The 115,343-nt window shown below is 47.2% G+C and carries 105 protein-coding genes and 1 other annotated feature (1 of these 106 running past the window's edge); of the genes, 25 read left to right on the forward strand and 80 right to left on the reverse strand.

Annotated elements, in window-relative coordinates:
• The first annotated feature begins 38 nt into the window (after window positions 1-38).
• Window positions 39-221, forward strand: a complete 183-nt coding sequence (locus RBB45_RS06520; RefSeq protein WP_022543609.1) for a hypothetical protein — start codon at window positions 39-41, stop codon at window positions 219-221.
• Between the two features lie 169 nt (window positions 222-390).
• Here the strand turns inward: RBB45_RS06520 and RBB45_RS06525 are convergent, their stop codons facing one another.
• From RBB45_RS06525 to RBB45_RS06550, 6 genes are all read right to left on the reverse strand, one after another.
• On the reverse strand, window positions 391-1,590 hold the full coding sequence (locus RBB45_RS06525; protein ID WP_035402745.1) for a putative glycoside hydrolase: 1,200 nt from the start codon (window positions 1,588-1,590) through the stop codon (window positions 391-393).
• Between the two features lie 383 nt (window positions 1,591-1,973).
• Window positions 1,974-2,909, reverse strand: a complete 936-nt coding sequence (locus tag RBB45_RS06530) for an ABC transporter ATP-binding protein (protein ID WP_009794101.1) — start codon at window positions 2,907-2,909, stop codon at window positions 1,974-1,976.
• 1 nt (window position 2,910) lies between these two features.
• Entirely contained in the window at window positions 2,911-3,978 is a 1,068-nt protein-coding gene (locus RBB45_RS06535) for an ABC transporter ATP-binding protein (protein ID WP_009794100.1), read from the reverse strand.
• A 12-nt stretch (window positions 3,979-3,990) separates the two neighbouring features.
• Window positions 3,991-4,908, reverse strand: a complete 918-nt coding sequence (locus RBB45_RS06540) for an ABC transporter permease (protein ID WP_009794099.1) — start codon at window positions 4,906-4,908, stop codon at window positions 3,991-3,993.
• A 3-nt stretch (window positions 4,909-4,911) separates the two neighbouring features.
• A complete protein-coding gene (locus tag RBB45_RS06545) occupies window positions 4,912-5,847 on the reverse strand; it encodes an ABC transporter permease (protein WP_009794098.1) in 936 nt (311 codons plus the stop codon).
• Window positions 5,848-5,952: 105 nt separating this feature from the next.
• On the reverse strand, window positions 5,953-7,590 hold the full coding sequence (locus RBB45_RS06550) for a peptide ABC transporter substrate-binding protein (RefSeq protein ID WP_022543608.1): 1,638 nt from the start codon (window positions 7,588-7,590) through the stop codon (window positions 5,953-5,955).
• Window positions 7,591-8,194: 604 nt separating this feature from the next.
• Window positions 8,195-8,437, forward strand: a binding site (T-box leader).
• A 98-nt stretch (window positions 8,438-8,535) separates the two neighbouring features.
• On the opposite strand from RBB45_RS06550, the gene trpS reads away from it, so the two are divergent.
• The gene (trpS, locus tag RBB45_RS06555; protein WP_148950148.1) at window positions 8,536-9,525 is read left to right on the forward strand and encodes a tryptophan--tRNA ligase; all 990 of its coding nucleotides are present in this window, start codon (window positions 8,536-8,538) and stop codon (window positions 9,523-9,525) included.
• Window positions 9,526-9,824: 299 nt separating this feature from the next.
• Here the strand turns inward: trpS and RBB45_RS06560 are convergent, their stop codons facing one another.
• The 10 genes from RBB45_RS06560 to RBB45_RS06605 all read right to left on the reverse strand — a co-directional run bounded on the left by RBB45_RS06560 (window position 9,825) and on the right by RBB45_RS06605 (window position 20,168).
• A complete protein-coding gene (locus RBB45_RS06560; RefSeq protein ID WP_009794093.1) occupies window positions 9,825-10,571 on the reverse strand; it encodes a YjbA family protein in 747 nt (248 codons plus the stop codon).
• A gap of 82 nt (window positions 10,572-10,653) precedes the next feature.
• Window positions 10,654-10,866, reverse strand: coding sequence for a YuzI family membrane protein (locus tag RBB45_RS06565; RefSeq protein ID WP_148950147.1), 213 nt, complete (start codon window positions 10,864-10,866; stop codon window positions 10,654-10,656).
• Between the two features lie 197 nt (window positions 10,867-11,063).
• Window positions 11,064-11,984 (reverse strand): oligopeptide ABC transporter permease, encoded by a 921-nt coding sequence (opp4C, locus tag RBB45_RS06570; protein WP_009794091.1) that lies wholly within the window; start codon window positions 11,982-11,984, stop codon window positions 11,064-11,066.
• 13 nt (window positions 11,985-11,997) lie between these two features.
• Window positions 11,998-12,963 (reverse strand): oligopeptide ABC transporter permease, encoded by a 966-nt coding sequence (gene opp4B, locus RBB45_RS06575; RefSeq protein WP_022543607.1) that lies wholly within the window; start codon window positions 12,961-12,963, stop codon window positions 11,998-12,000.
• A 33-nt stretch (window positions 12,964-12,996) separates the two neighbouring features.
• Window positions 12,997-14,730, reverse strand: a complete 1,734-nt coding sequence (opp4A, locus tag RBB45_RS06580) for an oligopeptide ABC transporter substrate-binding protein (RefSeq protein WP_094768242.1) — start codon at window positions 14,728-14,730, stop codon at window positions 12,997-12,999.
• Between the two features lie 49 nt (window positions 14,731-14,779).
• Window positions 14,780-15,793, reverse strand: coding sequence for an ABC transporter ATP-binding protein (locus tag RBB45_RS06585; RefSeq protein ID WP_009794088.1), 1,014 nt, complete (start codon window positions 15,791-15,793; stop codon window positions 14,780-14,782).
• Window positions 15,793-16,818, reverse strand: coding sequence for an ABC transporter ATP-binding protein (locus RBB45_RS06590; protein WP_009794087.1), 1,026 nt, complete (start codon window positions 16,816-16,818; stop codon window positions 15,793-15,795). Before RBB45_RS06590 ends, RBB45_RS06585 begins: the two co-directional genes overlap by 1 nt.
• 165 nt (window positions 16,819-16,983) lie before the next feature.
• On the reverse strand, window positions 16,984-17,760 hold the full coding sequence (locus tag RBB45_RS06595; RefSeq protein WP_224950256.1) for a DUF2268 domain-containing putative Zn-dependent protease: 777 nt from the start codon (window positions 17,758-17,760) through the stop codon (window positions 16,984-16,986).
• Window positions 17,761-17,906: 146 nt separating this feature from the next.
• Window positions 17,907-19,148 carry a beta-ketoacyl-ACP synthase II gene (fabF, locus tag RBB45_RS06600; RefSeq protein WP_009794085.1) on the reverse strand — a complete coding sequence of 414 codons (1,242 nt, stop codon included), beginning with the start codon at window positions 19,146-19,148 and terminating at the stop codon, window positions 17,907-17,909.
• 81 nt (window positions 19,149-19,229) lie between these two features.
• Entirely contained in the window at window positions 19,230-20,168 is a 939-nt protein-coding gene (locus RBB45_RS06605; RefSeq protein ID WP_009794084.1) for a beta-ketoacyl-ACP synthase III, read from the reverse strand.
• Between the two features lie 226 nt (window positions 20,169-20,394).
• Here RBB45_RS06605 and RBB45_RS06610 point away from each other — a divergent pair, with 226 nt between their 5' ends.
• Window positions 20,395-20,745: a hypothetical protein gene (locus tag RBB45_RS06610; RefSeq protein ID WP_224950029.1), complete on the forward strand. Its 351-nt coding sequence runs from the start codon at window positions 20,395-20,397 to the stop codon at window positions 20,743-20,745.
• A gap of 77 nt (window positions 20,746-20,822) precedes the next feature.
• On the opposite strand, the gene RBB45_RS06615 is transcribed toward RBB45_RS06610, so the two are convergent.
• From RBB45_RS06615 to RBB45_RS06630, 4 genes are all read right to left on the reverse strand, one after another.
• Window positions 20,823-21,014 carry a ComZ family protein gene (locus RBB45_RS06615; protein ID WP_009794082.1) on the reverse strand — a complete coding sequence of 64 codons (192 nt, stop codon included), beginning with the start codon at window positions 21,012-21,014 and terminating at the stop codon, window positions 20,823-20,825.
• 21 nt (window positions 21,015-21,035) lie between these two features.
• The gene (locus tag RBB45_RS06620; RefSeq protein WP_009794081.1) at window positions 21,036-21,998 is read right to left on the reverse strand and encodes a BMP family ABC transporter substrate-binding protein; all 963 of its coding nucleotides are present in this window, start codon (window positions 21,996-21,998) and stop codon (window positions 21,036-21,038) included.
• A 217-nt stretch (window positions 21,999-22,215) separates the two neighbouring features.
• Window positions 22,216-23,022, reverse strand: a complete 807-nt coding sequence (locus tag RBB45_RS06625; protein WP_009794079.1) for a Rossmann-fold NAD(P)-binding domain-containing protein — start codon at window positions 23,020-23,022, stop codon at window positions 22,216-22,218.
• 210 nt (window positions 23,023-23,232) lie between these two features.
• A complete protein-coding gene (locus RBB45_RS06630) occupies window positions 23,233-23,970 on the reverse strand; it encodes a lipase family protein (protein ID WP_306009293.1) in 738 nt (245 codons plus the stop codon).
• Window positions 23,971-24,162: 192 nt separating this feature from the next.
• Between RBB45_RS06630 and RBB45_RS06635 the strand changes: the two genes are divergently transcribed.
• Window positions 24,163-24,354 carry a YjzD family protein gene (locus RBB45_RS06635; protein WP_022543604.1) on the forward strand — a complete coding sequence of 64 codons (192 nt, stop codon included), beginning with the start codon at window positions 24,163-24,165 and terminating at the stop codon, window positions 24,352-24,354.
• Between the two features lie 61 nt (window positions 24,355-24,415).
• Here RBB45_RS06635 and clpB read toward each other — a convergent pair whose 3' ends face one another.
• Together clpB and RBB45_RS06645 are read right to left on the reverse strand one after the other, a co-directional pair.
• On the reverse strand, window positions 24,416-27,016 hold the full coding sequence (clpB, locus tag RBB45_RS06640; protein ID WP_306009294.1) for an ATP-dependent chaperone ClpB: 2,601 nt from the start codon (window positions 27,014-27,016) through the stop codon (window positions 24,416-24,418).
• Between the two features lie 205 nt (window positions 27,017-27,221).
• Window positions 27,222-27,401: a YjzC family protein gene (locus RBB45_RS06645; protein ID WP_009794074.1), complete on the reverse strand. Its 180-nt coding sequence runs from the start codon at window positions 27,399-27,401 to the stop codon at window positions 27,222-27,224.
• Between the two features lie 157 nt (window positions 27,402-27,558).
• Between RBB45_RS06645 and RBB45_RS06650 the strand changes: the two genes are divergently transcribed.
• Window positions 27,559-28,368, forward strand: coding sequence for an undecaprenyl-diphosphate phosphatase (locus RBB45_RS06650; RefSeq protein WP_022543603.1), 810 nt, complete (start codon window positions 27,559-27,561; stop codon window positions 28,366-28,368).
• A 77-nt stretch (window positions 28,369-28,445) separates the two neighbouring features.
• On the opposite strand, the gene argF is transcribed toward RBB45_RS06650, so the two are convergent.
• From argF to RBB45_RS06710, 12 genes are all read right to left on the reverse strand, one after another.
• Entirely contained in the window at window positions 28,446-29,402 is a 957-nt protein-coding gene (gene argF, locus RBB45_RS06655) for an ornithine carbamoyltransferase (RefSeq protein WP_306009295.1), read from the reverse strand.
• Window positions 29,399-32,512, reverse strand: a complete 3,114-nt coding sequence (locus RBB45_RS06660; RefSeq protein ID WP_306009296.1) for a carbamoyl-phosphate synthase (glutamine-hydrolyzing) large subunit — start codon at window positions 32,510-32,512, stop codon at window positions 29,399-29,401. Before RBB45_RS06660 ends, argF begins: the two co-directional genes overlap by 4 nt.
• Window positions 32,505-33,584, reverse strand: a complete 1,080-nt coding sequence (locus RBB45_RS06665) for a carbamoyl phosphate synthase small subunit (RefSeq protein WP_009794070.1) — start codon at window positions 33,582-33,584, stop codon at window positions 32,505-32,507. The genes RBB45_RS06660 and RBB45_RS06665 overlap by 8 nt, the downstream gene beginning before the upstream one ends.
• 109 nt (window positions 33,585-33,693) lie before the next feature.
• A complete protein-coding gene (locus RBB45_RS06670; protein ID WP_224950024.1) occupies window positions 33,694-34,851 on the reverse strand; it encodes an acetylornithine transaminase in 1,158 nt (385 codons plus the stop codon).
• Complete coding sequence (argB, locus tag RBB45_RS06675; protein WP_094768251.1) at window positions 34,848-35,618, reverse strand: acetylglutamate kinase; 771 nt, start codon at window positions 35,616-35,618, stop codon at window positions 34,848-34,850. The genes RBB45_RS06670 and argB overlap by 4 nt, the downstream gene beginning before the upstream one ends.
• A gap of 10 nt (window positions 35,619-35,628) precedes the next feature.
• Window positions 35,629-36,861 carry a bifunctional ornithine acetyltransferase/N-acetylglutamate synthase gene (argJ, locus tag RBB45_RS06680; RefSeq protein WP_306009297.1) on the reverse strand — a complete coding sequence of 411 codons (1,233 nt, stop codon included), beginning with the start codon at window positions 36,859-36,861 and terminating at the stop codon, window positions 35,629-35,631.
• Window positions 36,862-36,967: 106 nt separating this feature from the next.
• On the reverse strand, window positions 36,968-37,999 hold the full coding sequence (gene argC, locus RBB45_RS06685; RefSeq protein WP_224950022.1) for an N-acetyl-gamma-glutamyl-phosphate reductase: 1,032 nt from the start codon (window positions 37,997-37,999) through the stop codon (window positions 36,968-36,970).
• 205 nt (window positions 38,000-38,204) lie between these two features.
• On the reverse strand, window positions 38,205-38,720 hold the full coding sequence (gene mobB / locus RBB45_RS06690) for a molybdopterin-guanine dinucleotide biosynthesis protein B (RefSeq protein WP_009794065.1): 516 nt from the start codon (window positions 38,718-38,720) through the stop codon (window positions 38,205-38,207).
• Window positions 38,714-39,979, reverse strand: coding sequence for a molybdopterin molybdotransferase MoeA (locus RBB45_RS06695; RefSeq protein ID WP_101550885.1), 1,266 nt, complete (start codon window positions 39,977-39,979; stop codon window positions 38,714-38,716). The genes mobB and RBB45_RS06695 overlap by 7 nt, the downstream gene beginning before the upstream one ends.
• Window positions 39,980-40,059: 80 nt before the next feature.
• Window positions 40,060-40,398, reverse strand: a complete 339-nt coding sequence (locus RBB45_RS06700) for a DsrE family protein (protein WP_009794063.1) — start codon at window positions 40,396-40,398, stop codon at window positions 40,060-40,062.
• Between the two features lies 1 nt (window position 40,399).
• Window positions 40,400-40,708, reverse strand: coding sequence for a metal-sulfur cluster assembly factor (locus RBB45_RS06705; protein WP_009794062.1), 309 nt, complete (start codon window positions 40,706-40,708; stop codon window positions 40,400-40,402).
• Window positions 40,709-40,778: 70 nt separating this feature from the next.
• Window positions 40,779-41,573, reverse strand: coding sequence for a prolyl oligopeptidase family serine peptidase (locus RBB45_RS06710; protein ID WP_009794061.1), 795 nt, complete (start codon window positions 41,571-41,573; stop codon window positions 40,779-40,781).
• 272 nt (window positions 41,574-41,845) lie between these two features.
• Here RBB45_RS06710 and RBB45_RS06715 point away from each other — a divergent pair, with 272 nt between their 5' ends.
• The 3 genes from RBB45_RS06715 (at window position 41,846) to RBB45_RS06725 (ending at window position 43,143) form a co-directional block, all read left to right on the forward strand.
• Window positions 41,846-42,667 carry a Cof-type HAD-IIB family hydrolase gene (locus RBB45_RS06715; protein WP_224950017.1) on the forward strand — a complete coding sequence of 274 codons (822 nt, stop codon included), beginning with the start codon at window positions 41,846-41,848 and terminating at the stop codon, window positions 42,665-42,667.
• Between the two features lie 129 nt (window positions 42,668-42,796).
• Window positions 42,797-42,949 carry a hypothetical protein gene (locus RBB45_RS06720; protein WP_009794059.1) on the forward strand — a complete coding sequence of 51 codons (153 nt, stop codon included), beginning with the start codon at window positions 42,797-42,799 and terminating at the stop codon, window positions 42,947-42,949.
• Between the two features lie 2 nt (window positions 42,950-42,951).
• Complete coding sequence (locus tag RBB45_RS06725) at window positions 42,952-43,143, forward strand: DUF3813 domain-containing protein (RefSeq protein ID WP_009794058.1); 192 nt, start codon at window positions 42,952-42,954, stop codon at window positions 43,141-43,143.
• 41 nt (window positions 43,144-43,184) lie between these two features.
• Here the strand turns inward: RBB45_RS06725 and RBB45_RS06730 are convergent, their stop codons facing one another.
• On the reverse strand, window positions 43,185-43,943 hold the full coding sequence (locus tag RBB45_RS06730) for a BsuPI-related putative proteinase inhibitor (RefSeq protein WP_009794057.1): 759 nt from the start codon (window positions 43,941-43,943) through the stop codon (window positions 43,185-43,187).
• A gap of 18 nt (window positions 43,944-43,961) precedes the next feature.
• Window positions 43,962-44,792 (reverse strand): YitT family protein, encoded by an 831-nt coding sequence (locus RBB45_RS06735; RefSeq protein ID WP_306009298.1) that lies wholly within the window; start codon window positions 44,790-44,792, stop codon window positions 43,962-43,964.
• 129 nt (window positions 44,793-44,921) lie between these two features.
• Here RBB45_RS06735 and RBB45_RS06740 point away from each other — a divergent pair, with 129 nt between their 5' ends.
• Both RBB45_RS06740 and RBB45_RS06745 read left to right on the forward strand, forming a co-directional pair.
• On the forward strand, window positions 44,922-45,782 hold the full coding sequence (locus RBB45_RS06740; RefSeq protein WP_009794055.1) for a DegV family protein: 861 nt from the start codon (window positions 44,922-44,924) through the stop codon (window positions 45,780-45,782).
• A gap of 74 nt (window positions 45,783-45,856) precedes the next feature.
• A complete protein-coding gene (locus RBB45_RS06745; protein ID WP_009794054.1) occupies window positions 45,857-45,988 on the forward strand; it encodes a DUF3941 domain-containing protein in 132 nt (43 codons plus the stop codon).
• A 69-nt stretch (window positions 45,989-46,057) separates the two neighbouring features.
• Here RBB45_RS06745 and RBB45_RS06750 read toward each other — a convergent pair whose 3' ends face one another.
• Complete coding sequence (locus tag RBB45_RS06750; protein ID WP_009794053.1) at window positions 46,058-46,924, reverse strand: CvfB family protein; 867 nt, start codon at window positions 46,922-46,924, stop codon at window positions 46,058-46,060.
• A 185-nt stretch (window positions 46,925-47,109) separates the two neighbouring features.
• Here RBB45_RS06750 and RBB45_RS06755 point away from each other — a divergent pair, with 185 nt between their 5' ends.
• On the forward strand, window positions 47,110-47,601 hold the full coding sequence (locus RBB45_RS06755) for a YajQ family cyclic di-GMP-binding protein (RefSeq protein WP_009794052.1): 492 nt from the start codon (window positions 47,110-47,112) through the stop codon (window positions 47,599-47,601).
• A 171-nt stretch (window positions 47,602-47,772) separates the two neighbouring features.
• Here RBB45_RS06755 and RBB45_RS06760 read toward each other — a convergent pair whose 3' ends face one another.
• Window positions 47,773-48,279 carry a GNAT family N-acetyltransferase gene (locus RBB45_RS06760; protein ID WP_094768258.1) on the reverse strand — a complete coding sequence of 169 codons (507 nt, stop codon included), beginning with the start codon at window positions 48,277-48,279 and terminating at the stop codon, window positions 47,773-47,775.
• Window positions 48,280-48,384: 105 nt separating this feature from the next.
• Between RBB45_RS06760 and RBB45_RS06765 the strand changes: the two genes are divergently transcribed.
• Window positions 48,385-49,257, forward strand: coding sequence for an SDR family oxidoreductase (locus tag RBB45_RS06765; protein ID WP_094768259.1), 873 nt, complete (start codon window positions 48,385-48,387; stop codon window positions 49,255-49,257).
• 434 nt (window positions 49,258-49,691) lie between these two features.
• On the opposite strand, the gene RBB45_RS06770 is transcribed toward RBB45_RS06765, so the two are convergent.
• From RBB45_RS06770 to RBB45_RS06795, 6 genes are all read right to left on the reverse strand, one after another.
• Complete coding sequence (locus RBB45_RS06770; protein WP_094768260.1) at window positions 49,692-50,717, reverse strand: LacI family DNA-binding transcriptional regulator; 1,026 nt, start codon at window positions 50,715-50,717, stop codon at window positions 49,692-49,694.
• A 45-nt stretch (window positions 50,718-50,762) separates the two neighbouring features.
• Window positions 50,763-53,102: a glycoside hydrolase family 31 protein gene (locus RBB45_RS06775; RefSeq protein ID WP_306009299.1), complete on the reverse strand. Its 2,340-nt coding sequence runs from the start codon at window positions 53,100-53,102 to the stop codon at window positions 50,763-50,765.
• A gap of 72 nt (window positions 53,103-53,174) precedes the next feature.
• Entirely contained in the window at window positions 53,175-54,716 is a 1,542-nt protein-coding gene (locus RBB45_RS06780; RefSeq protein WP_009794047.1) for an alpha-amylase family glycosyl hydrolase, read from the reverse strand.
• 88 nt (window positions 54,717-54,804) lie between these two features.
• Entirely contained in the window at window positions 54,805-55,647 is an 843-nt protein-coding gene (locus RBB45_RS06785) for a sugar ABC transporter permease (protein WP_094768262.1), read from the reverse strand.
• 1 nt (window position 55,648) lies between these two features.
• Window positions 55,649-56,929, reverse strand: a complete 1,281-nt coding sequence (locus RBB45_RS06790) for a carbohydrate ABC transporter permease (RefSeq protein WP_009794045.1) — start codon at window positions 56,927-56,929, stop codon at window positions 55,649-55,651.
• Window positions 56,930-57,126: 197 nt separating this feature from the next.
• Window positions 57,127-58,401 carry an extracellular solute-binding protein gene (locus RBB45_RS06795; RefSeq protein ID WP_022543601.1) on the reverse strand — a complete coding sequence of 425 codons (1,275 nt, stop codon included), beginning with the start codon at window positions 58,399-58,401 and terminating at the stop codon, window positions 57,127-57,129.
• A 327-nt stretch (window positions 58,402-58,728) separates the two neighbouring features.
• Here RBB45_RS06795 and RBB45_RS06800 point away from each other — a divergent pair, with 327 nt between their 5' ends.
• Window positions 58,729-60,492, forward strand: coding sequence for an alpha-glycosidase (locus RBB45_RS06800; RefSeq protein WP_035402737.1), 1,764 nt, complete (start codon window positions 58,729-58,731; stop codon window positions 60,490-60,492).
• A 125-nt stretch (window positions 60,493-60,617) separates the two neighbouring features.
• Window positions 60,618-61,985, forward strand: a complete 1,368-nt coding sequence (locus tag RBB45_RS06805) for an MATE family efflux transporter (RefSeq protein ID WP_094768263.1) — start codon at window positions 60,618-60,620, stop codon at window positions 61,983-61,985.
• 35 nt (window positions 61,986-62,020) lie between these two features.
• Here RBB45_RS06805 and RBB45_RS06810 read toward each other — a convergent pair whose 3' ends face one another.
• The 4 genes from RBB45_RS06810 to asnB form a co-directional block, all read right to left on the reverse strand.
• Window positions 62,021-62,857, reverse strand: coding sequence for a phytoene/squalene synthase family protein (locus RBB45_RS06810; RefSeq protein ID WP_224950014.1), 837 nt, complete (start codon window positions 62,855-62,857; stop codon window positions 62,021-62,023).
• Window positions 62,850-64,319: a phytoene desaturase family protein gene (locus RBB45_RS06815; protein ID WP_224950252.1), complete on the reverse strand. Its 1,470-nt coding sequence runs from the start codon at window positions 64,317-64,319 to the stop codon at window positions 62,850-62,852. Before RBB45_RS06815 ends, RBB45_RS06810 begins: the two co-directional genes overlap by 8 nt.
• Entirely contained in the window at window positions 64,316-65,848 is a 1,533-nt protein-coding gene (locus tag RBB45_RS06820; protein ID WP_224950012.1) for a phytoene desaturase family protein, read from the reverse strand. The genes RBB45_RS06815 and RBB45_RS06820 overlap by 4 nt, the downstream gene beginning before the upstream one ends.
• Before the next feature lie 140 nt (window positions 65,849-65,988).
• Window positions 65,989-67,836, reverse strand: coding sequence for an asparagine synthase (glutamine-hydrolyzing) (gene asnB / locus RBB45_RS06825; RefSeq protein ID WP_306009300.1), 1,848 nt, complete (start codon window positions 67,834-67,836; stop codon window positions 65,989-65,991).
• A 455-nt stretch (window positions 67,837-68,291) separates the two neighbouring features.
• Here asnB and RBB45_RS06830 point away from each other — a divergent pair, with 455 nt between their 5' ends.
• On the forward strand, window positions 68,292-68,855 hold the full coding sequence (locus tag RBB45_RS06830) for a DUF2777 domain-containing protein (RefSeq protein ID WP_306009301.1): 564 nt from the start codon (window positions 68,292-68,294) through the stop codon (window positions 68,853-68,855).
• Between the two features lie 54 nt (window positions 68,856-68,909).
• Here the strand turns inward: RBB45_RS06830 and RBB45_RS06835 are convergent, their stop codons facing one another.
• The 12 genes from RBB45_RS06835 to RBB45_RS06890 all read right to left on the reverse strand — a co-directional run bounded on the left by RBB45_RS06835 (window position 68,910) and on the right by RBB45_RS06890 (window position 82,542).
• Window positions 68,910-70,004, reverse strand: coding sequence for an ABC transporter permease (locus tag RBB45_RS06835; protein ID WP_306009302.1), 1,095 nt, complete (start codon window positions 70,002-70,004; stop codon window positions 68,910-68,912).
• The gene (locus RBB45_RS06840; RefSeq protein ID WP_306009303.1) at window positions 70,001-71,263 is read right to left on the reverse strand and encodes an ABC transporter permease; all 1,263 of its coding nucleotides are present in this window, start codon (window positions 71,261-71,263) and stop codon (window positions 70,001-70,003) included. The genes RBB45_RS06835 and RBB45_RS06840 overlap by 4 nt, the downstream gene beginning before the upstream one ends.
• 11 nt (window positions 71,264-71,274) lie before the next feature.
• On the reverse strand, window positions 71,275-72,207 hold the full coding sequence (locus tag RBB45_RS06845) for an ABC transporter ATP-binding protein (protein WP_009794033.1): 933 nt from the start codon (window positions 72,205-72,207) through the stop codon (window positions 71,275-71,277).
• Window positions 72,208-72,454: 247 nt separating this feature from the next.
• The gene (locus tag RBB45_RS06850) at window positions 72,455-73,087 is read right to left on the reverse strand and encodes a response regulator (protein ID WP_306009304.1); all 633 of its coding nucleotides are present in this window, start codon (window positions 73,085-73,087) and stop codon (window positions 72,455-72,457) included.
• Entirely contained in the window at window positions 73,084-74,190 is a 1,107-nt protein-coding gene (locus RBB45_RS06855) for a sensor histidine kinase (RefSeq protein ID WP_306009305.1), read from the reverse strand. Before RBB45_RS06855 ends, RBB45_RS06850 begins: the two co-directional genes overlap by 4 nt.
• 73 nt (window positions 74,191-74,263) lie before the next feature.
• Window positions 74,264-74,440, reverse strand: coding sequence for a hypothetical protein (locus tag RBB45_RS06860; protein ID WP_009794030.1), 177 nt, complete (start codon window positions 74,438-74,440; stop codon window positions 74,264-74,266).
• A 38-nt stretch (window positions 74,441-74,478) separates the two neighbouring features.
• Window positions 74,479-77,403 (reverse strand): bifunctional diguanylate cyclase/phosphodiesterase, encoded by a 2,925-nt coding sequence (locus RBB45_RS06865; RefSeq protein WP_306009306.1) that lies wholly within the window; start codon window positions 77,401-77,403, stop codon window positions 74,479-74,481.
• A gap of 206 nt (window positions 77,404-77,609) precedes the next feature.
• Window positions 77,610-77,969 (reverse strand): YisL family protein, encoded by a 360-nt coding sequence (locus RBB45_RS06870; protein ID WP_009794028.1) that lies wholly within the window; start codon window positions 77,967-77,969, stop codon window positions 77,610-77,612.
• 133 nt (window positions 77,970-78,102) lie between these two features.
• Entirely contained in the window at window positions 78,103-79,011 is a 909-nt protein-coding gene (locus RBB45_RS06875) for a fumarylacetoacetate hydrolase family protein (protein WP_306009307.1), read from the reverse strand.
• A 114-nt stretch (window positions 79,012-79,125) separates the two neighbouring features.
• On the reverse strand, window positions 79,126-79,635 hold the full coding sequence (locus RBB45_RS06880; RefSeq protein ID WP_094768274.1) for a DNA topology modulation protein: 510 nt from the start codon (window positions 79,633-79,635) through the stop codon (window positions 79,126-79,128).
• Window positions 79,632-80,819, reverse strand: a complete 1,188-nt coding sequence (locus RBB45_RS06885; protein WP_306009308.1) for a DUF418 domain-containing protein — start codon at window positions 80,817-80,819, stop codon at window positions 79,632-79,634. The genes RBB45_RS06880 and RBB45_RS06885 overlap by 4 nt, the downstream gene beginning before the upstream one ends.
• A gap of 130 nt (window positions 80,820-80,949) precedes the next feature.
• Window positions 80,950-82,542, reverse strand: a complete 1,593-nt coding sequence (locus RBB45_RS06890; protein WP_306009309.1) for a long-chain-fatty-acid--CoA ligase — start codon at window positions 82,540-82,542, stop codon at window positions 80,950-80,952.
• A gap of 163 nt (window positions 82,543-82,705) precedes the next feature.
• Between RBB45_RS06890 and RBB45_RS06895 the strand changes: the two genes are divergently transcribed.
• The 6 genes from RBB45_RS06895 to RBB45_RS06920 are packed head-to-tail and all read left to right on the forward strand — an operon-like array spanning window position 82,706 to window position 84,644.
• Complete coding sequence (locus RBB45_RS06895; protein WP_009794022.1) at window positions 82,706-82,927, forward strand: spore germination protein; 222 nt, start codon at window positions 82,706-82,708, stop codon at window positions 82,925-82,927.
• A gap of 14 nt (window positions 82,928-82,941) precedes the next feature.
• On the forward strand, window positions 82,942-83,172 hold the full coding sequence (locus RBB45_RS06900; RefSeq protein WP_009794021.1) for a spore germination protein GerPB: 231 nt from the start codon (window positions 82,942-82,944) through the stop codon (window positions 83,170-83,172).
• Window positions 83,173-83,208: 36 nt separating this feature from the next.
• The gene (locus RBB45_RS06905; protein WP_022543592.1) at window positions 83,209-83,826 is read left to right on the forward strand and encodes a spore germination protein GerPC; all 618 of its coding nucleotides are present in this window, start codon (window positions 83,209-83,211) and stop codon (window positions 83,824-83,826) included.
• A complete protein-coding gene (locus tag RBB45_RS06910) occupies window positions 83,823-83,999 on the forward strand; it encodes a hypothetical protein (RefSeq protein ID WP_009794019.1) in 177 nt (58 codons plus the stop codon). The genes RBB45_RS06905 and RBB45_RS06910 overlap by 4 nt, the downstream gene beginning before the upstream one ends.
• A gap of 4 nt (window positions 84,000-84,003) precedes the next feature.
• A complete protein-coding gene (locus tag RBB45_RS06915) occupies window positions 84,004-84,381 on the forward strand; it encodes a spore germination protein GerPE (RefSeq protein ID WP_009794018.1) in 378 nt (125 codons plus the stop codon).
• 44 nt (window positions 84,382-84,425) lie between these two features.
• On the forward strand, window positions 84,426-84,644 hold the full coding sequence (locus RBB45_RS06920) for a spore germination protein (protein ID WP_009794017.1): 219 nt from the start codon (window positions 84,426-84,428) through the stop codon (window positions 84,642-84,644).
• Window positions 84,645-84,688: 44 nt separating this feature from the next.
• Here the strand turns inward: RBB45_RS06920 and RBB45_RS06925 are convergent, their stop codons facing one another.
• The 3 genes from RBB45_RS06925 to addB all read right to left on the reverse strand — a co-directional run bounded on the left by RBB45_RS06925 (window position 84,689) and on the right by addB (window position 92,317).
• Window positions 84,689-84,991, reverse strand: coding sequence for an HNH endonuclease (locus RBB45_RS06925; RefSeq protein WP_009794016.1), 303 nt, complete (start codon window positions 84,989-84,991; stop codon window positions 84,689-84,691).
• Window positions 84,992-85,068: 77 nt separating this feature from the next.
• Window positions 85,069-88,833 carry a helicase-exonuclease AddAB subunit AddA gene (gene addA, locus RBB45_RS06930; protein WP_306009310.1) on the reverse strand — a complete coding sequence of 1,255 codons (3,765 nt, stop codon included), beginning with the start codon at window positions 88,831-88,833 and terminating at the stop codon, window positions 85,069-85,071.
• The gene (addB, locus tag RBB45_RS06935) at window positions 88,826-92,317 is read right to left on the reverse strand and encodes a helicase-exonuclease AddAB subunit AddB (RefSeq protein ID WP_306009311.1); all 3,492 of its coding nucleotides are present in this window, start codon (window positions 92,315-92,317) and stop codon (window positions 88,826-88,828) included. The genes addA and addB overlap by 8 nt, the downstream gene beginning before the upstream one ends.
• A gap of 365 nt (window positions 92,318-92,682) precedes the next feature.
• Here addB and RBB45_RS06940 point away from each other — a divergent pair, with 365 nt between their 5' ends.
• Window positions 92,683-93,810: an MFS transporter gene (locus RBB45_RS06940; RefSeq protein WP_306009312.1), complete on the forward strand. Its 1,128-nt coding sequence runs from the start codon at window positions 92,683-92,685 to the stop codon at window positions 93,808-93,810.
• Window positions 93,811-93,926: 116 nt separating this feature from the next.
• Here the strand turns inward: RBB45_RS06940 and RBB45_RS06945 are convergent, their stop codons facing one another.
• Window positions 93,927-94,475, reverse strand: a complete 549-nt coding sequence (locus tag RBB45_RS06945; protein ID WP_306009313.1) for a GNAT family N-acetyltransferase — start codon at window positions 94,473-94,475, stop codon at window positions 93,927-93,929.
• Window positions 94,476-94,548: 73 nt separating this feature from the next.
• Window positions 94,549-96,057, reverse strand: coding sequence for a class I adenylate-forming enzyme family protein (locus RBB45_RS06950; RefSeq protein WP_009794011.1), 1,509 nt, complete (start codon window positions 96,055-96,057; stop codon window positions 94,549-94,551).
• 140 nt (window positions 96,058-96,197) lie between these two features.
• Here RBB45_RS06950 and RBB45_RS06955 point away from each other — a divergent pair, with 140 nt between their 5' ends.
• A complete protein-coding gene (locus RBB45_RS06955) occupies window positions 96,198-96,755 on the forward strand; it encodes a cysteine hydrolase family protein (RefSeq protein WP_306009431.1) in 558 nt (185 codons plus the stop codon).
• A gap of 318 nt (window positions 96,756-97,073) precedes the next feature.
• Here RBB45_RS06955 and RBB45_RS06960 read toward each other — a convergent pair whose 3' ends face one another.
• The 10 genes from RBB45_RS06960 to RBB45_RS07005 form a co-directional block, all read right to left on the reverse strand.
• On the reverse strand, window positions 97,074-98,246 hold the full coding sequence (locus tag RBB45_RS06960) for a thiolase family protein (RefSeq protein WP_148950128.1): 1,173 nt from the start codon (window positions 98,244-98,246) through the stop codon (window positions 97,074-97,076).
• Between the two features lie 25 nt (window positions 98,247-98,271).
• On the reverse strand, window positions 98,272-99,012 hold the full coding sequence (gene fabG, locus RBB45_RS06965) for a 3-oxoacyl-ACP reductase FabG (RefSeq protein WP_009794008.1): 741 nt from the start codon (window positions 99,010-99,012) through the stop codon (window positions 98,272-98,274).
• On the reverse strand, window positions 99,009-99,944 hold the full coding sequence (phaZ, locus tag RBB45_RS06970) for an intracellular short-chain-length polyhydroxyalkanoate depolymerase (protein WP_009794007.1): 936 nt from the start codon (window positions 99,942-99,944) through the stop codon (window positions 99,009-99,011). The genes fabG and phaZ overlap by 4 nt, the downstream gene beginning before the upstream one ends.
• The gene (locus tag RBB45_RS06975) at window positions 99,923-100,906 is read right to left on the reverse strand and encodes a 3-oxoacyl-ACP synthase (RefSeq protein ID WP_306009314.1); all 984 of its coding nucleotides are present in this window, start codon (window positions 100,904-100,906) and stop codon (window positions 99,923-99,925) included. Before RBB45_RS06975 ends, phaZ begins: the two co-directional genes overlap by 22 nt.
• A 46-nt stretch (window positions 100,907-100,952) precedes the next feature.
• Complete coding sequence (locus tag RBB45_RS06980; RefSeq protein WP_009794005.1) at window positions 100,953-101,144, reverse strand: hypothetical protein; 192 nt, start codon at window positions 101,142-101,144, stop codon at window positions 100,953-100,955.
• 10 nt (window positions 101,145-101,154) lie between these two features.
• Window positions 101,155-102,153 (reverse strand): branched-chain amino acid ABC transporter permease, encoded by a 999-nt coding sequence (locus tag RBB45_RS06985; RefSeq protein ID WP_094768284.1) that lies wholly within the window; start codon window positions 102,151-102,153, stop codon window positions 101,155-101,157.
• On the reverse strand, window positions 102,150-103,019 hold the full coding sequence (locus RBB45_RS06990) for a branched-chain amino acid ABC transporter permease (protein ID WP_009794003.1): 870 nt from the start codon (window positions 103,017-103,019) through the stop codon (window positions 102,150-102,152). Before RBB45_RS06990 ends, RBB45_RS06985 begins: the two co-directional genes overlap by 4 nt.
• 15 nt (window positions 103,020-103,034) lie before the next feature.
• The gene (locus tag RBB45_RS06995; protein ID WP_148950124.1) at window positions 103,035-103,742 is read right to left on the reverse strand and encodes an ABC transporter ATP-binding protein; all 708 of its coding nucleotides are present in this window, start codon (window positions 103,740-103,742) and stop codon (window positions 103,035-103,037) included.
• The gene (locus tag RBB45_RS07000; RefSeq protein WP_009794001.1) at window positions 103,726-104,493 is read right to left on the reverse strand and encodes an ABC transporter ATP-binding protein; all 768 of its coding nucleotides are present in this window, start codon (window positions 104,491-104,493) and stop codon (window positions 103,726-103,728) included. The genes RBB45_RS06995 and RBB45_RS07000 overlap by 17 nt, the downstream gene beginning before the upstream one ends.
• Window positions 104,494-104,637: 144 nt before the next feature.
• Window positions 104,638-105,855, reverse strand: a complete 1,218-nt coding sequence (locus RBB45_RS07005) for a substrate-binding domain-containing protein (RefSeq protein ID WP_009793999.1) — start codon at window positions 105,853-105,855, stop codon at window positions 104,638-104,640.
• Window positions 105,856-106,085: 230 nt separating this feature from the next.
• Here RBB45_RS07005 and RBB45_RS07010 point away from each other — a divergent pair, with 230 nt between their 5' ends.
• Complete coding sequence (locus tag RBB45_RS07010) at window positions 106,086-106,403, forward strand: hypothetical protein (RefSeq protein WP_009793998.1); 318 nt, start codon at window positions 106,086-106,088, stop codon at window positions 106,401-106,403.
• A gap of 497 nt (window positions 106,404-106,900) precedes the next feature.
• Here RBB45_RS07010 and RBB45_RS07015 read toward each other — a convergent pair whose 3' ends face one another.
• The 5 genes from RBB45_RS07015 to RBB45_RS07035 all read right to left on the reverse strand — a co-directional run bounded on the left by RBB45_RS07015 (window position 106,901) and on the right by RBB45_RS07035 (window position 114,713).
• Window positions 106,901-110,134, reverse strand: coding sequence for an AfsR/SARP family transcriptional regulator (locus tag RBB45_RS07015; RefSeq protein ID WP_306009316.1), 3,234 nt, complete (start codon window positions 110,132-110,134; stop codon window positions 106,901-106,903).
• A gap of 83 nt (window positions 110,135-110,217) precedes the next feature.
• Window positions 110,218-110,772 carry a signal peptidase I gene (gene lepB / locus RBB45_RS07020; protein ID WP_022543588.1) on the reverse strand — a complete coding sequence of 185 codons (555 nt, stop codon included), beginning with the start codon at window positions 110,770-110,772 and terminating at the stop codon, window positions 110,218-110,220.
• A 21-nt stretch (window positions 110,773-110,793) separates the two neighbouring features.
• A complete protein-coding gene (locus tag RBB45_RS07025; RefSeq protein ID WP_009793995.1) occupies window positions 110,794-111,408 on the reverse strand; it encodes a TVP38/TMEM64 family protein in 615 nt (204 codons plus the stop codon).
• Between the two features lie 87 nt (window positions 111,409-111,495).
• On the reverse strand, window positions 111,496-112,437 hold the full coding sequence (locus RBB45_RS07030) for an LCP family protein (RefSeq protein WP_170939487.1): 942 nt from the start codon (window positions 112,435-112,437) through the stop codon (window positions 111,496-111,498).
• Window positions 112,438-112,721: 284 nt separating this feature from the next.
• Window positions 112,722-114,713 carry a S9 family peptidase gene (locus RBB45_RS07035; RefSeq protein WP_306009317.1) on the reverse strand — a complete coding sequence of 664 codons (1,992 nt, stop codon included), beginning with the start codon at window positions 114,711-114,713 and terminating at the stop codon, window positions 112,722-112,724.
• A 230-nt stretch (window positions 114,714-114,943) separates the two neighbouring features.
• On the opposite strand from RBB45_RS07035, the gene RBB45_RS07040 reads away from it, so the two are divergent.
• Window positions 114,944-115,343, forward strand: partial view of a YhjD family protein gene (locus RBB45_RS07040; RefSeq protein WP_009793991.1) — the 5' portion only. It continues 8 nt past the right edge of the window; the window shows 400 of its 408 coding nt (coding positions 1-400); its start codon is at window positions 114,944-114,946; its stop codon lies off the right edge, out of view.

Consider the following 115,343-nt stretch of genomic DNA (forward strand, 5'->3'; position numbering starts at 1 on the left):
TTCGCAGCGCTGCTGTGAAAAGAAAGATGGAGGTTTATATGATTGAATTTGCTGCGGATTTATCGATTGTTGCCCTGCTCGTGATTGGGATTACTGCTATAATTGGAGTTGCAGCGAATGGAATCGGCGAGAAGCTGTTCGGCGGTAAACGAAAATCCGAATTTGTGGATCAATCCGCAAAGGTGCAGACTGGGTGGAAAAATGTAGGCGGCAGAAAGTAAAACTGATCCTGCCATATACTATGATACCGCATACAGCTTCTGTGTCAAATAACATCCTGCTATTAACGCTCTTTAGGATATAACAGCCATTAGCATGCGGTCTTGGCCTGAAAATGGCCGCTCAATTGAACAGAGATGAAGCCGGGTCAATTGCCCGGCTTTTCCTTTTTTATTCCCCTGGTGTATAGTCAACGCCTTCTGTGTAGGAATTGCCTGCATTCCAAAGGAGATATTCATTGATCCCCTGGTCTTTAAGGGCTTTAATCTGAGCTTCTACCTCTTGCTTTCCGTATGCCTTGTAATTCCCTGCCCCCAGCCACGATGCCGTAAAGTCCTGGAGCCATGGCCTTGATACAGGCGCCTCTTCCAGCTCTGCAAGCTTCTTCTTCTCAAGCTTAGAATATTCTGCCACAAGATTATATGGTTCCAGATCTGGCTTGCTGATCCCGAAATAGGACGTCCAATGACTCGGATAAATCATTGATGAAATTACATCAACATTGGAGGAAATCTTAGAGAAATTCTGGCCGATTCCGGGTGCTTCCGGCAGTGTTGCGCTGTAGCCAAAGATATCAACAGAAACTTGTACATCATAAGGCTTAAGCTTTTCCCTCGCATAAGCTACAAAGTCAGTGACAGCCTGAACCCTTTTTTGAACATTATCATCAGCGCCATTATACTCTCCAGTAGAATAAGTTAAAGTCTCTTCACGTTTTTCAAACCCTTCAGGAAAACGGACATAATCAAATTGAATTTCCTGGAATCCCATCTTAGCGGCTTCAATGGCTATACCGACATTATAATCCCAAACCTCTTTCAGGAATGGGTTTACGAATGATTCACCTCTGCCATTTGACCAGACCTTATTCCCGTCCTTATATGACCATTCCGGCTTGCTATTGGCCAATACGCTATCCTTAAAGACTACCACACGGGCTATAGGATAAATCTTCTTCTCCTCCATTGTTTTCAGAACCGTTGCAGGGTCTTTTATATAGGGTTTGCCGATGGAGCTGTACGGGGATTTCCCTTCAGGAATATAGGTCAGATTGCCCCAGTCATCCTTTATATCGATAACCATGGCATTTAAGTCAGTTTTGCCGATCAAATCTACTAACTTATTAAATTTTTCTCCGCCGGCAGAATGCCCGGTAACATAGACTCCTCTTACAGCGTCAGGGTATTCAAAGGTATAGCCTGAGTCATATTTAAAACGTGCCATGGCTGCTGGCAGTTCTTTTTTCATTTCTATGTATTCTCTTACGGGCATGGAGCTGTTTGTCAGCTTTTCACTCTCTTCCGCACTGGCATGTATTGTGATGAGCGAAGACAAAGCAGCAGCAGCCGCAGTCATTTTCAGAGCCTTCATATTCCGTCTCCCTTCTATCCTTGTATTTTCATTATAAAGGCAGCCTGCTTCCATTTACATATGTAAAAAGCAATAACATAGTACTCATTCCCTCTCTTCTTTCCTATTACACTTGAAATAAGGATTTTTTAAGATTTTAATAGGAATAATGAATATATAGAAAATTTATAATAGTAATTGTTGTCAAAATGTTGTATTATTATTACAAGAAAAATGCGTTAATGAGAAAAAGGGTTAAAGTGATACTTCACATTCCGAAATAGGTCGTTTTTACAGCTTAGCTATTTACATCACCTGCAACGATAATTCTAAAATTTTTGCTGTTCTTTTTATTTGATGTAATTAAAAGCCAAAAGACGATCTCGGAATGAGATCGTCTTTTGTTATTTTTTGTATTGGGCCTTATATTGTGCTGCTTCCTTTTCAGAGCAGTAAACATAATGTCCTGGTGCAATTTCCCGCATCTCCACTTGGTCACTGTCCGTATAATTGTGGACAGCAGGATCATAGCTTGTACGCTTTCTGGTCCTCTCAGTTTCTGGATCCGGAAGCGGAATGGCAGAAAGAAGGGACTGTGTATAAGGATGGAGCGGGTTATTGTAGAGATCATCGGCCGGAGCAATTTCAACCAGCTTGCCGAAGTACATAACTCCAATCCTGTCACTGATATATTTAACCATGGAAAGGTCATGGGCAATAAACAGATAAGTCAGCCCTTTTTCGCGCTGCAATTGCTTCATCAGGTTTACTACCTGTGCCTGGATGGAAACATCGAGAGCTGAAATCGGCTCATCAGCAATGATGAATTCAGGCTGTACGGCAAGAGCGCGGGCAATCCCGATCCGCTGGCGCTGACCGCCTGAGAACTCATGCGGGTAACGGTTAGCGTGCTCTTTGTTCAAGCCGACCGTTTCAAGAAGCTCATACACTCTTTCCATACGCTCTTTCTTGCTTGTGGCAAGGCCATGGATGTCAATGCCTTCAGCAATGATATCAGCTACAGTCATCCTAGGATTCAGGGAAGCGTAAGGATCCTGGAAAATCATCTGCATTTTGCGGTTGAATTTCTTCAGCTCTTTAGCAGATTTCCTTCCGTGGACGTTCTCTCCTTCAAAAAGGACTTGTCCGTCTGTAGCATCGTACAGTCTGATGATCGTTCTTCCGGTCGTCGATTTTCCGCAGCCTGACTCGCCTACAAGGCCAAGCGTTTCACCTTTGTAGATGTCAAATGAAATGCCGTCTACTGCCTTTACCATATTAGGGCGGCCGACATTAAAGTGCTGCTTTAGATTTTTGATTTCAATTAACTTTTCAGCCATTTTATTTGCCCTCCTTCACTAAAACAGGCTTATCGAATGTGGAAGAGAGCTTGCGGATCCTGCGCTTGACAGCTTCAGGCGGTTCTACTTCCGGTGCATCCGGATGGAGCAGCCATGTTTTTGCAAAGTGCGTTTCAGAAATCTGATACATTGGCGGTTCTTCTTCAAAATCTATGGCCAATGCAAACTGGTTCCTCGCTGCAAATGCGTCTCCCACTGGAGGGTTAGTTAAATCAGGAGGAGTACCTGGAATTGCTGCAAGTTCAGTCTTTCCATCATTATCAAGGCTAGGCATGGAAGCCAGAAGCCCCCATGTATAAGGATGGCGCGGATCATAGAATATTTCATCAACTGTTCCCATTTCTACAATCTGGCCGGCATACATAACAGCAACACGGTCTGCTACATTGGCAACTACACCAAGGTCATGAGTAATGAAGATAATGGAAGTATCCATTTTGCTCTGAAGATCCTTCATTAGATCCAGAATCTGAGCCTGAATTGTTACATCAAGCGCTGTTGTAGGCTCGTCCGCGATCAAAAGCTTTGGACTTGCGGCAAGTGCGATGGCAATCATAGCACGCTGTCTCATACCGCCTGAGAACTCATGAGGATATTGGTTTACACGCTTCTCCGGCATTGGAATCCCAACAAGGCGCAAAAGCTCTGTCGCCCTATCCTTAGCAGCAGAAGATGACATATTCTGGTGCTTGATCAGCACCTCCATGATTTGGCGGCCAATTCTCATTGTCGGGTTCAGAGAAGTCATTGGATCCTGGAAAATCATACTGATTTCTTTACCGCGGATCTTTTCCATTTCCTTTTCCGATTTTGGAACGATATCGTCGCCATCAAGGAGAATTTGTCCTCCAGCAATTCTGCCTGGCGGCATTGGAATCAATTTCATGATTGTCTGGGAGGTAACACTTTTACCTGAACCGGACTCGCCGACAATCGCGAGGGTCTCACCTTTATGAAGATCGAAGGACACGCCGCGGACAGCCTGGACTTCTCCTCCATAAGTTTGGAATGAGACTCTTAAATCTTTTACTTCGAGTAATTTTTCCATTTATCTCACTCCTTATTTGCGTAGTCGCGGATCTAGCGCATCACGAAGTCCGTCGCCGATTACGTTAAATGCAAAGATGGTCAAGCAGATAAACGTTGCCGGGAAGAACAAGCGCCAAGGATAATATCTAAGTGCCGGAAGGCCGTCATTTGCCATGGTTCCCCAGCTCGCTACAGGCGGTGTCAGACCAAGACCCAAATAGCTAAGGAATGCCTCAGTAAAGATAGCTGATGGCACTGTAAGTGTCATGGTTACAAGAATAGGGCCCATTGTATTCGGGATCAGGTGCTTGAACATGATGCGCGAAACATTTGCTCCCAAAGTTCTTGAAGCAAGGACATATTCCTGATTCTTAAGTGAAAGGACTTGTCCACGGACAATACGTGACATATTGATCCATCCGGTAATGGTCATGGCAAGGATCATCGTGCCGACACTCTGGCCTAATACAACCATAAGAAGGATAACAAGCAGCAAGTAAGGAATCCCATAAAGGACATCCGCTGCACGCATCATATATTCATCTGTGCGTCCGCCTTTGAAGCCGGCGATGCCGCCCCATAGTACGCCAATGAAGAGATCAATTAATGCAGCTGCCAAACCGATGAACAGGGAGATTCGTGCACCTTCCCATGTACGGGCAAATACATCGCGTCCCAGATCATCTGTACCGAACCAGTGCTCGGAAGATGGTGACTGATTTTTATTGCCTAGATCGTTTGATGCATAATCATATGGTGTCATATATGGTCCAAAGATCGCCATAAATACAAGGATGGCCAAAAGCACAATCCCAAACATGGCAAGCTTGTTTTTTCGGAATCTAAGTGTAACATCTTTCCAGAAAGATAGGCTTGGTTTACTGATTTTTTCTGCATCAGTTGTTTGTGTGCCAACAACTCTGAATTTATCTTTTGATAACTGTCCCATAATTTACTCTCCTTTCTTCCCGCCTGCAAGTTTGATGCGCGGGTCAATGAGTCCGTACGCAATGTCGACAAGGAGAATAGACACTAACAGAATGATACTGTAGAATACGGTAACTCCCATAATAACAGTGTAATCACGGTTTCCGATGCTTAATACAAAGTGGGAGCCGAGTCCCGGAATACCAAAGATCTTTTCAATTACGAAGCTGCCTGTAATAATACCTGCTGAAAGAGGTCCCATATAGGAAACGACAGGAAGCATAGCATTTCGGATTGTATGTTTAATGGTAATAACACCCTGGCTCAAACCTTTAGATTTAGCCGTTTTAATATAATCATTCGAGAGCACTTCCAGCATGGAAGAACGCGTCAGACGGGCGATAAACGCCATTGGAGATGCCGCAAGCGCCAACGCAGGCAATATCGTATGCATGAAGGACTCCCACCTGGCTACCGGGAAGACGCCAAGTTTAATCGCAAGGAAATATTGCAGGAATGTGGCCATGATGAAGGAAGGAACCGAGATCCCCATAACTGCAACGATCATTGCAGTGTAGTCCTGCCACTTATTGTGCTTGAGGGCTGCAATAACCCCTAAAACAACACCGATTGAAACTGCGATCAGAATCGCCTCGATACCGAGCATAAGAGATACAGGAAAACCTTCGCTGATTAAATCATTGACAGTCTGGCTCTTATACTTAAAAGATGGGCCAAAATCCCATTTTATGATTCTTAATAGATACTCCCCATATTGAACATACCATGGCTGATCGAGCCCGTAGTGGGCATTCAGGTTTGCTTCAATTTCGGGAGGCAGTTGTTTTTCTGATGTAAATGGATTCCCTGGTGCAATGCGCATAAAGAAAAACGTTGCTGTGATGATAAGCCACAGCGAGACAATCATATAGATTAAGCGTTTTCCAATATATTTCGCCATTGTCAAACACCTCCAATTTTATTTCTGCTTCATTCAGAAACGAAGGTATATGGGGGAAAAACCCCATATACCTCTCGTTTAGACAGCTATTAGTATTAGCTATTCTTATTCAAAGTACGCCCATTTGTATTGAACGTCGCCAAGTCCGGAAACAGCTACGCCTTTAAGGCTTTCATCCTGAACCCAGTTGTTTGTGTAGAAATAGATAGGAGCTACAGGCATATCTTCCATGAAGATTGCTTCAGCATCTTTAAGCAGCTGCTGACGTGCTTCTGCATCAGCTTCTGTTGCAGATTGCGCTAACAGATCCTGGAATTCTTTGCTTTCCCATCCAGTATCGTTGTTACCTCCATCAGCATCACGGTAAAGCTCAAGGAAGTTGATTGCATCGTTGAAGTCTCCAAGCCAGCCCATACGAGCTACCTGGTAGTCAAGAGCGTGAACCTTATCAAGGTATACAGCCCACTCAGAGTTATCAAGTGTTACTTCTACGCCAAGGTTCTGCTTCCACATATCCTGGATTGCCTGAGCAATCTTCTGGTGTGCTTCAGAAGTATTATAAGAAAGAGTTACTGCAGGAAGCTCAGAAGCATCCTTGTAGCCAAGCTCTTCCAGACCTTTTTGCAAGAATTCTTTAGCTTTTTCTACATCATTGTCAGCAAAATAGCCTTCTTCATTTTCAGCGAACATTGACGGCGGAACGATAGCCATCGCTGGAAGCTGTTCACCCTGAAGGATGTTGTCGATAAGCTCCTGACGGTTGATTGCATATGTGAATGCCTTACGGATATTCACATTGTTGAAAGGTTCTGCAGTTGTGTTGAATTTGTAGTTGTAAACACCAGCGATAGGCTGTGTTACAAGGCGGTCTTCGTCTTTAAGGGCCTGCATAGCATCAGTCGGAAGTGCTCCAGTCGGTGCTCCTGCCCAGTCAAGCTCGCCGTTGTCAAGCATTGACAATTCAGTGTTTGGATCATTTACCATGATCATTTCGATCGAGTTAAGCTTTACAGTATCTTTATCCCAGTAAGTATCGTTCTTTTCAAGAACAATCTTGTCACTGTGTGACCATTCAGTCATCTTGAATGGACCATTTGAAGTATAATCGTCGCCTGCATCGTTTGCCCAGTCAGGGTTTGCTTGTGCAACCTTGCTGTTGATCGGCAGGTACGTATAGAATGCAGTCAATTCATCAAAGAATGGAGTAGGATTTGCCAAAGTTACTTTAAGCGTTTTTTCATCTACCACTTCGATTCCTACGTCATCAAGTGAACCGCCGCCAGTGTTGGCAGCTTCAGCACCTGCGATGTAGTAAAGCTGGTAAGCATACTCAGACTGGTTGGCAGGATCGATAGCCCACTTCCATGCATATGCAAAGTCTTCTGCTGTTACAGGATCGCCATTAGTCCATTGAGCATCCCTTAATGTGTAAGTATAAACTTTCTGATCTTCAGAAACTTCAATTTTCTCAGCTGCTGCCGGTTCAGGCTTTCCATCTGGATTGATGCGTGTCAGACCTTCGAAAGTCTGGCGAAGAACAGTACCGGAAGTTGCATCCTTTGCAAGGCCCGGGTGAAGTGAAGGCGGTTCAGAGTTAATGTTAACCGCTAAGTCCTGAGGTACGTCTTTCCCTCCGTCTCCATCGCTTCCGCTGCCGGCATCATCGCCGCCGCCGCTGCACGCTGCAAGGAACATGCTTAGAACAAGCAACATACTAAAAAAGATCGATAATCTTTTGTTCACGGTGTTACCCCCCTATATAATTTCCACAAATGCCTTTTGCAGGAATCTGTCCACGCTTCCATAAACAACTGTCCGCCTTGGATATATTGCTCAAATAGTCAGTAAATTAACTGTAAAAATAAACTGATTATCCGCGCAGCAAAAAAAGTAAGCTTATAACTCAAAAGACAAAGATTATCCTCTATTCTGACAATTCGAGAGAAAAATCAAAAGGATAAGCCAAAATTCTGTAAGCTATAAACTTACTACTAATCTCTTTATCCATAGGTTTTCAGAACTATATGCAAGAATGTTACAGATTCGTAAAGAATCATTTGTTACGTTTATTATATGTATTTTAAAACTTGTTTGCAAGGGGCTTTTATTTTTCAATGGAGGGTATAGTGAGAAAATTGTCGAAAAAATACTTTTAAATCAAGAGTTTGCTAGTTTTAATTTTTTTGAAATTTTTCTTAATTCCCCTTTTGCCGAAGGTTATTTGGACCTTGATTTTTCCCATATTTTTCTTGTTTTCCTATACGAATTCCAGGTGTGTTATTTCGAATTACCTTGATTTTTTCTGCAGTTTTGGTATATTTTAATGTATAAAACCAATACTGTTGATGATAAAGCAATGACAAAGAGTAGTACATTTGCTCAGGGATTAAAGAGAGTTTGTGGCTGGTGGAAACAAACATCCCGGCAAATCGAATGGACTTTAGAGCTCCGGCTGCGAAAGGCTGCTTCCTGCTGCCTATTAGCTTCCGGCGTATCCCGCGTTATGGGAAGCCCGGCCTGCAGGCAAGCCGGGGTTAAGAGGCCTCAGCCGAGGCACTTAGGGTGGCACCGCGGACCATTCGTCCCTATTTTTCAGGGGGACGAATGGTCTTTTTACGTCTTTTGCGGAATTTCCGCCACTTTTTCGGCTCACTTTTTGTCTGCTGATACATCCAAGGAGGAATATATATGAAAACCATTTTTTCCGGCATCCAGCCCAGCGGCACTCTTACACTGGGGAATTATATCGGTGCCATGAAGCAATTCGTGGAATTGCAAAACGAATATAACTGCTATTTCTGCATTGTCGATCAGCATGCCATCACTGTCCAGCAGGACCGGATGGAGCTCCGCAAAAATATCAGGAGCCTTGCAGCCCTCTATCTTGCTGTCGGGATCGACCCTGAGAAAGCAACACTTTTCATCCAGTCTGAAGTCCCTGCCCATGCACAGGCCGGATGGATGATGCAATGCGTTTCCTATATCGGGGAGCTTGAGAGGATGACCCAGTTTAAAGATAAGTCCCACGGAAAAGAAGCAGTATCTTCCGGCCTGCTGACCTATCCGCCGCTCATGGCTGCCGACATTCTTCTATATAAGACAGACCTGGTTCCTGTAGGGGAAGATCAGAAGCAGCACTTGGAGCTTACAAGGGATTTGGCAGAAAGATTCAACAAGAAATATAATGACATCTTTACAATCCCGGAAGTGCGGATCGCAAAAGTAGGGGCAAGAGTTATGTCCCTCCAGGATCCGGCTAAAAAGATGAGTAAATCTGATTCTAACAAAAAGTCTTTCATCTCTTTGCTTGATGATCCAAAGCAGATTGAGAAAAAAATTAAAAGCGCAGTTACGGACTCTGAAGGAATTGTAAAGTTTGATAAAGAAAATAAGCCTGGAGTTTCCAATCTCTTATCTATCTACTCCATCCTTTCCGGCAGGACTATAGAAGAGATCGAGGCGCAATACGAAGGAAAAGGCTACGGAGACTTCAAAGGCGATCTTGCAAAAGTGGTTGTCGATACAATCGTGCCAATCCAGGAAAAATACACTCAGCTCATGGAATCAAGCGAGCTGGATGAAATCCTGGATAGAGGAGCCGAAAAGGCTCAATTCACTGCCAATAAAATGCTGGCCAAAATGGAAAACGCCATGGGGCTCGGCAGAAAACGCCGATAATGAAAAAAAGGAGCTGTGATCAGCTCCTTTTTTCATTAAACCAAAGAGGGCATGGTTTTGTAATCCCTCTCCCCATAAATCAGGTCTTTAAATGGGGCTGTTGATTTCCGTTCCAGGCACTTCGCTTTCCGCGGGGCGGAATTGAGCCTCCTCACCGCAAGCGGTTGCGGGGTCTCAACTCTTCCGCTATTTCCCGCAGGAGTCTACGTGCCTTGCACTCCAATCAACAGGGTTTTCAAACTTTATTTGGTCTTTAGGAAAAAGATACTCCTTTTTCCTTCAGTATAGAATTATGCATATTAATTCACTTTCGAGCCATGCTCCATTTCCCACAGTTTCTCAAAAAATGGCTGCCCTTTAATGATATTTTCGCAAAAAGCTTCATGTTTTCCTGACCATCCCAGCTTCGTTTCCTCATACAGTGACTTCCAGGCCTGTTCGAATTCCAGCTGCTGGATTATAGTATATTTCTCTGGATTCCACTCTGTATACCAATAGCGGATTTCAGCTGTATTCCCAGATGAATGAAGCTGATCAAGAGCCATAAAGAGCAGCTGCTTCAGCTGCCTTTCTTTTCTGGTAAGGCCGTTCATCATTTCCGGGGCTGGCGAAAGGATGTGAAAATCCTTTAAACAGGATTGGTCGTTAAATGCATATTGGATGGTTTCCTGATTATCAAGCATTTCGTAAGCAAGCTGCTCCTGCCTTGGAATCAGCCGGCTTTTGCGGATGGGTATATTATAGCTGATCGTATCGACTGCCAATATGCCTGAACCGTCGGAGACGACAAAACAGTAATCAAGCTGTGTCCGTTCGTGGTTTTTTCGCAAATATGCTTTTTGGTAGATGTCGTTCAGCAGCTGTTGCGGCAGTTCTGATAAGTCGTTTTCTATGTAGTTGAAAAGGAGCGGCTCTACCTTTAACAATGGGACCTGATCAAGCAATTCCACACTGTCATCTTTTCTCCATTCATGAAAGTGGCATACATTATATCCGTTTTCTTCTCCTTCAAACCAGTTCACCCATACATCATGAAGATACAACATCTTATAACCCCTCACTTCAAGTAACTATTTGTCACTCAGTATGAACAGGAAATAGTTAATTTATTCCTCCACGTGCAACAGTTTACTCCTCAGTTCCCTGCGGAAAGTATACGGCCACTGTAATAATGACAATCCCGGCCGGGAGCAGTCCGCACTCAGGCCTTTTAAGAATGTATGAAAAATAGTCACTCAATTCATGCCCGGCAATTAAGAGATTTAAATAAGCCACCGAGCTGATCCCGCCTGCTACAGCTAGTCCAAAACCAGTAATAAAAATAAACAGCCTGAAGATCATTGGGCTGGATCCCTTCTGGCTTGTCCCATATAAACTCCTGCTCTCTTGTTTTTTTACATATATATGATAGAAAGCGTTAAATCATACGGCAAAAAGAAAAAAGACCCCCAAAAGGATCTTTAATTGCGGATTTCATTAAAAAAGGGTGAGCACCTGAAGTGTCTCGCCCTTTATGGTTCCGGCTGATGCCAGCCGCATTATCTATTTGACTTAGGGTTAAATGCGTCCTTCAGACCCTCGCCAACGAAGTTGATTGATAGTATTGTCAGTGTCAGAACCGTTGCGGGCGGTATCCATATCCACCACTTGCTGGTCAATACATCCGGACTTCTTGCATCCTGAAGCATATTGCCCCAGCTCGGAATGTTCATCGGTACACCGAAGCCGAGGAAGCTTAAGCCAGTTTCCGCCACGATCATGGCAGCAAGTGTCAATGTAGCCTGTACAATAATGGTAGACATTACATTCGGCAATAGATGCTTGAAGATCGTTGTAACTGACGAACAGCCGATAGAGATGGAACTCATGATATACTCGTTTTCTTTCTCTACCATTACCTTGCTTCGCACCAGACGGGCTATTCCGGTCCAGCTCAGCACACTAATGACGAAGATGAGTGTAGCTGTACTTGATTCTATGAAAATAGACTTTAGCACGATGACGAAAAGCAGGAACGGAAAGTTCATCATAAAGTCGGTGAAGCGCATAAGCACATTGTCAACCCAGCCTCCGAAGAATCCGGCTGTGGCTCCTACGATCGTTCCAATCACCACTACCGAAATGGTGATGGAGAAAGCAAGAGTCAATGACGTTTTTCCGCCATGGAGGGTCCTGGCAAATACATCTCTCCCAGACTTATCTGTGCCAAAATAGTGTTCTGCTGAAGGCTCTTTGCTGATTTCAGTCAAATTCAGCTTAGCCGTTTCCTCAATCGGCATGGACAGCGGCTCGGCAAATATTGATACTAAGACGATGAGCACAAGATAGCAGAGACTGATCATGGCAAGTTTATTCTTTAAAAATTTCCTGCGGGCGAGAGCCCATGGCGACTGGCTCTTGGGAGGCTTTACAGGCTCCTCAATAGCCGTTGTACTTTGCTGCGAAATTGTTGGTTCCATAACTCTCACCTACCTAACTTAAACGTATGCGCGGATCTACTATTCCATATAGTATATCTGCCACTAAATTTCCAATAAGCGTCAGGATGGTCAGCATCATGGTGATGGCCATCATAACGGAATAATCACGTGAGTTTACTGATTCTACAAACAGGTATCCGATTCCCGGATATGTAAAAATGGTTTCGGTAATAATAGCTCCCCCGAAAAGACCTGCAATGTCAAAGCCCAGCAGTGTAATAATCGGAATGACCGAATTTCTGAGGATATGCTTATTATAAATCGCGGATTCTTTCGTACCCTTTGCTCTGGCTGTACGAACATAATCTTTGCGAGAGCTTTCGATCATATCATTGCGCAGGAACTGGGTATATCCAGCCGTAGCCATGGTGCCCAATACAAGCGCAGGAAGAATTGTATGCTTGATTTTACTCAAATAATATTCAAAAGATCCTGGTTCAACGCCTGAACCGATACTTCCAGTCGCCGGGACCCAACCCAGCTGGAAAGAGAAAACGTAAATCGCCACTAGGGCTGCAACAAAGCTTGGAATGGCCAAGGCCAAATAGTTTATTCCTGATATTAGATAATCTCCTGGACTGTAGGCAAATCTGCCTGAGAACCTGCCCATCATAAAAGCTAGAATATACGTAATCATGAGTGAAGTAAAACCTAAGAAAACTGTGTTCGGCAGCCTGTCGCCGATCAATTCCATTACATCGCGCTTATGGATGAATGAATCCCCAAAATCCCCTTGAACCACTCCGCCTATCCAGCGGAAATACTGTGTATGGATTGGGTCATTCAAGCCCATCTTTTCACGCATTTCCTCGATATATTCCGGATCGGAATTTAGCGGGTCGATTTTTCCAGAGAGGGCGTCCCCTGGCATAAGCTTTGCCAGGGTAAACACCACAATGGAGATAAGGAAAATTATTGGGATCATACCTATAAGTCTTCGGATTGTGTATTGCAGCATACTCCATTCCCCTTATCTAAACCTTATTTCTTATTACTCAACAATGTGCCAGTTGTAGAACTCATCTGTGCCGCCTGGAGTTACTTTGACTCCGCCAACACGTTTGTTGATTGCCCATGCATCTTCCCTTTGGTCGAAGAAGATTACAGGAAGCTCTTCGTTAACAAGTTTCTGCCACTCGTTGTATACTTCTTTACGGTATTCGATAACATCCTGGTTTTTATCTTCAGGGAATTGAACACCCTTCTTGATAAGCGCATCGGATTCTTCATTCAACCAGCGCCACATATTCCACTTGTCAGTTGACAGCCAAATGCCGGATGGATCTGGATCATATGAAAGTCCCCATGCACCATGGAAAGTTTCAACAGATGGATCATCTGCTTCGATAGTGTCATAGAACAGGTTGAAGTCTTTCAGGGAACCGCCGTTAAGCTGAGCCTTGACTCCAACTTCACCCCAAGATTGAAGAATGAACTGAGCACGCGCTTCAGAAGTTTCAGCACTTGCCATCGCATCGAAGTTGATAGAGAAAGGCTTTCCGTCTGGATCTTCACGGAATCCGTCGCCGTCAACATCTTTATAGCCGGCTTCATCCAACAGGCTCTTTGCCTTTTCTGGATCATAGTCATAAGTGTTGATTTCTGAATCGTCGATCTTAGCCCATGAAACGGACGGGAATGGAACGTTAAGCGGTTTACCTAAACCGTTTGTGAAAGCATCGATATAAGCTTGGCGGTCCAGTGCATAAACCAATGCCTGGCGCACGCGCTTGTCAGAGAATTTAGGGTTATCCATTACAACTTTTCCTGATTTTGCATCATAGCGTCCCTGGTCGATACCGATATAGCTGTAAGACATAGCATCGATTGTTACAGGGTTGATATTGCCAAGTTCTTTAATTTGTCCCCACTGGTCAGAAGGAGCCTGGATAACATCCACTTCGCCGTTTTCGATCAGGCCGGCAGCAAGGGATGGATCAATGATTTTGTAGACAACGCCGTCAAGCTTGGCAGGGCCTCTCCAATAATCATCATTACGCTCATATTCAATCATTTCGCCAGGAACAATGTTCGTTACTTTAAACGGCCCGACACCAATCGGGTTTTTACGGACTTGGTCAGAGTCAGGAAGTTCTTTAGAAGAAATATCTCCATAATAATGCTTTGGTTCTGGAATAGACCAGATGTTGTCAATCAGGTTGACAGAAGGTTCTGTAACTGTAACTTCTACTGTCAGGTCATCAATAACCTTGATACCTTCAATCGTGTCAGCTTTTCCATCTTTGTATTCCTGTGCACCCTTAATCATCGCCACGTTTGCGAAACGTGCTCCCTCATATGTAGGATCTGCGATCAGGTACCAGGCATATTCCATATCTTCAGCAGTCAATGGTTCGCCGTCATGCCATTTTACGCCGTCTTTCAACTTGAAAGTTACAACAGTGTTGTCTTCATTGAAAGTCCATTCAGCAAGGTTAGGGATCGGCTGCAGCTCATCATTGTAAGCAACCATTCCTTCGTGCATGAACTGAAGGGCATTTGCATCGTCTTCCCCTTCATAATAGGCATAAGATAAAACGCCTTTAAACGCCTGAGTATAACCAAATGTTACTTTTCCGCCTTCTACTTCAGTTGTTTTAGCATCTGTGTCATCGTCTTTTTTATCAGTGTCATCGCCTGAAGTCTTTTCATTCCCAGAGCAGGCAGCAAGGAACATGGACATTACCAGCAGGACTGAAAATAGCCAAAATGCTGATTTCTTCATCGTTTTCCCCCCATAATTATCGTTTCTTTTTTTTCAAAATGGCCAAGCTTTAGTTATATAAGTGACATGCAACCCTATGTCCAGGCTTCACCTCCTTTAATTGAGGCTTGATCTTAGAGCACTCCGGCATTGCGTGTGCACAGCGCGGATGGAATGTGCAGCCGGAAGGCGGGTCGATCGGGCTTGGGACATCGCCTTCAAGGATGATCCGGTCTTTCTTTTTGCGCGGATCAGCCTCAGGGATAGCCGAGATCAGAGCCTGTGTATACGGGTGCAGCGGCTCTGCATATAAACTGGACTTATCTGCTACTTCAACAAGGCCGCCGAGGTACATGACGCCAATCCGGTCGCTCATATGCTTCACGACGCTAAGGTCGTGGGCAATGAAGAGGAAAGTAAGGTCAAACTCTTCCTGAAGCTCTTTCAAAAGGTTCAGCACCTGGGACTGGACTGATACATCCAGGGCGGAGACCGGTTCATCTGCGATGATGAGCTTAGGCTTCAGTGCCAGGGCCCGCGCGATTCCGATCCGCTGCCTCTGGCCGCCGGAGAATTCGTGCGGATATTTATAATAGGCATCTTCCGGAAGGCCTACCCTTGCCAGAAGTTCCATGACCTCAGGCTTCAGGTCCTTTTCTGAACGTTTTGTATAGTTGCGGATCGGCTCGGATATAAGATGGCCTACCATCATCATCGGGTTCAGGGAAGCATATGGATCCTGGAAGACCATCTGGAAATCCTTGCGAATCTTCCTGAGAGTTGTTCCGCGGAGATTTGTAATATCCTGGCCGTCGAAAATGATTTCCCCTTCAGTAGGCTCCAGAAGCCTCAGGATTGTCCTTCCTGTAGTGGACTTCCCGCAGCCGGACTCGCCGACAAGGCCGAGAGTCTCGCCTTTTTTGATTTCAAAAGATACATCGTCTACTGCTTTAACGGCAGCTACTGTCCTTCTCAGGATTCCGCCCTTGATAGGATAGTAGGTTTTCAGATTCTTGACTTCAAGCAGCGTTTCATTGGCGCTTTTGTCTTTTTTCAGTGCCGGGGATGTTGTTGCTGTCGTCATTATAATGTCACTCCTTCTTTCGGCCTGCTAGTTTCATAGAGCAGGCATGCTACCTCATGCCCATCTTCATTTTCAGCCAGCAGCGGGGTGACGGCAGTACATTCCGGCATTGCCTTTGGGCACCTGGCTGCAAACTTGCATCCCGTTTTAGGCATGTTTTTCAGTGATGGGACAATCCCCTTTATGGTGCTTAGCGATTCGACTTCTTCATCCATTTTCGGGATGGCGCCCATCAGCAGCTCTGTATATGGATGCTTCGGGTTATGGAAGAGTGTGTCGACATCTGTGCGCTCTACAATTCTTCCTGCGTACATGACAAAGACGTCATCGCACATTTCTGCCACTACCCCGAGATCATGCGTGATCAGGATGATGGACATATCATTTACTTCCTGTATTTCTTTCAGGAGCTCAAGGATCTGGGCTTGTACGGTTACATCCAGGGCAGTGGTCGGCTCATCTGCAATAAGAAGCTTCGGCTGGCAGGCAATCGCCATGGCGATCATAACCCTCTGCCTCATTCCTCCGGACAGCTGGTGAGGATACTCATCAACTATTTTTTCCGGACGGGAGATGCCAACGCTCTTCAGGAGTGCGATGCTTTTTTGCCTGGCTTCTTTTTTTGATAATTTCATATGGTTGAAGAGCACTTCCTGCAGCTGGAACCCTATTGAAAACACCGGGTTGAGCGAGGTCATCGGCTCTTGGAAGATCATTGCGATATCCTTGCCCCGTATTTTATTGATCTGGCGTTCACCCATGTCTTCGAGGTGAACCCCATCGAAGACGACCTCTCCTGATTTGATTTTGCCGATCCCCTTCGGAAGCAGCTTCATGACGGAAAGGCTCATGACCGATTTACCGCAGCCGGATTCCCCTACGATGCCTACTACCTGGCGCGGCTTGACTTTGAAAGACACATTATCGACTGCATTGTAGTATTTTCCATCGATAGAAAAAGCAGTCTCTAAATTATTCACCTCTAGCAAAGGTGCATCTGAATTGGAGTGTGATTTAAAGCTCATGGGACACCTCTTACCTTTTTGAATTGTCTGTTAATTCATTGTATTTGATTAAAATACTATTACAGATTTATTACAATTGCAAGATTTTTTTAAAATTTATTAACTTTCATTATTTCAGAAAAAACAGAAAGCCCTTAGTTTAGGGCTTTAAAGCGCTTTAATATACTAAAAAATTATAATTTGGTCTCCTAAAGTTTCGGGTTTTAAATTAAAAGAAACTTTTGTAGAAAAGTTATTCTTTTCGAAATATTGTTTCACAATCCAGTATCCTGCAGCATATCCGAGCAGGTCCGGGTATCTGCCTTTTCCGAAAAGGATCTGATCATGAACATGATCCTTTTTGGTTTTTTTCAAGTTTTCTTTAATATATTTCTCCCACCAGTTTCCAAGCTCTTTTTCCGTATAGCGGGTGCACCATGCTGCCACATATTCTTTGCCGCAATTCATTTTAACCGCATATTCCGCCATTCCTTCCAGCACCATGGAGTCCATAAGGGTGTAGTCCTGGAGTTTTTTCTTTTGCTCCCTGATCCGGCAGACGTGATGGTACTCATGGATAAAAAGGGATTCCAGCTCCTTATCATCCTGGGCATGTTCAAAGAAAAGAAACATCTTATCGGGAAATGAGACCCCTGATTTTACCGTTCCTGAACGCCTGGCCCTGCTCCCGCTCCTGTTCACCGGAAAGATATAAACAGGTATATCCGGCCCGTTCCACTTTTTCTGGTATTTCTTAAAAAGCCCGCCTGCTGATTTCCAAGTGCCTTGGCCGGCCAATTCTTCGTACACCCTGAAATTCACCCGATCCGGCCTGTACATCCCAAACCGTGTTAGATAACCATAAATAGGCTCCGGCTCCTTTTCCCCGAATTCATCCAGAAGCCGGCTGCAAATTTTCTCGGGCTCCCAGAAATCCTGTTCAAGCCATTTATCTGTTTCCATGATCCCCAATCGCCCTGCGCCTCCCTGTAAGATAATCTTTATATTCTATTGGCTGACGGCAGGAATGTTTCCCTGAAGACTTACAGAAATGCAAAAAGGCAGCACAGGCCGGAACCGGCGTGTGCTGCCTTTTTTGTTTCTATGTTTTATTCTGTATACTGTTTGAAAACGATGGTGGCATTATGGCCGCCAAAGCCCAGCGAGTTGCTCATTGCAGCCCTGATATCTTTCTTTCTGGATTCGTTTGGCACATAATCCAGGTCGCATTCCGGGTCAGGCGTTTCATAATTGATGGTTGGAGGGAGAATAGCATCCTTCATAGCGAGAAGCGTGAAGATTGCCTCTACCCCGCCTGCTGCCCCAAGAAGGTGGCCTGTCATTGACTTGGTTGAGCTGACGGCCAGTTTGTAGGCATGGTCCCCGAAAACTTCCTTGATGGCAAGCGTTTCAAATTTGTCGTTATAATCTGTGCTTGTGCCATGTGCATTGATATAGTCAATATCCTGCGGGGAGAGACCGGCATCATCAATCGCCATTTTCATCGCCCGTGCTCCGCCCTCTCCGGCAGGAGCTGGAGCCGTAATATGATAGGCATCGCCAGTAGAGCCATAACCCACGATTTCTGCATAAATTTTGGCGCCCCTTGCCTTTGCATGCTCAAGCTCTTCCAGAACAACAATCCCAGCGCCCTCGCCGATGACAAAGCCATCTCTATTTTTATCAAAAGGGCGGCTCGCGGTTTTAGGATCCGGATTAGTCGACAATGCGGTATTGGCACAGAAGCCGGCAACAGACATACGTGTGATCGGAGCTTCAGCCCCCCCTGTTACCATGGCGTCCGCGTCACCCCTCTGGATGACCTTGAAGGCATCTCCAATGGAATTGGTCCCTGTCGCACAGGCTGTGACCGTACAGGAATTAAAGCCTTTCGCCCCGAGGGTGATGGATACCTGCCCTGTCGCCATATCCGGGATCATCATAGGGACAAAGAACGGGCTTACCCTTCTGTATCCTCTGTTTAGGAAGGTTTCAAACTGATTTTCGAATGTTTCCATACCGCCGATCCCCGAACCGATCCAGACGCCAATCCTTGGCGCATTCTCATCATTGATCGTTAAATCGGCATCCTTTACCGCCATCAGCGCAGAAGCTACTGCATAATGAGTAAAGCGGTCCATTTTCCTTGCTTCTCTTTTATCAATGAACTCATGGGGGTCAAACCCTTTGATTTCAGCTGCAACCTTTGCAGGATACTCATCGCTGTTGAGCCTTGTCAGAGGCCCTACACCTGAATTTCCCTCTATTATATTCTTCCATGCAGTTTCTGCATCATTACCGACTGGAGTTACTGCTCCGATTCCTGTCACGACAACTCTTCTATTTTCCATTATTTACACATCTCCTTCTTTGCCAAGGATACTTTTTCTTCATACACTTCCGGCCGGCCCGGCTTTCAGGCTGGCATTCTGTTATCTGCCCCAGCGCATAGCAATGGCGCCCCATGTAAGTCCGCCCCCGAAACCGACCATGACAAGGAGATCTCCGTCCTTGATTTTTCCGGCTTCCAGTTCATCGACTATCGAGATCGGAATGGAGGCTGCTGATGTATTTCCATACTTATGGACAGTTTTGGACATTTTCTCTTCCGGCAGCTCAAGGCGCTGGCGTGCAGCTTCCATGATTCTTATGTTCGCCTGGTGAGGGATAAGGAAATCCACATCTTCCTTGGACAGCCCCGCTTTTTCCAGGACATTCAGGCTGCTTTCCCCCATTTGCCTGACGGCGAATTTGAAAACTTCCCGGCCGTTCATGTAAATGTGGTCATTCTCATTCTGATACAAGTGCTTTCCGCCAGTGCCGTCCGCCCCAAGCTCAAAGGACAGGATTCCCTTATCATCCGATACCGGTCCTATCACTGCAGCGCCTGCCCCGTCGCCGAAAAGAACCGCTGTGTTCCGGTCTTCCCAGTTGGTTATCTTTGACAGCTTTTCCACGCCTATGACAAGGATATGTTTATACGCACCGGTTTCAATGAACTGCTTTGCAGTTATCATACCATACATAAAACCTGCACACGCAGCACTGATATCCATAGCAGCAGCCTTGACAGCGCCAAGCCTCTCCTGCAGCATACATGCAACAGTCGGGAACGGCTGGTCCGGAGTTACTGTTGCCACCAGAATCATATCAAGGCTTTCTGCAGAGACCCCTGAATTTTTAAGGGCGGCAACCGCAGCATTATAGGCTAAGTCGGAAGTATCCATATCGTCACCCGCTATCCGCCTCTGTTCTATCCCTGTCCTTGTTCTGATCCACTCATCGTTTGTATCAACCATTTTTTCCAAATCAAAATTTGTCAGTATCTTTTCCGGAACGAACTTTCCGATTCCAAGTATGCCTGCATTCATGGAAACCCACTCCTTCTCACAATTTAAAAGCCAGCCGGCGAATCAGCCGTATTTATACTCATATTATTATCAATTATTATGACTTGGTACTAATTTTAGCAAAAATAATAAAGAAGAAGCAACCTTTTTACTCGAAAATTTCTCTTGCGCCACGGCTTCTGCCCTATCACAGGAAATCCCGCGGCATACGTTATTATAAAGATATTCAGGGGAAGGGGAATGCACGATGGACACGGACAGCAGGGAAGAAAAGCAGCATTCGGAGCTGGACGGATTCTCCAGGTTCATGTTCGGCCCGAGGCAAAGGGTACAGGATGATATGGCAAATGAGGCTTCAGAGAGCAAAGGCCCATCAGTGAGACCAATGGGGGATTGGATACTAGGCGGCCCGGAGCGCAAGCCGGCAAACGGACGGGAAGATGCGCGGGAGCCTGGCCAGATTGAAAAGATTCTCGATAGTGTAGACCTTGGACAGCTGATGGACAATATTGATACTCTGATGACTTCAGCCGGACAGCTGAAGCCGCTTTTTAAAAAGGTGACACCTCTATTCCAGCAGCTCCTGAAAAAAGGATAAGAAGAGTTTTCCATTAATTTGAATAAAAAACAAGCTGCCTGATTATGGGCAGCTTGTTTTATGTATTGATATCCGTTTTATTCCCCGCTTTGGGCATCCTGCCTGCCTAGCTCGTATGCCTCATTCATAACTTTTGTGAAAAGTGTCATAAATGGCTGGATCATCTCGAGCGACAGCTCAATACCTGCCTTTTCCAGCTCCTGCTGGGCTTCAGGCATATATTTCATGGCTATTTGCATAAACTCCATCGTTTTATCATTGGATTGCATAAGGACATTCCCTCCTTTTCCTCAACTTTGGCCAGGCAATTTGCCTGTCTCTTTATACCTTTCAATAGATGAGTTTAGCTCATCCCGATAATTTGGGTCAACATCCGGGCTGTATTTTCCAAGCGAAATCACACCATCATCAAAATCAAATGACAGATTCCCCGATTTAAGCTCCCCATTATTCATCCTTTCAGCCACCAGCTCATAAAGTGCATCTACATGCTGGATCGTACTCGTAAGGACGGTCGATTCCCCGAGGTCTGACTGGTCGGATATATAGCCGATCGCATACAGACCCAGTTCTTTTACTTTTTCGATCACAGGCACATTAAAGCCGTCGCCGGCAGGGTAAATCACATCAGAATGATTCCTGGCCATGACATCCAGAAGCTCCAGGGCCCTCTGTTCATTATCCCATTCTCCGACATAGCGTATCTCCACCTCTGTATCTTCATTCTGGTAGATGGCTCCCTCATAAAAACCCTCGACCTCAGGCTGCCATTCAAAGGCTGCCATCACTCCAACTTTATTGGTTTCTGACATTTCTGCCGCAAGCATCCCTGCAAAATAACCCATAGCATACCCTTCAAAATTCAAGCTGGTGGTGTTCTCATTATTGGCATCGCCATTAAAGCTGACAAAATGGATGTCAGGGTATTCATCCGAAATTTCATTGAAATATAAGGCGTACTCGTTTCCGTGGCCAAAAATAAGGTTTACCCCCTTCTGGGCGTACTCCCTTACAGCACGCTCAACAACGGGAAGAGAGTTCATTCCTTCTTTATAGAATACATCCACATCGAATTTGGACTGGATTTTCAGCATCCCTTTATAGCCTTTCGTGCCCCAGACCTGGTCATTGATCGTATCGGGCACCAGCAGCCCTGCTTTCTTCAGCTCTCCGCGGGGAGAAGCTTGTCCGCATGACGACAGCACCAGAAGGAGCAGCAGAATCGGGCTTATGAATTTCACAAAACGGAGCATGTATATCTGACCGCCTTTCCAAGTGCACTGATAAAGGCTCTCTAAATGGTGCCGCTGGCCATTAGAACAGGCCAGCAAAAAGGCAGTAGTGCAGCTTCAGTATTTAAGGACGGCACCGGCTGTTCCGGCACCGGATGAAAGAGTCATAAGACCCATAATTTCCTCGTCTTTTTTCATTTTACCCTTAATTCAGCGGAATGAAAATATTTTTCCTCCATTAGAAAACTTTGGGGCTGCCCGGCCCGCTTAGCCGGCTGGAAGAATCCGCGCTTCTTTTCACATATTCCTGCTGCTTATCCAGCACAATATGATAAGGTATTTGTTCTTTGATGATTTTCCTGTCTGCTTCAGGAGCAATTGCGGGACTGCAATCGGCGGGCTCCTTCATGCCAAGATGCTTGGCACATTTTCCCCAGCGGCCTTTTTCCCCGCTCCATAACAAAAGAGACCCGGTTTCTTCTGTTGCGGCTGCTTCAATAATTCCTTCAGCGGCTTCCGCTGCATGTATTGCATCCCCTTTATGTTCAAGCATGGTGTTATCCTTATTTTCCAGCCCCTCGATTGCCCTCTGAAAAGCAAAAGCAGAAGGCTGCCATAGCCCGAACAGGGTAGGAAGATATATTTTCAGGGCTCCAGAATGGCAGTTTCCCTCGTTCCCGGCTTCATAATACTGGACGGGCATCAGGATAACAGGCTTGGAGCGTGTTTCTTCTATTGATGCCTCTAAATGTCCAAACATCCCTTCCCATAAGGAAAGCTCCGTTTCTTCCCTGAAATAAAAGTCATAAAGCGAAAGGAAGATGAGATGAGGTTCCTCAATGGAGCCATTTGCCTTCCAGTCTGCTTCGCTGAACACAGTAAAATTGGCATTGCGTCCAACCAGCAATTCTTTATCTGCTGTATACCTGTCATCCCCCCTGGAGCCTGGAACAATCCCTGTCACTTCAAGCCCGCGGTCCAGCAGCTTCATTGCCAAATGGAAACCCAAAAATTCGTATGCGCCTACAACAATTGCCCGATTCATTGCACTTCCTCCCTGATACACCTACTTTTAGTATCCTATGCCGGGGAACTGGAAATATTTCTCCTTGGCTTGTAATCTCAAAGGGGATTGGCGCTGCTGCCAGACTGAAATCGAAGTTAAAAAATTGCTTTCTCTTATCATGAAGGCTTTGTTAAACAAGGTACACTCACACAGCATCATGTAAAAAAAAGCCTATTGGATAATAGGCTCCTATAAAATCTTCTCATATGATTTTAAAAATTTGGCCATCTGGCTGCCAAGCTGCTGCTTTTTATCTGGGAGCATATAGCAGATTGATATGGGCGCCTTCTCATCCTTCCACTTGACAGAAAGTTCATTCAGCAGGCTTGACTGTTTATATGCCCTGCCTCCTGACAGTACATGGATGATTTTCACCGGGATCGGCGTGCGGTCCATTATTTCCTCTGCCGGCATGCTTCGTTCTGCCAGAGCCCGGGGCGAGTCAGACTCATGTGATATGGCAAGCTCCTTAAGAAGCTTTTTATAAAAGAATTTATGTTCCTTTTCCTGCTCCAGATGGTCCTTGAGTGAAAGGACAGGGTTCAGGAGGATGACAGAGCGGATCTTCCCTTCCATTTCCTTCATGAGCTTCAAAGCAGCCAGCGCTCCCATTCCTTCTGCGATAATGTGGATTTTTTCATTGATGATTTCTGTCCTCAGGACATGCTCATATAAATTCCTCGCCATTTCTACCGCTTTATCGCTGCCCCAATTCCTCCCGTACAGATTGGAATAGAACACTGTATATCCTGCTCTTCTCAGCAGGCGGAGAACCGCTGCCTTTCCTTCATTCTGCGTCCAGAAGCTGCTCTTTTCGTCAACGAAATGCCTCTCATCCCCAATGATCATGATACCGAAACCTTTTGGCCGCTCAGGATAGTGGATCATATTCCATTCGGTATCAAGTTTGAAGTTTCGGTGTTCCATTATAAAAACTCCTTTTACATATGTGATCATAATTAATGTATGAAAAGCATGGATAAATGCAAGGGAATATGCCTACCATCAGTGAAAAAGAGGAAACAGCCCCCGGCCCACGGGTGGTCATGGCTAAAAGGCGTTTATTATTTTTTCAGGTTGTGGTAATATGATATAAGATTACATAATGAGGTGAAAACAGTGAAATACTTTTGGACTCTTTTCTGGACTTTCCTGCTTGTAGAAATGCTGACATATGTAGTCAGTTCCATGATTGGCTCAACATTTGATTTTGTAACCGGTGCCATCCTCGCTGCAGGTGCCACTATCCTTATTCTTGTTCTGTCCGCCATTATCCCTGAGGAATCTGCAGGCAAACAAGGCTTGCATTAATCAGCCGCCAAAACCAGGTCATCCTGCATGAAGCAGGATGACTTTTTTTGGCTGCGGTCCTTCAGGACTTCCTTAAAGCATTAAGTCTGATGCCCCCATCTTCAATTCCTATTTCGACAGAGCTGTTATCCCGGATCCTTCCGGAAATGATTTCCTTTGCAAGCCTGGTTTCGATATTCCTTTGGATGAATCGTTTAAGCGGGCGCGCCCCATACACCGGATCAAATCCATTTTGTGCAATATATTCTTTTGCTTCATCCTTTATACTTATTTTAATGTGCTGGTCTTCAAGCCTCCTCTGAAGGTCCAGCATCAGCTTGCCGACAATCCCTTTAATGTCTCCCAGCGACAGGGGCTTGAACAGGATCATTTCATCGACTCTGTTAAGAAATTCAGGACGGAACCGGCTTCGCAATTCGGTCATGACCCTATCCCTTGTCTCCTCCGGGATTTCTTCGCCTGCCTGTTCGAGCAGATAAGCAGAGCCGATATTGGAAGTCATAATAATGACTGTATTCTTGAAATCAACCGTCCGGCCCTGAGAGTCCGTTACCCGTCCATCATCCAGCATCTGCAGGAGAACATTGAAAACTTCAGGGTGGGCCTTTTCAATTTCATCAAGAAGAATGACTGAGTACGGCTTTCTCCTTACTGCTTCTGTAAGCTGTCCGCCTTCCTCATATCCTACATACCCGGGAGGTGCGCCGATTAGTCTTGAAACCGCATGTTTTTCCATATATTCGGACATATCGATCCGGATCAGCTGTTCTTCATTGTCAAAAAGGGAGTGAGCGAGTGCCTTGGCCAGCTCAGTCTTTCCTACTCCGGTTGGCCCCAGAAAGATAAAAGAGCCGATCGGCCGGTTCGGGTCCTGGATGCCGGCTCTTGCCCGGAGAACGGCATCAGCTACAAGGCTGACCGCTTCCTCCTGGCCGATGACGCGCTGATGGAGAGTATCCTCAAGCTTGAGGAGCTTTTCCCTTTCACCCTCTACAAGCTTTGTGACAGGGATTCCGGTCCATCTCGCCACAATGCCGGCAATTTCATCTTCTGTTACCTCTTCGCGGAGGAGACGCTCTCCCTGCCTTTCCCCTTCCTCGGATTCCAGCTTCTTCAGCTCTTTCTCGAGAGCAGGGATAGATCCGTGCCGCAATTCCGCCGCTTTGTTGAGATCATAATTATTCTCAGCCTCCTGAAGATCCAGGCGGTATTTCTCCAATTGCTCTCTTTTTTCCTGAACCTTTTGGATAGCTTCTTTTTCAAGCTCCCATTTCGTTTTCATGGAGTATGCCTTTTCTTTCAGTCCTGCCAGTTCTTTCTGGAGGGCTTCAAGGCGTTCGCGGCTGCTGTCATCACTTTCTTTTTCGAGAGCCGCTTCTTCTATTTCAAGCTGCATGACGCGGCGTGACACTTCGTCAAGCTCAGCAGGCATAGAATCGATTTCTGTCCGGATCATGGCGCATGCCTCATCAACAAGGTCAATCGCTTTGTCCGGCAGGAAGCGGTCTGTAATATATCTGTCAGAAAGAGCTGCTGCAGCGACCAGGGCACGGTCATGTATGTTGACGCCATGGTGGATTTCAAATCTCTCCTTAAGCCCCCGCAGGATGGAGATGGAATCCTCTACATCCGGTTCGCTTACCAGCACCTGCTGGAACCTGCGCTCAAGCGCCGGATCTTTTTCAATATATTTTCTATGCTCGTTAAGTGTAGTGGCACCAATGCAGTGCAGTTCTCCTCGTGCAAGCATCGGCTTCAGCATATTCCCTGCATCCATTGCCCCTTCGGTCTTCCCCGCCCCTACAATCGTGTGGAGTTCATCAATGAAGAGGAGAATCCTGCCCTCACTTTTTTTCACTTCATTCAATACCGCTTTCAGCCTTTCTTCAAACTCGCCCCTGAATTTGGCCCCTGCAACAAGGGAACTCATATCGAGTGAGAATATCGTTTTATCCTTCAGCCCCTCCGGCACATCCCTGCGCACAATCCGCTGGGCCAGACCTTCTACAATGGCTGTTTTGCCAACGCCCGGCTCGCCGATAAGAACGGGATTATTTTTCGTCTTCCTGGAAAGGATGCGGATAACATTCCTGATTTCACTGTCTCTGCCGATTACAGGATCCACTTTTCCTGCCTTTACTTCCGCAACAAGATCTCTGCCATATTTCTTCAACGCTTCATAAGAAGCTTCCGGGTTTTGCGAGGTCACTTTTTGATTCCCCCTGATAGCCATAATGGCCGTATTTAATTCTTCAAAGCCAGCACCAATACCGGCCAGGAGCTTGCCAGCCTGGGTTTTTCCGCGCACAGCAGCAAGCATCAGATGCTCTGCTGAAAGATAAAGATCTTCAAGCTCCTGCATCATTTTCTCCGCCTCAGCGAGAAGCCTCTGCAGGGCGGCAGTTATATACAGTTTACCTTGTTCTGCTCCTCCGCCTGATACCTGGGGTTTTCTTGCCAGGCTATCCTCAAGACCGCTGCTGAAGCTTTTAGCAGAAGCCCCGGCTCTCTCAAGGATCGTGCTGACAAGGCTGTCTTCCTGTTCCATGAGGCTCAGGAACAGATGGGCTTCGTCTACTTCCTGATGCTGCATGATCGCTGCCTTTGACTGGGCATTCAAGAACCCCTGCTGCATCCTTTTCGTCATTTTGTTAAGATCCATTAAAAAACCTCCTTTGACCTTTATTGACCTTTATTTATATTATAGACTTTTGTACATGTATGTAAAGAATTTAGATGCCCTCTTATCTATTGCCTTTTCACTCTCGTTAAAAACAAGCTTTTACAGGTTATGCACCAGCAAAGCATACGGCCGGGCAGTTTTGGGAACATATGAAAAAAAACGAGGGGAATGATCCCCCCGCTTCTTAAGGCTTTCGCTGGTATGTCCAGATCCGGTTATGATTGGAAGCTTCCGGAAATGTGTCTCCCGCTTTCATTTTCAGCTGCTTCGGGTTATTGACATTGCTCCCGGTTTCACCGATTTCGATATAGATCCCGTTATTGGGAGCCTTCTGGCCCGGACGGAATTGGCGGTTCTGCCCCATCGTGCAACTCCTCCTTATAGTCAAAATCATTATTATTATATCCATCCACAACCGTGTTAAAGGAAGAAACAATTCCCACGCCCTGATATCGCTTTACACGTCCGGCTGGTTATAGTTAAATGAATAAGGATAAAAAAGAAAATTGGAGGATAAACAATTGGATTTTTTCACTTTAGTCAAGTATCTGCTTTTAGGATTATTCCAGGGATTCACTGAGCCTATCCCCATCTCCTCCAGCGGACATTTGGAAATTGCCGAGCACTTTATGGATTTAAAAATAGAAGGCATGAGCTTTGCCCTGCTTGTTAACGCTGCTTCTTTGATTGCGGTTCTCATTATATACAGGGAAGATATCATCAGGCTTGCCAAAAACGGCCTTGTGTACATAACAACAAAGGATAAAAGGGCAGAAGCTGATTTTCGCTTTATCATTTATCTGATCATCGGCACCATTCCTGCCGGCGTAATCGGCATCCTGTTTGAGGATTACATCGATGAGCATCTCGCCAATATTAAAACCGTGGGAATCACCCTGGTAGTAACTGGTCTTGCTTTGTGGCTGATCCGCAATATGAAAGGAAGGAAGAATGATGCAGGGCTCACGGTCAAGGATGCCGTCATTGTCGGCCTTGCTCAGGCAGTTGCACTCATTCCCGGCATCAGCCGGTCCGGGGCGACCATCGTAGCTTCCATGGGCCTTGGCATGAAGCAGGAAACTGCGCTTAGATTTTCTTTCTTGCTGTATATTCCAGTCAGTGCCGGAGGAATGATCCTTGGCCTTAAGGACCTGCTCGGCGACCCAAACTTAGGATCACTGGCCCTCCCCTACGCCATTGCCTTCATCGCTTCTTTGGTGGCATCCTATTTTTCACTGAAGTGGTTCATGAATATCATGGCTAAAGGGAACCTTATTTATTTTGCCATCTACTGCTTCATTGTTGGGCCAATCGTCTATTTTCTATCATAAGTCAAACTGACTGCCCTAAAAAATGATACCTTTGCCACAAAAAAACCCAGAGTCCGCGGTCTCTGGGTTTTAAGTATTTATAAGAGCTCTGAGAGCAGCGCCTTCTGGGCGTGGAGACGGTTCCCCGCCTGCTGGAATACAGCAGAATGGCTGCCATCGATTATATCTGCAGCAACTTCCTCACCTCTGTGCGCCGGGAGACAATGGAGGAAGGTATAATCTTGTTTTGCAGCTGCTGCAAGCTGGGCATTTACCTGGTAAGACTTGAATATCTCAAGACGCTCGGCATTTTCCTGTTCCTGGCCCATGCTGGTCCAAACATCAGTATAAAGGATGTCAGCACCTGCAGCTGCTTCAATGGCACTATTCACTACTTCAATTTCCGCGCCGGTTTCTTTGCCAAACTGCTTTGCCAGCGCCAGCACCTTTTCCTGGGGTTCATATCCTGGCGGTGCTGCAATTGTCAGATTCATGCCTACCTTGGCTGCTGCAATCATCAGGGAGTGGGCTACATTATTCCCATCACCTGCATAAACAAGCTCTAACCCTTCAAGCCTTCCTTTCACTTCATAGATGGTCAGCAAGTCGGCCAGCGCCTGGCAGGGATGGTAAAGATCCGTCAGCCCGTTGATAACCGGAATATCTGCATGCAGTGCAAGCTCCTCAACCATCCCATGGGAAAAGGTCCTGATCATAATCGCATCAACATACTGGGAAAGAACTTTTGCTGTATCTGCAACGGTTTCCCCTCGCCCAATCTGCAGATCATTGCTGTTCAGATAAAGGGCACTCCCTCCGAGCTGGATCATACCAGCCTCAAAAGACACCCTCGTTCTTGTTGATGGCTTTTCAAAAATCATTCCCAATATCTTTCCATTCAAAGACTTGGAATCCTTGCCCAGCAGGGAGGCATTCTTCATCTTCCTGGCCTTCTGGACAAGACCCAGAATTGTATTTTTAGAGAAATCAGCCAGGGTCAAGAAATCCTTCCCCTGGATATCGAGGCTTTTATCAGCTGCTTGTGCGGTTATCATACATGTGTCACATCCTTAATGATTTGATTATGCCATTCCTGAAGAGGGCATACTTCCCATTCTTTGACCTGGAGAGATTCCAGGAAGGCATTGAGCGTTTCCGGCTGTGTAAAGACAGGGAGGCGGTTCTTGACAGCAAATTCTCTCAGCACAAAATCTTCCTGTGCTTCTCCCCTGCTGAAGACAGCAAGGATGTTTGCATCCATATCCCGGTCTCCACCTGCCGTCTGAAGAGTTATTCCTAAAAGGTCCAATGTCTCTTCAAGGCCTTCCATACGATCTGTTTCGCCTCTTCCCGTCATGATGACAGCTGCTGCTGCAGGCTTTATTTCTTTATGAAATGCTTTTTTCACAGCTTCATTCAATGAAGTGGCCAAAGCAATTCCTTCACCTGTCGACCTCATTTCCGGTGATGTTTTTGGATCAAGCCCTTTAAGGGCATAATTTGAAAATACCGGATATTTCACACAGACAAACGGCAGATTATCGTACACCGGCCCTTCTGATTCGGGCAGTTTATATTTCCCAAGCAATATTTTTGTCGCAATTTGTACAAGAGGGACATTTGCCACCTTGCTGACAACCGGCACAGTCCTGCTAGCCCTCGGGTTTACTTCAAGCAGGTATACTTCCTCTCCGTCAACAATATACTGGATGTTCATCAAACCTTTATAGTCCAGATCCTTAACAATTTTTTTCCCATACTCGAACATTTTTTTCTTAGCTGTCCCGGAAACGGACTGTGCCGGCAGTACGGAGAGGCTGTCCCCGGAATGGACCCCTGTTTTTTCGATATGTTCCATGATGACCGGGACAAGGATGTTGTCTCCATCAGCTGCAAGATCCAGCTCTGCTTCAGCAGCATGCAAAAATTGATCACAAAGCACAGGGTAGGTGATTTCCTGCTTTTCCAAGAAGCTCGACAGCTCGCTGCTGCTCCTGATTATGTGCATTCCTTTTCCGCCGATGACAAAAGAAGGCCTGATCAGGACTGGGTAGCCGATTCTTTCTGCTGCTTCTCTCAGCTCTGTGTCCCCTGCAGCAGTCTCTCCCTTGATCCTCGGAATCTCCAGCCTATCGAGGAGGCGGTAGAACAGGTCGCGGTCTTCGAGGTCATCAATGACTGCCGAACGCGTCCCAAGCAGGTTGAGCCCTGCCTTTTCCAGCTTATCGGCCAGGTTAAGCGCAGTCTGTCCCCCCAGCTGGACGATGACATCTTTAATGCCTTCTGAATCGGCAACATTAAGGACTGCCTCCGGTGTCAGCGGTTCAAAATAAAGGCGGTCGGCTGTTGCAAAGTCTGTGCTGACCGTTTCAGGGTTATTATTGATCATCACTGTTTCAATGCCTTCTGCCTTCAGGGCAAATACCCCGTGTACAGAGCAATAATCGAACTCGATTCCCTGCCCGATGCGGATAGGTCCGCTTCCGATGATCAGCACCTTCTTGTTTTCGCTTGGCAGCTGCTCGTTTTCCCCATAATAGCTTGAATAATAATAATTGGACTGTGCTTCAAATTCAGCTGCACAGGTATCCACCATTTTGTATGAAGGCAGTATTCCCAATTGCTTTCTCTTCTTCCTGACTGACAGAGCATCTTCCTTCCATATGGATGCAAGATACTCATCGCTGAATCCTTTTTCCTTGAACACCTGCATCTGTTCTTTACAAACCGTTTCAAGAGAACAGGATGCAATTTCCTTTTCAAGGCTGGCAAGGCCGGCAAAGCATTGAAGATAAAAGAGATCGATTTTTGTAAGCTCATGGATGGAATGGATATGATGCCCTCTGCGCAGGAGCTCCATTACGATAAAGAACCTTTCATCAGTCTGGCCCTTCATCCTGGTGATGAGGCTATCATCTGTCAAGCCGCCCAGCCCGTAGTTTTTCAAATCCAGATTGCCGCCTTCAAGCGACTGTACTGCTTTTAGCAGCGCCCTTTCGATATTGCGGTCAATCCCCATCACTTCCCCCGTTGCCTTCATTTGAGTGCCAAGCCTGCGGTCCGCTTCTGAGAACTTATCGAATGGCCATCTCGGGAATTTTACGACCACATAATCAAGGGCTGGTTCAAAGCTTGCATACGTATCGCCAGTAACCGGGTTGAGCAGCTCGGACAGGCTGTACCCGACAGCCAGTTTGGCAGCCATCCTTGCAATTGGGTATCCTGTCGCTTTTGAAGCAAGCGCAGACGATCTGCTGACCCTCGGGTTCACTTCTATCAAATAATATTTCTTGCTTTCGGGATCCAGGGCAAATTGAATATTGCATCCTCCGATGATTCCGAGTGCGGAGATGATCTTGATAGACGCAGAGCGCAGCATCTGATATTCTTCATCAGTCAGCGTCTGGGAAGGTGCGATAACAATCGAATCCCCGGTATGGACGCCTACTGGGTCGATGTTTTCCATATTGCAGATGGTGATGCATGTATTATCTTTGTCGCGCATCACTTCATACTCAATCTCTTTATAGCCTGCAATGCTTTTTTCCACAAGGCATTGGGAAATCGGGCTTTCGAGGAGCCCTCCCTCGACGAGAAGCATGAATTCTTCCATCGAATGTGCGATCCCGCCGCCTGAACCGCCGAGCGTATAGGCAGGGCGGACAATAATCGGGAAGCCAGAAGCTTCGGCAAACCGCTTTGCTTCCTTTGCTTCCCTGACAATTTCACTGTCCGGTACAGGTTCATCCAGTTCTTTCATCAGCTGACGGAATTCCTCCCTGTCCTCGCCCTTTTTTATGCTGGCAATCGGGCTGCCGAGCATTTTGACTTTATATTTTTCCAGCACTCCTGTTTCGCTCAGTGCCATTGCCAGATTCAGGCCTGTCTGGCCCCCCAGCGAAGCCAGCAGGCCATCCGGGCGTTCTTTCATGATAATTTTTTCAAGTGAATCAACGGTGAGCGGCTCAAAATAAATCGTGTCCGCATAACTGTGGTCTGTCATGATTGTCGCAGGGTTATTATTGACGAGTATGACTTTATAGCCTTCCTCTTTCAGTGCCATGCAGGCCTGTGTCCCTGCATAGTCAAACTCTGCGGCCTGGCCGATGACAATCGGGCCAGATCCTATTACTAGTATTGAAGTGATCGTCTGGTCTTTAGGCATAAGCTGTAACTCTCCCATGTGCTGCATTGATTATTTCAATAAACTCATCAAATATATATTCTGCATCCTGCGGCCCGGGATGGGCTTCCGGATGGAATTGGACTGTACTGAGCGGAAGTGATTGATGAACAAGACCTTCAACTGACCGGTCATGGAGATTATGAAATCTTGTCTTCAAGCCGGTTCCCTTCAGGCTTTTCTCATCCACAACATAACTATGGTTCTGGGATGACATCATGACTCTTCCTGTGCGGGAATCCGCTATTGGATGGTTGGCCCCCCTATGGCCAAATGCCAGCTTCTTAGTGTCTGCACCAAGTGCCAAAGCTGCAAGCTGATGGCCCAGGCAGATTCCCAGGACTGGAAAGCTGAATATCAGCTTCTTGATTTCAGGCAGCATATCTTTCAGCTGCTTTGGATCACCAGGTCCATTTGAAAGCAGGATTGCATCCGGCTGCAGACCATTGATTTCCTCAAAGCTGGTGTTAAAAGGCACGGTTGTGATGCGGCATCCGCGTTTAAGCAGTGATTCAGCAATCGATTTCTTATTTCCATAATCGATCAGGACGATATGGATGCTTCCGGCACCGGCAGGAGTATGCACGGTTTGCGAGACAGCTCTTACTTTTAAGGAGCTTTTTTCATGTGAACAGCAGGTTTTTTCTTTTTGAAGCGACATAACAGCCGGCATTGTGCCTGCATTTCTGATTTTTTTTACGACTGCTCTTGTATCGATATGTCCCAGGAGCGGTATTCCCCATTTCTTCAAATACGCTTTAAGGCTGTATTTAGACTGGTAATGATGCGCACCTTCCGGGGTTCCATAGATAATGACCCCTGCAGCATGCGGCTTTCTGCTCTCAAAATCTGTTTCATTTACTCCGTAGTTTCCTATTTGCGGATAGGTGAACACAATAATCTGGTCTTTGTAGGACGGGTCCGTCAAAACCTCCTGATAGCCGGTCATGCCGGTGAAAAAGACAATTTCCCCCTCTGTATGCTCCGGCGGGGACTCAGAAATCCACTCACCTTCATATGTTTCTCCGCTGTTTAAATGTAAGTAGCCCTTCATTGTGCAAACACCTCTGCTAACGCATAAATATTATTTTTTATTAATTTTTATACATAACCTTTCAAAATAAAACAGCTTTTTCAGCTGTATGATATATTTCTTGCTTCTCTTATGAATGGACTGATGCAGTAGTCCGCAGTGTATCTGCAATAATGCCTGCAGCTTGCTCTATCTGTTCCAATGTGCATGTTAAAGGAGGAAGAAGCCTGATGACATGTGTTCCAGCCGGTAGGGCGATCAGACCTTTTTCTCTCAGCATCTGAAGAACAGGCTGAGCTTCATCCAAGAGTTCGATCCCTGCCATCATTCCGAGGATGCGGATATCCTTCACTCCCGGAATATCTGAGAGCGTCTCCTGCAAAACATTCTTGAAGCTGCCGCTCAGTTCTTTGAGGCTTGACTTGAATCCTTCATCCATGACGGCCTCCAGAGTCGCCGAAGCTGCAGCTATCGCTATCGGGTTCCCGCCGAAAGTAGATCCGTGGCTCCCCGGGCCAAATGCCTCTGCCAGATGTTCTTTTCCAAGCATAGCGCCTATCGGCAATCCGCTGCCCAGTCCTTTTGCCGATGTTATCATATCCGGCTGAATATCAAAGTGCATATACGCAAATGGCTTAGCCGTCCTGCCAATCCCTGTCTGGATCTCATCGATGATCAGGAGGATGCCCTTTTCTTTGCAAAATGCAGCAAGCTCCCTTACAAACGCTTTATCTGCAATATGGATGCCGCCCTCTCCCTGCACCATTTCGAGCATGACTGCCGCTGTTTCTTCATCTGCTGATTTTTTCACTGCATCTATATCATTGAAAGGAACATACACAAATGTTTCAAGCATCGGCCCATAGCCGTGTTTGATCTTCTCCTGGCCAGTAGCTGACATGGCCGCAAATGTCCTGCCATGGAAGGAGTTGAGAAAGGTAATGATTTTCGTTTTCCCGGTTGCCTTCCGGGCCAGTTTGATGGCCGCTTCATTTGCCTCGGCCCCGCTGTTGGCAAAATACGCCCTGTCCATCCCGGCATATTCACATAAAAGTGAGGCTGCTTTCTCCTGGCCTGATTGTTCAAAAAGATTGGAAACATGCCAGAAGTTTCCCAGCTGTTCCTTGACAGCTGCTTCTACCGCCAGTGGACGATGCCCAAGATTGCAGACGCCGATACCTGACGTGAAATCGAGATATTCTTTTCCGGCCTTGTCGATGATGGTGCATCCGCTTGCTTCTGCTGGTTCGATATCCCAGCGCTGGTATACAGGAAAAAGATTGCTCATGCCATTGTCCTCTCTTTGCAATTAATTTGTGTTCCGCCCCATGCACCGCCTGTATAAAACGGCTTTACTCCTGAAATGATCCGGACGCTTTTCACTCCCTGCCGGATAGCAGCCAGGGCCGATTCCACCTTCGGGATCATCCCGCCTGAGATGGTTCCATCCTGTATATATGCTGAAGCCTTTTCATCATCCAGCCTATCTATTAAAGCCCCTTCTGCCTTGATGCCTTCTACATCAGTCACAAACAGGCATTGCTCTGCATTCAGGGCCAGAGCCACGGCAGCCGCTGCGTAATCTGCATTGACATTGAGCTTCTGGCCTTCCTTTGTTTTAGCTAATGGTGTGAGAACTGGAAGATACCCGTTTTGCAGGAGAAGCTGCAGCACTTCAGCCGAAACATGATCAATCCTGCCGACAAAGCCCAGGTTTTCCTTATCAACATATTCTGCTTGGAGGATACCGTCCGGACCATTCATTCCAAGAGCATTGAACCCATTCTGCTGAAGCAGATCGGCCAATTTCCTGTTGGATTGGCCGGCAAGGACCATTTCAGCTGTTTCAAGGGTTCTTTCATCCGTTTTTCTCAGCCCCTGTACAAATTGGGACTCTATTCCTTTAAGCCTCAGCATATCATTGATCTCAGGACCGCCTCCATGAACAAAGATCATCTGATAACCCTGGATATTCAGATTCTTAAGGCTGTCAAAAAAATCGCTTGTCAGCTTTTCTAAGATACTGCCTCCGCATTTAATGACAATTAGACTCATTCGTGCCCCCTTAAGTGCGATAGCTCGCATTGATTTTGACGTAGTCATAGGATAAATCACAGCCCCATGCTTTTCCCCGGCCTTTTCCATTATGCAGGTCGACCGAAATCTTTATATTTTCCTTCTGGAGATAGGCATTTGCCTCTTCTTCCGAAAATGCTTGCGGTTCACTGTTTTTCAGCATGCATATCGGACCAATCCAGATATCCACATTTTCAGGATCCAGGCTGATATTGCTCTGTCCGAGGGCGCCGATGATTCTGCCCCAGTTTGCATCTGCTCCATATACAGCAGTCTTAACAAGATTAGATCCTACGATCTGCTTTGCTGCTGCGGCCCCCTCCTGATCGGAAACAGCACCGGCAACTTCTGCCTCAATCAGCTTCGTCGCCCCTTCACCGTCCTTTGCGATCTGCTTTGCCAGATTCTCACAGCAGGACCCGAGGAGGCCAAGGAATACATCCCATTCAGGGTGCTCCGGAGACAGAGGCTGATTCCCGGCAAGTCCGTTGGCCATAACCAGGACCATATCATTTGTAGAGGTATCACCATCAACCGTAATCTGGTTGAAGGTACTGTTTGTGACTTCCTTTAATGCTTTCTGCAGGACTGATTGAGAGATGCAGGCATCGGTTGTAACAAAACCAAGCATTGTAGCCATATTAGGATGAATCATGCCTGAGCCTTTGGCTGCTCCGCCCATCCGGATCGGAACACCGTCAATGTCTGCTTCATAAGCACAGCTTTTCATGACTGTATCGGTCGTTAATATGGCAGTCTGGAAGTCTTCTGCACTTTCTGCTCCATTTTTTGGCTCAAGCGCCGCTATTCCCGCCTGGATTTTCTCCATTTGCAAATACTCGCCTATCACACCAGTGGAAGCAACCGCTACCGAACATTCCTCAAGGCCGAATTTCCCGGCTGCCAGCTTCCTCATCTCAAGCGCATCTTTATATCCCTGCTGCCCTGTACAGGCATTTGCACAGGCACTGTTCACGATCACCGCCTGCAGCACTCCTCCGGCGGCCAGGCTTTCCTGGGTTACCTTCAAAGGGGCTGCCTGGAAAAGGCTTGTTGTATAAACAGCCGCACTGTTTGCCGGGGCTGTGCTGATAATGGCACCAACATCCTTTTTACTGTACCTTAGCCCTGCGTGTACACCTGCAGATTTATACCCCTTTGGGCTGATAATGCTGCCATCCGGAATCTCCCTCACAGCACTTTCTTGTGACAATGCTTGCATGATTTGCCTCCTAAGAATTTTCTTTTAAAAAATACTATGCATTTGGCACCAGTAATTGAACAGTCCATAATGCTATAATCGACCAGTTCTTAACGGACGTTTGCCATCATGGAAATACTGGTATGAATTCAAGCCCCGCATTTTCCGGAAATCCGAACATCAGATTGGCATTCTGGACAGCCTGGCCGGCAGCCCCTTTCATCAGGTTATCAATGACTGCTACTATGGTAAGCCTTCCTGTCCGCTTATCTGCGCTAAGTCCGATATCACAATAATTGCTGCCTGTGACCTCCTTGGTGGCAGGGTAATTTCCCTGCTGCCTTACCCTTATAAATGGCGCAGCTTCATAAGCTTCCCGGTATGCGCTTGCTGCTTTTTCTGCTGTAATGCCTTCCTCCAGTTCACCATACATGGTTGCCATGATTCCACGTACGGCAGGAATCAAGTGTGTGCTGAAAGTGATTGGGGAAGTATCTTTATTCCACAGCTTGAGCTGCTGTTCAATTTCAGGTGTATGCTGATGCTCATTCACTTTGTAGATCTTGAAGTTTTCGCTCATTTCCGCAAACATGGTCCCTTTTGAAGGAGAACGGCCGGCACCCGATATCCCTGATTTTGCATCGATGATAATTCCCTGCGGCTTTATAAGCCCCCCTAAGAGTGCTGGAGCAAGGCCCAGCAAAGCTGCTGTTGGATAGCATCCGGGATTGGCTATGATATCCGCCCCCTCGATCTTTTCTCTATTCCACTCGCTCAGACCGTATACAGATTCTTCAATCACCGAAACGTCCGGTGGATCTTTCTTGTACCAGGATTTATACTGATCCCCCGGCAGCCTTAAATCCCCGGACAGATCGATGACTTTAATATCCTTTCCTGCAAACTGGCCGGCAAGCTGGCCAGATGCACCTGAAGGAGCTGCCAGAAAGACCACGTCAGATTGCTCTGAAATCTTCTCTATATCAATTCCCTCTAAAGTTTGCCTGTTTATCTCAAGCAGATGCGGATATTCATTGGAAACAGGTGCTTCCCCCCTGGTAGAGTGTATGGATTGAATCCGGAAATAAGGATGGTGCTGTAAAATGCGGAGAAGCTCTGCCCCGCCGTATCCTGTTGTACCGATAATGGATGCCTTCATGGGCTCCCTCCCTCACCTTTGTATATTTAATCAAATATATTTATAAATATGTATAATGTTTCTCTTATTATAGAAATTTAGCAAAACAAAATCAACCATAAATATGTTAATTTTTAATTAAATATTCAAAATCATGAATGAAAATTCATATCGTGCCTGATTCAAATAAAAAAAAGCCGCCCCGAAGGGTGGCTGTTCAACAAATCTATTGAGAAAGACTGATAACATAAGCAGCCAATTTATCTGCTGCTTCCGAAGATGACCAGACAAGATTCTTCCCGAAATAGGGATGCATATCTTCAGGCAAAAGGGGAGTTACGGCAGCATGGATATTGTCAAGACGGGACAAGTCTTCCGCCTCTTCCAGGTTCCGGACAATTACAGCTTTCGGATAGCACTCCTTTTTATATCCTTCGATAAGGATGATGTCAGGCCCGAAAGCAGACATCAGCTGAATAAGCCGCTCCAGGGGCCAGTCCAGCCTGTCAGCCTGGATCAGGATGCTGCCCTCCCCTTCCGCGAGGCTGGCCAGCGCACCAGCTCTCATATGCAAAGAGGTATCTTTATCCTCAAGAACATCCGGTTTCCCCCCATGTCCATGATGCTTGATCGTCACGGCTGCAAACCCTCTCTTTTGCAGCTTTCTTATTACTGCCTGGACAAGCGTTGTCTTCCCGCTGTTCTTGAAACCCACAATCTGAAAAACAACGGGCTTTACCATGGCTGGCTGCTTCCCTGGTCATCCTCGAGCAGCAGCACATGTACTTCATCGCCCCTTTGGTATCCCCTTGTACCGCCGGGAAGCACCATAAGAGCATCTGCCCCCGCCAGGCTCATGACAATATTCGATTTATCCACGCCGCTTGGCACTGAGATGAGCCGGCCATTCTCGTATTCAAGCCTGCTCCGCACAAACCGTGTAAATGGATTCGGTTTTGGGAAGTCTTCCCCAAGAGCAGCCTGCACCATCCGTAAATGAATTTTATCCGTATACAGCATTCCCCGGATCACCGGCCTTACGAACAGCTCGAAACCCACATAGCAGGCAGATGGATTGCCTGACAGCCCAAATAACAGCTTTCCGCCAAGGCGGGCTACAGTTGTGACACTTCCAGGGCGCATGGCCACCTTGTTAAAAAGCACTTCAGCGCCAAGCTTTTGGTATATAGCCGGCAGATAATCATAATCCCCTACCGACACACCGCCTGTAGTGACCAGGATATCGGTTTTTTCAAGCGCTGCCTCTATGGCTGTAAAGCACGTATCAAAATCGTCCGGAAGCTTCCCATAATACTCGCAGGCGGCGCCCGAGCGCTCAATCTGCGCCATCACCATATGGGAATTGCTATTTCTGATTCGGCCCGGTTCAAGCGCCTCATCCACATCAAGCAGCTCAGTGCCTGTTGCAAACAGCCCGATAGCAGGCTTTTTGGCGACAGGCACTTTGCTGCAGCCAAAGGTGGCCAGCATGGCGATCACACCCGGATTGATTTTTTTTCCTTTTCTGAGCAGGATGTCTCCTTCTTTCGCATCCTCCCCCTGAAAAGAAACATTATCTCCTGATTTAAAGGACCTTTTTATGCTCATAAAATTCTTTCCGTCCCGCTCCTCTGTCCTGGCAAGCTCCAGCATAACCACTGCATCACATTCTGCGGGCATTTGAGCACCTGTCATGATTCTCGCAGCCTGGTATGCTCCCACTTGCACCTTTGCCACATAGCCAGCCCCAATATGGTCCACAACCTCAAATTCCACAGGGCTGTCAGCTGAGGCACCTGCTGTATCAGCTGCCCTGACGGCAAATCCATCATACGGGGAACGGTCAAAATGAGGCACATCATTCGCTGCCTTTAAATCTTCCGCAAGATAACGGCCATAGCTTTGATTGATTGGGACCCATTCAGTTTCCCCGGAAAAATCCATCTGCAGGATTTTATCAATAGCTTCCCTTACAGGGATAGGCTTTCTCCTTTCGACCATGCCTTTTCCACTCCTTATGTATTCATTTTTGAAAGTGCTAAAAAACAGCAGGATATCCTGCTGTTTTCTCCGCTGTCTATTTAAGAAATTGTCAGAACTTCATGACTGGCGGCAAGCTCGACAAAATGGGCCATGCCGCTGATTTTCCCGGCATACAGCTTGTCCCCGACACCATAGTGATCCACGCATGTCTTGCATGCAAAGATGCCGACTCCTTTTTCCTCCAGCTCTTTTGCATGAACCGAAACAAATGATTCCCCTGTCAGGGCATATACGCCGCTATTCATGAAAAAGATTGCCGCAGGAAGCTCCTTCTGCTGCTTCAATAGGGTAAAAAAGGTTTCAAGCACACCGGAGCCAAGCTCTGCATCTCCTTTGCCCAATTGATCGGAGCTGACCAGTATAACCTTGTTTTTCATATTATTGTACGCCCAGGGCTATCTTAGCATAGCGGGACATTTTATCCTTTGTCCATGGCGGGCTCCAGACAATGTTCACTTCTGTATTTTTCACTTCAGGTATATCTGAAAGAGCAGCCTTTACCTGGTCAACAATCGTTCCGGCAAGCGGACAGCCCATGGAAGTGAGCGTCATATCGACTACAGCCGTTCCTTCGTCTTCCATTTTCACATCATATACCAGTCCAAGATTGACTATATCTACACCAAGTTCAGGGTCGACTACAAGCTCAAGGGCCCCCATGATGCTGTCTTTTAATTCCTGATCCATGCTAATCACTCCTTAGCAGTTATTATTAAGCTGATTCTATGATAACAAAAAGCCGCGCTCTTGAAAAAACTTATGACTCCAGGCCGGAAGGTCCATCCCCTAAATACGTTTCAAACCACTCAACCGTTTTGAGCAGCCCTTCTCTTGATACTTTATGCCCGGCGTTTTCGTCTGTCAGAAAGACAAGCTTTTCGGGCATCTCTTCATAGTTTGTTCTAATCGATTCATAAAAATGATAAGTATAGTGATAAGGGACAACCTGGTCTTTCTTTCCGTGCCAAAACAATATCGGCCTCCCTGCAAGTTTTTCAGGCTGCTGGCTGATATCCAGCTCTTTCAGTTTTTGCAGCAGTCCGGCCAGTTCTTCTTCTTTAAAAGGAAGATCAATTCCGTGCTTCTTCAGCTCGTCGATCTGCCAAAGGGCAAACTTCTCATAATAAGGCATGCCCATCAGGCTTACTGCCGTTTTAATCCAGTCATACCGCGTCAGGGCGCCCATGGTAACAATGCCGCCCATCGAGGTTCCGGCAAGTCCTATTTTTTCTTCATCAATCAGGCCCTCTGATGCAAACGCATTTTTAATTACATTCAGCTCTTCTATCTCAGTGAGTACAATTTCCCAGAATTTCACGTTCAGATCATTTCCGGTCAGGCCTGTGCTTCTTTCCCCATGGTAGAGAGCCTCCGGAAGGACAACCCGAAAGCCTTTCTCCGCGAGCAGATAGGCATAATGGAGATTATGCTCTTTCGCACTTGTAAAACCATGTACAAATACAATGAATGGCAGTTTTTCACCGAACTTCTCTTTGTCTGCGAGATGCAGCACAGGAATGCCTTCCACTTTTCTATTTTCAATAATAATCATGGTGTTCCTCCCGCGTTCACATAAAAAAGATCATTTTTTCTTTAAAAATGCGATTTTTTTTACAAAATAAATATTAAATTGGTACGATAGTGGTAAATACACATACAGGAATCGGCTGGGCATGGCAGACCCCCGGACTTCCCGGAAAAAACAGCTTCCCCGGAATTTCCTTATGTAAATTCTTTCTATATCTTTAGTGTAGCATGCTGACATTTATTTGCCTAAAGCTTTACACTGAGATTATCCTAATACAGAAATGAGAAGGAGACTTTATGACAGAAAAACATTTAATTGCATTGGACTTAGATGGAACCTTATTAAAAGACGATAAAACCATTTCCGCAAAAACAAAGCATGTGATCCAAAAAGCCCGGGAGGCAGGGCATGTTGTCATGATTGCAACCGGGAGGCCTTTCAGATCAAGCCAGATGTATTATCATGAAATGGGGCTGGATACTCCTATTGTTAACTTTAACGGCGCCTTTATCCACCACCCTAAGGACAGGAACTGGGGGGTATACCATACCCCAATGGATATAAAAGTGGCAAAGGAAATTGTCGAAGCCTGCAGCGGCTTTTCATTTCACAATATCATTGCAGAAGTGATTGATGAGGTATACTTCCACTACCATGATGAGAAACTGCTCGACGTTTTTGGCATGGGAGACCCTGAAATAACCACGGGAGATTTAAGGAGATTCCTCACAGATTCACCGACCAGTATGCTGATCCATACCGATGAGGAACAAGTCAAAACCATCCGGAGCCATTTATCAGAGGTCCATGCCGAGGTTATTGATCACAGGCGGTGGGCTGCTCCATGGCATGTCATCGAGATCGTAAAATCCGGTTTGAACAAAGCCGTCGGGCTGAAGAAGGCCTCCGACTACTTCCAGATCCCGCCTGAAAGAATCATTGCATTCGGGGACGAAGATAATGACCTGGAGATGCTTGAATATGCCGGACGCGGAATTGCCATGGGCAATGCAATCGATGTGGTGAAAAATGTCGCAAATGAAATGACGCTGACCAATGAGCAGGATGGAATCGGCGTGTATCTCAATGATCTGCTGGGCCTGAACGCCTTAAAATAATTTAACATGGGCCCTGCCGCTGACCGGCAGGGCTTTTCCTCTTGTTCCCTCCTTTAAATAAACATGCCCTGGCGCATAATAACAAAGAGGCAGCAGAGCTGTTTCATATTTCCTTAGGAGGGGATCCGAATGGGCAAACGCAACAAATCGAAACGCTTTGTACAGCAAGGTGCAGATACAGTAAGCAAGCATGATTCCCGCATACCCTATCACACCACATATGCAGAAGCTGAAGCGAGGAAGATGGCGAATGTACAGGAATCTTCTCTTGGAGGAATTTAGCGATGGGAAACAGGCTTTATCAGGAAGCGCAGAGATTTGTCCAGATGGCCTCACAGGCAGGACCGGCTGAACAGCAGCAGACGATTGCGAAAGCCAAAAACGCACTCCATTCAGCTTATGCGAACTCCACAAGAGCTGAACAGGAGCAGCTTCGCGAGCTGCAGGACCAGCTGGACCAGCTTGCAGGCCGCTGACGAATAAGAGCATGCCCGCAGTGCGGGCATGCTCTTATTGATTATCGGAAATTTTCCAGGACTGCAGCATAGGTATGGATGACCCTTCCTTCTTTATCCTTTTCGTACAAGCTGAGGATGACTGTGCCATTTTCGGGCAAGGATTTTTCCGGTATGTTAATTTTGAAATGGAAAGGCGACCAATCAGGAAATTTTGAATCAGAAGGGCCTGCTGCCTCCCCAGCAAGCACCTGATGGCCGTCTTCGGCTGTATAGTAAAACCTGCCAGTTTCAGCAGCTGCTTCCCCTCTCACCTCATAAACACCATTCTCCCCGCTTACCTCCACTTTCCTGAATGCAGGGTTCTCCTCCGGGACATCGAGCTGGGCTTTATCCCTCAGCACCACTGATGCATGGGTTTCACCTTTCCGTTTGAGCGGGATGGACAACTCGGCTGAATAGGATCCTTCCCCAACCCTTCCAGATGCAGTTTCATAGTCCCAGGATTCGGTCCAGGATACAAATTCCCCGGGATTCAGCTTCAAGTACTGTATGGCCTGCAAAAAGGACTTTCCTGCCGAAGCATCATACACGATTTCACCGCTCTTATCGCGAATGATCAGATCATATCTTTGTGAGGTTGGGAACTCAAAAACCTGTGCCTGATCAGAGCTGTTGATAAGCCCCACCTTAATTTCAGCCGATTCCGGGCCGGGATTCAGGCTCAAGGAAACCTCAGGACCGCCTTCCGCATTTGCGCCTGATCCATTCATCGGGAGTGAAGCAAAGATCATGAACAAGACTGCTGCAATTCTTAACATGACAATACCTCCTTTTTATCAATCTTTCCTGAAAAAGCCGAAAATCCCTGCTGTTTCAACAATATTGGTGAATGCATAAGGATCGACATCCTTTATGATCCTTTCAAGGTCAAAAAGCTCATAGCGGGTGATGACGATGATCATCATTTCTTTATTTTCATTCGTAAAAGCCCCTTTTGCGGGAATGGTCGTAATGCCGCGCACAAGCTTATCGTGGATGGCCTGCTTCAGCTCGGCCGATTTTTTCGTAACAATCATGGCAGTCAGCTTTTCATGCCTTGTATGGATGGCATCGATCACCCTTGTAGATGCATAAAGCGTCACAAGCGTATATAAAGCTTTTTCCCAGCCGTAAAGAAAACCTGCAGTAATGATGATGATGGCATTTAAAGTAAAGAAATATGTACCGACAGGACGGTCTTTCATTCTTGACAGGAGCATCGCGACGATGTCCATTCCTCCAGTGGATGCCCCCCATTTAAGTGTCATCCCTACGCCAACAGCAGCAATGACGCCTCCAAATACTGCATTCAGAAGAATATCCTCTGATACATGGATCATAGGAATGAGCTCCAGGAATAGGGACATAAGGAAAACGCTTAAAAAGCTGTACACTGTGAAAGACCTGCCCACCTTTTTCCATGCAAGGATTGTTACAGGTATATTCAGGACGAACAATAAAATACCTGTTGAAGCAAAGCCGCCCAGAATGCTGGAAAGCAGCTGCGCGACACCTGTGAACCCGCTGGCATAAACATTGGCCGGGATCAGGAAAAAATTCATCGCAATCGCATTAAGGATGGCGCCTATAAGCACCACAACAAATTTCTTGGTTTCTAATAAAATCATACAGAACCCCCTTAAAACACTTGGTGTTTCTTTACCCTATATTGTGTTTTTTCAACACATTTCATTGTATTTTTTCCCTTGATTCTATAAACTAAAAGCATATTAACGTGCTGAAAGCAGGTGACCTATATGTCAGTAAAAATCATGGCTGACAGTGCAAGTGATTTACCATTGCATTTTTTCAAGGACAATGATGTCCTGCTCTTTCCTCTGCAGGTTCTTCTGGATGGGCAGGAATACAAAGACTTGATCACAATTGAACCAAAAAAAGTTTATGATAGCATCAGAAGCGGCCAAACCCCGAAAACCTCCCAGGTTTCTCCAGTAGATTTTGAAAAGGAATTCAGGGAGCTTGCGAGGAGCGGCCGGGAAGGCATCTACATCGCATTTTCCTCCCAGCTTTCCGGTACATACCAGACAGCAGCCATGGTGCGGGATCAGGTAAAAGAAGATTATCCTGACCTTAGCTTGTCCATAATAGACACAAAATGCGCATCTCTTGGAGCGGGATTGATCGTAAAAGAGGCGGCAAGGCTTTCTGCCGAAGGGGCATCACTGGAAGAAATCGAAAAGGATATCCTTTTCCGGAGCCGCCATATGGAACATCTTTTCACTGTCGAAGATCTGGATTATCTCGCAAAAGGCGGGCGTGTTTCCAAGGCTTCCGCTTTTCTCGGAGGCCTGCTGAATATCAAGCCTCTCCTTCATGTAGAAGACGGGAAGCTTGTTCCTATTGAAAAGATCCGTGGAAAAAAGAAGCTGCTTCGCCGAATGATCGAGGTTGCCAAAGAGCGGGGCAAAGGCTTCTCAGGACAGACGATTGCCATCAGCCATGCAGACAATCTTGAAACAGCTGAAGAAGTAAAAGAGATGCTGATCGAGGAGCTCGGAGCCAAGGAGGTATTGATCTCTGACATTGGGGCAGCCATAGGATCCCACACAGGGGCCGGCACTATTGCACTCTTCTTTTTAAATGAAATAGCATCATAAATCTACATACTCCTTCTGATTGCGGCAGACACTAAACCGACGGCGATCAAGCCGGAATAAAGGAGGTTTTTTCTATGCCGCACACTTCAGACAATGATAAAAAAGCACAGGACAATAATGCCCTGAGGCATGAGAAAAATATGATGCGCGAAAAAAACAGAAAAGCCGGGAAGCATCAGTACTCGAAAAAAACTGATCATCTCTAAGCAGCCAGGGCTCTTTATGGATGACTTTCCCGAAACAGAAAAAAGCAAGCGCCCAGCGCTTGCTTTTTTCTATGATTGCTGCTTTATATATGTCCAGCCGTCCTCCTGATAGACCTTCCCTTCCTTCATCAGTCTTCCAAGAGCACGCTTAAAGGAAGATTTGCTCATTTGGAAGCGGTCCTGGATTTCGTCTGCCATACTTTTGTCTCCATAAGGCATGGATCCATTCCGCTCTTCCAGATAAGAAAGGACTTTCTGTGAATCAGCGTCAAGCGCCTCCTCTTTACGGGGCAGAAGGGAAATATTGACTGTTCCATCTTCCTTTACGTCAATGATCCGCCCCTCGATTTTCTCGCCAAGGCGAGGCTCTGTCTTCCTCTGGGACTCATGGATAAATCCCTTGAATCCTTCTGCCGTATAAGCCCAGCTGCCTACTTTAGCGGTCCTGTAGATATGGCCGTGGACGTTCTTATTAAAGTCTTTCCGCGTAGCTTTAATGGAAATCTCCTCGATAATGGGGTCCTTCGCATGCTTCACATACACCCGGTTATTTCTATTAACACGGAGGGTGATATAGAGAAGATCGCCCTTCTGCGGCCAGACTGACAGGTGCAGAGGCAAATCTTCCTGGCCGAGAAGCATTTCTTTTTGGATCCCGATATCGATAAATACGCCGAGATCCTCCCTTACATCACTGACCTTTGCCCAGCCATACACTCCCACCCGGATCTCCGGAAGGGTATCCGTTGCCGAGATGCGTTCCCTTGAATCTGTATAAAGGAACACTTCGACCTTTTCATCCACCTCATACTCTTTTGCCGCTTCATTTATATGCAATAATACATCTTCATCACCGTCTGTCAGAAAATAACCGAAAGATGATTTTCTTGATACGGTTAAAGTTGTGACTTGTCCGATATAGTCTGCCAAAGGCATGTAATTTCCTCCTCAATGGCTTTATTGTCTGCTGACAATCTGAAAGTTGTTTGAACTGCTATATTTTACTATAATAAACGAATAAGGTAAAACGGTTTCGAAGAAGGAGCGGCCGGCTTTAGGAAATATCCGGCCAAAGGCTTCAATACAGCCGGTTAAATATAAGGATTAACGGAGGTCTAACCATGTCAAAAGAAAGCTCATTTGATATTGTATCCAAAGTAGATTTATCTGAAGTGACAAATGCAATCAGTATTGCAATGAAAGAAGTCAAGACCCGGTATGACTTTAAGGGCAGTAAAAGTGATATTACCCTTGATAAGGAAGAGCTTGTCCTGATTTCGGACGATGAATATAAGCTTGACCAGCTGAAGGATGTACTGCTCAGCAAAATGATTAAACGCGGAATTCCCATCAAAAATCTGGATTATGGAAAAGTCGAAGCCGCTTCCGGGGGCACAGTGAGGCAGCGCGCTAAGCTTATGCAGGGGATCGATAAAGATAATGCAAAGAAAATCAACACCCTCATCAAAAACAGCGGCCTGAAAGTAAAGAGCCAGGTGCAGGACGACCAGGTCCGGGTAACAGGAAAAAACAGGGACGACCTTCAGCAGGTAATAGCTGCTGTAAGAGAAGCCGACCTGACAGTCGATGTGCAGTTTATAAATTACAGATAGAAAAGCGGAAAAGCCTTGCTCGATAAAGGAACGCGTACTAAGAACGCCACGTCCTGTGGCAACGTCCGCATGACCCACATCCTGTGGGCATCAAGCTTAAGACGAGCAGAGCGGAAGGCGCTTGTTTAGTTAAAATCCCCGGATGCCAGAGGCATGCCGGGGATTTTAATTTTATTTTACAAACACATACATCAAAAGCTCATCAGAATAAGAGCCATCAAAGTTCTTCACATGCCTGATCCTTCTGCCTTCCTCCTGGAATCCCATTTTTTTATATAAATGAATGCCCCGTTCATTATGTGAGAACACTTCCAGGCATACTTTTTCAATGCCCGGCTCCTCTTTAGCCCATTCCAGGCAGGTGCCGATCAGCTGCTTTCCGATGCCTTGATTGCAATATTTTTCTTTAATGGATATTCCGAACATTCCGATGTGGCTGACTTTTTTGCGTGTTTTCCGGGTAAAGTTCAAAACTCCGGCAAGCTCTTCTCCGCTCCAGGCAGTCAAAAGCAGATTCCCAGGCCGTCCATGATCAATGATCCATTGCCTCTCTTCTTCAACGGTTGCCTGAAATTCCTCGGGCACCGTCAGCATATTCTCTGATTCATGCAAAATTTGCCGTGTATGGAGAAGCAGCTTTTCAGCATCCTCCTGCCTGGCCCGCCTGACTGTTACCATAAAAAAATCCTCCCCTTTTAAACACAAGAAATTTTTTCCATGTTTTTATCACATACTAGCATGGAATACACCTAATATCTATTAAAAAATTGGAGGTTTTTCACAATGGCGAACGAACAGAAAGATAATCAGAACGGATTCATCCCTCAGCACCAGAACCAGCAGCCGGGGGTTGAGGATAAAATGACCCCAGAGCCTTCTTATATTGACCCGAATTATAAGGGTTCAGGAAAACTTGAGGGCAAAGTGGCCATTGTCACTGGAGGAGACAGCGGGATCGGCAAATCTGTTGCTATTTATTTTGCAAAAGAAGGTGCTGATGTGGCTGTTGTTTATCTGGAAGAAACTGAAGATGCAAAGGAAACCAAACAGGAAGTCGAAGCAGCCGGCCGCAAATGCCTTCTCCTTGCCGGCGACCTTGGAGATGAAAGCTTTGCAAAGGAAGTGGTCTCCAAGACGCTGGATGAGTTCGGGAAGGTAAATATCCTTGTCAATAATGCGGGTGAGCAGCATCCGCAGACAAGTCTGCTGGATATCAGCACAGAACAGCTTGAAAAGACATTCAGGACAAATATTTTCTCTATGTTCCACCTGACAAAGGCTGTACTGCCGCATCTTGACAAAGGAAGCTCTATCATCAATACGGCTTCCATCACAGCGTATGCAGGACATCCTAAGCTGATAGACTATTCTTCCACAAAAGGAGCGATCGTTACATTCACCCGCTCCCTGTCCACAAACCTGGCTGATTCAGGGATCAGAGTCAACGCAGTTGCACCAGGTCCGATCTGGACGCCGCTCATTCCTTCCACCTTCACAGAGGAAGATGTCGCCAAATTCGGAACTGACACACCGCTCGGCAGAGCCGGCCAGCCGTACGAACTGGCACCAGGCTATGTATACCTCGCAAGCGACGACTCCTCCTACGTATCCGGCCAAATGCTTCATATTAATGGCGGGAAGGTTGTTAATGGTTAGAAAAGCGGAGGGCGCTTGCTCACTAAGGAACGCAGACTAAGAACGCCACGTCATGTGGCAACGTCTGCATGACCCACATCCTGTGGGCCTCAAGCATAAGACGCTTTAGGATAGAAGGCGTTCTTTGCGTTCTCTGCCTTCAATCCTAAAGTGGCTTATGACTCGAGGGGCTAGCGCCTGGAGCTGGACAAGTAGAAAAGCGGAGGGCGCTGCACCTTTATAAAAACAATTGCAGATCAATCATGCCAGCCGGAAGCACAACTTCCGGCTGGCCTTTTATTATCGGAAAAATGATTATATTATCGAAATCAAAATTTTATTATCGAAATATGCATTTTTTTATCGAAATCCTAACACCAATCACCAATAGCATCACCGTCTTCTGAACCAAAAAAGCTGCCCCGCGGCAATTTGCCGGGAGACAGCTTTTAACCTTATCTTGCAGTAACACTGCAGGAATGCCTTTTAATAATCTGATGCGGAATGATAATCCTTTTGGTCGGCTCTTTTGGATCCTCCACCATCTGGATCAGGCTTTTGGCAGCCTGGTATCCAAGGTCGAAAATATTGATGTCGACTGAGGTCAGCGGCGGCCGGGACATTTCTGACAGAAGGACATTATTGAAGCTGATGATAGAAATATCATCAGGCACGGATATCCCCATTTCATCCAATGTATTAAGCACACCGAGCGCCATAAGATCGTCAGCTACCACCAGGGCTGTCGGGGGCTTTTCAAGCGATAGAAGCTCCCTTACTGCCTCCTGGCCGCCTTCCTTAAGGAATTCTTCATGGATGACGTAATCGTTGTCCAGCTCAATGTCCGCAGCTCTTAGAGCCTTTTCATAGCCCAGCAGGCGCTCAACGGTGACAACCAGATTCAAATCCCCGCCGACAAAGGCAATATGGGTATGCCCCAGCTCAATTAAATAGTCGGTTGCTTCTTTCGCAGCCCTGAAATTGTCGTTGTCAACATGTGTGATTTCCTCTACATCACGGAACGGTTTTCCGATGACGGTGAACGGATAATGTCCATCCTGTAAAAATGACAGGACCTTATCTTCAATCTTTGAATACAGAAGGACGACCCCATCCACCCTGCCGCCCTGCACCATTTGGACAACTCCGTTATAAATTTCTTCATCTGTTTTGCCTGTCGTCATATGAAGGGCATAATGCTTTTCATGGGCACCTTCGCTTATGCCCCTCAGAACAGTCGGGAAAAAAGGATTCTGGAATACGACGTCAGTGGAGCTTGGCATAATTAGTCCAATTGCCTGTGTGGACTGGCTGGCAAGGCTCCTGGCGATGAAATTCGGATGATATCCCAATTTATCCATCGCTTTCCTGACCTTTTGCTTCGTTTTTTCACTGATCCGCGGGCTATTCGCAATCACGCGGGAAACTGTAGAAGGGGCCACATTCGCCAGTTTTGCCACGTCTTTTATGGTAACTGCCATTCCCTTCCCCCCTTATCCATAAGAGTAAACCGCTGCTATTTCTAATTATGAAAGTATAAAATAATGGCGGCCTTCCTCAATTTTTTCAGGGAGCAGCGTGCTGCTTCCTATCTTTAACCTGACATTTTCTCTGCTGTGCACAGCAAGCTGAACAGTGCTCCAGACAGGCTCATAAGTGCCTGCGATTGCAGAGTTCAGATAGACCGTCCCTTCCTCACACTTCACTTTAAAGCAAATCTCCCTATATTCCCCTTCTTCATAAGCGAAAGTTTCCCCGTCATCTTCATAAAGGGTATAAGAGCATTCTGACCCTTCTTCATAATAAAGATGAAGTGTCAGGGGACCTGCTGCACCTGCTTCCCCATGGGCAGCCATCGTTCCTTTTTTGATAAAAATCGGCAGCGTTTCCAAAGGAGCTTTAATCAAATGGTGCTTTTTCCCCTCATAGGTGCTGCCAGTCCAATAGTCTGTCCACATACCTTCAGGCAGATAGACGGCCCTGTGGAAGGTGCCCGGCTGCATGATCGGGGCAATGATGACATTGTCGCCGATCATGAATTGATCAGATAGATTCCAGGTATGCTCATCCTCCGGGAATTCCAGGAATAATGGCCTCATAACAGGAGTGCCCTCTTTATGAGCCTCGGCAAATAAAGAATAAAGATGGGGCATCCATGTATAGCGGAGCTCAATATATTTTCTAATGATAGCTTCATATTTCTCCCCGAATGCCCATGGTTCCTGCCTTGCTGATCCTAGTACACTGTGATTCCTGAAAAACGGGGTGAATGCGCCTGCCTGTGTCCATCTCGCGAGAAGCTCCCCATTGGAATCATGGGCAAAACCGCCTACATCCGGGCCAGAGAAAGGAATGCCGGAGACGCCAAGGTTCATAACCATTGGCAGCGACATCTGCAGATGTTCCCAGAAGCTCCGGTTATCCCCTGTCCATACGGCCGCATACCGCTGGACACCCGAATATCCTGCACGTGTAAGCAGAAATGGCCGCTTCCCCTTCAAATTTCTCTTCATGCCTTCATATGTCGATTTCCCCATCAGAAGGCCGTAGAGATTATGAAGCTCCTTATGTGTTCGGGGATTTCCATCGTTATCATGCATGACTTTCAAATCCATTGTTTTACTTTCATTAAAGACCGCCGGTTCATTCATGTCATTCCAGATGCCTTCAATCCCAAGCTCTGTATAGTACGAATGGAGGCTTCCCCACCAGTCGCGCACTTTTTTGCTTGTGAAATCAGGGAATGCACTATTTCCGGGCCAGACGTCTCCGTAATATACATTGCCCTCCAGATATTTGCAGAAAAGATCTTCCTGGATGCCCTGTTTATAGACCATATATTCCGGATCTTCCTTTACGCCCGGATCAACAATCGGAACGATGTGTATGCCCATTTCCTTCAGATCACTGATCATTTTTTCAGGATCAGGGAATTTATCACGGTCAAATGTGAAAACCCTGTATTCATCCATATAATGAATATCCAGATGGATGCTATCCAGCGGAATCCCTTTCTCCTTAAAAGCTGCCGCCAGCTCCATCACTTCCTGCTGGCTTTCATAGCTGTACCGCGATTGGTGGTAGCCGATTGCCCACTTGGCCGGCAGGGGCATTCTGCCTGTCAGCGATGTGTATTGACGAATAACATCCTTCGGCGAAGGTCCAGCCATCAAATAATAATCAAGCTGGCCGCCATCGGCTGAAAAGGAATAAAACTCCTCTCCGCGCATATCAAACTCTGCCCGGAAAGTATTATCGAAGAATATGCCATGGGCTTGCCCTTCCCTCAAGGTAAGAAAGAAAGGGATTGACTGGTAGAGCGGATCTGTTTCCGGATTATGCGGGGCATATACGTCACTATTCCACATAACCAGCTTTTCCCCTCTTTTATTAAGAAAGCCCGTTTTCTCTCCAAATCCGTAAAATTGATCGCTCTCCTCCATATTCTTGAAGCAGATGACCTCTTTAGAATGCTTATAGCCCATCCCTTTTTGATTTTCTCCGGCCAAAACCCTGCCTTCTGCATCTGCCACCGTAATTCGAAGAGGGGATTTGGTCAGCTTGACAGTCAGACAAGAGGTTTTCACCTCTGCCTGGTCTACTGATTCATAATGCTCGAGCTTAACTTCCTGCAGCCCCCCAATGACGGCAGGGCTCGTTCCCGCATCCGCTTCGCCAAAAAAATTCATAGTGATGCGGACGATTTCATTTGCGTAGAATACAATCCTGAGTTCCCCTGTTTCTGTCCGGGCCTTCAGGCCATTCCTGCACTCTTCTATAGCAAGGACATCTCCTGCTTCCTGGTAATCACTGTTTTCTATCTTTCTGCTCTTTCCTGGATGTATGGCAAAACTTGTATCATTCATGTAGCCGACTCCTCCTTCAAATCCCTTCTGATATGACCGGGATTGGGAAGCTGCCGGCAGTGCCGGCTGGGGTCAGGAAACAGGCTTCCTCTTTTTCGACCTTCTCCAAAGAAGGATAATAAAGACGATGAAGGCTGCATAGACCAGTCCCATCACTGCCAGATAAGGGATATTCAAACCTGTCTTCTCTGACAGCGCATAGATTTCGGCTTCTTCCCGGTCAACGATCAGCTTATATTTTCCCTCATCAGACCTTACAAGATCCCCGCCCAAAAGGCCTTTCAGCTGCTTATCGCCTTCAAGCAGGCCGGAATCAAGGGAGACGGTCTGCGTTTTGACGGTATTATTGATGGCCACGACAGTGGTTTCATCCTCATAGGTCCGCTTGTACACTGCCATGCCATCCTTATTGTACAAAGGCTCCATTGTGCCCCTCGTAAGGGATGGGAGCTGCTGCCTTAATGTCCCGATATTCGAGATGTATTCCACAAGCTCCTGGTCTGTCCGGAAATCCATTTGGCGGCGGTTATCGGGATCTTCCCCGCCATCAAGTGCTATTTCGCTTCCATAATAAACAATGGGAATCCCCGGTGACGTGTACAAATATGTGAGGGCCAGACGCCATCTCGGTCCCGGATGCTCATTATTGGTTACTGCATCGCGCGTGAAACGAACGGTGTCATGATTGTCCATGAACGTTCCCATTAAATAAGGTTGATCGTATTGGGCCTGATTCCTCTCCCAGCTGGCAAACAGCCAGTCAAAGGGCTGCCCGGGCTTTTCAAATGCCGTGCGCAGATGCCCGTTCAGCGGATAATCGACAAATCCGTCGATCCCTGCTTTCTCATACTGTGCAATATAAGCAGGGTCATCGGTCCATACTTCGCCGAGAAGATAGAAATCCTCCTTGGCGCTTTTTACTTCTTTCGCGAAATCCTCCCAGAAGTCAACTGGCACATGTTTGACCGTATCAAGGCGGTATCCGTCAATATCGGTTTCCTCTATCCACCATTTGGCTGCATCCAGGAGATATTGCCTGGCCTCCGGATTCTCCTGTGCGAGGTCAGGAAGATTATAGATCCAACCATTTTCAAGCTCATCCTGATTCTCCCAGTTGGTTATTTCCTTTTGTTCATGGAACCAGTCCTGCTTGTCCGGATCATTCACCCAGGGATGATTGGGTCCGACATGATTGACAACAAAATCAAGGATGATTTTCATATCACGCTTATGGGCTTCTTTTACAAGCTTTTTAAACGTCTCGATAGATCCGAAGTTTTCTTCCGTTTTGTAAAAATCATTGATCCAGTAGCCATGATAGCCGCCTGCTTCATTTTCGAAAATCGGCGTCAGCCAGATGGCTGTAAAGCCCATATCCTTCAGATAATCTAGCTGGTCAATGATACCCTGGAAGTCCCCTCCGTGATAGGCTTTCGGGTCACTTGCGTTTGTTTCCAGGTCATTGCTGAAATCGCCGTTGTTAAAACGGTCGACCATTAGAAAATAAATTGTTTCATCCTGCCATTTACGCTCTTCTTTTTCAACTGCTCCTACCGGTAGGGCGCAAAAAAGAAGAAACGGAATTAAGATGAGAGCCATGACTCCTTTTTTCATCTCCGCTCCTCCTTAAATATCAAGCTGAGCTGCCATAAGGAAACACCCCTTTAAGCAGCCCAGCCCTAAAGTCACTAACCCTTTAAGATTAGCCTTTTGTGCCCCCGGCAGTCAAACCTGAAACGAAATATTTCTGGAAGGATAAGAATAAAATTGAAATCGGGATTGCAATCAGGACAGATCCGGCAGCGAACGTTGTGAATTCGGCTCCATACTGTCTTGATACAAGCTCATACAATCCAACGGCAAGTGTATATTTTTCAGGTGTTCTTAGCATGACCTTTGCCAGGATGAAGTCCGTAAACGGAGCAATAAACGTAAAGAGTGCAACGACTGCAACAATCGGTTTCGCAAGCGGCATGATGATCTGCCAGAAAATCCTGAAGTGGCCTGCTCCATCCATCCTTGCACTTTCATCCAGCTCTTTAGGGATGCTGTCGAGATATCCTTTCATCAGCCAAGTGTTCATTGGAATGGCCCCGCCTACATAAATGAGGATGAGCCCGAGATGGGTATCCAGCAGGTTTGTTACCTGTGCAAGGACGAAGATCGCAATCAATGCTGCAAAGTTAGGCACCATCTGAAGAATCAGGAACGTGGTAAGTCCATTTTTCCTGCCGACAAAGCGGTACCGTGAAAAAGAGTAAGCCATCAAGCTGATGGTAATGACAGATGCCAGCATGGTGATCACGCAGATTTTCAACGTGTTCCAATACCAGATCAGATAATTGCTCTCTTCCGGGTTGAATATTGTCTTATAATGGGCAAATGTCGCGTTTTTCGGGATGAGTGATGAATTGGTCAAGCTTGTTCCCGGCGTCAGTGATGCTCCAATGGCCCACAGAATCGGATAAATGATGATGACCGCCATAAAAAGAATGACAAGATAGGTCAGTGACAGCCTGATGAATTTCTCTTTTTTTGTAGTCATATCACATCATATCCTCCTCTTTGAAAGCTTTTGTCCTTCTGAACTGCCATAATGCCACGGAAATGACTATCGCAGATAGAATCATCGTGATGGCTGCAGCCATTCCGTACTCAGACTTCGTGACAGTCAGATTATAGATCCACGAAATCAGGATATCGGTGCCGCCTGCATTTTGATCTGAGATAGCAGGCCCGCCCATATTGAATAGATAGATAATATTGAAGTTATTAAAGTTAAAGGTATATTGCGTAATCAGGATTGGTGCGATGGACAGCATGATCAGCGGGAACGTAATATTCTTGAACTTCTGCCAAATCGTCGCTCCATCGACTGTTGCCGCTTCATAAAGCTCATCCGGTATCGCCTGCAGCACACCTGTGACCATCGCAAAAATGAACGGGAATCCAAGCCAGGTCTGGATCATGATGAGAGCGATCCTTGTCCACAGGGCCTCTGTCATCCAAGGGATCGGACCGATTCCAATGAAATCCAGGACTACGTTATTGATGGCACCGAACGTTTCATTGAACAGGCCGGAAAAAATCAGGATGGATACAAATGCCGGTACGGCCCATGGCAGAATCAGGATTGTCCTGATGATCGCTTTTCCTTTTAGATCCTTCTGGTTGACAAGTACTGCCAGGAAGACCCCAAGGGCGATCTGGAATGTTGTCGCACCGAACGTCCAGATGATCGTCCAGGCAAACACGTTTACGAAAGTATCACGCCAGATATCCAATGTGACCAGTTTGGCGAAGTTGTCTAATGCCACCCAGTCCATCAGCTTCGCTGGCCACTGATGATACAGGTTGTAGTTTGTGAACGAAAGCAAAAGCACGAACACAATCGGCAGAATGACCACGAAAACCAGCAGGAAGAATCCCGGAGTGATCATCAAGTATGGGAATCCGGAATCTATCAATGTATGATATTGCTCTTTTATCGAGCTCAGGTGCTTGCCCAAGTCCCGTTTCTTTCCATTTTTATAGGCATCGCGAATGTTGATGAACATAAATCCTGCCGCGAATAGAAGAAGGATGACGGAAATGATTCCGTATACCAGGAGGAAGATGGAATTATCCCTCGGCAGCTTTTCTCCGAGAGTGACAAGTCCCCAAAGGCCAATATTGAGGAAGTCTTTAAAAGCAACGATGAATGATAGTGTTAGAATTAAAAAGGCGATGCCTTTGACAAATTGTTTATTATACATTTGGCCAAGTCCCGGGATGATGGACAGGCCTGCAGCAATTTTCCGATGGTTTGAACGGTATGCTTCTTCCATTGAAAGGATGCCCCTTTCTATCTGATTCCCATAAAGGGCGATTTTTTTATTGATTTTTTTTGCGGCACTATTGTCTTCTGAAAGAGCCGAAGCTATGCCTGTTGGAATCTATTAAAATCCTGCTCTCTTTGACGCTTAATAAAATGGGAGGCAGTACTCCACCAAGGAGTACCGCCTTTTCCCTTTATTGCTATAGATCAGTTTCCGCTGTGGTTCGCTTCGATCTGCTGTTCAATAGTCTTCACAGCATTATCAAGCGCTTTTTTGGATTCTGATTTACCGGTAATGATTGTTTCTACCGCTTTTTTCATAGGATCCCAAACTTCAGCCATTTCCGGTACACTTGGCATTGGAACAGCATACTGTGACTGCGCCATTACTGCTGCAGCACCTTCGTTATTCTTAACGAACTCAGGATCTTCCATCAATGATTTCAATGGCGGGATCTCGCCAGTCAGCTCAAAACGCTTCTTGGCATTTTCTTCGTTTGTAATGAACTCAACGAATTTCTGGGCCCATTCCTGGTTTTTGCTGAAGTTAGTAACAAACCATCCTTTAACACCCATGAATGTCTTGACAGGCTCGCCATTTGGAAGCTTCGGCAGAGCGGCTACACCATAATCGATGCCTGCATCTTTATAATCCTGGAACGCCCATGGGCCGTTTTGGACTGCAATGGCTTTTCCTTCTTTAAAGAGGCCGTTCATATTATCGTTTGATTTTTCTCCGATGATTCCTTTAGGGAATAATCCTTCTGCGTACCACTTTTTGATATAATCTGCTGCTTCTACAGAAGCATCGTTATTCAGGCCGATATCAGTCACGTCCACTTTGCTGTCTTTCTCGCCGAATACATATCCACCGAACCCGGAGAATACGCCGTGTGCATGATAGAAGTCATCCCAGATTGCAAGGAATCCGTAGTTTCCGTCTTTTGTTACTTCCTGAGATTTAGTATAGAGATCTTCCAGGTTTTCCGGAACTTCAGGAAGCAATGCTTTGTTGTAAATGAAAACCGGTGTTTCAGTAGCTTTCGGAAGTCCGTAAAGCTTGCCTTCATATTTCAGGGCTTCTACTGAAGAGCTTGTAAATTGGTCAAGGATCTCGTCGCTTACTTCAAGTTCCTTAATATACCCTTTTACCATCGCAGGGCCAGTGCCGTCATGAGACATTGTGATAACATCCGGCGCATTGGCTGTGTTGCCATCCAGGGCAAGGTTTTCCTGCATCTTTGTTATATTCAATTCTTTGAATTCAATTTTGATGCCGTGTTCTGCTTCAAACTTGTCTGCCGCATCTTTAAGAGCGACTCCTTTATCTGTATCTTCCCAGACAATCAGCTTTTCAGGTTTGTCTGAGCCGCCTTCTGTTTTTTCTCCTGCAGTGCCTGTTTCTTCATCTTTAGGACCGCAAGCAGCCAGCACTCCAAAAACCAGGACAATCATCATAAATAATGATAAAGCCTTCTTCATTTTGACCCCTCCAAAGAAATTATATTTTTCTAGTACAACCGTTTGCACAAATCGCTGCATAAAAGGCAACTGAAAGCGTTATCAGGCCATTCAAAAAAAATAACCGCTGATGACCTTCGGGACAGCCGCCTGTGAAAACGATTGCACAAACTTTAACTTTATTATACTTGCTATTTTCATTTTGACAACCCCCTTTTTTAACATTATCGCTAAAAAGTTTATATCTGATATAAGAGCTCCAGCTTGAATGAAAGCCTGTTCTTTGATAAATTTTAAAAAAGTCAACTTGCGATGCAATCGATTGCACAAGAGAGGGGAAAATTTATGCTGGAAAGGTCGTCAATATTTCACCAGCCTGCTGACAGCTTTGCGTATGCCTATAGCGAAAACATACTCCATATCAGGCTGAAAGCCAAGAAAGGCAATATCGAGGAAGCTGAACTTATTTACGGAGACCAATATGAATGGAATGAAGATGGCTGGGTAAGCCGCCGGATCCCGATGAAAAAAACGGGATCAGACCAATTATTTGATTACTGGCTGGCTGAGCCCGAGCCAGAGTTTAAAAGGACAAGATACGGCTTTTGCCTGAAGTCAGGAGACGAGCAGGCCGTTTATACAGAAAAAGGCTTTTTTGACTCCCTTCCTGAAGATCCCGGCAGCCTCTTCTGCTTCCCGTACCTGCACGCAAGCGAGGTTTTCAGGGCTCCGGAATGGGTGAAGGATACGGTATGGTACCAGATTTTTCCTGAAAGATTCGCTAATGGTGATGAATCTTTAAATCCGCCGGATACAAAGCCGTGGAGAAGCGAGGAGCCCAAACCTGATAATTTCTTTGGCGGTGATTTCCAGGGAATCATTGACCATATAGATTATCTTGCCGGACTGGGTATTACCGGGATTTACTTCACACCCATATTCAAGGCATACTCCAATCATAAATATGATACAATAGATTATTATGAAATCGATCCCCAGTTCGGAGATAAGGAAACTTTCCGCGAACTTGTGAAGATTTGCCATGACAAAGGAATCAAAGTTATGCTCGATGCTGTCTTTAATCACAGCGGATATCAATTCCCCCCCTTCCAGGATCTTCTGGAGAACCAGGGGGATTCCCAATATAAAGATTGGTTCCATGCTGGAGAATTTCCGCTGGAAGGCGGAGAACGTCCAAACTATTCCACCTTTGCGTTTGTCGAGTCCATGCCAAAGCTCAATACGCAAAATCCGGAAACAAAGGAATACCTCCTGGAGGTCGGGCGCTATTGGGTCCGGGAATTCGATATCGATGGCTGGCGACTGGATGTTGCCAATGAAATCGATCATCAGTTCTGGCGCGAATTCCGTGCTGAAGTGAAGAGCATCAAACCGGATCTTTATATCCTCGGGGAAATCTGGCATGATAGCATGCCTTGGCTCAGGGGCGACCAGTTCGATGCTGTAATGAATTACCCATTCCTGACAAATGTTCATAATCTGTTTGCTAAAGAAGCAATCAGCCCCCGCCAATTTGCGGAGAATATGGTCTCTGTTATCCATATGTATCCTGATAATGTTAACGAGGCTGCTTTCAACCTGGCTGGAAGCCATGATACCCCGAGGGTTCTGACGGAGTGCGGGGGTTCGCTTGAAAAGGCAAAGCTGATATTCACATTTATGATGACCTATATCGGAACCCCTTGCATTTATTATGGAGATGAAGTGGGACTTTCCGGCGGCATGGACCCGGGATGCCGGGAATGCATGCCATGGGATGAAGAAGAATACAGTATGGAAATGTACGAACATACAAAGAAGCTTATCCAATTGCGCAAATCAGAGCCCCTGCTGGCAAATGAGGGAGTTCTGGAATTTCTTGAGCTTCCTGAGGAGAGTACAGTTGCTGCATTTGCCAGAAGTTCGGGTAACAGGAAGATTGTCATCCTCTTGAATGCTTCAAGTGAAGAAGCATCATTCTCCCTCCCTTTTCCTTTAAAAGGGAAAAAAATCACCGATCTGCTGACAGAGGAAGAATATGCGGCTGAAGCAGATTCCCTGTCTGCCGTATTGGAAGGCTACGGGGCTGCCATATTGTCCTTTGAGCTATAAAATTTCAAACCAACATTTATAAGGCTGGCACTTCTGCCAGCCCTTTCTTTGCGCATAATGACTTCCCGGGGGAGGCACTCTTTTATCTCAAAGAATCACACCGCATTGTTTAGGAGATATGTAAAATGAAACAACCGAAAAAGAACTTAACTTTATTTGCCCTCACCTGGCCTATTTTCATTGAAATACTGCTTCATATGCTGATGGGGAATGCTGATACGCTTATGCTGTCCCAGTATTCCGATAACTCTGTTGCTGCTGTAGGGGTTTCAAACCAAATTCTGTCACTCATCATCGTGATGTTTGGATTTGTAGCAACAGGCACCTCCATCCTGGTTGCCCAGAACCTGGGTGCAAAACAGCTTGGGAAAGCCGGTGAAATATCGGTGGTGTCCCTTGGGACCAACCTTTGCTTCGGCATACTGCTCAGTGCCGTCCTGATTATTTTTGGCAAGCCTTTGCTGAAGCTGATGGATCTTCCCTCGGAACTGATGGATGAAGCAAACGTTTATCTTGTAATCGTCGGCGGCTTTTCCTTTGTCCAGGCACTCATCATGACCATTGGGGCCGTCATCAGAAGCTACGGATTTACAAGAGATGTTATGTATATAACCATCGGGATGAATATACTGAATGTCATCGGAAATTACCTTTTCATCTTCGGACCTTTTGGAATTCCTGTACTGGGCGTAGAGGGCGTGGCCATTTCTACTGCAGTCAGCAGAACGATCGGCCTTGCTGCTTCCATCCTGGTCCTGATTAAGCGTACGGAAGGAGAACTGCCCTTCAGGCTCCTTTTCCGCTTCCCGAAGGAACATCTGCGGAACCTCCTGCAAATCGGCATCCCTTCTGCTGGCGAACAGCTGTCTTATAACGCCTCTCAGATGGTCATCACCTATTTTGTTGCAATGATTGGGACAGAAGCTTTGACGGCAAAGGTTTATGCCCAGAATCTGATGATGTTCATTTTTCTATTCAGCCTCGCCATCAGCCAGGGAACCCAGATTATGATCGGGCACATGATCGGGGCAAGAGAATTTGCATCAGCCTATCAAAGGTGCATCAGAAGCTTGAAGCTCGCAATTGCGATTTCAGTGGGAGCAGCTGTCGTTTTCACCTTTTTCTCAGACTCATTGCTGGGAATCTTTACGGACAATCAGGATATCATCAAAGTTGGAAGCACGCTGATTCTTTTGACCATCATCCTTGAACCCGGCCGTTCCTTCAATCTGGTCGTCATCAGCTCGCTAAGGGCGGCTGGCGATGTAAAGTTCCCTGTCTATATGGGCATCCTGTCCATGTGGGGTGTGTCTGTCACCATTTCTTATATCGCCGGGATCCATTTTGGACTCGGGCTTATTGGGGTATGGATCGCCTTCATTGCAGATGAATGGCTGAGGGGCATCCTTATGCTTTGGCGTTGGCGCTCCAAAGTATGGATGGAAAAATCGTTCATCGGCAGGGCCGGCAAGGAGGAAGAAGCTGCCGGCTAAAGAGACAGCAAGGCCTGGCGGCAGCCAGGCCTTTCTTATATTGTAGCGAGGAGCCTTGCTTTTTCTTCCTTCGTCACATAATTTCTTGCTCCAAATGAGTTATATCCGTTCTTCCGGATTTTATTAAGGATGGCCCTGTAAAGGACGGCAGCACCCTTGACTGGTGTCCTGGAAGAAGGAGGATACAAGTGGATCGTTTCCAGCGCTTCTTCATAATATTGCTCGGCGATTTTCGCCAGCTCCTCGAACAGACCGAAAAAAGCGGCATTCAGCTGGCCTGACTGCAGTTCTTCCTCCTTATATCCGTGCTTCTCCATCAATGCTGCAGGAAGATAAACCCGATCTCTTTTGAGGTCATCGCCAATATCGCGAAGTATATTGGTAATCTGCATAGCCTGCCCCAGCTTAATGGCGCCATGCTTCAGCTGTCCCGCATTTTCAGGCGCAAGGACAGGAAGCAGCATCAGGCCGACCGTACTCGCCACATGATAGGAATAGTGAAGAAGTTCATCGACAGTATAATATCTTGATTTGTATAAATCCATCTTCTGTCCTTCAATCATTTCAAAGAAAGGAGTGCTGTCCATGTCAAAGCTGACAAACACATCTCTGAGCGCCGTCCACAGCATAACATCTTGATGGGGCAGCCCGCCTTCGAGGAATACGGCAAATTCTTTTTCAAAAGCAGCCACCTCCTCCTCTGGACACGATCCTTCATCCATAATATCATCAACCCTGCGGCAAAAAGCATAAATGGCCCAGACAGCCCTTTTTTTCTCAGGCGGCAGGAAAGAAAAAGCCCGGTGAAATGTGGCTGAATTCTTTTTAATGACCTCTTCACAATATTGATAGGCCGCTGCAGCTTTATCCAACGATCGACACTCCTTCCGTTTGTGAATTCTTCTTATGCTCATGCTTTATATGGTCAGCCAGCATTTTTGCTCCCTGGAGGACAATAGGAATCCCCCCGCCAGGATGGACGCTCGCACCGACCGCATAGATGTTCTTTTCCTTGAAAGGCTTCAGTTGAGGGCGGAAGATACCTGACTGGAACAGGGAAGGAGCTATCCCAAAGCTTCCTCCTCCATACAGTCCCTCGCGGAGAGCATCCTCAGGAGTCCTGATCTTCATCCATTCTATATGTTCCCGCAGACCGGGGAAGCTATCCTTTTCAATCCGGCTGATGATCCTGTCAACATACTCATCCTTGCTGCTCCAGTCGATATGTTCTCCTGATGGAGCGGGTATGAGTACATAAAGGACGCTTTTCCCTTCAGGGGCAAGGGAATCATCGATCGCTGAAGGATAGAATGTATAATAAGAGGGATCATCCGGAAGCTGCTGCTGTTTGAAGATCTCCTCCATGCTTTTATTGAAATCACGGCCGATGAAAAACTGGTGGACCATCGCTTCTTCATAAACCTTCCCGATCCCGAAATATAGAAGCAGGCAGCCGGAGGAGGCTTTATAATTCTTCCTGCGGTCCAGCAGCTCTTTTTCCGCTACAGGAAAATCTCCGTTGAGGATAAAGGAGTCGTATTTTTCTTCCTGTCCATTGACGATGGCTCCCTTGGCCTCCCTGCCATCAGTGAGCAGCTTTTCAACACGGCTCCCAAGGCGGATTTCTATTCCCTTCTTCTTAAGCAGTTCTTCAAGCTTTCCAATCAGGCTGGCATAACCCCCTTTCACATAAAAAATGCCATGCTTGTGCTCACTATAAGACACAAGACTGTAGATGGCAGGGGTGCTCAGCGGATTGCCCCCGATATATAAAGTCTGCAGGGCATAGGCAATCCTCAGTCTTTCATCCTTGAAATAAGATGAAAGCTGTTTATCGACACTTTTGTGGGCGTTCATTCTCGCTAAAGAGGAAAGTGTCTCTTTATTCCAGAAGTCTCCCTTCTCCAAAAAAGGGCGTTCAAGAAACTGAGGCCTGCCCGTATGGAAACGATAGTCCATATCCTTCATAAACCTTTGAAACCCCGCGAGGCTTTCAGGGAATTTCCGGTTTATTTCCCGTTCCTGCTCGCCTATGTCAGCATGCTTGGTATAATCGGTTCCGTCCGGAAAAGTAATTTTATAGAGCGGATCCAGCCTTATCATTTCATACTGATCCCTCCCAAGCCCTGCTTCTGCCAGGATACTTTCAATCATATCAGGAAGCAGGACGATTGTTGGCCCCTGATCGATCCGGAAGCCGTCTTCCTCCATAAATGCAAGCCTTCCTCCAAGCTTATTTTCCTTTTCTAAGATGACGACTTCATGGCCATCGTCTGCCAGCAGCAGTGCAGATGTCATACCGCCGATCCCTCCGCCGATAACCGCCGTTTTCATAATGCTTCCTCCAGTCCCGGCAAGCTGCGGCCATCTTGTTCCGGCAATTCCAGCCCGTCCTTTTCCAGTATCATTTTTGCCGTAATCCTCGCCGACTCCAATATGGTCGGCAGCCCGCTCCCAGGGTGGGTCCCTCCGCCGACCAGCCATGTATTCCCCGCTTCCTCAAATCGGTTATGCGGCCTCAGCACCATCATTTGTGAAAGCTGATGCCCAAGATTAAAAGTCGCGCCTTTATAGACATGCAGATCTTCTTCCCAATTTTTAGGACTGATGATTTTTTCAAATTCTATATGATCCCTTAAGCCTTTAAAGCCGGTCTTCCTTTCTACAATATCCAGAACAAGATTCCTGAACTCTTCCTGCCTGCTGTCCCATTCAACGCCGCTGAAGTTATTCGGAACAGGTGCAAGGATATAAAGTGCTGATTTCCCTTCCGGCGCCAGTGTCGGATCTGTGGCAGATGGATTCTGGATATAGATGGAAGGGTCTCCGGACAAGCTGAGTGTTTTCGTAATTTCTTCTACATTCCTTTTGTAATCCCCGGCAAAGCAGATGGTGTGGTGCGGGAGGTCATACTGCTTATCGAGCCCGAGGTAAATCATGAACGTTGAACAGGAATATTTCTTTTTTTCGAGTTTGCGGGTTTTATATTTTTTCAGGCTTCCCTCATTCAGGATCGTGCTCATCGCTTTGGCAAAATCGGCATTGATGATGACTTCATCAGCAGGTACCTTCTCACCTGATTCCAGGATGATGCCCCTGCTGTCACGGCCTTCCATCCAAAGGCTCTTCACGCCCTTGCCGAGATGGATCCTGCCCCCGTGCTCCATGGTGACTTTTGCCATCGCTTCGGGCAGCTGGTTCAAGCCTCCGATCGGATGGTAGATCCCATACTCATGCTCCATAAAGGAAAGGATCGAAAAAGCGCCAGGGCATTCCCAGGGAGACATCCCGAGATATTTAGATTGGAAAGTAAAGGCGAGCCGAAGCGTTTCACTGTCAAAATAACGGGAAAGCACATCATACAGGCTCTTTCCAAGAGAAAGCTCAGGCAGCGCTTTAATGACCTTCCAGCTTAAATAATGCCGGTACCTGTCCATCCGTGATTGCAGGATGGGCATCAATGCTGACATTTTCCTTTCTGTATCTTCCATGAAACGGATATAGCCGCCGCCATTCCCGGGGAACTTTTCTTCTATCCTGCGGACCATTTCATTCCGGTCGCTTGTCATATGAATTCCGGCATCCTCAAAGATTAGTTCATACATCTCTTTTAATTCCTTAAGCTGCAGATAATCAGAGAGTCTTCTGCCGCTTGCTGCGAAAAGCTCTTCAGCAATATGGGGCATACTGAGAAAAGTAGGCCCGATGTCAAAAGTAAAACCGTTCTTTTTTATGCTCCCTGTCCTGCCCCCCAGATATGACTGCTTCTCATAGACATCCACCTCATATCCGCGGCTGGATAAGAGCATGGATGCAGCGAGCCCCCCGGGTCCGGCCCCGATGATTACGATTTTTTTAGCCATCTTCTGGCCTCCTTTTATATTCCGATATTATACAATAGTTATACAAACATTATACAGAGATACTTTGAAACTGGCAATCTTTAAGGTATCTGGTCTCTTCGGATACAAAGAAAAGAACCTGCAAAAAGCAGGCTCCAGGGTCAATCAGCAATATTAATGTTGTATTCTTTAAACCATATTTCCATCTGGACAAGATGGGCAAGAAGCTGGGGCCCTGTCATCAGCTGGCCGAACCATGGCTCCTGGAAGGAATTCCCCTCTGTTTCGGTTATGTTCTTCAACTGTTCTGCATCAAAGAATTCATACAGGGCAGAGCTTCTGTCTGCCAGAATTCCGGAGAGCATGCCTTTTACAGCTTTCGTATACTCAGGATTATGTGTTTTCGGATACGGGCTCTTTTTGCGGTATAAAACCTCATCTGGAAGGATCCCTTCAAGAGCCTTGCGCAGGATTCCTTTTTCCCGGCCGCCGAGCATCTTCATCTCCCATGGGATATTCCATGCATATTCGACCAGCCTGTGGTCAGCAAACGGGACCCTTACCTCAAGGCTCGCTCCCATGCTCATCCTGTCTTTGCGGTCCAGCAGCGTCGTCATGAACCAGATCTTATTGAGGTAGAAAAGCTCCCTCCTTCTTGCCTCCTGAGCGGTTTCCCCTTCAAGCACAGGCGTCTCAGCAACGGTTTCCCTGTATTTGCTGTGCATATATTCTTCAAGCTGGAGCTTCTCCCTCCAATGCGGCTTCAGCAATTGCTGCCTTTCCTGAATCGAACGCATCCATGGAAAGCCGCTGCGGTTCAAATCATCCTCTCGGTGAAACCATGGGTAGCCCCCGAATATCTCATCAGCGCATTCACCTGAAAGGCTTACGGTAAAGTCATGTTTGATTTCTTTACAAAACCACAGCAGCGAAGAATCGACATCTGCCATCCCCGGCAGATCCCTCACAAGGACGGCTTCCCTCAGATGTTCTGCCAGCTCGCCCTGAGAGATGATGCTTGCGTGATGTATGGTCTGGAATTCTTCGGTCATCTTCCTGATAAAAGCTCCGTCAGAGTTAGGCTGGAATTCATTTGCCTTGAAATGCTTATCATTATCTTCATAATCAATGGAATAGGTGTGCAGCGGCCCTTTTCCCTCTTTTTCATAGGCACGGGAAGCAACCGCCGTAATGGCACTCGAATCCACTCCGCCAGACAGGAAGGTGCATAACGGCACATCTGACACGAGCTGCCTTGTGACGGCATCTGTAAATAAATGCCTCACCTTTTCAGCTGTTTCCTCCAGATTGTCCGTATGCTCCGCACTTTTCACATTCCAATAGCGCCAGATTTTTTGCCCTTCCCTTGATAATGCCAGCGCATGGGCTGGCCTAAGCTCTTTTATTCCTCTAAAGACTCCGCTGCCAGGGGAACGGGACGGCCCGAGGCCAAATACTTCAGCCAGCCCTTCACGGTCAATCTCAGTACGCACTTCCGGATGGGCCAGGATCGCTTTAAGCTCAGAGCCGAAAATGATCCCCTTTGCAGTTTCTTTATAAAAAAGCGGTTTAACGCCAAGGCGGTCTCTTGCAATGAACAGGCGATTTTCCTCCTCGTCCCATACCGCGAAGGCAAATATCCCATTCAAGTGGTCCAGGCAATTTTCTTTCCATTCTATATAAGCTGTCAGCAGAACTTCTGTATCAGAATGAGTGCTGAAAGAATATCCTTTTATAAGGAGTTCTTTTCGGATATCTTCTGTATTATAAAGCTCGCCATTATAGCATATTGTATAAACGCTGCCTTTTGCCTGCCTGGACATCGGCTGTCTGCCGCCGGCAGGATCGACGACGGAAAGACGTTTATGGCCAAATCCCGCGTGGATATCGGTCCATACATTTGTATCGTCCGGCCCGCGCTTTGCCAGTGTTTCCGCCATTTTCCCGACTGCTGCAGCCTCTTTTCGCAAATCTCTGCTAAAATCAATCCAGCCCGTTATTCCACACATTCTTCATCATCCTTTCGTCAGCGGAAATCAGGTTTCATCCTTTTGCATGATGACATTGTATGCAGGGCCTAGGAAATGGTTAATTGTCCCGTATGGATGATTATTCAAAAATAATAATGTCAGAAAATCTGACCATCTTATTGATTTAGGCAGAGATACAGAACCACTTAGTAGAAAGTTAGGTTTGCCGCACTACGCTTGCCTCTTTTTCCATGAACTCCTATCATTATTTCTGCCCTTTGAAGGCTCCATGAACATTCTTAAGGATCCAATGTAAATATATAAACTATTCAAGTATACCGATTGGCTATTTTTTTACCTGTGATCTTAACATTCACCAGGACTCCTGCCAGTACGAGAGCCAGCGATTTTCATTCTTTGGGAGAGCTTAGCGGTTATAAATTCCTGACTTTATGTCTAAAAAGGATGTTGAAGGAATCATATGGAGGTACAAGATGAACAGACAGCAGCGAACCAAACTCTATGAGTTCCAAACCCGGGCATTCATGCTTGGCACAGTCGAATGCATCAACGAGCAGTGGGTTTTTTTCGATGAAGAAACAGAAGAAGCCTCAATATTGGATGAATTCCTCCATCAGGAAATAGAAGTATTGCGGTATAAGCGGTGGAAAAAAGGTGTCTTATTTGAAAATGGGCGAATCGGACTTGCGGATGAAGTGATTTCACTGAAAAACCAGGACAGCATCCGGATGAAAAAACACCTCACCTTCTCTCTCGAAAGATTGCTGGATGAAGTGAATGATGATGCCTTTTATCAATTTGTCACCACCTTGAATTCACTTCAATTCTCCATCTTCGACTGCATTTACTGCTATAACCACTTGAACTTCCTGAATGACAGCGAGCGGAAAAACGGAGTCAACTTCATTGTTTTTGATAACCAGGAATGCATTTGCAATGTCCAGCACCATTTCTGCTATTACGAAAAAAAGAGCGACCGGTTCGAATTCACACTCAACACAGGAAAAAGACTCGTTATTGAAAAGATTACTCCTTGATAGAAATAAAGGCATGGATTTGAATAATCCATGCCTCTTCTATCTTCTCTTCCCTCATACATGTCTCTTCTCAATCAGCCTTATCCCAAGCCCCATGAGGATTACGCCCATCAATAGGAGAAGCGCTACTGGATAAAGCATATCCAGTATTGAGTTGCCGGACACTACAGCTCCCTTCATCATCTCCATTCCATAAGTAATAGGTATGAAGCGCGAAATGCCGATAAGCAGCTCCGAGCTGACAATTTCAATCGGCCAGTACGCCCCGCCGAGCATGGCAAAGCTGACGCTGATCAAAGGAATGATGCTGTTGAACTGGCTCATTGTTTTTACGAGCCCCGTCAGGAAAATGGAAAGCGCGACAATGGAAAACAGATACGGAATCACAGCGATCAGCACCGTCCCGAACCTTCCATTAAAATCGATACCTGCACCAAATTTAAAGACAAGAAACACAAAAATGATTTGGATGTACCCAACTAAAAAGCTCCAAAGCAGATTCGCCAGGTACATTTCCGCTTTAGATGTCGGTGATAAGATGAACCGGTCCCACAGTCCGGACTGCTTATCCCGCAGGATCTCGGCAACAGTAAAAGCCACCGTATAAATGGAAAAGAATAAAGTAAAGCCGAATAAAGACTGCAGCGGCTGGCTGTATTCAGCAGCATCTTTCTGATTGAAAGAGGATAGGACAAGCTGAAAGGCCGGTTCTTTTTCCGCCTCCTGAAAGACCTTTTCAGCCGCACCCGGATCGTCAGCAAGCTGGACAATCTGCTGTTCCTGCACTGATTTCATATAATAGCGTCCGATATACTGATTCAGCAGCTGCAGATTTTGCGAAGCCCCCGCATGGTAAATGACATAGGAATCCTGGCCAAGCTCCAAGGCAGCCTCCGCGTTTCCTTCAGCCACTTTCTTCTTTGCTTCGTCTTCAGTCTGCAGGACGAACGAGAAAGTATCTCCTTTGTTCAACTCTTCTATGATTTCCTCATTGCTTCCATCTGCCGAAGAATACATCGGAATCTCTATTTTCACAAATGCGGACTGCCCGGTAAGATAGGCAAACGCCATGCAGATGATCGTAGAGGCAATTAAAGCACCAGGATTCCTCAATGTAAGGAGGACCTTCCCCCATAGCATTCCAATCATGCCGCCTCCCCCTTTCTAGGCTGCATCAGCAGTGCAGCGAACAGCAGTATGGCAGAAAATACAGCAAGGGACCAGAGCTGGCCGGCCGTTTCTCCAAGCGGATAGCCCTGAAGGATTTTCATGTAAGCTGATATTCCCGCTCCCCCGGGTGAATAAGACCCAAGACTTTCAAAAATGCCGCCCAGCTGGGAAACAGGAAAAAAGCTGCCTCCCACAAAAGCAAATACAGGGACAAGAAAATTTCCAAACACGCGGCCGGCCCTTTCTGAACTGCTTCGATAGTTTACTGCAGAAAGCAGGCTGGCAAAACTTCCAATCATGATGGAAATGACGCCTGTGATGATCAGATAGTCGATGATATCAGGATAAGACACATCAAAAATGAGTGCCGACAGGCCGAAAAGAATATTCAGCTGCAAAAAACAAACGATGGCCGCAGCAGAAAAGATGCCTGAAAAGAAAATAGAATTGGGAACATCCGCAAGAAGTATCCTGTTATACAGATGTTCTTCCTTCTGGGTATAAGCAAAGCTGGCTGCCGTGGTTGCCACGTAGAAGACAAACATCATACTCATTCCAATGGCATAATAGCTGACAGAGCTGACATCCTTTACTTTGCTGACAGATTCAATTGCGCCAAGTTCATCGATGCCAGCCTCCTTGATATCACCCGCTGAAATCCCAAGCTTCTGGATCCCCTGCCATAAGGAAATCTGCTCCTGGAAATTGGCCAGGAAATCACGTATTACCCCTGCCCTGAGTGCATCTGAATCATTCAGCTGCAATTCAAGCTCCGGAAGGTCACCTTCCTTCAACAGGCTGTGCCGGTAATAATCTGTGGTAAAGCCTGCCGGAATCGTCAGCATCGCGCTGTATTCCTCCTGGCGCTCTGAATCCAGCTCTTCTGAAATATAATCCACGCCGATGCTCCGGCTGAATTCTTCATCGCCGAAAACTTCCTCAATCAATATGGCGGCAGGGTTGAACATTTTCACTGCATTTACAGCTTCTTCCTTCGCTTCATCGGGCATAGGGAATTTCTTTATCATGTCGGCAGCTTCTGCGGCACCAGCTTCATAATCATCCTGGACCCATACTGCAAGCTTGATATCAAGATCCGGGATTTCATCGCTATTCAGCGCTCCGAGCGCATTCCCCAGGATGCAGATCAATACAAACGGCATCAGGAGAAGGATGATCAGTTCACGCGGCTTGCGCCAAAAAAGCAGGAGATCCTTTTTGATTATTTGAAAAAGCATATCCTTCCCCCCTAATCCCTGAGCTGCCGTCCGGTCAGATGCAGGAATACATCTTCAAGGGTAGGCAGTTCTATATTGACAGCTGTTACAATTGTGCCGGTTTGCTCAGCTGAACGGAAGATGTCCTTCAGCAGATGAACCTGTTTAGGAACGATGATGGTCGCAGTCTGCTCTTGTACAGACAGCTGCCTGATTGCGGCATGGTCCTCCAGCAGGCGGATGAATTCCCCTCTCATCAGGTCAACCTTTATATTGATTGCCTGTTCAGCAGAGAGGATGCTTTTTATTTCATCCTTTGTCCCGGAAGCGATGATTTCCCCATGGTCCATGATGTAGATCCTGTCGCACAGATATTCCACCTCTTCCATGTAATGGCTCGTATACAGGACAGTCATATTCTTTTCCCTGTTGAGCCGCTTTACAGTATCAAGAATATAATTCCTGGACTGGGGATCGATGCCTACGGTAGGTTCATCCATAATGACCAATTCTGGTTCATGCAGTAGCGCAGCACCGATATTCAGGCGCCGTTTCATGCCTCCTGAAAATGTTTTTACCAAATCCTTTTCCCGGTCCTCAAGGCCGATCATTTCCAGTACTTCTTCTGTTTTTTGTTTTAGCCTCTGTTTGGGCAAACGGTGGATCCTCCCAAAGAATTCAAGGTTCTCCCTTGCCGTCAGTTCATTATAAAGAGCAATTTCCTGCGGGACGACCCCGAGGATATTCCTTAGTCCGGACGGCTTCTGGAGGATGCTTTCATTTTTGACCCTTACATCCCCGCTCGTTGGCGATGTAAGGGATGAAATCATCGATATGGTTGTTGATTTGCCCGCCCCATTCGGGCCAAGGAGCCCTACAGTTTCTCCTTTTTCCAGATATAAATTCACGCCATTCACTGCGGTTTTATTCTTAAATTTCTTTATAAGCTCTACAGCCTCCAGCATTCCATCTCCCCCTTATTACCTTCAATATACAGCTTCAATGGAAAGCCGCACTACTGTCTTCCGTCATTAAAACCAGACTCCCGATGTGACCTCCGTCACTTTTCAAGGAGATTTCCGATAAACAGGCATGGAAAAGGGGCTATCCCTATAGCCCCTGATTTTTTTCGCAATATATTGCAGAATGAGGCAAACTAGAGACTGGCCCGCCATCCCTGTCCATACTTGTTTTTAAAAACATCGGCCAATCTTAGAGAATATCATTCTTGACTGCAAAAATCGCAAGCTGTGTCCGGTCCCGCAGATCCAGCTTCTGCAGAATCTGGGTCAAATGATTTTTTACTGTTCCCACTGACAGATACAGCTCATTTGCTATTTCCTTATTAGTTTTTCCATGCCCGATTAGCCTGGCAATATCACGTTCCCTGGGAGTAAGCGGAACTTCTGCCTCTTCGTGGCATGAATGGTCCAGAAGCTTCGGCATAACTTTAGCCGCAACCTGTTCGTGGATGCTGATGCCGCCTTCCAGGCAGCTCCTGATTGCTTGCAGCAGGCGGGGTCCGTCAGAGGTTTTCAGCAAAAACCCATTTGTTCCCTCCCTTAAAGTCTGCAGTGCATAATCTTCGTCATTGAAAGTAGTCAAAATCAGTATCTTTACGGCTGGCCACCTTTTTTTGATCATCCTGGTCGCTTCTATGCCATTCATGACGGGCATTTGGATGTCCATCAGGATAATGTCAGCTCCATGGGATTCCATCTTTTCTATCGCTTCCTGGCCGTTTTCCGCTTCACCGGCTACAGAAAAGGCACCATCCTGTTCAATGATCATCCTCAGCCCCTGCCTGACAATCACTTGATCTTCAACTATTAATATCCTATTCAATTTTTATCCCCCTTTACAGGAATGGACCCCATGATGACAAACTGGCTGCCATCACAATAGATCTGGACAGTGCCTCCTGCCCCATGGACCCTTTCCCTGATGCTTTTAAGGCCAAAGCTTTCGTGAATGGGGCCTGGGCTATGAAAGGCATTCCTGATTTCAAAGGATACCCCCCCAACAGAGGAGACACCCAGAATGACATCAACTTCTCTAGATTCGCTGTATTTAAGGCAGTTCGTCAAAGCCTCCTGAATGATCCGATATAAAGCTATGCTATGTATATTAGAAAGGACCAGGCTTAAGACCCCTTGCTTTGTTGTAAAACGGATCCGCAGGCTGCTTTCGCTCTCCAGCTTCCTCACCAGCTGGATGATGGCAGGGATTCCTTCAATCGCCTCTGATTTAAGGGCCCGTACTGCCCGCCTTGTTTCCTCCAGGCATTCCTCCACTGTATGCTTCATTCTGGCAATGCTGGTGTTATGCTCCTTAAGCAGCATGCTCTGCATTTCCATTCCCAGCGCTGTCAGCTTATGTCCGACAGAATCATGGATATCACGTGCAATTCTTGTCCTTTCTTCTGCCTTTGCTGCCCCTTCATTCTTAAGAGCCACCCGTTTGGCCTTCCGGTATTCTTCAAGCACCTGATCATAAAGCTCCCTTAGCTCCTCAAGTCTGCAGCGCGCCGAATTCAGCCCGATGCAGGCGGCATATCCCACGCCCAGTGCGGCAATGGCCAGCGTGACCGCTATGACGGAAGGCCTGAGGAAAATCATGGTGAAGGCCGCCAGTAAGGCTGTTCCGCCCAGAAGGCTGTAAAAAGCGGCCGGCCGGATCGACTGGGCTGCTTCGTACAAGTAAAAAATCGCGGCCAACAGCAGAAAAGGCCATGCAGACCTATCCAAGTAAATGGCAATCAGAGGGAGATTGAGCATCATCAAGGAATAAAGGATGAGCTTCCTTTCAGTGACTGCAAGCAGGAAATAAGCTGCGAAAGATAAGGAACAGCTGAAAAGATAAATGGGGCGGGCTGTGTTTTCAATGAAAAAGAACAGACCGGCCCAAATAGCCGCCATAATCAGGAATCGTATATAAAAAGGTATCATCCGGTCCTCCTTCAAACTCAAGTACTACAGCCTGGACGGCCGATCAGACAGCAGCACCATGTCCAAAAAGTTTTCAAAACCCGTCAGGATTTTTTCCGGCTGCTTCCTCATTTTCTCGCTTTTTTATAGCTTCGAGCACTTCTTTCTGGGACAAAACCGGATGGCTGCTATACTTTCCGAATGCCTGGACAGCATAAGTGATTACAATCAGCACAACAATAAGAATGATCAAGATCCATGCTCCTGACATACTTCTCCCCCCTATACGGATCCAGTTCTTTGAATAATCTAGGACAGATTCAAAGCAGCTTTTTTGCCAAGCTCTTCTTCAAACTGTTCAGCGCCAAGCGGCCTGTGTATAAAGAACCCCTGGGCAAAATGGCATTTCAAGTCCTTCAGCAGGCGCATTTGCTCTGCGGTCTCCACTCCCTCGGCAACCACCTTGACATGCAGGCCTAGCCCCATGGTGATGATTGCATTCACAATGGCAATATCAGGCGAGCCGGATCGAAGATTATCTATGAAAGATCGGTCAATCTTCAATGCATCTATAGGCAAATGCTTCAAATAGCTCAAAGAGGAATAGCCAGTCCCGAAATCGTCAATGGCAACCCTTATGCCGTTCCTCTGAAGCTCCTGTATCACAAGGATGCTGTTCTCCATATTCCGGAGCATTGAGCTTTCTGTCAGCTCCAGAACCAGAAACTGCGGTTCAAGCATTGTTTCCTTCAATACCTGAAGGACCTTATGCACAAAACCCGGCTGCTGGAACTGATGTACAGAAACATTAACAGACACAGTTAAGCTCCCGAGCCCCTTATTATGCCATTCTTTCGTCTGTCTGCAGGCGGTCTGCAGCACCCAATGGCCTATTTCATTAATCAGGCCGGTTTCTTCAGCCAGCGGGATAAAATCACCCGGAGATACCAGTCCAAGCTTCGGATGATTCCAGCGGATCAGCGCCTCGCTCCCATATATGGCACCAGTTTCGAGATTGGTCAGGGGCTGATAGCAGAGAAAGAACTCTTTCTTCTGCAGGGCTTTTCTCAGATAGCTCTCCAGTTCCAGCTTAAGCAGCGTCTGCTCATTCATCTCCGTCGAATAGTATGTAAGCCTGTTTCCCCCCTGATGTTTTGAACGGTTCATGGCAATATCGGCATTTTTCATCAATGTTTCTTTTTCATGTCCATCACCGGGATAGAGGCTGGCACCTATGCTCCCGGTTATAAAGAATTCCTGCTCCCCGTAATAGACTGGGGAGGAAATTGCCTGCAGAATATGATTGGACAGCTTCGTGACGCGGGAGGAGTCCGCCTCCTTCGCAAGGATAAGCGTAAATTTATCTCCGCTGAACCGGCCGAAAAAGGATCCGGGAGGGAGGATTGCTTCAATCCTTCCGGCTATCTGCCTGAGTATCTGGTCGCCGGCATAATGTCCCAGGCTGTCATTAATCAGTTTAAAGCGGTCTATATCCATAAAAAGAACAGCAAGCGGGCGCTTCTTCTTCTTTGCCTTCTGCAGCAGATCATCAAGTTCTTCCATGAACTTCAGGCGGTTTGGCAGCCCAGTATCTTTATCATAATAAGCAAGCTGGGTCATTTCCTGTTCAATTCTCTTCTGCTCGGTGATATTCCTTCCGATGCAGTATATGCCTGCAGGCTCACCCTCCACAGTAATTGGGATATTCTTCAGTTCATAAAGATTCCTGGCCCCATTTTTTGATTGTATCTCGAGGTTATAATACTGCTCTTTACCATTCACCGTCCGGTAGAAATGCCTCCTGACCCTGGCCACATCCCGGCTGTCGATGAACCTGAGCGCCGGTTTCCCGATCACCTCTTTTTCATTGAACCCGAAGTTGCGCTTAAAGGCTGGATTAATGCTTGTAAAATTGCCCTGCATATCTGTCGAATAGACAAAATCGGCGTTGTTGTCAAAAAGGGACCGGTAATATTGCTCCGAAACACTTAAACTATTATTCAGCATCTTTATATCATCCTTGGAAGCATGCATCAGATGGGTCAAAGCAGAGAGGGTACGGAAATGCTTAGGTTTGGCATATTCACCAAACCCTTTGCGGACCTTCGTCACATGCTGCACTCCTTCTCTGATGGAAAGGTATGTGAAGGCATGTCCCACCATCTTCGGAGGACCATCTTCCTTTGCGGCAATTTCTCCATATGTAAAAAGTCCTGATACAGGAGCAATTTCCTGTAACCACGACAGCTCCTTATGAGTAAAATCAAGGAGGAATCCTTTTCTTGCAAGGCATGCATAGACAAAAAAGGCTTCAGCAGGCTTCCTCGCCAAATTTCGCAGATCTTTAACAGATGCCTCGATAATTTCATCAATATTCTGATAAGCAAATGCAAGCTTTTGTCCTTCTTTTACAGGGCGATTTACTTCAACTGCCCCATTTCCCAAAACTTTTGTTATAAAAATGGAGGCCTTTTCTTCATCCCCCTCCAGCAGAAAGGGAAATTCAATCCCTGATGCCGGCAGGCCCCTGACGAGCTCTTCCCCAAGATATTGATTCAGAATCTGCAGCGGTTTCTTATCATCAATGCTAAAAATCTGATTATGCCGGGCTTTTGTGACTTTAAAGCTTTTGCCGATTTCCTGCCACTTGTAATTGCTGCCCGCTTCAACGATAAGCCCTTCGTTCTGGAGCACAGCCGCGGAGACTCCCCTCCCTGACGTTTCTCCGCCGGCAAAGATAACAGTTTCATCCATATTCCTGTGATTCCCTGCCGCTCCTCCTGCAACTGCTATATCAGGACGGATATCATATACACCATCAAGGACTGCCTGCATATCAAGGTCAAATCCAGCCGAAAAGAGGATCAAGGCTTTGGCATCATATGAGGCAAGCGCCGAGGCAATGCTTTTGCCCATTTCAAATGGATTCCTGTAATCCCCGCTTTTAAACAGTCCTGTTTTCACCTGGGTTTCCTTGAATAATGAGAAAGTGATGACCGTCTCTCCTTCAAGCATTTTCCCATTGTATATCTCACCCGCAGAAGTACAGCCGATCATGGCTGCAGAAGGCAGATGTTCCTTCATTGTTTCCTGTATCTCATAAATATCCCTGCAGTCTTCTGCACCTGAGAATACCTGCACAAGGACATTAGGATATTCACCGATTGCGTTTTCCTGTATATATTGAATCAGCCTGCTTTTATGTATATATCTACAGCTTAAAGTTAATATCATGATCTCCACCACAATTATGTTATTTTATCTATATGATAAAAATACCATATTTACCGTTAGATAACATTGCTATTATAGAAATATTGTATGAATAGATGTTTTCGCAGCATGTTAGAAGAGGAGCCGGAAGAGGAAAATACGGCAGGAGCGGTCTATACAGACCCAAACAAAAAAACTGCCGGAGCAGTTTTTTTGTTCTGTGCTTTTTATGCAAAAGGATGGAATCCAAGCGGCAGCCTCAGTCCGAGGTAGATAACCAGAATGGCAGCCACAACGAACTGGACCCATAGGATGGAAGTTTTCTTTCCTTTTGTAGTGCGGATGATGATCATTTCAATCATGGCAATCACCCATAAGCCAAGAAGTGCCTTCAGTACATACAGAAGATCGATATTGATCCCCGAAGTCAGCATCCAAATGCCCGTACCGATGATCAGCAGGTAAAAGAGCCTTAAGATCATCTGAACGACCTTTACACCTTTTGCTTTGCCGCTGTTATGCATTCCAAGCGCTGCGAAAAATAAGACAAGTGCTACAACCCAGGTAAAAATATGAGCGTGTGTCATTCACCAGGCCTCCTATTAAAAATTCGTTTAAATCATACCATATCTGCATGGAAAAGCCTAAGATAAACACAGCGCTTTAAAGAGCCGGCCATGATTTTGTGACATTTGTGTTAAAAAAATCATATTTTCCAGCTTAACCCTCTATCCTGTTGCGGAGCGTCCCTATTTTTTCCACGGTAACTTCCATTACATCTCCGGGGTTGAGAAAGCGCGGAGGCTTGAATCCCTTCCCTACCCCTGCGGGTGTGCCAGTAGCAATGATATCTCCCGGCTCAAGGGTCATTCCCTTTGATAGCTCGGAAATGATGACTTCAATTGGAAAAATGAAGTTTTCCGTATTGGAGCTTTGCCTTACCTCCCCATTGATCTTTGTCTCAATATCCAGCCTGCCTGGGTTTTCAATGGCAGATTTATGGACAATCCATGGACCCATCGGACAGGTGGAATCAAGGCTTTTTCCAATAAAAAATTGCTTATGTTTTGCCTGAAGATCCCTGGCCGTTACATCATTGATGATCGTGTAGCCGAAAACATGGCTGAGGGCTTCTTCCTCACTGATGCCCCGCCCAGCCTTGCCGATCACAACAGCCAGCTCGCCTTCATAATCCAGCTGCTCCGTCACTCCCGCATGCGAAAGCACTTCCTCTTCCGGACCCGAAACAGATGTCGGCGCCTTTGTGAAAACCATGATATGCTCAGGTATATCATCCTTGCTTCCCATTTCAATGGCATGCTCAGCATAGTTTTTCCCCACGCATAATATGTTTTTGACGGGCTTCGGAATTGGGGCCAGCAGCTTCACTGATTCAAGCGGAAGCAGAAGCTCCTTCCCTGCTTCATTGCCTTTGGCCCAATTCAGGAGCTCACTTGCTTTATGTACAAATTCTTCCCCCATGGAGACTGCCTCCAGGAGCGACTCTGGGATTTCCTTTTTCCCGCTCCTTCTTTTTTCTGCCTTAGCGAGGGGAAGAATCAGATCAGTCCCTTCTTCCAGGACCCCGATAAAAACACCGCTTCCATCCTCAGCAGTTGCAAACCTCATCGTCATCACCTCTATCTCTTTTATATTTCTAGTATAATACAAATTTTCTGAAAGCGCCTTGATGGGAAACTGCGGACAGAAAGAGACCTGCAGGGCTTTCCTGCAGGCACATTCCTAAGGCCGGGTAAGACTGAGAAGGTATTCTTCTGTTTCCTCCGGACTATGGAATATATATACATCCTTCCCTTTCGCAGCGGAAAGTTTGGCAAGGATGGCCGGTGCATTATCCTTCTTATAGCGGGCAATCCACTTTAAAAACTGCCAGTCGAGCTGTTCCGGGCATCCCTCTGCCATATCCGGCCTTGTGCGGCCATGATTCATGACTCTTCGTTTCAGGGCGCCATACAAACAGCGGACTGTAGAATAGTTCAGAAAGAAGATAGAATCAGATGCTTCCATCCTCATGTCCATTGTTCCTCCATAGTTTCCATCAAGGATCCATTGCTCCTTCCGCAGCAAACCTTTCTGAATCCGGATCCATTCCTCCCGCTCCGTCGGCACCCAGCCCTCGTGCCAGAAAAGGGAATCCAGATGGATCACTTCAATACCGGTCATTTCCCCAAGCCTTTTAGCGAAGGTTGATTTACCTGCCCCCGCAGAGCCGATGATGATGGCCTTTCTCATTTGCTTCTCCTGATCGGCGGCACTGACAGATAGGTGGCACTTCTCCAGAGCCATTCAAACGGACCGTACTTGAACCTGGTAAGCCATAGCCTGCTTAGAAGGATTTGGAACAGATAGATCCCAACAGCAAGCAGCGTGCCGCCAGCCATAGAAATATCTCCATAAAAACCGAGGCCATAGCCGTAAAAAATCAAAGTACAGACAATCGATTGAAATAGATAATTGCTCAATGACATCCTCCCTACCCAAGTGAGCGGCATCAGCAGACGGCTGCCTTTTTCCGTATCAGCCAGCAGCGCAATCATAATTGCATAGGAGGCAGCAAGGAGCGGGCCCCCGAACAAATCCTGGAAATACTCTGTTGCCAGGTTGTCAGGACCAATATAAGGCACCAGTTTGATCAACAGTCCTGCGGCAAAGAACACCGCAAACATAATGGCTGCCCTCTTTTGGAAGTTCGCCAGCTTTTCCAGCAGCTTCAGCTTTGCCGCTCCGGCTCCGATCAGAAAAAGAGGCATAATCGACAGGAGCAGGATGATGAATGAAACCTCATTATTTACCATATACCAATCTGTGATCCTCTGTGATGTGATTTCCGCAAATGTCCCGTCCTTGTATACTTCACTCGATGAGACTGCTGATTCCAGGTCATATAAAGAAGTTTCGCTGTCCGGGACAAACAGGACTGTCACCAGCATCAGCAGGCCCATAAGCAGATTGGGCAGGATATACAGCAGTATTCCCGTTATCAGAAGAGCCTTCCCGGACAACCGGAAGAATAATAGGGCTATCAGGCCGAATACCGCATAATTCACCAGTATATCTCCATGCCAGATGAGAAATGCGTGCAGAATGCCCGCTGCCAGAAGGACAAGGAATCTTCTTGACCCTATGGCCGCAAAGCTGTAGCCCCTGTCTATTGCCCTTTCCCTCAAAATGATCACCCCGTATCCGAACAAAAGGGAGAATAAAGGATAGAAGCTCGCTTGGGCAAAAATATCGATTAAAGCATATACTCCTTTATCAAGAGAGCTGTCCCACCATCGATGAGGATCCAGATACAAAAGCGGGGAGTGGAAGGACATCATGTTTACGAGGAAGATGCCAAGTATAGCAAAGCCCCTCATCATATCAAGTGAAGCAATCCGGTCTTTTTCTTGTACAGGCAATAATTTATCAGGCATACAAATCTCCTTTTCATAGTCTACCTATTAATAATAGATAGGCAGGCTAAGAAAGTCCACCAGGATTTGCCAAGCCAGCCTTTTTGCCATAAAAAAAGGCCACAGTCCGCGGCCCTTTCTCATGTTTGCTTTAGTTGACAAAACGCCCGCCTTTTCCGTCAGCCTTCCAGTATTCTTGACGGAGCCGGATTTTCTGTATTTTTCCGGATGCGGTCTTCGGAAGCTCCTTCACGAAGGTCACACCTGTTATAGCTTTAAAATGAGCCAGCCTTTCCCTGGTAAACAGGATGAAGTCTTCTGCGGCTATTTCTGCATCATCCTTTTTCACAATGAAGGCATGCGGCGTTTCTCCCCATTTTTCATGAGGCACGGCAATGACAGCAGCCTCGAGTACAGCCGGATGGTCATAGAGCACCCCTTCCACCTCAATGGAAGAGATATTTTCCCCTCCGGAAATGATGATGTCCTTCTTTCGGTCTACAATATCTATATTGCCGTGAAGATCCACAGTGGCCATATCTCCTGTAAAAAGCCAGCCGCCGCGGATCGCTTCCATCGTCGCCTCTTCATTCTTCCAGTAGCCTTTCATGACTCCATTGCTTCTTGTGATCACTTCACCTATTTGCTTACCGTCATACCTGACAGCTTCTCCGTTCTCATCAACAACCTTCACTTCACAGCCAATCATGCTATAGCCGGCTTTTGCTTTCATTCGGTATTGTTCTTCCTCCGGCAGATTTGATAGATGGGACCGGATAGAAGAAATTGTGCTGAGCGGGGAAGATTCCGTCATTCCGTACACCTGGATGAATTCCCATCCCAATTCCCTTTCTGCCTTTGCAACAAATGCCGGCGGAGGTGCAGAACCGGCAATGACTACACGAACATCTCCTCCTGCCGGCAGCTTGCTGCTGCCATGATATTGCAGCAGCGAATTAAGAACCGTAGGCGCCATATGGAGGACTGTCCCATTGTGCTTCCTCAGAGCCTGGAAGATGGTTTCAGGATCTGCCTTCCTCAGGCATACCTGGGATGCGCCGTTTGCAGTGTAATAGAAAGGCGACCCCCAGCCGTTGACATGGAACATAGGGAGCACATGAACAAGGACGTCCTTGTCGGTTACCCTGAGATGGTGCATCGTGCTTAAAGCATGAAGATAGTTATTCCGATGGGTGAGCATGACTCCCTTTGGATTTCCGGTCGTTCCGCTTGTATACAGCAGGCTGCAGACGTCATTCTCATCCAGCTGCACCCGGGGAAACCGGCCCTCTTGCTGCTCTTTGAGCCAATCATCATATCCCACTTCTGCCGTTTGGTCATTTTTATAATGGACAATAATTTTTTCAACTGTCTGGAGCTGTTCCTTGACCGGCAGGATAAGATGATAAAGATCCTGATCGGCAAACAGGACCTTCGCCCCGCTGTGGTTCAGTATGTAAAGATAATCCTCCGGCTTCAATCTGATATTAAGCGGGACCATGATGCCGCCTGTCTGGAAAACACCATAAAACCCTTCCAGCATCTCCACTGAATTCGGCGCAAGATAGGCAATCCTGTCGCCTTTTTCCACCCCAAGCCCCTTTAAGCCAAATGACAGCTTGTTCACCCGGCTGCCCAATTCTTGGTAGGTAAAGCTCCGTTCATCGGCAAAAATGGCTTCCTTATCAGCATACAGCGAAACGGCGCGGTCTAAGAATTGTGTGAGCAGCAATGGTACTTGCATAAGCAGCCTCCTTAAAAGTCTGAATTTACTGTCATTTTATCATATCTTACTTTTAATTACACAGCAGGATAGCTTCAGCACCATTATTTTGGGCTTTTTTATCACACTCCTGCCATAGGCACATACGATAGTACAGAAACCAATAGTCAAAGGATGTTTTAATATGCCGGCAATCGTAGGAGTCGCACAGGTAGTATCAATCGGAAGCAGTTCTGTCTTCCATATCGGGGATGTCTACAAAATCATGCCTCTTTCCAATGCCAAAACCTTTTCCGGCGCTGGCTCGTTCAATACCGGAGATGGTCTCAATGTCTATAACAGGCAGAGCACGACCAATACGTTTGACCAGGACGGGGTCGATCAGGGCAATTATTTCAATGCTTGACATAGGGTGATACTATGAATTTCTATATACAGCAAACAATACAGATTAACAACATTCGTATAGGCGGATTGACTAACTCATCAGTCTTCCAGATTGGAAGTGCAGGAATCATTAAGCCTGCTTCCTTTTTGTATAATACCGGGGGATTCTTGGAGCCTGCACCCCAGGCATCGTCTCCAGGGGGAACGCCAATCGAAGCGCCGGCAGTTCCCCTCACGCCGAGTGCCCCCGCTTATGCCAGGTAACGTCCAGGAAAACTATACAAGAAAAGGGGTGGCCGCTTGAATCAGGATTTTTACACGTATATGCAGAAACTCCATCAGTTTGTCCAGTATCAGGACAGCAGGATCAAAAAGCTGGAGAAATTGGCCGGCGAACTGCAGCAGCAGCTGATTGCACTCAAAGACCGCCCGCCGATACAGGTTGATACCATTGAATACAAATTCGACCAGCTGAAGGTTGAAACCTTGGAAGGGACACTGAATATCGGATTGAATCCGTCGGAGCTCCAGGGAATAGAAGACTTTGCCGTTAAAGGCAGCAATGTCTCTGTTCCGGCCAACCCGCAGGGGCAGATGCAAAGAATCGTGGAAATTGAGGAAGATATCGAAGCTTTCCTTGAGAAAGATCTGCCGCAAGTCTTTGCAGAAGCAGCCGCTGCTCTGGATATGGAGGCGGACTCTTCCTATCTTTCTTTCATAAAAGAAGATGTTAAAAAACAGCTGCCCAGCAGGGTTGATTACTATGTGAAGCAGGCTCAAAATAATCAGCAGATGGCAAGGAATCCCGAAGGCTGGTGGAAAGAGGCAGCTTCCCTGATAAAAGGGGAGATCCGCAACGGAGTGAAAGCCTTCCTTGGGAATCTGCCCGAAAATATGAAAGGGATGAAGAAAGAATGAACTTCGAGGTTTATAACAGAGACTTGAATGTAGGCAGCATCCGCGTACTCGGTGTATCAAGCTCCTCTCTGCTCATGGTCGGGGACACCCAGACCATCCAGCTTGCCTCAACCTTTGATACTCCGGCGGAATCCCTTATAATAGGACCCTTCGTGCCGCTGACTCCGGAGTGATGACATGCTTCAGAGAACAGCAATAGTCAATAAACTGAATGTGGATACCGTCTCTTTTTCCTCCATCTTGCAGGTGGGAGATTCTGAGTTTATACAGGCGTTTTCAAGAGCGCTTGCCGTACAGCGCCAAGCTGAGGTCTTTTTCGCAAATGAGGGAAGGTACAGTGATTATTCTATCTTTACAGAGCCCCTTCCCCTTCCAGCCCTTGAAGATCCCCTTCAAATGTATGTACATCAGGGCAAACCAGCCATTAAAGTGGATTCCATAGATATTATCGGTATATCAGCTTCATCACTGGTTCATATCGGAAACAGCGGCCATGTTTCTATGGAGTCGCGCGTCAAGCATATCCGCCAGCTCCTGCCTCTTCAGGAAACCTGACCGAAGGGGCGGAGAAGCAATGCCAGAAAAAAGGAAGTGGTACAATGCCTGCAATCATCGGACCTGTGCAGATTGTCAACGTTGGAGGGGGAATTGTGCAATTCGGGGATGCCCTGTACATCTCCCCAAAAAATAACTCCAAATCAACGAGCGGCCAGGGCGCCTTCAATACGGGCGGATTCATCATCACAAATAACGGCCTCAATGCCAGCAATGTACTTGACACCAATCTGATAGATCAGCCAAACGTCGGGAATAACTAAGGGCTTCCGTTCCTTCCGGCGTCATAACAGCAGCCTTTGCAATCTCAATTTTTTCTTGCATTCGATTTTTTAGCCTTCGTCAGCTTTGATGAAGGCTGTTTTTTAATCCACTTCAGATACTTGGCTATCTGGGGATCATCCTTCAAAAGTTCGATCGTATTCAGCCTCACTGCCAATTCAGAATTCGGGTATAAAGCATGGATCTGCTTATGACACGGAATGCATAGATTGGCCGTCGGCAGGAATGTTCCGCCGAATTCCTTCGGTGTTAGATGATGGACCGTCACTGCGACAGGCTTACGTCCGCAGAGCTCGCATATACCCTCTGCATGGCTTTTTTTCCCCATGTGGTCAGCTCCTTCCCCAACTTCATCTTAATGAACAAAAAAGCAAAAGAGTCTCCCCTTTTGCTTTCCTATTATCCCTATTCCAGCTTTAAAATATGGCCTCCGTCAAAAAAGAATAGATACCTTTCATCAACAGGGTCCTTAGTAATAGCCTCATAAGCTTTTGCATACAGGCTTATCTGAACATCATACCGTCTTTTGAGGACCGGCATTGCCTCCTCAAATCCGCCCGTGTAGCGCCCATGGATGCTGTCAGACTTATAATCAAGCAGGACTGTACCGTGCTCATCCTCGAAAATGCAGTCAATGATCCCCTGGACAAGTACCGGTTCTTCTGTGCCCTTCCAGTCCGGGTAGGCGGTTCTTGCCGGCAATGCCAGGTTGAAAGGAACCTCCCGCTGGATCCTTGCAGCCTTTCTCATCCTCTGGCCAAGAGGCGATTGGAAGAATCCCGCGATGAGGGCCGGGTCTATCACCTGGACTTGCTCATCCGTGAGAAGCTCCCGATCTTTCATCTCCGCCAGCTGTCTCTCAATGGACTCTTCTGTCACCGGATTGGAAAGGTCTGCATGCTGCATGACCATATGCATCGCCGTGCCCCTTTCGGCAGGTGTCATTGATTTCTCCTGCATGAACCTTGGCCGGTTCAGGATCGGCTTTTTCAGATTCCTGACGAGATCGCTGCCGCTCTCTTCATCCTTCACTTCACTCTGCCGCTTCATTTCTGAGACAGATTGCTTTGACTTATGGGAAGCTGCGGAAGGGTAGCTGTACTGCCAGGAAAGTGAATTCTTTATTTTTTCTTTAAAAGGGGACTCAGCCGGGACCGGTTTGCCTTCATATACGCTGTCAATCCACTGCTCCCCGGCTTCATCACTGTCCTCCTCCTGAGCAGGAGTGGCGGCTGCCTGCCTGACCTCAACGCTCCAGGATGAAGGATGTAAAGCGATTTCTCCCTGGCTTCCTGCTGCGGCATCCTCCTGCCCGCTTCTCAGTGGCTCCCCGTCCCGGTGGCGGATAAGTGCGGGGCCGATCCAATCAAGATAGCTGGAAGCAGACGCCCGGTCATATTCATCCAGCAGCCAGCTGTCTTTTTTGGCACCCTGCTGCCAGCCGGCCAGTTTTTTGTCCGCATTTTTCACGCTTGCCACAAGAAAAAGATGTTCTTTGGCACGAGTCAGTGCTACATACAGAACGCGCATTTCCTCTGCCAGCATTTCCATCTTCTTTTTCCTTTTAAAAGCAAGCTGTGGCAGGGATGGATAGGAAATCCGCTTCTCCGGATTCACATATTTGGCCGCAAATCCGTATTCCTTATCAAGCAGATAGGGTTTTTTCAAATCCATCGTATTGAACTGCCTTGCCAGGCCTGCAGCAAAGACGACAGGAAATTCAAGCCCCTTGCTGCTGTGGATGGTCATCATCCTCACCACATCCTCCTGTTCGCCGAGTGCGCGCGCTGCACCAAGGTCATCGCCCCGTTCCCTCATCCGTTCTATGAAACGCAGGAAGCGGAAAAGGCCCCTGAAGGAAGTTTCCTCATATTGGCGTGCCCGGTCATACAATGCCCGGAGATTAGCCTGTCTTTGCTTGCCGCCGGGCATCCCTCCGGCAAAGTCATAGAAATGCGTGTCCCGGTACAGCTGCCAGATCAATTCAGAAAGACCGCCTTTCCTCGCCATCGATCTCCATTCCGCAATATCCAGGAAAAACGGCTTTACTTTATCATACAGATCCCCGCTTTTCTTTGTTTCACAGAATGCCTTCATCGCTTCATAGTAGGAACCCTTTTTATCGGCGATGCGGATCTGGGCAAGCTCTTCTTCGTTAAGGCCGACTATCGGAGACCGCAAAACAGAGGCAAGCGGGATATCCTGATGCGGATTGTCTATCACTTTTAAAAGGCTCATCATAATGGCGATCTCGGTAGCTTCAAAATAGCCTGAAGACAGATTTGCATAAATCGGAATTCCCTGCTTTTTGAATTCCTCCATAATCTGCGGAGCCCATGTCATCGACCTTAGAAGGATGACAATATCGCGGTACATTAAAGGACGATATGCTCCCGATTTCGGTTCATACACTTTTTTCCCGGATGACAGCATTTCTTTGATTTTCTCAGCCATCAGCCTTGCTTCATGCTGTGATTGCTCGAGATCCTCAAGGTCATACCCTGCATCCGTTTCATCTGCTTCCCCGCTTTCGGCCTTCTCCTGTCCGTCCAGGTCGATCAGATGAAGCTCAACAGGATACGGAAGGTCTTCAGGATACGAAGCTCCCTTTACAAGCTCGGCAGCCTGGTCATAATCGATTTCCCCTACTTTTTTTCCCATCACCTGTTTGAAAAGGAAGTTGGTCCCGTCAAGCACTTCCTTTCTGCTGCGGAAGTTTCTTGCAAGGTCGATCTTTAATCCTGTTTTCTCTCCGTCCACAGTAAAGCGAGTATATTTGCCGAGGAACAGATTGGGTTCTGCCAGCCTGAACCGGTAAATGGATTGCTTCACGTCTCCAACCATAAACAGATTGCCAGTCTCTTCCCCCTCCTTCGTCACGAGCTGCAGGATTGCTTCCTGGACCATGTTGGTGTCCTGGTATTCATCAACAAGCACTTCCCTGAAATGGTCCCGGTAAGTAAGAGCTGGCTCTGAAGGCAGGATGGCTCCCTCCTTCCTTGCAGAAGGATCAGAAAGGATTTCCAGGCAAAAATGCTCCAGATCAGCAAAGTCAACAAGTCCCTTCTCACTTTTCACACTGTTGAATTTCTCTGAAAAGGACCGGACGAGCCGGACGAGTACATCGATATGCGGCTTCATCTCCCCAATATCCCGGATGAAGCTTTCCGGCCTGCGCGAAAAGAATTCCGCCTGCAGATCCTGGATCATTTTCTTTGCCTTATCTCTATACTTTTGGGCCTGCTTGACCAGATCGGGATCATATTCATCGCCTTTGCAATTTTTCGCACGGCCAAAGCTCCAAAGCTGCATGGCTTCATTTAAACTGGACCAGGAATCATTGTTTGCGGCAATCAAGGTCTCAACTGCCCTGATATCGTCCATATAATTCTCTGCCCTTGGAGCAGGCCCGCCAGGCGTTTTGGCAAGCTCAAGCGCATTTTCCAGCAGCTGCCTTGCTCCCTCAAGCTGCAGTCCGATATCAAACAAGACGCTTGACATGAACGGAAGCTCTTCCAGTTTTGCATCACTGCTGACTTCGTACATGTCCGAGATTTTATCGAGATATTGATCTGGTGCCGGATTGGACCGTGCAAAATCGTACAGTTCCCTGATGATATCCTGGAGGGCTGTGTCACTCCTGTCGCTCGTGAAAGCATCGACCAGCCGGTAAAAGTCTTCATTGTTTTCCTTGCCGTATTCTTCTTCGAACAGTTCTTCAAGGACTTCATCCCTGAGGAGCTGCCCCTCTGTCTCATCGGCAATGCGGAAGCCGGGATCGATATCGATCAGATAATAATATTTCCGGATCACTTCAAGGCAGAATGAATGAAGAGTGGAAATCGAAGCCCTGCTCAGCAGGCTGAGCTGCTTGCGCAAATGCGCAGACTGCGGATCCCTGTTTATCGCCTTCTCAAGTGCCTCCCCGATCCTGTGCCTCATCTCTGCGGCAGACGCATTCGTAAAGGTCACGACGAGGAGCTCATCCACATTGACCGGCTCTTCCCTGGATACGATCTTATTGATGATCCTTTCAACCAGCACTGCCGTTTTTCCGGAGCCTGCAGCTGCAGCCACAAGGATATCCTGGCCCGAAGCCATGATTGCCTTCCACTGGTCATCTGTCCAGGCTGCCCCCTCCGGCTTTGGAGGAATAATAGCTTTAGCCATTCTCTCCCGCCTCCTTTCGTATCTTATCCATCAGTTCTTCATTTGACTTAGGGGAAAGCACCCTGTACTCATTCGATTCAACCGATTCATCAAACTGGCAGACTGACTTGAACGAACAGAATGTACAAGGCACCTTGTCCTTCATTTTATAAGGGGAAATATCTGCTGATCCGCTGATGATCGCGTCCCCGGTTTTTGTGTAGGTTCCCCGGACAAATTTCCGAAGGCTCTCGAAGTCGTCCCTTGTGGCGACCTTGGACCTTTTCGTGATGGTGCCGTCCTTTTTAAATCCAGCCGATATAATCGAGGAGTCGCCGGAATCAAGTGTCTGGTCCATGAGCCTTAATACATTTTCATCGCCGAGAAGAAGGCCGTTCATTTTGAACTTCTTAAAGATCTCCTCTTCAATCTCATCGAGTGTGAGAAGCTTCGGAGAGTTCACAATCGGATTATGGACATGGAAGTACATGACTCCTGCAGGATCGGCCTTTTTCCCTGCTATATCCCCTGAGTGGGTGATGATGATGTCCAGGTAGGTAAGCATCTGCAGAGCAAGCCCATAGTAGACTTCACTGATATTCAGATCCCTTGCGCTGGATTTATAATCGATCACCCGAAGGTATACGCCATTTTCATTCTCCGCTTTATCAACCCGGTCAATCCGGCCGACCAGCTCCATGTTCGTCCCATTCCTCAACTTAAAGGACAGAGGCGGAAGTTTATCCTTAGGGCCAAAGCCGAGCTCAAGGCCGACTGGGGAGAACCCGCTTGCCCTGCTGTGCTCGCTCAGTATATACGAAGCCCTGCTGATGATATTTTCGAGCTTACGCTTGATATAAAAGTGGCGGTTCGAGCTCAGCAGTATCTCATTCTGAAGCTTTGGCGCAAGCATCTCCACCGCTTCTTTGGCAAGCTTCTCGCATTCCTGCCTTGTCATGTCAGACCAGGACATCCTTTTATCCATGACGGTCTCAGCTATGAATTTCAACGCAGCATGGAACAGATCTCCGATATCCGGCGCTTCCAGGCGGAAGACCTTCCTGTCCCGGAGCTTCAGGCCATGCTGGGCAAAATGTGAAAATGGGCAGCTGTGGAAAAGCTCCATCCTTGATACACTTGCCTGGATCGTTTCCCCGTAAAGCTCCTTGGCAGCCTCTTCCGAAAGCCTGGCCGTTCTGTTTTCGTAATGCAGGCTGGAAAGTACTTTTCTGGCCGTGTCCCCGAGCCTTGGATGGGCATGATAATAATTGTAGACATCCCACCAGATTCCGCTGATTTTATAGCCTCTTTTATTCATCTGGAGCTGGGAAGCCAGATAAGAAAGACTCGTATCCTCGTTCATGGCGAATAATAGCTGCTCCTCCTCAGGAAGTTCGAACGGATCGGCCATCCACATCAGCTGCCCCGCCTCCGGGAACAGTTCGTTTGCCCGGCTGATATAAGGCGACGGCATCAGTGCCTTGCCCTCTTCATTGGCGAGCGGATAGCTGATGTACAGATGGGAGGAAGGTGTGGAAAAGGCGCGATAAGCCAGAAAATCCTCATCCAGGAGCCTGACCTTGCTGCCATGGGCAATTTTAAGCCCTGACTGCAGAAGCTTCTCCCGGTCAGCATCAGCAAGCACTCCTTCCTCAGTGAACTTGCCAGGCAGGACACCCTCATTCAGCCCGATGACAAACGCTGCCTTTATATCCGACAAACGAGATTTGTCCAGGTCTGCTGCGAGCACCTGGTCCATAGCCGGCGGAACAAGAGAGAAGCGGAGAGATTCCATTCCTGAATCAAGGATTGAGGCAAACTGCTTCATGCTGATCTTCTCATCCCCGAGCATTTCTACAAACTGGTCCAGAAGCTCCATGACAGCATTCCAGGCCTGATCATGTTCCCTTGCCTTTACAAGATTCCCCTTATCTTCCTCTTCCAGCTTCCAGCGCTCCAGCTTCGTCGGTATATCCAATTCCTCCAAATAAAGATAGACAGCCTCGCACAGCCTTCTTCCGCTGTCGGCCTTCTTAAGCCTCCTTGAGAGCCGGAGTATCGGTGCAGCGATCAGGTCCCTCATTTGATTCAGCTCTTCTTCCCGCTCTTTTTCCAAGTCGGTCTGGACGATCTGCTCAAATTCAAGCCCCCTGATGCGGCGGTAATTCCAGCGGTCCTTTTTTGTCCACTTCTCGCCCTGGACACCATATGCCAGAACATAGTTTTCAAGCTTGTCCATTTTTTCCCTGATCACGCCAAGATCCGCCTGGGACGGAAACAGCAGTTCGGTTTTGACTGCGCGAAAAACAGGCTCATACCTCCAGTAGCCGGTAATGACCTCAAGTGATGAGCGGATAAGCTCAATAAGCGGATGGTTCATCATCGTCCGCTTTTGATCGATAAAAAACGGAATCCCGTAATCATCAAAGATGGTTTCAATGATGTCATGGTAAACTGATCCATTCCTCATTAAAAGGGCAATGTCTTTAAATCGGTATCCCTCTTCTGCTGCCAGTCTCTTAATCTCTCTGGCCGCACCTTCTATTTCTGCTCTCCTGTTCACTGCCTGTGCAATATGGACGTTTGCTTTTCCTGCAAAAGGCTCGGCAGGCCTGCTGCTGAAGGCTCTTTCCATATGGCGGAGCGAGTCATTGTCCCAGCGCTGCTGACCATTGAGAAGCACTTCCTGTTCCATCTCGGCCCCGGCCATACCCGCAATCTCATAGACCGACTGGTATGATTCTGCCGACATCCTGAAAAGATGAAGATCTTCCGGGACTGCTGTTTTATATGGCCTGTCAAGCGTAAATGTCACCGTCACTCTTTTGCAGACTCTGATAAGCTGCTGGATGATCATATATTCCTGGGGCGTATAGCTGTAAAAGCCGTCGATATACACCTCGGCATTTTTCAGGTACTCCGACATCCCTGCTTTTTCAGTAAGAAGGCGGAAATAGTCTTCAGAATCTACGTACTTGCCAAGAAGGCCTTCTTCGAACTGCTTATAGATCAATTCCATATCATGCAGCTTGTCCTGAAGCCCCCTGCTGCCCCTTCGGGATTCAAGTTCTTCCCGTTTCCCTGCAAGAGCTCCCGGCTCAATGCAGTACCGTTTGAATTCTGTCAGCATCTGCTCCATTTGGCCGATAAAGCCGTTCTTGCCTGCCGCCCGCTGAAAGATTTTCAGTTCATCTTTTTTATCTTCAATTATTTTTCTGATGAGCATATTAACGCCGGTGCTGTTCAAATGATAGCGGCTGATCCCGCCTGTTTCCTGCAGCACCTTCCAGGCAAGCCTTGTAAATGACAAGACCTGTGTACGGATCATCCCGCCAAGCCCCGGGGTTGTGATGAGCTTATATTCCGAAAGAAATGTCATCTGCTCAGGCACCAGATAAACAACCGGATGGCCATTCGGCTCGATTTTCATTTTCTCCCTGATTTCTTCAAGGCAGAGCGAAGTCTTGCCGCTGCCGCTCCGGCCTAATATAAAACGTACAGACATCCGTGGTCCTCCCCTATTATCCATCTTCCGGATTCCGTTCGGCCGTGAAGGCTTTTCGGATACCCTTCATTCTGCTATTTAAGTGCGAAAAAGGCGCAGCTTGTTCTGCGCCTTTGGAAAAAACAACTCTATTTTTATACCAGACAGCATGGAAGCGGCTGCCCTTATTTATCTATTATTATACTATTTTTCCGTCACTGTTGCCAATGGGATACACCTGGATGGGAACAACTTTCCAGCACATCCCCGCGTGCATATATTGATAAAAACAAAAGAGACAAATTCATAAAGAAACGCAGACTGTAGCGTAAGCATAAGAATCTTCAAGCCCCAAAAATTTCAAAAAAGGAGGGATAACTCACGCTATGAAACCAGGTTTGTCCGTCTCCGGAGCCCTGCTTGTCATTTCCGGGATACTGGTCGCTTCGAATATTTATACCCTCATTCCCATATACGGTGAAATGGCCGCCTCTCTCCATGCAGATGAAGGAGCAATCATCACAGCCGGAAGCCTTTTTTCCATCTTTTATGCTATGGGCCTTTTAACATTCGGCCCCCTGTCAGACAGGGCAGGCAGAAAGAAGGTCATTGTCTTTGGGATGCTCGCTTCTGCGCTTGCCACCTTTGCGGTCGGACTTTCCGGCAGTGAAGTCAGCCTTTACTTCCTCCGGTCACTTCAGGGATTTGTTCTCGGAAGTTTTGCACCTGTGGCTTTTGCCTATTCTTTCGACTTATTTTCGGGCCGCGGAAGAACGCTTCTGCTTGTGCTCATCAATACGGGCTTTCTCCTTGCAGGCATACTCGGCCAGCTGATCAGCTCTGTCCTTACCCTGCATTATGGCTGGCAATCTGTCTTTTTATTTTTTTCTGTATGCTATCTCGCGCTATTCATTTTGGCCTGGATTTTGATGCCTGCGACAGGAAAGCCTGCAGTCCGGGAAAGCGTCTTTTCATCCTTTGCGGTCCTGCTGAAAAATACCAGGCTTCTGTCATGCTATGTGATTGCTTTTACTCTGCTGTTTTCGTTTGCAGCTTTCTATGACAGCCTTGCACGGGTATTCAGCGGCACCTTCCAGGAACTGTTCCTTCTTAGGGCGGCAGGCATGGCAGGCGCCATTTTATCCCTTTTCACCGGCAGATTAATTGAAACATTCGGGGTTTACCGCACACTAATAACCGGCCTTTGGCTTGGGATCCTGAGCATGTGCCTTCTTCTCACAGGGGCGGAAATGCTTGTTATTCTATCAGTCTCTTTCGTCGCCTCGATCTCTCTCTTGATTCCTTCGATCATCACATTGATTGGATCATTGGGCGGAGAGCGGCGCGCCAAAGCTTTATCACTCTACTCTTTCGTTCTCTTAACCGGGGCGAGCCTTGCCTCGCCAGCTGCCGCCATCCTGCCTTTTGCCGGGGTGCTCATTCTTCTGCTATGCTGTTTTGCAGTTGATTTGGTAATTGTTCATAGGCTTGAGAAGGCGGGGAGGGATTTGTAGGGGGAAGGGGCAAAGCAACCCCTCTTGCTTCTGTCCAAGAGTGACCGATATAATCGCCCTGCCGGTCATTCCTGCCCGCCGCAATTATCTTGTCAGCACAAAAAGCCCGGAATCTGTCATTCCGGACTTTTCTGCCATTCTCTGCGGAGGAGTCCATAGAGGAACATATCATATCTTTGCCCGTTTCGTTCCATAAACTCACGGAAGGCTCCTTCTTTTTTAAAGCCGATTTTTTCATACAGCCTGATGGCCCGGCTGTTATAGGAAAACACGGTAAGCTGAAGGCGATGGAGATTCAGTTCATTGAAGCTATAGTCAATCAGGCATTGAAGCGCTTCTCTTCCATATCCTTTCCCCCAGTGCTCTTCGCTGCCGATGCCCAGGCTGACCCAGGCAGTCTTATGCGTCCAAAGCACACCATTAACCTCAGCAAACCCGATTACCTTTTCAGTGTTTTTATGGATGACAGCAAATCGGAACGCATCACTGGTTTCCTCCAGCCATTGCTTTTTCAGGTCATCCTTCGTCCGCGGCTTTACAGGCACCGCATCAAGATGGCGCATAAAAAGCTCTCCTGTATGCCACTCCAATATGTTTTCCAGATCTTTTTCCGCAAAATAGCCTAGTCTGATATTTTCGCCTTCCAGCATTTTCTCTGTAATCATAAGGATCTCCCCAGTTGTTTCCAGCAGGCTTTCAGCCGCCGGGAGTACCCTTTTATTCGATAGGGATGCCGAATTATCCTTCTTTAGCAGCTGCCATTTCTGCCGCAGTCATTTTCAGCTGCTTTTTGTCGATCTTTCCCACATGGGTCTTTGGAAGTTTATCAAGAAAATAAATGAATTTAGGTACTTTATAAGCAGCGAGCTTTTGCCTGCAATAACCCTTTATCTCATCTTTGGTCATGGCAGCTGCTTCCTTCAGCACAATGAATGCCGTTACTGCTTCCCCCCATTTCCGGTCATCGATCCCAATGACAGATACTTCATCCACTTGCGGGCAGGAGCCCAGCCACTGCTCCACTTCGAGCGGATATACATTTTCCCCTCCGGTGATGATCATATCCTTCTTCCGTCCGACTATATAGAAAAATCCTTCATCATCGACTTTTGCGAGGTCACCGGTATAGAGCCAGCCATCTCTTACTGCGTCCTTTGTGGCCTCTTCATTATTCCAGTAGCAGGAAAAGACATGGCGCCCCTTTATCAAAACCTCTCCAACTTCTCCATTTCCTGCCTCGACGCCTGTTTCTGCCAGGATCTTCACCGTGTTGAACAGCATCGGCCTTCCGATGGATCCTTTTTTCAGCACAGCTTCCTGCGGGGAGATATAAAAATTATTCGGCCCGGCTTCCGTCATGCCGTAGCCCTCTTTGAAGTGCAATCCTTTCCTCCTGAATTCTTCATAAATTGAAAGCGGGCACGGAGCACCTCCTGAAAGAAATACCCTCATGGATTCAAACGAGCCTTCCTTAAATTCATCTGTATCTATCAGCATATGGTACATCGTAGGCACAAGCAGGATGATGGTGCACTGATATTCCCTGATATAACGGGCTGCATCAGACGGATTGTAATTCCCGGCGAGCACAACTTTGCCTCCGGCCAACAGCAAAGGCAGAGTAAGGGCGTTGATGCCCCCGGTATGGAACATCGGCAGATAAGTGATGGTCGTATCCTGGTTCGTAAGCCCCCAGCTGACTGCCGTATTGACGGCATTCCACAAGATCGCCCGGTGGGAAAGCACAGCTCCCTTCGGCTTCCCGGTCGTCCCCCCTGTATAAATCATGGCAAGGGGATCCTCCTCATCGACCTGCCATGGAGGAATGAATGGGCGGCCAGGCATCCTGAAGGGTGTTTCATCCAGGCAGACAGACTCATATTGATGCAGCTGCAGGCGTGATGCGAGTTCAATGAATGAATAATGATAGCCTATAATTACGGGTGTGCAGTCTGCCAGTATAGCCTGGATCTCTTCCGCCGCAAGCCTCCAGTTGACCGGCACGAAAATAGCCCCGATTTTTCCGCAGGCAAACAGAAAGTCCAGACAGCTTATATGATTAGGCGCAAGCAGCGCGATCCTGTCACCTTTTGCAGCTCCCCTTTCAAGCAGCCAGCCCGCCAAAGCCTCCGCCCTGCTGTTCAACTCTTTATATGTCCAGGATTTCCCCTGTTCAGCGTCAATAACTGCCACGGAGCCGGGCGACAGCCCCGCTCTATTGGTCAGCCAGTCGATTTCCCTCCACAATGCAATCTCTCCTTCATCTTTGATATGGAGAGTGTAAATAACATCAGTTGCAGAAGAGTTACACCTGGATGATTTTCCATACTCCGGAAATAATAAAGCTGAGTTATTAATCCGAGAAAAGAGGTGCGCCTTTGAAAAAGATGGATTCTCCGCCAGCCCTGCTTGTCCTGGACGTGCAAAAGGGCTTTGACGACCCTTATTGGGGGAAAAGAAACAATCCCGCCGCAGAACAAGTAATAGGGCAGCTGCAGGATGAGTGGAGAAAAAGAGGCTGGAAGATAATTTACTCGCAGCATTTATCGGTTCAGCCGTCTTCTCCTTTATATCGTGATAATCCAGAGGGTGTGAGCTTTAAAGATGCCAATGCCCCGCTGCCGGATGAGAAGGTTTTTCAGAAAGAAGTGAATTCTGCATTCATCGGTACAAGCCTGGAGTCCTATTTAAGAGGCGAAAATATCCAGAATGTCTGTATAACCGGCTTATCGACGCAGCATTGCGTCTCAACCACTGCAAGGATGGCGGGCAATCTGGGCTTCACCACCTATCTTGTTTCCGATGCTTGTGCCGCGTTTGAGGTTAAAGGTACTGGAGGCACGGTTTATTCTCCTGAGCAGGTGCATGAGATTGAATTGGCGATGCTGAATAAGGAGTTTGCGCAGGTTGTGACTGCTGGGGAGCTGATGGGGTTACTAGTTTAATTTGCAATAGTTGGACTTAGGGCAAATGCAGGGAAAAAGGATTTATTCACTAGCTTATGAATATCTTTTTGAATGGGGGCTGTTGATTTGCGTTCCAGGCACTTCGCTTTCCGCGGGGCGACGCTGAGCCTCCTCACGCTGCGCGCTGCGGGGTCTCAGCATTGCCGCTATCTTCCCGCAGGAGTCTGCGTGCCTTCCACTCCAATCAACAGGGTTTTCTATACTTTTTGAGCATAAAGTTCCCCTTAGAAAGACAGGATAATTTCACCCATCCCTTTTGTCTGCAAATAGAAAGAGAGGCATCTCGTGCCTCTCTTGTTATCTTTCTATAAAAACCGAGGCTCCCATGCCTCCGCCGACGCAGAGGGAGGCGATGCCTTTTTTCAGTTCTCTTCTTTTCAGTTCATGCACCAAGCTGACGATGAGCCTTGCTCCTGTGCAGCCGATCGGGTGTCCGAGGCTGATGCCGCTGCCGTTGACGTTTACCTTGCTCCTGTCCAGGCCAAGCTCCTTTTCAACAGCGAGATATTGGGCTGCGAATGCTTCATTCACTTCGATCAGGTCTGCATCCTCCAGAGACCAGCCAGTCTGCTGCAAGCCTTTCCTGACTGCCGGCACAGGTCCCCTTCCCATGATTTTAGGGTCGACGCCTGATACTGAAAATCCGGCAATCCGGGCTAGCGGCGTAAGCCCTTTTGCCATTGCCGTTTCTTCGGACATCAGCACCAGTGCTGCTGCCCCATCATTCAGGCTGGAGGCATTCCCCGCCGTCACGGTTCCATTTTCCCGGAAAACAGGCTTTAGGCCGGCAAGCTTTGCTGCTGTGAGGTCAAGCCGAGGGTTCTCATCCCGGGATACAACGGTTTCCCCTTTCCTGTGCTTGACTGTTACAGGGACAATTTCTTCTTCAAAATAACCTTTTTCAATGGCGTTCAGGGCGCGCTGATGGCTCAGCAGTGCCATTTCATCCTGCTCTTCCCTTGTTATCCCATGAAGCTCTGCCAGATTTTCAGCAGTTTCACCCATCATAATATGGTGGATCGGATCCTCGAGAATTTCCCATACAGAATCGGTAATTTTACCATGCTGCATCCTCGCTCCCCAGCGGTGATCTTTTAGAAGGTAAGGGCTTGAACTCATAGCCTCCACACCGCCTGCCACTACGATATCAGATATGCCAGCCTGGATTTGCAGAGCTGCCGAAATGACCGCCTGCATGCCGGATGCACACTGCCTTTGGACAGTGAATCCCGAGGTCTCATCCGGAAGCCCTGCCAGCAGCGCTGCGGTCCTGGCCGTGTTGGGCTGGTCGGTCCGCTGGATGCAATGACCGAGGATCACCTCATCGATTTCATGATTATCCAAACCGCTTCTTTTTACAGTTTCCTTTATGACTGGTACAGCCAGGTCGGTTGGCAGGAGATCCTTGAATGCACCTCCGAAGGTTCCGACCGGAGACCTTGCAGCTGATACGATAACTACAGTCCTCATTTTTCTACCTCCCGTCAAACTATTCTTACATCATAATGCCGCCGTCCACATGCAGGACGGTTCCATTAATATAATCAGATTCATCAGAGGCAAGGAATAAATAGGCATTGGCAATATCCTCCGGGCTGCCCAGGCGACCGAGCGGCACCATCTGTTTCATTTGCCCGATCACCTTCTCAGGCACCTTTGCTGTCATTCCTGTATGGATGAAGCCGGGGGCGACGGCGTTGACGTTGATCCCTTTTCGGCCCAGCTCCTTTGCCCAGGTTTTTGTCATGCCCACAACCCCGGCCTTTGCGGCAGCATAATTGGTCTGGCCGATATTTCCATAAACGCCTGATACAGATGAAGTGCTGATGACCTTCCCTTTCCCCTGTTCAATCATGCTTGGGATCACAGCCTGGGTGCAATGGAATACACCGGTCAGGTTGACGTCAATCACTTTTTGGAAATCCTCGGCAGCCATTTTGGCCAGCATGCTGTCACGGGTGATCCCTGCGTTATTGATCAGAATGTCGATTCTCCCATACTCCTCAAGCACCTGCCGGACCAGTTCGTCAATGCTTTCCCTTTTTGATACGTCTACCTGAATAAACCTGGCATGAAGTCCTTCTCTATTTAACTCCCCTTCTCTTTCCCTGCCGATTTCCTCATCAAAATCGGCCAGGACCACATTGGCCCCTTCACGTGCAAATCTTTCGGCTGCGGCAAATCCAATACCGTTGGCCGCCCCGGTAATAATGGCTGTTTTCTCTTTTAGTCTCACTTTAATACCTCCAGCTCTTTATCCAAAAATTCCGACATCACATCAGTCAGCTGCCCGATATCATCGACAAGCGGGGAATGGCCGCAATCCTTCAATTCTGCAAAGTGTGCATTGCTTCCGATGTCCTCAAGGATTTCCCGGGCCATCCCCGCTGTTATTACCTGATCACGGTCGCCTCTCAGGACCAGCACCGGCACCTTAATTTTATCCGCGTCCCCTGTTCCGGGTTCTTCACCATTCGGGACGGAACCTATATTGAAAATATTAAGAGAATGATAGACTTCAGCAAGATTCCGCTGTGTCAGCATATCATCCAGATACTCTTCATATCTTGCAGGCTCCGGCTGATTTTTATCATAAATAAGGGCATCCCACATCGCCCTTAGAAACATCCTGTCCCCTCTGTCATAAGCCGACTGCACAGGAATTGTCTTGCTCTTATCCGCCCTTATTTGTTCCAGGCTGGTCAGGCGTGCTAATGAATCAGGCACAGCATCCCCTGACGTCCCGTAAAACGGGTATCCCCTTGTGGAAGCTGAGGCCAAAAGAATCAGGCGATTGCATAGGCCGGGATTGTCTGCAGCAAGCTGCATAGCAACCGCACCTCCCGTCGACCAGCCGGCAACGGAAAAATCGGAGAGGCCAATGGCATCGCAAAAAAGCTTTACATCATCCGAAAAGTCTTTGATGGAACGGATTGGCTCGAAATAACTGGATTGGCCGAACCCTCTAAGATCGATCGCATACAGCTTATATTTCGGGTCCAGATGTTCAAACACAAGGTCCCAATGCTTCGAGGAAGTCATATTGCCATGGATGAGCAGCAGCTTCTGCCCGCCGCCTTCCCTTTCCCTCCAGCTGATGGTTTCCCCGCTGCTCAAAACAATCTTTTTCAGTTCTTCATTCTTGCTCACTTTCCATCTTCCCCCCATCTAATGACAGAAGCTCCCCAGGCATAGCCGATGCCTGCACTGACAAGGACAGCTATTTTCCCGGGTGCCAGCCTTCCCTCTTTTTCAGCAAGCTCCAATGACAATATTTGATCAAATTGGCCGATATGCCCAAAATTCTCCAGGTAAATGGATTGCCCCTGTCCAAGGCCAAGCTCCTGAAGGACAAAATCGTGGGCAGACCTTTTCATATGGAGCATCGCGAGATAATGGATATCATCCTCTGCATAGCCGCTTTTTGCAACCGCTTTCCTAATTACCTTCAGGAAGTTTTCCATGGACTTCTGCTCCAGCCTTTGCTTCATCCCTGCCGGATCCATTACATCAAGCTGGTAAAGACCGTTTTCAAGCGCCTCTGCCGTTAAGGGGTTCTTAGTCCCTCCGGCCACTACCGCAACATCCTCTGAAAAAGATCCATCGGTTATGATGGCGCTTTCCAGCAGCCTGTTTGAGGACAGTCCTTTTTTCAAAAGGATCGCACCGCCCCCTGCTCCCAGATTAAACATAAACCGGGTCCTTTCATTTTCGTAATTAATGAAGTCCCCGTTCCTGTAGCCGCCGGCAAGCAGGACTGTCGATATGCCGGGATCTGCTGACATCATATCCTTCGCTGTCTTCAGCCCCATTATAGCGGTCCCGCAGCGGAGGGCCATATCAAATGCATAGGCTTTATAGGCCCCAACTTCATGCTGAAGCTTAATGCCTGCTGTCCATAAGGGATATTCTTTATATTCTTCGCCGATATAAATGACCAGATCAATTTCCAGCGGATCAATTCCAGCTTTCCCGATTGCTTCGCGGGCAGCCCTGATCCCCATCTCGCAGGTGTGATCCTCTGCGCCTGGAACCGGCTTCTTTTTGATACCCATTTTATTTTCAACAATATGAAGCGGGATTCCTGCTTTTTTGGCAATTTCTGCACTTGTTATATATGTTTCCGGCAAATAAATGCCTGTTGCCGCTATTCCGATATCCAGATTTTCCGCCTCCTTATTGCACCGGCCCCATCGCCCCGGCTGCCAATTTCATATAATCATTGGCTTCTTCCAGCGTTTCAAAGAATGTTTCCCTGTCTTCCTGCACATGCGTCACCTTAATCCTCCAATTCCTTTTGCCTGGTGTTCCTTCCTGATCACTCAGATAAATCCGGATAATGAACGAGGCAACCTGGCCATGAACCATCTTCTCCCCCCTAGCCGGCAATCTTTTCTTCTTTTTTGTCTGCTTCTTTTCCCGTGCGTTTCCATCGCTTCCCTTTGAGCGTCCCGAGAATCCCTTTCGGAAAGAACATCACGGCCAGTATATATATGATTCCAAAGAAGATGATCCACCGTTCAAAAATCCAATGGACCTTTGCAAGTTCTGTCAGCCCGTGGTGGGCAAATTCAATAATCCCCGCCCCGATGATAGCCCCCGCCAATGTTCCGACCCCGCCTATAATCGTCATCAGCAGGGCATCAAGAGTGATATCCATCGTAAATACGCTCGTGTTGACAAAGCGGAGGGATATGCTGTACAGCATCCCGGCAATCCCCGCTATAACACCGGCTGCAACACTCGCAGCAATTTTGTACTGAATCACATTATAGCCAAGGGACTCTGTCCGCTGTTCATTTTCACGGATGGCCTGGAGCACCCTTCCGAGCGGAGAATGGGTGAACCGCGACAATATCATAAAAACGAGAATCATAGCCGCCAGGCAGATGAAGTAGAAGTCTGTCCGGTCTTTTAATAGATCCGGGACCCGGAAGGTAAATCCGTCGTTTCCGTACGTAACGGTTCTCCACTTCTCGGCAAGAACCAGGAAAAGGCCGGCAAATGCCAGGGTCAGCATGGCATAAAAATGGCTTTTCAGCCTTAGTGTCAGAAGGCCGACTGCATAACTGAGGACTGCGGTCAGAACAATTGTCAGCAGCACAGCCAATAGGAGGTTCACCATCGTCGGTTCCATTCTTTTCATCATCACGCCTGCTGTATAGGCCCCGATCCCGAAAAACATGGCATGGCCGAAGGAAACAATCCCTGTATATCCAAGCAGGATATCGTAGCTCATGGCAAAAATGGCAAAAATAAAGATCTGTGTAAACAAGATCAGCATGGTCCTTGATTCATATACAAATGGAAGCAGCATCAATGCCGCTGCTATAAAGGTGTAGATCATGGCCTTTTTATTATCAAAGGTATATCTCATACTCCCCGCCCCTTCAATCTGAATAGCCCCTGCGGCCTGAAGATAAGCACGGCGGCCATCAGCAGCATGTTAACGGCCAGGGAAAGGGATGGAACATAATAGGACATGAAGGCTCCGGCAAGCCCTACCAGAATGGCAGCAAGAATGGATCCCGAGAAGCTGCCCATCCCTCCAATTACAACAACGATGAAAGCAAGGATGGCAAACTCCATCCCCATCTCCGCATGGATGACACCCGAATACGGGCCTAAAAGCACCCCGCCCAATGCGGCCATTCCCGATCCTGCCATGAAAACAATCATAAAGACTCTTTTAATATTGATCCCCAGGGACTGGACCATCTCTTTATCCATGACACCGGCCCGTACAACGAGTCCGATTTTTGTGTTGCGCAAGATATATTGCACCCCGAGGAAAACGAGCAGGCCGACGATGATGATGAATACCCTGTATTTAATAATGATCACTCCGCCAAGCTCCCAGCTTCCGGCCAGGTAGGATGGCGGAGAAGCTGACAGCTGATTGGGGCCCCAGACAACCTTAAGAAGCTCAGATAATACAAGCATCAGGCCAAGTGTGATCAATATCTGCTGGACATGATTCCCGTATACCGGCTTGATGATCCACCGTTCAGTCAAAAAACCCAGTATGAGCCCGGTCACGACTGCCCCGATGATCCCTGCAGCAAAACTGCCTGTCTGGGCAAATATCCATGTCCCGCTGTAGGCCCCCCAAGCAAACAGTCCGCCATGGGCAAAATTAAGGACATCCATCAGTCCGAATATGAGCGTCAGTCCTGCCGCCAGCAAAAAAATCAGCATACCGGTCGCAAGCCCGTTTATGGCAAGGTTAATAAGCACCTCCATCTTATACTCTCCTTTCTAGGCAATGCCCAAATATTTTTTCCTCATAGATTCATCTTCCTTCAGCACTGACATCGGGCCGCCCCCTACCGTTCTTCCATCATCAATAATGTAGAAGCGGTCGCCAACCGTACTCGCCATCATAAAGTTCTGCTCCACAAGGACGATCGTGGTTTTTTCCTTCATTTGCATGATTGAATCCATTACTTTTTCAACCATGATCGGTGCGAGTCCTTTGCTCGGCTCATCAATCAGCATTAAATCATTATCATTCACATAAGCCCGTGCGATGGAAAGCATCTGTTTCTGTCCTCCGCTTAAAAGGCCGCCCGGCTTTTTCCAGAATCGTTTTAAATCCGGGAAAAGGTCCAGGGTCCAATCCAGCTTTTCCAAAGCGGAAGGAGTCTCTTTCCGCATGGCCACCTTCATATTTTCCTCAACTGTCAGCCCCGCAAATATCCCCTGGTCCTCCGGCACATAGCCAAGCCCTTTTCTCGCAATCTCATAAGGAGGCAGTCCGCCGATTTCTGTCCCTTTCCACTCTATGCTTCCTTTGCTCAGGACATTGTGCCCCATGATGGTTCTGAGGGTGGAGGTCTTCCCTGCGCCGTTGCGGCCCAGAAGCACGGTAACATCCCCTTTTGCCACTTCCAGCGAGACTCCCTGCAGGATATGATACTGGCCTATATACGTTTCGACATCTGACAGCTTAAGCTGAACCTGCATGTTCAAAACCTCCCAGATATGCGGATTGCACCGTTTCATTTTCCATGATTTCCCGAGGAGTCCCCTTAGCCAGAAGCGAGCCATTGAACAGGACCATGACGCTGTCTGATAAATCAAGGATCATATCCATTTTGTGTTCAATCAGAATGATGGTCCTCCCGCTCTCCTGCTTGATTTTCCTGATGACTTCAAGGATGGCCGGAACCTCTTCCAGCGACATTCCTGCTGTCGGCTCATCCAGAAGCAAAACCTCGGTATTCAGGGCGAGGAGCATAGCGATCTCGAGCTTCCTTTTCTCGCCGTGCGCCAGATTGGCGGCGGCTGCATCCTGTTTTTTATCAAGCAATACCAGCTTCAGCCATTCAGACGCTTTTTCTTCAAGCTCTTTGTACATTTTGAAATGGCGCAGCATCTGATAGCGGATGCCTGCCTGCGACTGGACTGCAAGCCTTACATTCTCCAACACAGTCAAACTTGGAAATACATTGGTAATTTGAAAGCTTCTTCCGATTCCCCTTCTCGTCCTTTCAACAGGAGAAAGCTTTGTGATGTCTTCCCCTCGCAAATGGATAGATCCCCCTGTAGGGGCGAGCTGACCGCTCAGCAGGTTGAAAAACGTCGTTTTGCCGGCTCCATTTGGACCGATAATTGATAAAAATTCATTTTCCGGGACAGCAAGCGAGACAGAATCCACTGCTTTATGGCCTCCGAATGATATTGATAAATCTTTTGTTTCTATGATTGGACCCACATGCCCACCTCCACTTTATATTCAGCTGCCTGCGGCATACTCCAAAAGAATGCCCGGCTCTCCCCGGATCCGCTTTGCAGCAATGGACTCAGGCCTGCTGCCGGAGTCCATTGCCATTACTGCATTTTATAATCCGGTTTTCACTTACTTGTTCAGTACAGGAGGCGCTGTCTCTTCAGGTGACAGTTCCCTCACAAGCACCGGTACAGGGTATGGGACACCATCCTTTTTCTCCAGCTTGATTGCGTACAATGCCTGAAGGGCCTGGTGGTCTTCTGCCCTGAATGTCATCTTCCCCTTCGGCGTCTCGAAGCTCATTCCTTCCATTGTCTCAATGAGCGTGTCTGCATCTGTACTGCCCTCCGTTTTCTTCAGTGCTTCCACGATGGAGATTGCGGCGCTCATGCCTCCTGGAGTGAAGAGATCCGGCACATCCCCGTCAAACCGCTTTTTATGCTCCTCTACCAGCCAGCTGTTGATTTCGTTATCCGGAAGATCGTGATAGTAGACGGAGAATCCTTCCATCCCGATCAATGGCTCCATTGTCGCAAGGGCAGCAATATCCGGTGCGCCTGTGGAAATTTTGATGCCTTTATCCTGGACCTTCATATCAGCGATCTGATTCCAGGGTGAGTTGGCCCCCGCCCAGATAACAAACAGATAATCCGGCTTGGAATCAATCACTTTCTGGATGTTTGCAGTAAAGTCGGTTGCGGCAGGATCCGCGTATTCTTCATGGACAATGTCAGCGCCAAGCTTCACCGCTGCATCCCGGAATGCAGCCACACCGTCGCGCCCGAAAGAATAATCAGGAGCAAGCGTCGCTATTTTTACACCTTCACCAGCGATGGCTGCAGCACCAGCGACTGCATCCTGAGAAGAGTTGCGCGCGGTCCGGAAAATATAAGGATTGAACTCTGAGCCTGTGATGCTGTCAGCTACCGCCGGCTCGACGACCATGATTTTCTCATATTCTTCTGCGAGGGGAAGAACAGCCAATGTATCACCGGAGCTGGAGGATCCGACCAGGAAGTCAACTTCATCTTCCTCAAGCAGCTTTGTCGCCTTTTGGACGGCCACTTCCGGCTTTGTTTCAGTATCCTCTACAATGAATTCAATCTTCCTTCCAGCCACTTCATTTTTACCGTCTGTTGCATATTCCAGGCCCAGCTCAAAGCCGCGGAGTGTCTGTTCCCCATATGACTCAAGCCCGCCTGTCTGCGAGGCCAGCACGCCGATTTTGATCGGATCGCTCTTCTCATCCCCGCTGCCTCCCGATTCTTCTGAACTGCAGGCACTCGAAAAGACCACCATCAGCGACATCAGGCAGCCCAATGCCATTTTCCCTGTATTCTTTTTCATCCTTTCTCCCCCTTGAAATCAATTGTTTGCTGCAAATCTTCCTGCCTTCATCCTAATCAGCCCCAGTTACAAATCGGTTACAGCCAAGATATATTCTTAATTTCTATTGCCGGATGAAATAGACCTGCCCGATCTGGAAATTCCTGCAAATGGTTTAATACTTAAGAAAAGCGGAAAAGAGATAAGAAATCTATTGATCTTAATTTCCGTCTGAGAGGAGACGAAAGATAATGAAAACAGTTTATGGATTGATGACACAGGATGGAAGCGCAAATGAACTGCTGTGGGACTTAGGCTTTTGGGAAACAGAAGAGGCAGCCAATGAATATTTAAAGACCAATCTTCCGCTTTCAAAAGGCATCTGGGTAGAGCTTATCAAGGTAAATGACCCTATTCCTGAAACTGTTGAAGCATTCGAAGAAGACAAAATGGTTGCCTGCTCATTCTGTGATATTGAATACAATGCCGCCGACATCCTCATTGCCGACGTCAATGTCCACATCTGTGTATACTGCCAGCCTGCTTATAAGGCGCAGCTTGTTAAATAGAAAAGCGGAAAAGCCTTGCTCAGCCCCGACAAGCTTAAGGCGAGCAGAGCGAAAGGTTGGCTCTTTAACCTTTTGATCTGCTTGACTTAAGACCTCGAGGGGCTAGGCTTTGGAGCTGGACAAATAGAAAAGCGGAGGCGACTGTTAAGGTGCGACAAGCATAAGACGCTTTGGAATTGAAGGAGTTCTTTGCCTTCGGTTCCAAAGTGGCTTATGACTCGAGCACCTAGGAGCTGGACAAATAAAAAGCGGAAAACACACCGATTAAATTCTCTAATGCTAAAATGCGCCGGAGCAAAGGCTCCGGCGCAGGCAGATGCAGGTTAGAACAGCGCCCCAAAGCGGGCCGCTGGCATTATTCATTCTAAATTAAATCTTTTCTACCCTAATTGGCTGTTATTCGCCCAAGAATTAGAATGATTCACCCCAGTTTTTCATTTATTCGCCCTAGAATTGGCGATATTCATTCCTGTTTACATTTTTTACACAAAATTCCGCTATGCATGGCCCGCAATATTGCCCGATTCCATGATCATTTCATGCATATGGAGCGTAGGCTCCAGAGGCGCCACGCCCAGCTCTTCCTCAAGAACCTCACAGCATTTCTGGAACCATCTGATTGCCCGGGGGCGATTATTCTTGCTGTAATAACAGTACATCAGGAGCCTGTAAGCCTCCTCCCACGTCCGGTCCTTTTCTATTATTCTTTCGCACCATTCAATCGCCATGTCATAGTCTTCTTTCCGGACACAAAGCTGCGCGAGCTTTTCAGCACCTCTCAGAAAGTATACCTGCAGTCTTTCTTTTTCACTGATGCACCAATCCTCATAGCGCCGCTCAGGCAGATAGTCCCCGGCATACAGTTTCAGGGCTCTTTCAAGTCTGTGGATGCTTTTTCCATGGTCTTTCTCTTCCAGCCCATCTTTGATCCACTCCTCAAATAGGATGGAGTCCAAATCAATGACAGCCTTTGGATTTATCCCATAAGAGGTGCCTTCCCTGCTGATGAAGAATGGGTTCTTCCTTGGCTTGCGGTTTGGTTCAAGTACGTTATTGAGTGCGTTCAGGGCAACCTTAAAGTCTCTATCCGCACTCGCGGCATCCTGCTCCGGCCAAAGCATATCAAATATATCCTCTTTCCGGATAAGCTGGTGGAGGTGTGTGAGAAAAAGCTGGAGGAGCTCTTTAGCTTTGCCCCGCTGCCATCCTCCTTCGTCAATCTCCTTATCGCCCAGCCATACACGGAACTGCCCGAGCGTTTTCACTTTGAGGGTGAATCCCGGGTGGGAATGAAGGTTGCCAAGATTCATTTCTTTTAGCAGCCTTGCAGTATAATCAGGCATAATGCCGCTTTTTTCTGCTTCAATCAGAATGGGTGCAAACATCTGCAGGTCCCTTGGGCCGAACAATGTCCTTCTGAACAGGAAAAACTCATAGTCCCCCCATTGCATCTGGCTGAGGAAAGACTTGAATGAGTGTTCAAAATCTTCCTGAAGCCCCTGCTGATGAGCAGAATAGGCTTTCCAGAATAAAGCCAGCATACAGCCGTAATCATCCCCGCACTGCTGAAGCATGCTTGATGCAAGATCAAAATGCTTATCTGCTTCACCGAAGCGCCTCCCATAAGCAGAGCTGATGCCCATACTGATGAGGATCAGGGAAGACAGCCACATATCCTTCACTCTCTCGGTTTCCTGCAACCCTGCCTTCCCGGCATCCATCGATTTGCTGTAGTCATTCCGTTCTCCGTATAAAATGCATAATCCCATTAACGGCTCTGCTTTTCCTCTTTCAATTTCAAGCCGGTCCATTATGTCCAGGGAAGTCCTGTAGCATTTTTCCGCAAGAGCAGAATCATATTCCCCCAGCAGCTGTGCCGCATGCCCAAGCCTGATCCACCCGCAGGCTTCTACAAACGGCGCCTTTGTACTGATTCCCTGCTGGATGCCTTCCTGGGACAACTTTTTCGCTTCTGCCCCATTGCCTGTAAATGCCTCGATAAGGGCCAGCAGCAGATCTGTCTCCCTGTGGGATTTCGGGAGCGGTTTGCCCTCACTCTTTGTTTTGCGGCCGGCCATCAAAATTTTCCTGCTTTCTGCCAATTTACCCGTCCTTAAATAAAGCCGGGCCAGCAGGCTTTTGTCCAGCATCTGATGACCCATGGATTCTGCCCTCTCCATCCATTTTTCTGCTTTGGCGGCCTGCCCGGCATTTATAAGGTTTTCCGCAAGCAAATGATAAAGTCTCGCCGGTTCATCCCTTCCCCCGCGGATATCCCATTCCTTCAGCTGTATCGCCTGGGATAAAATGCGCTCTGCTTTATGCGGCTGAATCGTGTCCAGATAGATCCTTGCCTTCCCTTCAAGTGCACGCGCCTTCCAAATCAGGTCCTTCTTACCGTCAGCGCCTGTTGCCGCCCTGTCATAGGCAAGCTCTGCTTCCTGGTAAGAAGATCTGTAGCGCAATACTTCCCCTTCAAGGAACCAGACGGGATAAAACCTGTCCTTTGTCTGCCCGGGGATGCCCGCAATCCTGTCTGACAGGCTTCCCAGCTTACCGGTTTCAAGCATCCTTAGCCCCTGGTCGCTTAATATAGACGCCATTTCCTCTGTTGAACCAATCTTCTCAAAATGCTTAAGAGCATCATCCCACTGAAGGCTCCGTACGAAATGGCGTGCACATCTCTCATTTAAAAGGCGGTAGCTATGCGGCTGGCCGGCTTTCAGCTGCTTTTCCAGGAATTCCTTAAATAGAGCATGGTATCTGTATACCTTTTCCCCTACCTTATGGATAAACAGGTTCTTCTCTGTCAGCTGCTGAAGCATTGCCCCTGCCCCGGCGATCCCCAGGACCTCATTGCAAAGCTCTTCTGTCATATCATCAAAAATGCTTGTTTGTTCAAGGAATTGCTGGATAAGCGGCGGCTGCTTGGCAAATACCTCTGTGACCAGATATTGAAAAAGGTCCGCCAGGGAGCCGGACGATGCTCCGAATAAATTAGAGATGCTTTTTTTGTCTGTCAGCTGCTGTCCAATCATCCCCACAGCAATGACCCATCCTTCTGTAGCAAGGCAAATTCTGTCCAAATCCCCCTGCTTAATGGAAATTCCGTATAATTCATTCAAGAGCAGCTCCACTTCATCCCGGGAAAGGACCAGGTCCTCTTTCTTTATTTCAAGGAGCTTGTCTGTGACCCTCATCTTTTTCAGCAGCTTCCATCCCGGCCTGCTCCTGCTTGAGATAATAAGATGAAGATTCGGCGGAATATGTTCAAGGAGGGTTTCCATCCAGCAGTTGATCGTATAGGAGTGCTCAACCTGATGAAAGTCATCAAGGATCAGCAGTATATTTTCCCCATGAAGGGCTGCTTCATTTAAAAATAAAGAGGCGAGTGAACGAATCTCTTCTTCTTTTACATACCGGTCCAGCTGCTCCAGGATGCTTAAGATCTCAGTCCCGAAATCAGGATGCACCAACCGGACCGATGCCACAAGGCAGGATAGAAAAGGAATGATATCATCATCCTCGGATGATATGGAATACCAGCTGCAAGGAAGCTTTTCATCGTGGACGAACAGGGCCAGGGCCGTACTTTTTCCATACCCGGCACCTGATTCGATAATGCACAGCGAATATTCAGCAACCGCTTTCATTTTTGCCGAAAGCCTTGCTCTCCTTATATATCCTTCCTTGACTGGCGGCACCATCAGCTTGGTTTTGATGACAGGCATTTTTATCCCCCCTTTCCATTTTTATAATTTTTAGATTATTTTAGCATATTTGCACACAAAAAGGACTTGAATTCTCCAAGTCCTTAGAATTTAATATCCATTTCATCGATCGGCCAGTAGCGAAGATTTACCTTTCCTACCACCTGGTCAGCATCAATGCATCCGAAATGCCGGCCATCCCAGCTTTCCAGTCTATTGTCCCCGAGGACGAACAGCTGTCCTTCAGGCACTGTTTCGGTGTGTGCCACTTCCTCCAGGGTAAAATCACCGGTCAGGCGGTCGCCGAGGGTCTCTTTTCTGTATTTTTCAAGGAAAGGCTCCTCCACAAGCTTGCCGTTGATATACAGATGGTCATCTTTATAATCGACCCTGTCACCCGGCAGTCCGATGATCCTTTTAACAAAATCCTCTTTTTCATTTGCATGGAAGACTATGACATCGAATCTTTGCAGCTCTCCGATCTGATAGCCGATTTTATTGACTACCAGTTTGTTTCCATCCTGCAGCGTCGGCATCATGGACCCGCCTTCAACCACATAATTTGAGAAGAAAAACATACGGATAAATACAAAAATGATAATTCCGATCGCGAAGGCCTTTATCCACTCAAGACCCTCCCGCTTAACCTCTTCTTTCACGCGGTCCCCCACCTCCCTGGTTTATTTGCTGCTGTCTTTATCTGCTCCCATATTTATCTTTACTTCAATCCTTTTCCCGACATACCAAAGAATAAAAATAACAGCAAGGACAATCACTGTCCTGATGGGCTGGGTAATCAATGACCTTATATCGTAGCCAATAAAGCTCATGGTAAAAATCATGACCATTTTGCCTGTCAGCACGGCAAGCATATACTGAGCAAAGCTTATTTTGGAAAGCCCGGCCACTATATTCACAATAGCCGACGGGGTAAAGGGAAAACAAAGCAGGATGAACAAAGGGCCAAAGCCATGGCGCTCAATCCAGCTCATCAGCTGCTGCACCTTTGCATGTTTTCTCAAAAAGGTTAATAGCCTCTTCTGCCCGTATGTACGGACAAGATAAAAAACAAGCATGGCCCCAGCGCATGCACCTGCCCAGGATATCAGAAAGCCGAGCCACAATCCAAATGCATTGGCATTTGCCATGACGAACAGAAACAGCGGCAGAAAAGGCAGGAAAGCTTCAAGCATTGGCAGCAATATTCCAGGCAGCGGCCCAAAAGAACGGTAGCGTTCAATAAGATCCATTATATTTTCCAGTGTCAGCCAATCCTTGAGCAAGTCAAAATCCATTGAAAAATCTCCTTAGTAAAAACAATTCGGTATTTATTCTTACCTCTGGCAAGGCGTCTTTACACCACAAATTCCTCCCTGTGCCTATTATTTCGACAAAAATTCGCTGACCGCCTGCCGGTTTTGTTCCAGATTGACCCCAAGGACATCCGCACCTCCTGGAGTTGTTTCATCCCAATAGGAACCTTCAACAGGAACCCTTAATGTCTCAATCTGCCTGCCTTCTTTAGACAGCAGGCTTTTGCCCATATATAAAATGTCTCCGGTATCCATATTTGTATTGATATACGGGGTGACGACACCTACCAGTTTAGGAAGCTTTGGCAATGTCTGGATGCTGGTGAACTGATCGGCAATTTCTGTCATCACCTTCTGCTGCCTCTCCACCCTGCCGAAATCGCCTACAGCATCATGCCGGAAGCGCACATATCCGAGCAAGTGCTCTCCGTCCAGCCTTTGAAGCCCTGGATTCAGCGTTACACCTATATTATCCGACATCTCCTTTTCAACGTCCACTTCGACACCATTCGGAAATGCTTCATCGATAAGCTGAACAAATCCCTGAAAATCGACAATTGAATAATACTGTATATCAATATCAAAGTTCTCTTTGATTGTCTGCCTCAATAACTCTGGGCCGCCATACGCAAACGCAGCATTAATCCTGTTTTTCCCATGGCCCGGGATGTCTACATAAGAATCCCTCATGATGGAAATGATCTTATAGGTCCCCTTATCAGGATGATATTGACCTACCATGATTGTATCGGTCCGCGGCGTTTCTTCCCCGCGTGCATCACTTCCAAGCAGCAGTACGTTCGTGCCCCCGTATTTGTCTGTTTCGCCATTGAATTCATATTTTACTTCATTAGTATTTTTCACTTTATCTTCAGACTGGGCCACACCCTGATTAAACTGGTAGTATGCATAAGCAAGAGTGCCGGCAATAATCAAAAGCAGGAACAACACAGCCAGCTTCCATTTGCGCTTCTTCTTTTTCTGCTTTTTTTCGTATCGATCCGATCTCATCACAATTATCCTTCCATCATATAGTCAGGTCCGCAGCAGCTGTTATTTCCAGCAAGCCTGCAGAACCGCATTTTCAAAGCTCCGGTTTATAAAAAGAATAACCACTTTATATGACTCTGTCTGCGTGCAAAAGGTTTCGTTTGTCCTTCTGACATTTTCTATTTTTCCTTGGCCGCTTGGCATCCTGAAGGACTGGCCTTTATTTTATTGTACACAAAAAACCGCAAAGACTCACAGCTTTGCGGTTGTTTTTCTGGATTATCCTGCTATTTACTGATAAAAAATTACAAATACTTGTCAAACCAGCCTGAGATATAATCAAGGCGGCTGATTCGGAGCGAAGGTTTCCCACTCCTGGAGAGCTCATGGTTGGATTCAGGGAACCGGACAAAGCTTGTTTCTTTTTTGCGGTGCTTCAGGCTGATGAACAGCTGCTCCGCCTGTTCAATCGGACAGCGGAAATCCTTTTCGCCGTGAAGGATCAGCAATGGCGTATTCATTTGATCGACATAAGCAAGCGGCGAGTGCTTCCATAGCTTTTCAATATCATCCAGCCCTGCTTGGATCTGCCAATCTGTGAAATAATAGCCGATGTCGCTTACTCCATAGAAGCTGATCCAGTTTGAGATCGAGCGCTGGGTGACAGCTGCCTTGAACCTGTCTGTGTGGCCGATGATCCAATTGGTCATGAAGCCGCCATAGCTTCCTCCCGTCACCCCGAGCCTGTCCTGGTCGATGAACGAATATTCTTTCAGCACATAATCGACTGCATCCATCAAATCCTCGTAATCCCTGCCCCCGTAGTCACCGCGGACGGCATCCACAAATTTCTGCCCGTACCCATGGCTGCCCCTCGGATTGATATAGAGTACAGCATAGCCTTTAGCTGCAAGGACCTGGAACTCATGGAAATAGGAATTGGCATACATCGCATGCGGTCCGCCATGGATTTCAAGGACCAGCGGATATTTCTTTCCTTCCTCAAAACCGGCAGGCTTCATCAGCCAGCCATGGAGATCCCATCCGTCAGCAGAAGTAAATTCAATCGGCTCTGCTGCGGAAAGGCCGGTTTTCTCCAGAAACTCAGAGTTGACAGCAGTCAGCTGCTCCAGTTTTCCTGTAGTGATTTCCAGCAGGAACAGGTCACCCGGATGGTCTGGCTTGCTTATAGCCACTACTGCTCTGTCATTATTCCCTCCGGTTGACAGCCCATAGACATGCTGCCTGTCCAGCAGCGCAGGGAACAGCTCTCCTTCAACCGTCCCGTAATAGACTGCAGTGCTGCCATTATCAGTGGCAATGAAATAGAAGCTCCGATTATCATTTGACCAAAGAAGGCCTGGGGAAACGGCTCCCTGCTGGAAGTCGCCGATCGCATAATCCCCGATCAGCAGGTCTGTATCTGCAGTCAGGCAGCGGAGTTCTCTCTGCTCACGGTCATACACCCATGCTTTTGAAAGTGTAGCATTTTCAAACTCCCTTTCATGTCCGATCAAACCAAGATAGCGGCTTTCAGGCGACCAGGTGATATTGCCGAAATAGCCTGTACCCTGGGTGATTTTCTCCTGCTCTTTCGTTTCAAGATTAATCAGGTAGGCATCGCTGCCATATGAAAAATCCTTGTCCCCGCTCAGGTCTGCTGTCACAGCCAAATGCTTTCCGTCCGGCGACCAGCTTTGAAGGCTGTAATCATTTTCCCCCTCTGTCACCTGCTCGATGTTGCCGGTATCTGTGTCAGCAATGGCAATATGGGTGAATTTTCCGTTCCAGAAGCCCTGGGCATCAGATTTATACCTCATTTTATTCACTTCGAGCGGAGCAGGCTTTTCATCTTTTTCCTCCCCGCCTTCGCGGTCATTAACCGATTCTCCCTCTCCGAGGGAAACAGTAAAGGCGATTCTGGAGCCGTCTGGCGACCATACCGGATTGCCAGCCCCGTTCTTGCAGTATGTAAGCTGGCGGGCCTCTCCGCCGGCTGCGGAAAGAATGTGGATTTGATTTTTCCCGCTTCGGTTAGACACAAAGGCCACCTGGCGTCCATCATGCGACCAGCGCGGCGAATGATTGCGCCATGTGCCGAATGTCCATTGGACAGGAGCGCTTTGATCTTCCGTGTTTATGTAATAAAGATTGGAGCTGTATGCATCCTTTTCCTCCAGGATAACGGTTTCCGTATAGACACAATCCTTGCCGTTCGGCGCCAGCTGGGGGTCGGCCGCTGATTTTAAATGATGCAGATCTTTTGATGCAATGGTGTTTTTTGCCATGATAATCATCTCCCCTTTATATGTAAAACCATTCTACTTATTTCGACAACAGAAATACTTTTCCTGCCTGACTGGCATTTTTTCAGGAAAAATATTTTTTCGGCTCCAAATGAGCTCTATGCCCCAATATGAGGAAGACTGTTATAGAGTGATGCTAAATTCGACTTGCATAGAAGGCAGGGATTCAGTAAAATAATAACGAACAAACGTTCTATTTCTGTTCGGAGGAGCAAGCTGATATGACAAGAATTCCAGAGGATGACCGAAATATTATGGAGCAGGCAATCTATCTTCCTATGGTATTGGTTGTGCTGAACAGGGACATAGGTGTGATTAATAATAGTCCCTTTAAACTCAAAAAGCCTTACCTGAATTTAATTGAGGATACGATGAAATTCATCCAGACAGAGCTGGCAGGCGTAAAGCGCTATATGAAGGATAACCGCCTCCAGGTCCAGGAGATCAAGCGTGATGAAGCATTTACGATGTTCATGTTCCTTTATAAAGGGTATGAAGAGCACCATAATTATTTTAATCCGAGGATCCGCAACAGGGTGCAGGAGCTGATGGAATATTACTTGTTCAAACGCTGGACGATGCAGGAAGAGAGCCGCCTACGTCTGAAGAGGCCAGGCCAGC

It is taken from the genome of Bacillus sp. MMSF_3328, from assembly GCF_030733525.1.
Lineage (GTDB): Bacteria > Bacillota > Bacilli > Bacillales > Cytobacillaceae > Bacillus_AB > Bacillus_AB infantis.

Coding starts and splice junctions, on each gene's coding strand:
- RBB45_RS06520 (WP_022543609.1), top strand. CDS start 39: ATGATTGAATTTGCTGCGGATTTATCGATTGTTGCCCTGCTCGTGATT.
- RBB45_RS06525 (WP_035402745.1), bottom strand. CDS start 1,590: ATGAAGGCTCTGAAAATGACTGCGGCTGCTGCTGCTTTGTCTTCGCTC.
- RBB45_RS06530 (WP_009794101.1), bottom strand. CDS start 2,909: ATGGCTGAAAAGTTAATTGAAATCAAAAATCTAAAGCAGCACTTTAAT.
- RBB45_RS06535 (WP_009794100.1), bottom strand. CDS start 3,978: ATGGAAAAATTACTCGAAGTAAAAGATTTAAGAGTCTCATTCCAAACT.
- RBB45_RS06540 (WP_009794099.1), bottom strand. CDS start 4,908: ATGGGACAGTTATCAAAAGATAAATTCAGAGTTGTTGGCACACAAACA.
- RBB45_RS06545 (WP_009794098.1), bottom strand. CDS start 5,847: ATGGCGAAATATATTGGAAAACGCTTAATCTATATGATTGTCTCGCTG.
- trpS (WP_148950148.1), top strand. CDS start 8,536: ATGAAAACCATTTTTTCCGGCATCCAGCCCAGCGGCACTCTTACACTG.
- RBB45_RS06560 (WP_009794093.1), bottom strand. CDS start 10,571: ATGTTGTATCTTCATGATGTATGGGTGAACTGGTTTGAAGGAGAAGAA.
- RBB45_RS06565 (WP_148950147.1), bottom strand. CDS start 10,866: ATGATCTTCAGGCTGTTTATTTTTATTACTGGTTTTGGACTAGCTGTA.
- opp4C (WP_009794091.1), bottom strand. CDS start 11,984: ATGGAACCAACAATTTCGCAGCAAAGTACAACGGCTATTGAGGAGCCT.
- opp4B (WP_022543607.1), bottom strand. CDS start 12,963: ATGCTGCAATACACAATCCGAAGACTTATAGGTATGATCCCAATAATT.
- opp4A (WP_094768242.1), bottom strand. CDS start 14,730: ATGAAGAAATCAGCATTTTGGCTATTTTCAGTCCTGCTGGTAATGTCC.
- RBB45_RS06585 (WP_009794088.1), bottom strand. CDS start 15,793: ATGACGACAGCAACAACATCCCCGGCACTGAAAAAAGACAAAAGCGCC.
- RBB45_RS06590 (WP_009794087.1), bottom strand. CDS start 16,818: ATGAGCTTTAAATCACACTCCAATTCAGATGCACCTTTGCTAGAGGTG.
- RBB45_RS06595 (WP_224950256.1), bottom strand. CDS start 17,760: ATGGAAACAGATAAATGGCTTGAACAGGATTTCTGGGAGCCCGAGAAA.
- fabF (WP_009794085.1), bottom strand. CDS start 19,148: ATGGAAAATAGAAGAGTTGTCGTGACAGGAATCGGAGCAGTAACTCCA.
- RBB45_RS06605 (WP_009794084.1), bottom strand. CDS start 20,168: ATGAATGCAGGCATACTTGGAATCGGAAAGTTCGTTCCGGAAAAGATA.
- RBB45_RS06610 (WP_224950029.1), top strand. CDS start 20,395: ATGGACACGGACAGCAGGGAAGAAAAGCAGCATTCGGAGCTGGACGGA.
- RBB45_RS06615 (WP_009794082.1), bottom strand. CDS start 21,014: ATGCAATCCAATGATAAAACGATGGAGTTTATGCAAATAGCCATGAAA.
- RBB45_RS06620 (WP_009794081.1), bottom strand. CDS start 21,998: ATGCTCCGTTTTGTGAAATTCATAAGCCCGATTCTGCTGCTCCTTCTG.
- RBB45_RS06625 (WP_009794079.1), bottom strand. CDS start 23,022: ATGAATCGGGCAATTGTTGTAGGCGCATACGAATTTTTGGGTTTCCAT.
- RBB45_RS06630 (WP_306009293.1), bottom strand. CDS start 23,970: ATGGAACACCGAAACTTCAAACTTGATACCGAATGGAATATGATCCAC.
- clpB (WP_306009294.1), bottom strand. CDS start 27,016: ATGGATCTTAACAAAATGACGAAAAGGATGCAGCAGGGGTTCTTGAAT.
- RBB45_RS06645 (WP_009794074.1), bottom strand. CDS start 27,401: ATGGGGCAGAACCGCCAATTCCGTCCGGGCCAGAAGGCTCCCAATAAC.
- argF (WP_306009295.1), bottom strand. CDS start 29,402: ATGATAACCGCACAAGCAGCTGATAAAAGCCTCGATATCCAGGGGAAG.
- RBB45_RS06660 (WP_306009296.1), bottom strand. CDS start 32,512: ATGCCTAAAGACCAGACGATCACTTCAATACTAGTAATAGGATCTGGC.
- RBB45_RS06665 (WP_009794070.1), bottom strand. CDS start 33,584: ATGAAGGGCTACTTACATTTAAACAGCGGAGAAACATATGAAGGTGAG.
- RBB45_RS06670 (WP_224950024.1), bottom strand. CDS start 34,851: ATGAGCAATCTTTTTCCTGTATACCAGCGCTGGGATATCGAACCAGCA.
- argB (WP_094768251.1), bottom strand. CDS start 35,618: ATGAGTCTAATTGTCATTAAATGCGGAGGCAGTATCTTAGAAAAGCTG.
- argJ (WP_306009297.1), bottom strand. CDS start 36,861: ATGCAAGCATTGTCACAAGAAAGTGCTGTGAGGGAGATTCCGGATGGC.
- argC (WP_224950022.1), bottom strand. CDS start 37,999: ATGAAGGCATCCATTATCGGTACAACAGGATACGGCGGGGCAGAGCTT.
- mobB (WP_009794065.1), bottom strand. CDS start 38,720: ATGGTAAAGCCCGTTGTTTTTCAGATTGTGGGTTTCAAGAACAGCGGG.
- RBB45_RS06695 (WP_101550885.1), bottom strand. CDS start 39,979: ATGGTCGAAAGGAGAAAGCCTATCCCTGTAAGGGAAGCTATTGATAAA.
- RBB45_RS06700 (WP_009794063.1), bottom strand. CDS start 40,398: ATGAAAAACAAGGTTATACTGGTCAGCTCCGATCAATTGGGCAAAGGA.
- RBB45_RS06705 (WP_009794062.1), bottom strand. CDS start 40,708: ATGGATCAGGAATTAAAAGACAGCATCATGGGGGCCCTTGAGCTTGTA.
- RBB45_RS06710 (WP_009794061.1), bottom strand. CDS start 41,573: ATGATTATTATTGAAAATAGAAAAGTGGAAGGCATTCCTGTGCTGCAT.
- RBB45_RS06715 (WP_224950017.1), top strand. CDS start 41,846: ATGACAGAAAAACATTTAATTGCATTGGACTTAGATGGAACCTTATTA.
- RBB45_RS06720 (WP_009794059.1), top strand. CDS start 42,797: ATGGGCAAACGCAACAAATCGAAACGCTTTGTACAGCAAGGTGCAGAT.
- RBB45_RS06725 (WP_009794058.1), top strand. CDS start 42,952: ATGGGAAACAGGCTTTATCAGGAAGCGCAGAGATTTGTCCAGATGGCC.
- RBB45_RS06730 (WP_009794057.1), bottom strand. CDS start 43,943: ATGTTAAGAATTGCAGCAGTCTTGTTCATGATCTTTGCTTCACTCCCG.
- RBB45_RS06735 (WP_306009298.1), bottom strand. CDS start 44,792: ATGATTTTATTAGAAACCAAGAAATTTGTTGTGGTGCTTATAGGCGCC.
- RBB45_RS06740 (WP_009794055.1), top strand. CDS start 44,922: ATGTCAGTAAAAATCATGGCTGACAGTGCAAGTGATTTACCATTGCAT.
- RBB45_RS06745 (WP_009794054.1), top strand. CDS start 45,857: ATGCCGCACACTTCAGACAATGATAAAAAAGCACAGGACAATAATGCC.
- RBB45_RS06750 (WP_009794053.1), bottom strand. CDS start 46,924: ATGCCTTTGGCAGACTATATCGGACAAGTCACAACTTTAACCGTATCA.
- RBB45_RS06755 (WP_009794052.1), top strand. CDS start 47,110: ATGTCAAAAGAAAGCTCATTTGATATTGTATCCAAAGTAGATTTATCT.
- RBB45_RS06760 (WP_094768258.1), bottom strand. CDS start 48,279: ATGGTAACAGTCAGGCGGGCCAGGCAGGAGGATGCTGAAAAGCTGCTT.
- RBB45_RS06765 (WP_094768259.1), top strand. CDS start 48,385: ATGGCGAACGAACAGAAAGATAATCAGAACGGATTCATCCCTCAGCAC.
- RBB45_RS06770 (WP_094768260.1), bottom strand. CDS start 50,717: ATGGCAGTTACCATAAAAGACGTGGCAAAACTGGCGAATGTGGCCCCT.
- RBB45_RS06775 (WP_306009299.1), bottom strand. CDS start 53,102: ATGAATGATACAAGTTTTGCCATACATCCAGGAAAGAGCAGAAAGATA.
- RBB45_RS06780 (WP_009794047.1), bottom strand. CDS start 54,716: ATGAAAAAAGGAGTCATGGCTCTCATCTTAATTCCGTTTCTTCTTTTT.
- RBB45_RS06785 (WP_094768262.1), bottom strand. CDS start 55,647: ATGACTACAAAAAAAGAGAAATTCATCAGGCTGTCACTGACCTATCTT.
- RBB45_RS06790 (WP_009794045.1), bottom strand. CDS start 56,929: ATGGAAGAAGCATACCGTTCAAACCATCGGAAAATTGCTGCAGGCCTG.
- RBB45_RS06795 (WP_022543601.1), bottom strand. CDS start 58,401: ATGAAGAAGGCTTTATCATTATTTATGATGATTGTCCTGGTTTTTGGA.
- RBB45_RS06805 (WP_094768263.1), top strand. CDS start 60,618: ATGAAACAACCGAAAAAGAACTTAACTTTATTTGCCCTCACCTGGCCT.
- RBB45_RS06815 (WP_224950252.1), bottom strand. CDS start 64,319: ATGAAAACGGCGGTTATCGGCGGAGGGATCGGCGGTATGACATCTGCA.
- RBB45_RS06820 (WP_224950012.1), bottom strand. CDS start 65,848: ATGGCTAAAAAAATCGTAATCATCGGGGCCGGACCCGGGGGGCTCGCT.
- asnB (WP_306009300.1), bottom strand. CDS start 67,836: ATGTGTGGAATAACGGGCTGGATTGATTTTAGCAGAGATTTGCGAAAA.
- RBB45_RS06830 (WP_306009301.1), top strand. CDS start 68,292: ATGAACAGACAGCAGCGAACCAAACTCTATGAGTTCCAAACCCGGGCA.
- RBB45_RS06835 (WP_306009302.1), bottom strand. CDS start 70,004: ATGATTGGAATGCTATGGGGGAAGGTCCTCCTTACATTGAGGAATCCT.
- RBB45_RS06840 (WP_306009303.1), bottom strand. CDS start 71,263: ATGCTTTTTCAAATAATCAAAAAGGATCTCCTGCTTTTTTGGCGCAAG.
- RBB45_RS06845 (WP_009794033.1), bottom strand. CDS start 72,207: ATGCTGGAGGCTGTAGAGCTTATAAAGAAATTTAAGAATAAAACCGCA.
- RBB45_RS06855 (WP_306009305.1), bottom strand. CDS start 74,190: ATGATACCTTTTTATATACGATTCCTGATTATGGCGGCTATTTGGGCC.
- RBB45_RS06860 (WP_009794030.1), bottom strand. CDS start 74,440: ATGTCAGGAGCATGGATCTTGATCATTCTTATTGTTGTGCTGATTGTA.
- RBB45_RS06865 (WP_306009306.1), bottom strand. CDS start 77,403: ATGATATTAACTTTAAGCTGTAGATATATACATAAAAGCAGGCTGATT.
- RBB45_RS06870 (WP_009794028.1), bottom strand. CDS start 77,969: ATGACACACGCTCATATTTTTACCTGGGTTGTAGCACTTGTCTTATTT.
- RBB45_RS06875 (WP_306009307.1), bottom strand. CDS start 79,011: ATGAGGTTTGCAACTGCTGAGGATGGAAGCGGTGTTTTTATCGGGGTC.
- RBB45_RS06880 (WP_094768274.1), bottom strand. CDS start 79,635: ATGAGAAAGGCCATCATCATCGGCTCTGCGGGGGCAGGTAAATCAACC.
- RBB45_RS06885 (WP_306009308.1), bottom strand. CDS start 80,819: ATGCCTGATAAATTATTGCCTGTACAAGAAAAAGACCGGATTGCTTCA.
- RBB45_RS06890 (WP_306009309.1), bottom strand. CDS start 82,542: ATGCAAGTACCATTGCTGCTCACACAATTCTTAGACCGCGCCGTTTCG.
- RBB45_RS06895 (WP_009794022.1), top strand. CDS start 82,706: ATGCCGGCAATCGTAGGAGTCGCACAGGTAGTATCAATCGGAAGCAGT.
- RBB45_RS06900 (WP_009794021.1), top strand. CDS start 82,942: ATGAATTTCTATATACAGCAAACAATACAGATTAACAACATTCGTATA.
- RBB45_RS06910 (WP_009794019.1), top strand. CDS start 83,823: ATGAACTTCGAGGTTTATAACAGAGACTTGAATGTAGGCAGCATCCGC.
- RBB45_RS06915 (WP_009794018.1), top strand. CDS start 84,004: ATGCTTCAGAGAACAGCAATAGTCAATAAACTGAATGTGGATACCGTC.
- RBB45_RS06920 (WP_009794017.1), top strand. CDS start 84,426: ATGCCTGCAATCATCGGACCTGTGCAGATTGTCAACGTTGGAGGGGGA.
- RBB45_RS06925 (WP_009794016.1), bottom strand. CDS start 84,991: ATGGGGAAAAAAAGCCATGCAGAGGGTATATGCGAGCTCTGCGGACGT.
- addA (WP_306009310.1), bottom strand. CDS start 88,833: ATGGCTAAAGCTATTATTCCTCCAAAGCCGGAGGGGGCAGCCTGGACA.
- addB (WP_306009311.1), bottom strand. CDS start 92,317: ATGTCTGTACGTTTTATATTAGGCCGGAGCGGCAGCGGCAAGACTTCG.
- RBB45_RS06940 (WP_306009312.1), top strand. CDS start 92,683: ATGAAACCAGGTTTGTCCGTCTCCGGAGCCCTGCTTGTCATTTCCGGG.
- RBB45_RS06945 (WP_306009313.1), bottom strand. CDS start 94,475: ATGATTACAGAGAAAATGCTGGAAGGCGAAAATATCAGACTAGGCTAT.
- RBB45_RS06955 (WP_306009431.1), top strand. CDS start 96,198: ATGGATTCTCCGCCAGCCCTGCTTGTCCTGGACGTGCAAAAGGGCTTT.
- RBB45_RS06960 (WP_148950128.1), bottom strand. CDS start 98,246: ATGAGGACTGTAGTTATCGTATCAGCTGCAAGGTCTCCGGTCGGAACC.
- phaZ (WP_009794007.1), bottom strand. CDS start 99,944: ATGGGGGGAAGATGGAAAGTGAGCAAGAATGAAGAACTGAAAAAGATT.
- RBB45_RS06980 (WP_009794005.1), bottom strand. CDS start 101,144: ATGGTTCATGGCCAGGTTGCCTCGTTCATTATCCGGATTTATCTGAGT.
- RBB45_RS06985 (WP_094768284.1), bottom strand. CDS start 102,153: ATGAGATATACCTTTGATAATAAAAAGGCCATGATCTACACCTTTATA.
- RBB45_RS06990 (WP_009794003.1), bottom strand. CDS start 103,019: ATGGAGGTGCTTATTAACCTTGCCATAAACGGGCTTGCGACCGGTATG.
- RBB45_RS06995 (WP_148950124.1), bottom strand. CDS start 103,742: ATGCAGGTTCAGCTTAAGCTGTCAGATGTCGAAACGTATATAGGCCAG.
- RBB45_RS07005 (WP_009793999.1), bottom strand. CDS start 105,855: ATGAAAAAGAATACAGGGAAAATGGCATTGGGCTGCCTGATGTCGCTG.
- RBB45_RS07010 (WP_009793998.1), top strand. CDS start 106,086: ATGAAAACAGTTTATGGATTGATGACACAGGATGGAAGCGCAAATGAA.
- RBB45_RS07015 (WP_306009316.1), bottom strand. CDS start 110,134: ATGCCTGTCATCAAAACCAAGCTGATGGTGCCGCCAGTCAAGGAAGGA.
- RBB45_RS07025 (WP_009793995.1), bottom strand. CDS start 111,408: ATGGATTTTGACTTGCTCAAGGATTGGCTGACACTGGAAAATATAATG.
- RBB45_RS07030 (WP_170939487.1), bottom strand. CDS start 112,437: ATGAGATCGGATCGATACGAAAAAAAGCAGAAAAAGAAGAAGCGCAAA.
- RBB45_RS07035 (WP_306009317.1), bottom strand. CDS start 114,713: ATGATTATCATGGCAAAAAACACCATTGCATCAAAAGATCTGCATCAT.